Below are 81,105 nucleotides of genomic sequence, written 5' to 3' on the forward strand. Positions count from 1 at the left end.
CCCACCTGGGAAACGGTTCAAGCTCGGATCAAGTGGCTGATGGCCGACAAGTCCCAGGACTATGACGACCTGGTCGCCAGTCGCCAGCGCGTCTACCGGCAACCGGGATTCGTCTCGGCCATGCGCGACATCATGGCGTTGCAGGATCCCGAGATTCGGGCGCGCAACATCCTCGGCCCGGCCGAATACGGCTCGATCATCGCCCCGACGCTGGTGCTCTGGACCAGTGACGACCCGACCGCCGATGTCACGGAAGGCCGGCGCATCGCGTCGATGATCCCGGGCGCGCGCTTCGAGGTGATGCCCGGCTGCGGCCACTGGCCGCAGTACGAGGACGCCAAGACCTTCAACCGCCTCCATCTCGATTTCCTGCTGGGCCGCTGATGGCCGCTCCGGGGCAAGGGACACCTGACACCGAGACCGACGTACTCGTCGTCGGTGCGGGCCCGGTCGGTTTGACCCTGGCCAACATCCTTGGCCTGCAAGGCATCCGCACGATCGTGGTCGAGGAGCGCGACACCCTCATCGACTACCCCCGCGGGGTGGGACTGGACGATGAGTCGTTGCGCACGTTCCAGTCGATCGGCCTTGTCGAGCGGGTGCTGCCGCACACGGTGCCCAACCAGATTCTGCGCTTCATGGACGCCAAGCGCCGCGTGCTCGCCGAAATGGCCCCGCCCGACGCGCGTTTCGGATGGCCGAAGCGAAATGGATTCGTGCAGCCGCTCGTCGATGCGGAACTGCTTTCCGGCCTGGACCGATTCGAACATGTCCAGGTGCGGTGGGGTAGCCCGATGACGGGGTGCCGGGAAGACGCCGACGGGGTCACCGTCGAGTTCGGTGGCGGCGCCGAGAACAACGGCGACACAACGCGGCTGCGGGCACGATACGTGGTCGGCTGCGACGGCGGCCGCAGCATGACCCGCCGCGTGATGGGTGTGTCGTTCGACGGGACGACGTCCTCGACGCGGTGGCTGGTGGTCGACATCGCCAACGACCCGCTCGGGCATCCGAACAGCGAGGTCGGCGCCGACCCCGAACGCCCGTACGCCTCGATCTCCATCGCCCACGGAATCCGCCGCTTCGAGTTCATGATTCACGCCGGCGAGACCGACGAACAGGCGGAGGACCCGGCCTTCCTGCAACAGATGCTGGCCCGAATGGTGCCCCACCCCGACCGGGTCGACGTGATCCGGCGCCGGGTCTATACCCACCACTCGCGGATCGCCAACGCGTTCCGCCAGGGCCGGCTGCTGCTCGCCGGCGACGCCGCGCACCTGATGCCCGTGTGGCAGGGTCAGGGCTACAACAGCGGGATCCGCGACGCCGCGAATTTGGGCTGGAAGCTCGCGGCGGTGGTGAGTGGTCACGCCGACGACAAGCTGCTGGACACCTATGACGTGGAGCGCCGCAAGCATGCGCGCGCGATGATCGACCTGTCCACCATGGTGGGCCGTGTGATTTCGCCGACCAACCGCCGGGTCGCCGGCGCGCGGGACCTGCTCGTGCGGTCGGCGTCAATCGTGCCGTCGCTCAAGCGATATGTGTTGGAGATGCGGTTCAAGCCCATGCCGCGCTACGAGCACGGAGCCGTCGTCCACGCCGCGCCCGGCCGTGCGGATTCGCCGGTCGGGACGCTGTTCATCCAGCCGCGAGTCGACACCCGAGACCAACAGGATGTGCTGCTCGACGACGTGCTCGGCACGTGGTTCGCCGTGCTGTGCTGGAACAACAATCCCCGCAAACTTCTCGGCGAAGCCGCCTTCGCAAGCTGGAAAGCGCTGGGTGCGCGCTTCTTTGCGCTACGGCCGGTGACGCAGTTGCACTGGACCGGGCACGACGACCCCGATGTCGTGGTCGTCGGCGATCGGCGCGGTGACCTCAAATCGTGGTTCGACACCCATTCCGATTCGGTGTTGTTTTTGCGCCCCGACCGGTGCATCGCGGGCGCGTGCATCGCTCAGCGCACCCCCGACCTGAGCGCCGCGCTCTTTGACACGCTGACCCTGACGCCAAAAGGGGGTGAATTGCAAAGTGGCACTGGCTCTGTGCTGTATGTCGCACAGCCCGCTCCTGAGTCTTCCGGGGCCGTCGCAGGACCTGCTTGACGACATCGAGGGCGCAATCGCCGAGGCGCGAGGATTCGTCGAAGATTTCGATCCCGAACTCGTCGTCACCTTCTCCCCGGATCACTACAACGGGTTCTTCTACAAAGTGATGCCCCCGTTCTGTATCGGCACCAGCGCCACCGGAGTCGGCGATTACGGCACCCATGCCGGCCCGCTGGACGTGCCGGAGGAGCTCGCCGTCGATTGCGCAAAGGCCATCCTCGACGCGGGCGTCGACATCGCGGTATCGGCCAGCATGGACGTGGATCACGGTACGGTCCAGCCGCTCGAAAAGCTGTTCGGTGACGCCACTTCGCGTCCCGTCATCCCGATCTTCGTCAACGCGATCGGGGTGCCGCTGGGCCCAATGCATCGCTGCCGGGCGCTCGGTGCCGCCGTCGGCAACTATCTGGCCAGCCTGGACAAGCGAGTCCTGCTGCTGGGTTCCGGTGGGCTCTCGCACAGCCCGCCCGTGCCGACGTTGGCGGCCGCGGCCCCGCCCGTGCTGGAGCGGATCGTGCACGGCCGGCCGATGACATCCGAGCAGCGCCAGGCGCGGCAGGCGGCCGTCATCGATGCGGCCAAGAACTTCGCCGCCGGAGACAGTGACCTGCAACCACTCAACCCGACGTGGGACCACCGATTCCTGGAGATCATCGACGGTGGATGGCTGAGTGAATTGGATCAGTGGTCGAACTCGTTCGTGGCCCACGAGGGTGGCAGTTCCGCACACGAAATCCGCACGTGGGTGGCGGCATTCGGAGCGCTGGAGGCCGCGGGACCCTACGAAACTACGGGACGCTACTACAAACCCGCTCCCGAATTGATCGCCGGTTTCGCCATCAGAACGGCACTTCCGAAATGACGGACGCAGTGGACGATTTCGATCACGTTGTCGATGTACTCATCGTCGGATCGGGCGGTGGAGGCATGACGGCCGCCCTGACCGCCCAGGCCGCCGGGCTCGACGTCTTGGTGGTCGAAAAGTCTTCCCACTTCGGGGGTTCTACCGCGTTGTCCGGAGGCGGCATCTGGGTTCCCGGGGCGCCCGCGCAGCGCCGGGAGGGTTACGCGCCCGCACCCGAGGGTGTGGTCGGCTACCTCAAGCAGATCACCGAAGGCCTGGTCAGCGAGGCCCGGATACGGCAATACGTCGAAGCCGCGCCGCAAATGCTCGAATTCCTGGAGCAGCTGTCCGACTGGTTCGAATTCGTCTGGAAGCCAGGGTATGCCGACTACTACCCGGAGCTGCCCGGCGGCTCCGAACTCGGCAGCACCATCAACGTTCCCCCCATCGACCTGCGCACGTTGGGCGCCGACGAGCAGCAGCTGCTGCAGCCGCTGGCGCTGGCTCCCAGGGGAATCTGGTTGGGCCCCAAGGAACTGCGAACCTTCTACCGGATCCGCCAGTCATGGGCCGGCAAAGGCGTATTGCTCAAGCTGATCGCGCGGATGGTCAGGGCCAGGGTCTTCGGCGAGCGGATGGCCGCGATCGGACAGTCGCTAACGGCCCGGCTCAGATTGGCGCTGAGGGAACGCGGCATCCCGCTGTGGCTGAACGCGCCGATGATCGAGTTGCTCGCCGACGCCGACGCAGCGGTGACCGGCGCGGTGGTGGAAACCGACGGCAAGTCCCAGCGGATCGGAGCGCGGTGCGGCGTGATCCTGGCATCCGGCGGATTTGACCACGACCTCGCCTGGCGCAAGGAGCTTCTCCCCGAGGTGGACCAGGACTGGAGCTTCGGCAACCCGGCGGCGATGGGCGACGGCATCCGCGCGGCGCAACAGGTCGGCGCCGCGACGGACCTGCTCGACGAAGCCTGGTGGTTCCCGGCGATCCAATGGCCGGACGGCCGCATGCAATTCATGCTCAACGAACGGATGATGCCGGCGCAATTCATCGTCAACGGCGCCGGTAAGCGCTTCATCAACGAAGCGGCCCCATACATGGATTTCGGGCACGCCATGATCGAGGGCCAAAGATCCGGCGTCACCCATATCCCGTGCTGGCTGATCACCGACCATCGGTCATTCAATCGCTACGTCGTCGGGGGACACCTGCCGATACCGAAAATCCCGCTGGCGCCGGTGCCCACCGGTCGCAAGATTCCAACGGCCTGGCTGGAATCGGGTGTGGTGAAGGCGGCGACGACGTGGGATGAAATGGCGGCCAAGATCGGCGTGCCCGCGGCTCAGCTTGCCGAAACCGCCAGCCGCTTCAACGAACTCGCCCGCAAGGGCCACGACGACGATTTCAACCGCGGCGACAGCGTGTACGACAACTACTACGGCGACCACACCTTGCCCAATCCGAACTTGTATCCACTGGGCGATCCGCCGTACTACGCCTTCCGGATCGTCCTCGGGGACCTCGGGACCTCGGGCGGCCTGCGCACCGACGAACACGCCCGCGTCCTGCGGGCCGACGACACCGTGGTGCCGGGACTCTACGCGGTGGGCAACACCTCCGCGCCGGTGATGGGCCGCAGCTACGCCGGCGCCGGTGCGACCATCGGCCCAGCGATGACCTTCGGTTATGTCGCGGCGAAACACGTTGCGGCCCAAGCAGCCAATCGAGCCGTTAATACTCATAGGAGGTAACAATGAAAATCTCGCTGTTCTACGAATTCGCCCTGCCGCGGCCCTGGGCGCCCGACGACGAGCACATCATGATGCAGGACTGCCTCGATGAGGTCGAGGCCGCCGACAAAGCTGGCTTCTCCACCGTGTGGCTGACCGAGCATCACTTCCTCGAGGAGTACTGCCACTCGACGGCGCCGGAGATCTTCTTGGCCGCGGCCAGCCAGCGGACCAAGAACATTCGCCTCGGGTTCGGCATCATGCACCTGCCGCCCGTGGTCAACCACCCCGCGCGGGTCGCCGAACGCATCGCCACGCTGGACCTGCTCTCCAACGGCCGCGTCGAGTTCGGCACCGGGGAATCGTCGTCGGTCGGTGAGCTGGGCGGGTTCAACATCGACCCCGCCGACAAGCGGGCCCAGTGGGAGGAGGCCCTCGAGGTCTCGATCCGCTGCATGATCGAAGAGCCCTTCACCGGCTTCAACGGCGAGCACGTGCAGATGCCGGCGCGCAACGTCGTTCCCAAGCCGCTGCAAAGGCCGCATCCGCCCGTCTGGGTCGCTTGCACGCGGCCCGCCAGCGTGCAGATGGCCGCCCAAAAAGCCATCGGCGCTTTGAGCTTCGCCTACACGGGCCCCGGCCCGCTGACCGAGCGGGTCAACGGCTACTACAAGGAATTCGAAGAGAACGGCGTCCCCGTCACCCCGCTAATCAACCCGAACATCCTCGCCATCGGCGGCGACCTGTCGATGATGGTGGCCAAGACCGACGAGCAGGCGTTGCAGCGGCTCGGGCAGGGCGGCGGGTTCTTCTCGTTCGGCATCATGCACTACTACATGACCGGGGTGCACACGCCCGGGCGGACCGGAGTGTGGCAGCGCTATCTCGAAGAGGTCGAAAAGGATCCGACGCTGGCGTACGGGCCGGGGCGGGGTGCCATCGGGTCGCCGGCCACGGTGCGCGAATTCCTGCGCGGCTACGAAGAAAGCGGCGTCGACGAGATCATCCTGCTGCTCAACCCACGCAGCCACGAGGGCACCATGGAATCCATCGAGCTGATGGGCAAAGAGGTGCTTCCCGAATTCATCGAGCGCGACGCAAAGGCGGTGGCCGACAAGGCCACCCGGCTGGCGCCCGTCATCGAAAAGGTGGAGGCCCGCCGGCCGAAATCGACCGCACCACAGTTCGACGAGGCTTACTCGTTTGGTGGACTGCCCACCGGCCGTGGCGGTAAGTTCACCGCAAGCGAGATCCCCGAAGCGATGGCGGAGATCAACGAAGGCCGCGTGCAGGCGGCGCAGCGGGCGAAGGACCAGCAGAAGTAGAGCCAGAGTTCTACCAGGATTTCGAGGCGAGCCTTGGGAGAGATCGACGAGCTGTGGCGCTACGACGGCCGCCGGGCGGTGGTGACCGGATGCGCCTCGGGCATCGGCGAATACGTGGTACGCCAGCTCACCGACCTGGGGGCCGATGTCGTCGGATTGGACAAACGCCGACCCGACTTCGGACTCGGCGCGTTCCATGAGGTCGACCTGGCCGATGCGGCGTCCATCGATCGCGCGGTGGCATCCATCGACGGGCCGGTCGATGCGCTGTTCAACGTCGCCGGGGTCTCCTCCGGCGTCGGCGACCCCAAGCTGATCGTCACGATCAACTTCTTGGGGTTACGCCACCTCACCGAGGCGCTGGTCCCGAAGATGCCCGCGGGGTCGTCCGTCGTCAGCGTGTCCTCGCTCGCGGCGGCCGCCTACCGGGAACATCTTCACGAAGTGGCGCCGTTGCTCGACACCGCGACCATGGCGGACGGCGTCGATTGGTGCGATCGGCATCCCGACGCGCTGGGCACCGGCTACCAGCTGTCCAAGGAAGCCATCATCCTGTACACCATGCGCAGCGCCACGCCGCTGGGCGCCCGGGGGATCCGCATCAACTGCACGGGGCCCGGGGTCACCGAGACGCCGATCCTGGACCAGCTACGCAGGGCATACGGGCAGGGCTTCCTCGACGACATCCCCAAGCCGCTGGGTCGTGTTTCCGAACCCGCGGAACAGGCCGCGGTGCTGCTCTTCCTGAATAGCCGTGCGGCCAGTTATATTTCGGGTCAGGTCGTGTGGGTCGACGGCGGAAACGTGGGCGCCGCGATCGCCCGTGAACTCGAGGAGGGACGGGCGCATGGCCGACTTGACTGATTTTCGGCGGGTCGCGCGCGACGTCTCCAATTGGGGCCGCTGGGGTGACGACGACGAGCTCGGCACGCTGAACTTCATCACCGCGGAAAAGGTCGCCCAGGCGGCGAGCCTGGTCCGGCACGGCAGGGTCTTTCCGCTCGGCGTGGACTTCGGCGCGTCGGGCCCGCAGGGCGCCTTCGAATATCGGCACAACCCCGTCCATATCATGACCATCGATGGCGGCGACGCGAAGACGCTGGCCCAGTACGGCCCGGGCTGGGCGAGCAACCCAATAGCCCAGCAGCTCAGCAGTTACATGGGCGACGACAATCCGTTCCGCTTCAACGACGACTTGATCATCATGCCGTTACAGGCGGCAAGTCAGTGGGACGCGTTGTCGCACGTCTACTACGACGAGCAGCTCTACAACGGCTTCCGAGCGGATTCGGTGACCAGCTTGGGCGCCGTGCATTGCGGAATCGACAAGGTGGACGGCAAGGGCATTGCTTCGAGAGGCGTGCTGCTGGATCTGGTCCGCCACCGGAATGCGGAAGTCTTTCTCGAGCAGGGGAATCCGATCACACCCGAAGAGTTGGACGATGCCGCACGCGCACAGGGCGTGCGGATCGAACGCGGTGACATCGTGCTGATCCGGACCGGTTGGTGGACGAGGTTCGCGCAGACCGGGGACAAGACCGCTTCCTTCTCCGGACTGGACTGGAGCTGCGCCTCGTGGCTGCACGACCACGAGGTCGCCGCCGTCGCGTCCGACAACCTGCAGGTCGAGGACCTGGTCTCGGGAGTAGAGGGCGTATTCCTGCCCCTGCATCTGCTCTGCCTGCGCGACATGGGAATGATGTTTGGCGAGTACTGGGATCTCACCTCGCTGGCCGAGGACTGCGCCGCCGATGGCGTCTACGAATTCCAGCTCGTCGCCCCGCCACTGAGAGTCGTTGGTGCAGTGGGATCCCCGGTCAACCCGATTGCGATCAAATGATGGACTTTCAGCGTAAAACCATGTTGGTGGACGGCCTTTCCACCGGCTACCTGGAAGCCGGCGAGGGCGATCCAGTGGTGTTGCTGCACGGCGGTGAGTTCGGGGCCGGCGCCGAACTTGGTTGGGAACGCAATATTTCCGCGCTCGCCGCACGCTATCGGGTGCTGGCCCCCGATATGCTGGGGTACGGAAGTTCGGCCAAGGTGATCGACTTCGTCGACGGCCGCGGCATGCGGATCCGGCATGTCGCGCGGTTTTGCGAATTGCTCGGCATCGGGTCGGCGCACTTCGTCGGCAATTCGATGGGGGCCATCAACCTGCTCACCGACAGCACGTCGGACACGCCGCTGCTGCCGATCCGCAGCCTGGTGATCGTCTGCGGGGGCGGGGAGATCCAGCAGAATCAGCATTTCGAGGCGCTGCAGAACTATGACGCCACGTTGCCGGCCATGCGCCGCATCGTCGAAGCGCTGTTTTTCGACCCCGCCTATCCCGCCGACGACGACTACGTGCGGCGCCGCCACGCGTCGAGCACCGCGCCGGGGGCGTGGGAGGCTATCGCCGCGGCCAGGTTCCGTCGCCCGGGGGCCACACCGTCGGCCACCCCGTCGAGCGCGCGAGCCTACGAACGTATCGGCGTGCCAACGCTTGTCGTCGAGGGCGGGGGCGACAAGCTCCTGCCCGGCGGCTGGGCGGCGCAGATCGCCAAGCAGATCGACGGCGCCCGGTCGGTGGTGGTCGACAACGCCGGCCACTGCCCTCAGATCGAGCAGTCGTCGGTCGTCAACCAGTCGCTGATGGATTTCTTGGGCACCCTCTGATCGTCAGAAGACGTAGTCCAGCCGTGTCCCCATCCCGGCGACCTGGTGATAGGTGTTGTGGCAGTGCATCAGCCACGTGCCGGGATTGTCGGCGACGAGGACTGCGGCGAGCTTCTGCCTGGGCAGCACGATGACGGTGTCCTTGCGGGCGCCCGGGCTTCCGTCGGCCTTGATCACCTGGAACGTGTGCCCGTGCAAATGGATTGGGTGATACATCGTCGTGGTGTTGTCGAAGGTGATGGTGGGCCGTTGACCCTGTTGCACGTGGAGTGGGCTCGTCCTGCCGTAAGGCTGCCCGTTGATCGTCCAGTTGTATTGCATCATATTGCCGCCCAGCACGACCGGGAGATTGAGGGCGGGATCGGGGCGGCCGAGGTTGACCGGCGTCGTGGCAGTGAACATCGTGGCGGTGCCCACGCGCTTGGTGAGTTCGCCCGGCTGGAGCTGCGGGTCGGGTGCGCTGCCCGCGCCCGTGGACAGCAATGCCCGCGCCAGCGCGTTTTTGCCCTCCGCGACCGCGACCAGTGGGAAGACACCGTCGGCCGCGGTCACCGTGACGTCGTAGCGTTCGGCCATACCGATCAGCAGGGCGTCGACCTGAGCCGGCACCACGGGGTAGCCGTCGGTATGTGTCACCGTCATCGCATGGCCGGCCAGCGCGACCCGGAAGCTGGTGTCGGAGGCGGCGTTGATGAAGCGAATCCGTATCCGCTGACCGGGCTTCGCATTGAATGTCATGGGGGAAGCGGGAATTCGCCCGTTGATCAGGTAGTACGGATAGGCGATGTCTCCGGCGTCGCCACCGAGAAGGTCGCTGGTGCCGACATTACCCGGGGACGGCCCGGGAATACCGGCCGGTGGGCTCGTCGAGGACGTCGGGCCGGTCGTCGTCGTCTCGGTCGTGCTCGTTTCCGTCGTCGTCGTGCTCGTCTCGGATGTGGTCGGCATCGGTGACTTGTTCGGGTTGCTCAGTTCGCTGTAGAGCTGCTGAGGACTCTTTCCGACGCCGTCGGTCCAATCGTCAAGGACGACGATCCATTCCGCGTCGTAGTTGCCCTCGGTCGGGTCGTCGACAATGACCGGCAGGTAAAGCCCCAGGTCCTCGTCCAAGCCGGTGTGGGGATGCGCCCAGTACGTGCCCGAGTTGGGCACCGAGAAGCGGTACGTGAAGTCATGGCCGGCAGCGATGTTGGGCGTGGCGGGCTCGGCGCCGTCCATGCCGTTGCGCACGGCGATGCCGTGCCAATGCACCGACGTCGGATGATCGAGCCGGTTTTTCACCGTCACCACGACTTCGTCACCGATGCTGGCGCGGATCACCGGACCGGGGATGGAGTTGCCGAAGGCCAGCGTGCGGACGACCGGCCCGCCCAGGTCGATCTGGACCTGCTGGACGGTCAGGTTGGCCGCGACGGTGCGGCCGCTGTGCGGTCGGGCGGCCTCGGCCGCGTCGATGGCGGCGGCGATCCGGGCACTGCCCGACGGCTCGGGTTTGGATTGGCTGCACGCAGTCAGCGCCAGTCCACCGGCGACGCCGGCCGCCATGAAACCGCGCCTGGTGAGCCGAGTTCTGTCGAAGGGGACGCCGCTGGTGGGTTGCACGGGCAATGGGTGCTCCTCGTCGTTGCGCAACTACCCACCGTAGAGCGGACGTCGGCGAAATGTCCGCAACAACTCGACCTGGCTGCCGCGGCCGGTCAGACGGCGGCGCCGCCGCCGTCGACGTGCAGGGTCGAGCCGGTGACGAAGCTGGAGCGAGGGGAGCTCAGGAAGAGCACCGCTTCGGCGATCTCGGACGGGAAGGCGGTGCGGCCCAGCGGCAGGGCCCGCCCGAGCTCCTCGTTGACGTCACCCCATTCCGCCGCCACCCCCGGCGTGCGGGTGGGTCCCGGCGCGACGCTGTTCACCCGCACCCCGGCCGCTCCGAATTCGGCGGCCCAGGTGCGGGTGAGCGATTCCAACGCGGCCTTGGAGGCGCTGTAGCCGGACGCACCGGGAATTCCCTTGAAGGCGGCCATGGTGGTGATGTTGACGATGCTGCCGCGGCCCCGCTTGAGCATTCCCGGGACCAGGCCGGCAACCAGGAAGTACGCACCGCGCACGTTGGTGTCGAACATCGTCTCGAACGATGACATCGCCTGCTCCACCGTCAACGCCGACGGAAAGCTGCCAGCGTTGTTGACGATGATATCGACCTCACCGCACTGTTGCACAAGCGAATTCACCGAATCGATATCCGCCATGTCGGTCTGAATGAACCGCGCCTTCGGGCCGATGACCTCCACCGCGTGCGCGCCCCTGACCGGATCGCGGCCCGAGACGATGACGGTGGCGCCTTCGCTGGCGAACAGCCGAGCGGATTCCAGGCCAATGCCCGCCGTCCCGCCGGTGATCACCGCGGTGTAGTCCATCAGCTCCATCGGACCGCCTCCTCCGGCTGTTATTTGGCGTTGCTGGGCAGCTGCGAAGCCAGCCAGTCGCCGAACCGGGTGGGGTAAAGGGTCACTTCTTCGCCCTCGATGGGAACGATCATGCGCTCGTCGAGCACCGCTCCGTAATACTGCGCATCCGGGTCGGTCACCACGCGGCGGGCATCTCCGGTCGCGGCGAACCGGGTCCGGATGAAGTCGTCCATGCCCTGCTTTTCGGGTCCGGCGATGTTGATCACCCCGTTGACCGGCTCACCGACCGCGGCGCGGGCGACGGCCGTGGCCACATCCGCGGCGGCGATCGGCTGGAAGCCACCGTGCGGCGCGCGGACCGTGTCGCCGTCGGTCATCGAATCGGCAATGCCCTCAACGAATTCGAAGAACTGGGTCGCCCGCACGATCGTGTAGGGGGCGCCGGATTCCACGATCACCTTTTCCTGAGCGACCTTGGCCCGCATGTAGCCGCTTGCGGCCGCGCGGTCGGCTCCCACGATCGAGAGCGCGACGTGATGCTGCACGCCGGCGGCCCGCTCCGCCTCGAGAAGGTTGCGGGTAGAGGTGGTGAAGAAGTTCAGCACATCGTCATCGGCCCAAGACGGCGAGTTGGAGACGTCCACCACCGCCTGGACACCCGCGACGGCCTCCGCAACACCCTCACCGGTCACGGTGTTGACGCCCGTGCGCGGTGACGCCGGGACCGCTTCGTGTCCCTGCTCGGTGAGCATGGCGACAACCTGTGATCCGATCAGCCCGCTGCCACCGATTACCAAAACCTTCATGATCACGCCTCTCAAGCTTCCCGATGAACTGGCCTCCTCAGCATGGCCCGCGCACCGGGCCGTGGGAACCCTGGAAAGTCCGTAGTCTTGCCGAACTCAGGGGGCCAATTCTTTGGCCAGACCCCGCAGTTGTCGGCGCGAGGTGATGCCGAGCTTGGCGAACACCTTCCGCAGGTGCCATTCGACGGTGTGGCTGCTGATGAACAACTGCGCGGCGATCTCGGGGTTGGTCAGGCCTTCACCGGCCAGCCGGGCGATCTGGGCCTCCTGCGCCGTCAGCTCACCGCCTGATGCCTTTCCCCTTTTCGCGGACCGCTTGTTCACTTTCTCGCCCGTGGTCAGCAGCTCGCGGCGGGCCCGCTCGGCGAACGCGTCGGCTCCCATCCCGGTGAACATCTCGTGGGCGGTGCCCAACTGGGCGCGCGCGTCGATCCGGCGATTACACCGGCGCAACCACTCCCCGTAGGACAGGTGCGCGCGGGCAAGCTGGACGACGATGCGCGTCCGCGCAAGCTTGTCGATCGCTTCGCGGTGGCAGGCCTCGGCGTCGCGGTCGGAGGCCAGCAACGCTTTGGATCGAAGGAAAACGCCGTTCGCCCAATCGGTTTGGGCGCCGAGCGCCCGGACTTCCAATTGGCGCAGGGCGTCGTGGGCCGCGTCCGGGTGGCCGCTTCTCGCGGCGGCTTCGATGAGTTCGGCCAGGCACCAGCCGAACAGGCCCAGGTCTTCGTATTCGCAGGCCGTGCGCGCCGACGCGAACGCGTCGGCGTAGCGGCACAGGCCGTTGTAGAGGACGGCGCTGGAATACCCGGTCAATCCGACGATGCGGCCTTCCCCCCTTGCCATCCCGTCCGCGGCGGCCCGCTCGATCAGGGTGGTCGCGACGTCCTCGTTGCCGCGCCAGGCGGCCAACAGCACCGAGTGGTATTTGACGGGGACATCACCGGTGGCGGCCGAGATGGCCGTGGCCTCCTCGATGAGTTGGGACGCCGTTGCGAATTCGCCCGCCTGCACGTGCACTCCGGCGCGGTGGACGAGGGCGTGGGGCAACACGGCGAGTGCGCCCGCATCGCGCGCGAGCCGCACGGCATGGGTGGCCAGTTGGTGCCATACCTGGTCGTCCCACAGTTCGTGGACGGCGGATTCCTGCACGATGGGGAAGGCTTGCCAGAACCACTGCAGGACGTCGCCGCCGCGCTCGGCCTCGGTGTTGATGAGGGTCAGCGCGTCGCGCAGCGCCGCCAGGCTCGGGGCCTGCCCGGCCGTCGCCCGTAGCGCGATGCCGTCCAACAACAGATCGACCGGCCGCGCGGGCTCCGGCCCAGCCGGCGCGGCGCGGGCCGCCTCGGCGGCCAGGTGAATGCCGCCGTGCGGGCACAGCCGGCCGCCGAACATCGCTGCCCCCAACGCTTCTAGGTACGTCTCCCGGGAGTGCGCGTCGTCAAGTGTTTCGAGCCGGCGGGCGGCATCGAGCAGGCCGATGGAGGCATCGGAGACCGTGGGTGCGTCGGCAGCACCGCTGCGGCTTCGGGCGAAGACGATCTGTGCGCGCAGCCGGGCGGCCCGCGCCTGCTGCAGCGCATCCAGTGATGCGGCTTCGGCGATGGTGAGCAACTCGTCCGCCGCGTCGAAGGCGGCCACGTCGCGTTTGGCCTGAGCGGCCGCGAGCGCCCGTGTTCCGCGGCGGGCCGGGTCGGCGGTTAATTGGGTGGCGCGTTCCAAGAAGGCGGCCGCGGCCGCGACGCCGCCCCGGGCCTGGGCGCGGTCGGCGGAGCGCTCGAGCGCGGCGGCAACGGATTCGTCCGGGCCGTGCGCCGCGATGGCCAGGTGCCACGCGCGGCGGTCCGGGTCACTTCGTCTGTCGGTCGCCTTGGCCAGCGCCCGATGGATGCGCCGACGCTCGATCAGGTTCGCGGTGCGGTATGCGGCCGAGCGCACCAAGGGATGACGGAATCGCACCCGGGTCCCCACGTCGATCAAACCGGCCGCTTCCGCGCCGGCCGCCGCATCCGGCGGAAGCCCCAAATGCTCAGCGGCGCGCAGCAATAACGCGGCGTCACCCACCGGCTCCGCGGCGGCGGTGGTCAACAGCTGCTGCGTGTGGTCGGGAAGCGAGCGGATCCGCCGCACGAATGTCTGCTCGATCTGTCCCGCCAGCGGCTGCACGTCCGGGCGCTGGAAGCCACCCGCCAGCTCCGCGGCGCTCAGGCCCCGGGGCAGCTCCAGCAGAGCCAACGGATTGCCCCGCGTTTCCGCCACAATGCGATCGCGCACCTGGTCGTCGAGCCGGCCGAGGATGACCGAATCCAGCAACGCGCGCGCGTCGCCCGGATTGAGCCCGCCGACCGTCAAGTCGGGCAGTCCGCTCAGCTCATCGGCGTCGAACGCCACGGCGCCGTCGCGCATGGCGAAAACCACCGCGACGGGCTCGGCGATCAGGCGGCGGGCAACAAAGGCCAACGTCTGGGCCGAGATTCGATCGATCCACTGCGCGTCATCGACGAGAAAGATCAAGGGCCGGCCCTCGGTCGCCGCGCCGATCAGGCTGAGCACCGCCAACCCGACCAGGAAGCGCTCCGGTGCGGGCCCGGCGCTGCGCCCAAAGGCGATCTCCAGGGCGTCCCGCTGCGGGGCGGGTATGCGGTCGATGCAGTCCAGCAGTGGCACGCAGAGTTGCTGCAAGGCGGCGAACGGGAGTTCCATCTCGGACTCCACTCCCGCCACCCTCGCCACGCGGAATCCCGAGGCGCGCTCGGAAACGAAGTCCAGCAACGCCGTCTTGCCGATGCCCGCCTCACCGCGCAACACCAGGACCTGGCTCTTGCCCGCACGGGCGTCTGATGCCAGACGATCGAGTGCCGCGCATTCCGCGGCCCGACCGCGCAAAGGTAGCGCCTGTTGAATTTGCACCCGCACCGCCGCATCTGAAGGATTTGCTGTCCGACCATACCGACGGCGCGCGTTGCTGGGGCAATGAGCACCGGGTCCTGCATCGTCTTAAATCAACTGCTTGACTTAAGGCTCGCGGCCCCGATTAACTCGTCAGGTGGTTAACGAACTTGATGGCAAAGTCGCCATCGTCACCGGCGGCGCCTCCGGCATCGGCCGCGGCCTCGTGGAGCGGTTTGTGGCGGAGGGCGCGCGGGTCGTCATCGCCGACGTCGAAATCGACCGCGGCGAGGCGCTGGCGACATCGCTGGGCGCCCACGCCCTCTTCCGGCAGACGGACGTCGCCGACCCCGAGCAGGTGGGTGCGCTGGTTGCCGGTGCCGTCGACAAGTTCGGCGGCCTGCACGTGATGGTGAACAACGCCGGGATCTCGAGCCCCCTGCGAAAGTTGCTCGACGACGACCTCGCCGACTTCCACCGGGTGATGGGGGTCAACGTACTGGGCGTGATGGCGGGCACCCGAGATGCCGCCCGGCACATGGCCGAACATGGCGGTGGGTCGATCATCAACATCACCTCGATCGGCGGGATCCAGGCCGGTGGGGGCGTGATGATCTATCGCGCGTCCAAGGCGGCCGTCATCCAGTTCACCAAGGCCGCGGCAATCGAGTTGGCGTACCACGAGATTCGGGTCAATGCCATCGCGCCGGGCAGCATACCCACACCGATTCTGGGGAAGTCGGCCGCAGGCATGGAGCCGGAGCAGCTCAAGCAGTTCGAGGCGCGGATCCGCCAGGGGATGCGCGACGACCGACCGCTGAAGCGCGAGGGTACCCCCGACGACGTCGCCGAGGCGGCGCTGTATTTCGCCACCGACCGGTCGCGCTACGTCACTGGGACCGTGCTCCCTGTGGACGGTGGGACCGTGGCGGGCAAGGTGATTCGGCCCAAGCGGCAGGGCGAGAGCGCCGGCGCCGGGTCGTGACGATGCGGTCACGTTCGGTCGCGAGCGTGACGCTGTTGTCATGTTCGGTCGCGGACGTGACGGTGTGTTCGGCGCCCGCGTCCAAGGGCGACATCCAGGGCCAACAAATTTAAATCAATCGCTTGACTTAAAGCCTCGCGCGCGGTTGACTAGCGCAATGACCACCGTTGGCCGGACCGTGCGCACTGAGCGGGCCAGCTCCACCCAAGAGGCGATCTTGGTGGCCGCCGAGCGACTGTACGCCGAGCACGGCATGTTCGCGGTGTCCAACCGGCAAGTCAGCGAGGCCGCCGGCCAGGGCAACAACGCCGCGGTCGGTTACCACTTCGGTACCAAGGCCGACCTGGTGCGCGCGATCGAGCACAAGCACCGTGGGCCCGTCGAGCAACTCCGCGACCAGATGGTGGAGGAGTTGCTGGCATCGGGCGCCGCCGATGGACGGGACGCCGAGCTGCGCAACTGGGTGGCGTGTTTGGTGCGGCCGCTCACCGATCACCTCGAGGAGCTCGGAAATCCCACGTGGTACGCGCGGTTCGCGGCGCAGGCGATGACCGACCCCGCCTACTACAACATCATCGTCAAGGGCGCGCTGAGCTCCCCGTCGCTGGTTCAGGTCGTCGAGGGCATCAACCGCTGTCTGCCCGAGTTGCCGGCCGAAGTCCATTTCGAACGCAACATCATGGCTCGAAACCTGTTGATGCACACCTGCGCCGACCGTGAACGCGCGCTGGTCGCGGGTGCGTTGACGTCCCATCGTTCATGGCGCGCTGCGGCGGCCGGCCTCATCGACGCGATCGTGGGCCTGTGGCTGGCGCCCGTGACGGAGCACGAGTGAGGGGGCCAGAAGATGAAAGTGACTGTCGACCAAGACGCTTGCGCCTCTTCGGGGAACTGCGTCATGAATGCGCCCGAAGTGTTCGATCAGCGCGACGACGACGGCGTGGTCGTCTTACTCAATCCCAGTCCTACCGCTGACCAGGCCGAGGGCGCGCGGCGGGCGGCGGCGGCCTGCCCCGCACTGGCCATCCACGTTGAAGAATGAAATACGGCGAGGAATGCAGATGTCCGACATCCTGACGAGCACCACAACGGAGCAGACCTCCGACATTCCGGACTATCCGATGGCCAGGCAGCCGCGCTGCCCCTTCGCCCCGCCGCCGGATGTCATGGCACTGGCCGAGGCCAGGCCGCTGTCCCGGGTGCGGATCTGGGACGGTAGTACGCCGTGGCTCATCACCGGCTATGAGCAAGTGCGCGAGCTGTTCTCGGATTCGCGGGTCAGCGTCGACGACCGGGTTCCCGGCTTCCCGCACTGGAACGAGGGCATGCTGTCGACCGTGCACAAGCGGCCCCGGTCGGTGTTCACCTCCGACGGCGAGGAACACACCCGGTTCCGGCGGATGCTGTCCAAGCCGTTCACCTTCCGGCGTGTGGAGGGTCTGCGCCCGACGATCCAGCAGATCACCGACGACCACATCTATACGATGCTGGCCGGTCCGCAGCCCGCAGATGTCGTTGCCGCCGTTGCGCTTCCGGTTCCGTCGCTGGTCATCAGCCAGATGCTCGGGGTGCCCTACGAGGACGCCGAGATGTTCCAGCACCACGCCAATGTTGGCCTGGCGCGCTTCGCCGCCGCCGAGGACACCATGAAGGGTGCGATGAGCCTGCACAAGTACCTGGCTCAGCTCGTCGAGGCCAAGATGGAAAATCCGGCGGAGGACGCGGTTTCCGATCTGGCCGAGCGGGTCAAGGCCGGCGAACTCAGCGTCAAGGAAGCCGCACAGCTGGCCACCGGATTGCTGATCGCGGGGCACGAGACGACCGCGAACATGATCGGGCTCGGAGTGCTTGCGCTGCTGGAGAATCCGGACCAGGCCGCCGTAATCCGCGATGCCGAGGACCCGAAGATTCTCGCCAACGCGGTGGAGGAATTGCTGCGCTATCTCAGCATCATCCAGAACGGACAGCGCCGCGTCGCTCTGGAAGACATTCATATCGGTGGCGAGACCATTCGTGCGAACGACGGCATCATCATCGACCTGGCACCGGCCAACTGGGATGCGCAGGCCTTCGCCGAACCCGATCGCCTTTACCTGCATCGCTCGGGAGCCGATCGCAATGTCGCGTTCGGCTACGGCCGCCACCAGTGCGTGGGCCAGCAACTGGCGCGGGCGGAACTGCAGATCGTGTTCCAGACCCTGCTGCGCCGCATCCCGACCATGACACTGGCCGTGCCGATCGACGAAGTCCCGTTCAAACATGACCGCCTCGCCTACGGCGTCTACGAACTGCCGGTGACCTGGTAGCCCAGCCCGCTACTTTTGAACAATTGCCGATCCGAATGGAGGGTCAATGATGACAACTCGAACAAGCACGCTCTACCCGCCCGGAGGTCACGGCGCTCCGAAGGATCGACGCGGCCACGCCGCGGGCACCGACGTGGGCCTGCCGGAGGGGACCGTGGTCTTCTCGGCCGACAACCACATTTCACTGGCCGATGACATTTTCTACCAACGCTTCCCGGATGACCTGAAGGACAAGGCGCCTCGGATCTGGTACGAGGACGGCGCCTACCAGGTCGGTCGCAAGGGGCAGTCGTTCCTGCCGGGTGACTTCAGTGCGGTGCTGATGCAGTACGACGACCTGCCCGGCGCCGCGAGCACCAACATCGAGGCCCGGATTCAGGAATTGCACGACGACGGGGTCGAGAAGGAACTCGCGTTTCCCAACGCCGTGCTGGCGCTGTTCCACTATCCGGACAAGCAACTTCGCGAGCTGACCTTCCGCATCTACAACGAATACATCGCCGAACTGCAGGAGGCTTCGGGCGGTCACTTCTACGGCGCCGGCCTGATCAACTGGTGGGATCCGCAGGGCACCCGCAAGACTCTGGAAGAGCTGAAGTCTTTGGGGCTCAAGACGTTCCTGCTGCCGCTCAACCCGGGCAAGGATGACGACGGCAACATCATCGACTACGGCAGCACCGCGATGAGGCCGGTGTGGGACGAGATCGAAGCCGCCGGACTTCCGGTGACCCACCACATTGGCGAGACCCCACCGAAAACTCCGTGCCAGTTCAACAGCGTGGTGGTGGGCATGATGATCAACATCGATGGCTTCCGCGAGCAGTTCGCCAAGTACCTCTTCACCGGAATCCTCGACGATCACCCAGCCCTGCGAATCGGTTGGTTCGAGGGCGGAATCGCCTGGGTTCCTTGGGCTTTGCAGGATGCCGATCACCTGATGGGGTCGTACCAACACATGTTCAACCGGGCGCTCGAGCACGAACCGCGTTACTACTGGGACACCCACATGAGCGCGTCGTTCATGGTCGACCCCCTGGGTTTGCAGCTGATCGACCAGATCGGCGTGGACAGGGTCATGTGGTCCAGCGACTATCCGCACAACGAAAGCACGTATGGCTATTCCGAGAAGTCACTGAAAGCCGTTGTCGACGCCGTGGGTCCGGCGAACGCGGTGAAGATCGTCAGCGGCAACATCACGAAGTTCCTGGGTCTGTAGTGACGACATTCGCGCAACTGGATACCAACACCGGTAACGGACTGCTAATCCCCGAAACACCCGACCTGGCCCGCCTGCGCCGCGAGACGGGAGCGCGACTGCGGACGGCAATGGCCGAACGCGGCGTGGACGCGATGATCCTGCTCGGCAACAACGCTGTCGTCTACGCCACGGGCGCCAGTTGGCCACTCGGCGACGCCGGGCTGTCCTACGTCGAGCGTCCGGTAGCCGTGGTGCTCGCCGACGACGAGTGGCCGCACCTGTTCCTCCCGTTCCGGGAGGGGGCCTCGCAGGAGGCGGACCTGCCCGCCGACCATCTGCACGGACCCGTCTATCTCGAATTCGACGAGGGCGTAGCCAATTTCGCGCGAACGCTCGCCGAGCTGATTCCGGCCAAGGCCGTGGTCGCGGTTGATGAGTTCACGGGGGCGATGTCGCGTGCCGCGACCGTCTTGTTCCCCAACGGGGCCCCCGTCGACGCCGCGGCGATCGTCAGCGCGGCCAAGTCGGTCAAAACCCCGGATGAACTGTCGTGCATGCGCACCGCCATCCGGATCACCGACGAGGCCATGGTGGAAGTCCAGAAGCGGCTGGCCCCCGGCATCCGCCAGATCGATTTGTCGGCAAGCTTTCTCCGCCGCGCCTTCGAGTTAGGGGCCACGGCGAGCATGCTCGAACCGATCTGGCAGGTGATGCCTCCGAGCAAGGCCGAGGGCGTCTGGACCACCCACGGCGATTTGGCGTTGCCGCTGCTGAGCACCGAGCGCGAGTTGGCCGAAGGTGACGTGTTGTGGACCGACGTCAGCATCACCTACCAGGGCTACTGCTCTGACTTCGGGCGCACCTGGATCGTGGGGCGGGACCCGTCGCCGCGCCAGCAGGCGCAGTTCGACACCTGGTTCGAGATCATGACCGCCGTCCTGGGTGTCGCCAAGGCCGGCGCCACCGCGGCGGATCTGGGCCGGGCCGCGATCAAGGCCAATGGCGGCACCAAGCCGTGGCTGCCGCACTTCTACCTGGGCCATGGCATCGGCGTCAACGCGGCCGAAATGCCGATGATCGGAACGGATCTCGGCCAGGAGTTCGACGAGAATTTCGTCCTTCGCTCCGGGATGGTGCTGGTGCTGGAGCCCGTGGTGTGGGAAGACGGCACCGGCGGTTACCGCAGCGAAGAGGTGCTTGTGATTACCGAGGAAGGCTGGATCCGCTTGACCGACTACCCCTATGACCCCTATGGCAACTGAAGTTCTGCCCGACGAGCGCACACTGCGCTCGGGGCGTCGCCAGCGGGCGCTCGACCAGATGGCGGCGCACGATCTCGATGTGCTGGTGCTCGGCCGGCAAGCCAACGTCCGGTACGTCACCGGCGCGCCGCAGCTGTGGGTCGCCGGCACCCGGCCATTCGGTCCGACCTGTGTGGTGGTGCGGGAGACCGGCGCCGTGCACCTCCTCAGCACGTGGGACGAGGGCGTGCCCGACGACATCCCCCACGAGAACCTCTACGGCATCTCGTGGAATCCGATGAACACCATGTCGGCGCTGCAGCGTATCGACGGCGCGGCCGGTGCCCGGCGAGTCGGAACCGACGCGCTGTCACCGGTTTTCGCGCAACTGCTGCCGACCGCGTTCCCCAACGCGCAGCTGGTCGACGGGGAGCTTGCCATGCGGGCCGCCCGCCGCATCAAGACGGCCGAGGAGATCGCCGCACTGCGGGAATCCATCGCGGTGGCCGAGTCGGCCCTGTCGGCCGCGGTATCGGAATTGCGGCCAGGGGTGAGTGAGCAGGCGCTGGCCGGTGTCGTGCTGGAGGCGTCCGCGGCCGGTGGGGTGAGCACCCCGTCGAATCAGGATGTGGCATGGGTGACCTCGCGCACGCACCCGTGGCGGCGCGCCGACGGTGACGGCCGCATCCAGGACGGCGATCTGGTGGCGTTCTCCGCCGGCGTCCTGGCCGGCGGCTACGTCGGCGAAGTGGGACGGACGTGGCCGGCCGGCAAGAAGCAGGTGCCCGACGGCGCAGCGGCCCTGTACCGGCGCTGGGACAGCCTGTGGGGCAGGCTGATCGACGCCTGCCGCCCCGGTGCGGGAGCGGCCGACCTGATGACCGCCTACCAGGCCGCGGGGGAGCCGGACCCACCGATGCCGGTGGCCCGCGGACTGGGCATGGGGTTCGACCCACCCGTCGTCTCCAAGCATCTGCCCGCCACCGCGGCCGCCGAACGCTTGGACCCGGGGATGGTGCTCGCCGTGACGGGTTATGTGTGGCAAGAGGGAGTCGGCGCGGTATTCGGGCGAGAAGCGGTCCTGATCACCGCCGACGGCCCGGAAGTACTTACCGTGAGCCCGTTCTGGCGGCCCTAGCCATGCCCGACCCCGCGGAGCCACCGGCCGAAGAGATCATCCGGTACGACAAAGACGCCACGACGCGGATCGCCACGATCACGTTCGACCGGCCGGACTACCTAAACGCGCCGACGATCGCCGCGCGCCTGCGCTATGCAGAGTTGTTGCACCGGGCCGGCATTGACGACGACGTCAAGGTCCTGGTGGTCCGCGGCGCCGGTGACGACCTCGGTTCGGGTGCGGACCTGGTCGAGGTGATGCGGGTCCGTGACGCGGCCGACCAAGGCCCACGGCTCGCTGAATACCGGATCGGCGCCGAGGAAGTCAGGCACCCGCCGGAAGGGTCTTTTCGCAACGGCGCCACCCTCGGTCAGTGGTATGCCAATCCGAACTCCGGCATCCGCGGCCTGCAGGACTTCAAGAAGATCAGCATCCTCGAAGCCAAGGGCTACTGCTACGGCTGGCATTTTTACCAGGCCGCCGATGCGGACCTGGTGATCTCCAGCGACGACGCGCTGTTCGGGCATCCTTCGTTCCGGTATTACGGCTGGGGTCCCCGCATGTGGTGGTGGGCGCAGACCATGGGGATCCGCAAGTTCCAGGAAATGGTTTTCACCGGACGGGCTTTCACCGCCGCCGAGATGTACGACTGCAACTTCCTCAACAGCGTGGTGCCCAGGGATCAACTCGAGGCGGAAGTCGAGAAGTACGCCCTGGCCTGCGCCCGCAACCGCCCCACCGACACCGTGTTCATGCAGAAGGTCTTCTTCGAGATCATGAAGCAATTTCAGGGCGAGTATCTGGGCAGCATGCTCAGCGGCGTCTTCGAGTCGATGGGCGGCATGGTTCGCCCGGATGTCGGTGACGAACTGACGCTCGCCGGCGCCATGCACCAAGGTCTCGGCGACGCGGTCAAGGACAACGACGGCAAGTTCCCCGCCGACTGGCGCCTGAGCAAGAAAGCACGCAAGAACGCGCACAAGAAGGCGGCCACCGGCAAGGGCGCCAAAGCGAAGAGAAAGAACTAGTGACGCAGCACCGGGTCGAACCGCCACTGGCCGGCTACACGGTGATCGATCTGTCCACCGGGATCGCGGGCGCCTACTGCACCAAGTTACTCGCCGACGGTGGCGCCGACATCGTGAAAGTCGAACCACCAGAAGGCGATCCGCTGCGAACCTGGTCGGCCTCGGGCGCGTCGATCCCGGCCGGCGATGACGGCGCGTTGTTCAGCTTCCTGGCCGGCGGCAAGCACAGCGTCGTCGCCGATCTCGCCGGCGACGACGACGGCGAGCTGGTGAACCGGCTGCTGGCCGCCGCGGATGCGGTGGTCTGGTCCGCCGGTTCGACAGTGGCCGAACACCCGGACTTCACGCCGCGTGCCATCCATCGGCGGCATCCGCACCTGACCGTCACGACGATCACGGCGTTCGGGCTGGAAGGCCCTTGGCGCGACCGCGCCGCGACCGAGTTCACGCTGCAGGCATGGTCGGGAGGAATCGTCGGGCTCGGCCGCGGCGAGCAGGAGCGTCCGCCCGTCTTTGTCGGCGGCCAGGTCGGCGAGTACCTGGCCGGAGCCTATGCGAGCGCGGCCACCCTGGCGTCGCGATGGCGCCGAATCGACGGCGGGGCAGGAGAACTGCTGGACCTCTCGATGCTCGAGACCCAGATCCTGTGCCTCACGTATTACCCGGTGTCCTACTTCGAGGTGCTCGGGCGGCCGTGGCGCGACATCCGGCGACCGACGGTGCCGGGCGTGGCTCAGGCGAAAGACGGACTGGTGGACCTCGGCTGCGGAACCGCGCAGCAGTGGTTCGACCTGTGCGCGATGGTGGGCCACCCGGAATGGATCGACGAGGAATCGCCGCTGTCGATCACAGAGCTGGCCAACGTCTACGCCGACGACATCTTCGCCTGGCTGGCCGCCACCCCGGTCGACGAAATCCGGGAACTGGCCATGGCGTTCCGTATCCCGAACGCACCCGTCGGCAACGGGGCGAACGTCACCACGTTCGATCAGTTCGTGGAACGCGGTTCGTTCGTCCGCAATCCCCGCGACGGCTTCCAGCAGCCGGGTCACCCCTACCGGATGCGGCCGGCCCAGTTGCGCCAGCCGCATCCGGCGCCGCGGCTGGGCGAGCACACCGAGCGATATCGCACCGCAGCTTACCCCGGCCGGCCGGCACCGACCGGTGTGGCGAAGCCACTGCCGCTCACCGGCATTCGGGTGCTTGACATGACGACGTTCTGGGCGGGACCCTGCGCCACCCACTTTCTGGCCATGCTCGGTGCCGAGGTCATTCATGTCGAATCCACCCGCCGCCCGGATGGCACGCGGCTGATCGCCGGCGTGCCGGTCACCGAGGACCAGTGGTGGGAGAAGTCACCCATCTTCGAAGCGCTGAACACCAACAAGAAGGGCCTGACGCTGGACCTGCAGAGCCCGCGCGGCAGGGACTTGTTGCGGCGCCTGATCGCCACGTGCGACGTGATCGTGGAAAACTTCACCCCACGGGTGCTGGACCAGATCGGGCTGGACTTCGCGGCCGTTCAATCGATCCGCCCGGACGTGGTGATGGTGCGGATGCCCGGATTCGGCCTGGACGGGCCATGGCGCGACAACCCGGCCTTCGCCTACGCCATCGAAGCCGCGTCCGGCGTCAGCTGGCTCACCGGCTACCCGGACCGCACACCGTATGACCCGTATTCGATCGGTGACCCCAATGCCGGTGTGCATGCGGCCAACGCGTTGCTGCTGGCGCTGGAGCATCGCCGCCGCACCGGCGAGGGTGTGTTCGTCGAAGCGGCGATGGTCGATGCGGCGCTGAGCATCTCCGCCGAGCAGGTCATCGAGTACTCGGCGTACGGGGCGTTGCTGGAGCGCGCCGGCAACCGCGGCCCGACGGCGGCACCACAGAACCTCTACCTCAGCGCGGATACCGACGAATTCGGCCGGCTCGACAGCTGGGTCGCCATCGCAGTGGCCACCGACGATCAGTGGGGGAAGCTCTGCCGCGCAATCGGATCGCCCTCCTGGGCAACCGGTTCCGAGCTTGTGACTCAGGCAGGCCGGCGCGAGCACCACGATGTGATCGACGAACAACTCGCGGCGTGGTGCGAGAGCCGCACCCGCGACGAAATCGTCACAACCCTCTGGGACGCCGGGGTGCCGGTGGCCAAGGTCATGCAGCCGCATCGGCAAACAGAGCTCGAGCAGTTGGCGTTTCGCGGCTTCTTCGAGGAAGTCGACCACCCGGTGAACGGCCCGGCTAGGCTCAGCACCGTGCCGATGAGATGCTCAGCCGGGCCCAGCAAGTTCCACACCGAGCATGCGCCGCTGCTGGGGCAGCACAACCACCAACTGCTGACCGAACTTGGCTTGTCCGACGCCGAGATTGCCGGCCTGGCAGCCGACGGCGTTATCGGCAGCGCGCCGGCGATGCATCCGGCGGGCTGATCGACGATGGCGATCGACCCCTCGAACATCCTGCTGACCGGCCGCGTCGCAGTGGTCACCGGCGGGGGCGCGGGCATCGGCCGCGGCATCGCGGCCGGCATGGCCGCATTCGGCGCCAAGGTGGCGATCTGGGAGCGCGACCCGCAAACCTGCGCGCAGGCAGCCGAATCCCTTGGCGGCCTGGGGATCGTCACCGATGTCCGGGATAGCGGCCAGGTGGATGCCGCGCTGGAGCGCACCACCGCCGAACTGGGCACACCGACGATCCTGGTGAACAACGCCGGCGGCGTGTTCTTCTCGCCGCTGCTGGAAACCAGTGAGAACGGGTGGGATGCGCTCTACCGCGCCAACCTGCGCCACGTGCTGCTCTGCAGCCAGCGGGTCGCCCGAAAGATGGTGTCGGAGGGCCTGTCCGGCAGCATCATCTCGCTGACCTCGATCGAAGGTGTGCGAGCGGCGCCGGGCTATGCCGCCTACGCGGCCGCCAAAGCCGGTGTCATCAACTACACCAAGACCGCGGCGCTCGAATTGGCGCCCCACGGGATCCGGGTCAACGCGATAGCCCCGGACATCACACTCACCGAAGGGCTCGCGCAGCTCGGCGGCGAGGCCGCGACGAGCGCAATGCGCGACATGGTGCCGTTGGGGCGCCCCGGCCATGTCGACGAAATCGCCAGTGCCGCGGTCTTTCTGGCCTCGGACATGGCTGCCTATCTGACCGGTCAGACGATGCACATCGACGGCGGTACCCAGGCCGCCAGCGGCTGGTATCACGACCCGCAGACCGGTGACTACCGGCTGGGCCCAACGCGCTAGCTAGTGCGTCCAGCCCTCGGCGGCCTGTTCGTCGAAGGTCTGGTCGATGCGCTCGAACCGGCGGCGGATGGACGCCCGGGCGGCCGCGTGCGGCAGGATGTACAGCCGGTTGGCCAGGATCGCATCGGCCGTCAGCCGCGCGACATCGTCGGCGCTGACGCTCTCGTCCTGGGTGGGCAACGTTCCGAACGCTTCCTCGGGACTGGCCGACAGCCCGTAGTCCGCGCCGCGAATCCGTTCCGAATTGGACACCAACTTGGTTTCCACGACCATCGGGCACAACACCGATACGCCAATGCCATTGGCCTTGACCTCACGCGCCAGCGTTTCGGCGAGCCCGACGACACCATATTTGGCAACGCCGTACGTCCCGAGACCGGCATTGGGCACCAAACCAGCGAAGGACGCGGTGAAGGCGATGTGGCCGCCACTGCCCTGCTCGATCAACCTGGGCACGAACGCCTCGACCGCGTGGATCGATCCCCATAAGTCGATGTCGATCACCCAGCGCCAATCGTCGTGGTTCATCTGGCCGATCGGCCCCGCAACGACGATGCCGGCATTGCTGAAAACGACGTCGACGCTGCCGAGCAACCGGAACGCCTCGTCGGCGAGGTGAACCATCTCGTCGAGATTCCGGACGTCGCAGACCACGCCGTGCGCGTCGAAACCCTCGCCGCGCAGCCGATCCACCGCCTGCTCCAGAGCGGGCTGATCGACGTCGGAGAGCACCAGGCGGGCACCTCGGCGGCCGAATTCGGTGGCGGTGGCCAAACCGATGCCGCTGGCGCCGCCGGTGATGACTGCCCCGCGTCCCTCGAAATCGTCCATAGTTGCCGAGCGTATTACCCGCTCCAGCGAGGGTGTGAGGGACATCATGTAGCTAGGACCCTAATTATTAGGGCACTATGGAAGTATGAGTGTTTCGACCGCGCGCGACGTCGATCCGCTGGCCCTAGAACGCCAGGTGTGTTTCGCGCTGGCGACGACCAACCGCGCGGTCTTGGCGGTGTACCGGCCCCTCTTGGAACCGCTCGGCCTGACCCATCCGCAGTATCTGGTGATGCTGGCGCTGTGGGATCACCGCAAGGACCCGGCGTCGGACCAGTCCCCCCTGTCGGTCAAGCGCATTGCCGCCGCGTTGCAGATGGATTCCGCCACGCTGTCTCCCATGCTCAAGCGCTTGGAGGCGCAGGGGCTGATCAGGCGCGTCAAGAATGCGGCCGACGAACGCACCACCGACGTGATGCTCACGCAGCGCGGAATCGCTTTGCGAGAGCGAGCACTTGAGGTCCCGCCCGCGGTCGTCAAGCGTCTGGGGGTCGAGCCGGCCGAACTCGAGAACCTGCACCGGGCCCTGACCCGGATCAACGCCGCCGCGGTGGCGGCCGGCGCATTGCAACACTGATATCACCCAAAGGAGTTATTCATGACCGACGCGAAACCCAGTCTCTGGCAGCGGATCGGCTATTCCTACGGTCGGCGATTGCCCGACACGATGCGCAACTGGGTGGCGCACGATCTGGCCGGGCAGGGAGCCGTCCGCCGGCACATGATCAGGTGGGCCATACCGCCCCTGCTGGTTCTTGCACCGTTCTGGCTGCTGCCCGCCTCGCTTTACGTGCACACGGAGATGACCGCCCCGTTGTATATCTGGGCGCTGCTGATAACCCTTGCCCTGAACAAGGTCTGGCGCCGTCACCGGTTGGCGGTTCATGGACTGGACCCGAACCTCGTCGACGTGATCACCCGCCGGAAACAGGCACGGATGCACGAGGACTACATTCGGCGCTACGGGCCCCGGCCCGAATCGGCCGAATGGCAGTCCAACAGCAGCCCCTTCTAGCGGCTACTTCAGGCAGCTACCCGCATCGACCGGCAGGGTCACACCGGTGATGTAGCGGGCCTCGTCGGAGGCGAAGAACAGCACCGCGTTGCTGATGTCGATCGGCTCGACCCAGGGGATCGGCAGCGTGTGGAACAGCTGGCAGATCGGCGCCATGTCGTCGGGGCCCGGGTTCTCCAGGTCCGGCCGGAACATCTTGAAGGTGCCTTCGTTGTGCAGCATGGGAGTCTTGACGTGCGTGGGGTGCACCGAGTTGACGCGAATCATGTGCTGCCCCAACTCAACTCCGAAGGCACGCATCAGCCCGACCACCCCGTGCTTGGCCGCGACGTAGTGTCCGGTGTGGGGGTAGGCCTTGAGCCCGCCGACCGAGCTGGTCAGGATGATGGATCCGCCGCGGCCGCCGGCCAGGAGATGGGGCACACCGGCTTTCACGGTCTTCCACACCCCGGCCAGGTTGATGTCGATCATCTCGGTCCAGTCTTCTTCGCTGGTCTTGTCCAAAGTCTCGCCGCCGTTGCCGATTCCGGCGTTGGCCACGATGATGTCGAGCCGGCCGAGTTGCTCGACGCCGCTGTCCACCGCGGCCTTGAGTGCGTCGTAGTCGCGCACGTCGACCTCGGCCGTGAAGATCCTGCGGTTGTGCCCCTTGACCAGGTCGGCGGTCTCGGCCAGGTCCTCGGGCGTCGACGCCGGGATCGCGGTGTCCAGCACGCCCTCGCGGATGGGCTTGCAGATGTCGATCGCGATGATGTCGGCACCCTCCTGCGCCAACCGCACCGCATGGCTGCGGCCCTGACCGCGCGCCGCTCCGGTGACCAAGGCGACTTTGCCCTCAACACGTCCGGTCATGGCTACCTCAACTCCTGACTTGATCTGATCGGCACCCCTGCGCGGAGAACAATCGCGTCCCCGGATCGCGGGCCTTGCCGCATTTGAACTCTGTCATTCGGCCATCACGGGTGTCAATGGCGAATCCGTTTCGGCTATCTGTGGTTCTAGATATTAGAGAATCTCATTCTCACCGGCAAACGGCGTGCGCTATTTGCTCGGCTCGGGAGTGAGGAGGATTACCGCGCCTTGGGCCGCGCTCGGGCGGGTTACGCGACGAAGCCGCGTGAGCAGAAGTCCCACACCTCTTCGGCGGTGATGGGGTAGGTGGTCGCGTCGTCCGGCCCGCCACTGGACTGCGCGATGAACATCACCGTCTGCATGGTCATGGCGGCGACCCGCTTGGGGTTGATGGTGTTGCGCAACTTGCCGGCATCGTGGGCCGCGTCCATCAGCTCCGTCAGCAACGCCAGCAGCGGTGCGTGGGCGATCTTGACCTCGGCTGGATGTGTCACCAGGAGCCGAGGAGCAAAGTCGGTGAACAGCGGCCGCTTGGCCGTCGGGTCCGGGCGCGAGGCCTCGTACAACAGCTGGACGGCGACCTGCAGCCGCTCCAGCGCGTCGGTGTGGCTTTCCGTGGCGGCGCGAATCTGGTCGGCGGAGCGGCTGAGCGCATCTTCGAACAGCGCCAGCAACAACTCGTGCTTGCCGTCGAATTGCAGGTAAAAACTGCGCAGCGACTGGCGAGAGCGGTCCACGACCTCCTGCACGGTAAAGTCGGTGCTGCCCTTTTCGATGATGATGGCCTGTGCCGCGTCGAGGAAGCGCTGAACACGTTGCGCCGCCCGCAATTTCGCCGTCTTGATCGACCGCTCGACAGCGCGCTGCTTCCAGGCCGGCTCTTCGCTCGGAGTGGTCACGGCCGACTCAGGTGATTGCCGCGCTGGGAGAACATGGTTGGACTGTACCGGAGAACGCCGTGACATCGCTGCGCTCGACCCCCTCACGGATCACGTGTCGGAGATTGTAACTTTCTTACCGCGAGAATACTATTCTCTTAGACGTGTGTAGGGAAGCGTAATCGCAAGAGTGAACCGCGCCGTCGGCGGAAAGCATGATTTACCGACGGCGCGAGTGCGCTCAGGACCAATTTCGGGAAGTGCCGTGCAGCTGACGTTTGACGCCGACGTGGAGGCGTTCCGGGCCGAATTCGTTGCTTTCCTCGATGAGCATCTGCCGCCGGAGGCCGAGGCGCTCGAACGGCCGCGGTCGAGTTCGGACATCCCCGCGTGGGCCCGCCGGTGGCAACGCTTGCTGTTCGACAGCGGGTGGCTACTGCCCGGCAACACGCCGGAGTTCGGCGGGCGCAACGCGACACTGCTGCAGCAGTACGTGTACCAAGAAGAGTTGTCGCGGCGGCGGATCTACCAAAGTTTCAATCCGCAGGGCGTGGGCATCATCGCGGCGTCATTGCTGACGTTCGGCACCCCCGAACAGAAGCAGCGGTGGGCGGTGCCGATCCTGCGGGCGGAGATCACCGCATCACTGGGGATGAGCGAACCGGGGGCGGGGTCGGACCTGGCATCGTTGAAAACCCGTGCGGTGCTTGACGGTGACCACTTCGTCGTCAACGGGCAAAAGGTGTGGACATCGGGAGCCCATCACGCCGACGTGCTGTTGACATTCGTGCGCACCGATCCGGACGCGCCAAAACACAAGGGCATCAGTGCGTTACTGATTCCCACCGACACCCCCGGTGTGGTCCGCCGCCCGTTCGCCTCGGTGGGCGACATCGAAGACGTCGACTTCAACGAGGTCTTCTTCACCGACGCACGGGTGCCGGCCGAGAACCTGGTGGGGGAGCTCAACGCGGGCTGGCGCGTCGCGACCGGTTCGCTGGGCCACGAACGCGCGATGCTGTGGCTGGATTACGCGGACATGCTGCACGCGCTGACCGTCGAGTCCAGCCCCTCGGGGCCCGTTCAACGGGACCGCTACGCGACGCTGGTGATGGATTTCTACGCGATGCGGCTGCTGGGATCGGCGACGCTGGCCAAAGCTGCCCGCGGGGAAGAGGATGTGCCCGCTCAGTCGGTGCTCAAGCTGCTCGGCTCGGAGGCGATGCAACGCGCCTGCGAGGACGCCCTGGGCGCCAAGGACGGCGACGGACTGGTGTTGCACGGGGTGACCGCGCCGTTCGCCCCGCTCAATCTCGACAGCCACTACGGCGCGTGGTTCGACCGGTACACCCGCACGTTCGCCGCGACCATCGCCGGCGGCACGTCGGAAATTCAGCGCAACATCATCGCCGAACGCGTACTCGGACTACCGCGCAATTGATCCGCGCCTCAGTGGTTCTGGGCGTCGAGCCGGGCGTAGTAGCCGATCGCGACGAGACCCAACAGTATCGCGATCGCCCCTAAAACAATTCCGGCCAACGCGATTCGGGGATTGTTCGCCTCCCCGCGGGCGACTCGCCGCCGGGCGATGTCGCCCGTCACCACCGCCGCGATGCCGAATGGCACCCCCAGCATCATCCAGCACGTGATGAGCCCGACCAGGCCAAGGAGAAGCGAGGCGACGCCGACCTCGTTTCGCGGTGCGTCGGGGTGACTCATGGCATCCCATCCTTCGGGGGGCGGTGCGTGGGCAATCGGCGCCGATGTTGTCCGCGCCCAGTTTGACCCGGGCTTTGGTCAACGGGCAAGGATCTGGACCGTATCGCGGTCCTGCACCCGCGCTCACCGACCACTAAATGCCTCTGGAACCAGCTAGCAGATGTGCTAACGCATCGGGGAAGCGTGTCATGGTCGACACATGATATCCGCGTGGCTGCGGGGTCGACGAGTCCCCTACAACGGTCGGCGCCGGGACGACTCGTTACAACTGGGCAAGCCGTGGCGCGGATCCCGTTGCTACCAGCGCGCTTCCGGCTTGGCGCGTGAGTTCTCGTGCGCTACCCAGCAGTCCGTCGAGGATGAGCGATCGCTTGATGTGGTGGTGCAGCGGGTGTTCGGCGGTGAATCCGATACCGCCGAGCACCTGCTGACAGTGGCGTGCGGTGGTGAGCGCCGCCTGGCCGGCCGCAGCCTTGGCCAGCAGGGACGCTAGCCCCAGGCCGTTGGGGTCGTCGCACTCGGTGGCGGCCTGCAGCGTCGCCTCGGCGCCCTCGATGGCCACCAGTGTCTCGGCCAGCCGGTGCCGGATGGCCTGGAACGAGCTGATGTGGCGACCGAACTGAACGCGGTCCACGGCATGCTGCCGGGCCAGCGACAGCATGGCGCGGCTGGTGCCCACCAGCCACCAGCCCAGGGCCCGCCACCCCGCCTGCAGTGCGGCCGACGGCAATGGATCGCCTTGTGGCACAGGATGTATGGGAAGCAGCTCGTCGATCGCCGAATCCGACCCATCGCGACGCTCCCACAGCACCCAGGATCCGCCGGCGAATGGCAGCGGCAGCGCTCCCCCCGGCGCATCCCCCGCCGCGCACAGCACCACATCGTTGAGCACGGGGGCGTGCGCGCCGGTCTCGCCGAGTAGCTTGAAGACCAAAGGTATTGCGGTGTCTGGCATTTCGCCGAGCATGTCGCGCCAGCCGAGATCGGTCAGCGCGGTATCGAGCTTGGCTCCCGAGGCGGCGCTCATCGTCGTCCGCAACGAGTCGGCCAGCAGGCGCAGCGACTCGGCATCTGAGTCGGTGTCTGGCGGCGGGGTCACGGTTCACTCCTTCCCGAGGTCGAGCAGCCGACGGGCGATGATGTTGCGCTGAATCTCGGCGGTGCCCCCATAGATCGTCGCCGCGCGTGAGTACAGGTATTCCGAGCGCCACGGTGTGTCTTCGAGTTCGAGCCGCGCCGGCAACAGGTCGCGGACGGTGTCGTAGAGCCGCTGCTCGGCGGCGGCCAGTAGCACCTTGTCGATCGAGGTGTCCGGGCCCAGGCGGGCTCCGTCGCGCATCCGGTGCTGGGTGGCGCGCGACCGGCAACGCAACGTGTGCAGCGCCAGATAGGCTCCGCCAAGAGCGGATTCGTCGGATTCACCGATTTCGGATGACTCCGCGATCAGGTCGTCGAACCGGGAGTAAAGGTAGGCGATCCGCTGCCAAAAGCAGGAGGAACGCTCATAGGGCAGCAGGTCCATGGCCAGCCGCCAGCCGTCCCCGGGTTGGCCCAGCATTCTGCTCGCAGGAATCACCACGTCGTCGTAGTACACCTCGCAGAATTCGTCGACGCCGTGCATCGTGCGCAGTGGCCGCACCGTGATGCCCGGGGTGTCGAGGTCGACGAAGAAGGCGGTAATCCCTTCATGGGAGCTTGAGCGGCCGGGCGCGGTGCGGGTCAGCAGCACGCACCGCGTCGAGAACTGCGCGAAACTGGTCCACACCTTTTGTCCGTTGACGATCCAGTTGTCGCCCTGCTGCGTCGCGCGAGTGGTCAGCGAAGCGAGGTCACTGCCGGATCCCGGTTCGGAAAAGCCCTGGCACCATTGCTCTTCGCCGCTCAGCAGGCGCGGCACCATTTCCGCGGCGAGCTCCGCCGGTGCGTAGTCGATCATGGTGGGCGCGAGCACTTCGAGCATCGAGTACGGGCCGGGTTCGGCCAGGCGACGGCCCACCACTTCTTCGCCGACGATCGCCCGCAGCACCGCCGGGCCGCCCAATCCGCCGACTTCGACCGGCCAGCCGTACCGCATCCAATCGGCGTCGTAGAGAGCGCGACTGACCCGGGCGAACTGCTGCATATGGCCCTGCAGCGAGTCGTCCGGCCCGGGTGTCAGATCGTTGTCGTCGAGCCACGCGCGCAGGTCGGCCCGGAACTGCTCGACATTCACCGCACTGTCGATTGGTCGGCTCCTTAGGTCGTTGCCTGGGCCGCCGAGTCACCGGCGGGGCGCCCGATCGCGTGCGGGCGCCCGGAATCGTGCACACCGCTGCGGCGAATGAAGGTCATCGCGCGGGTCTTGAGGCGCCACCCGTCGGCGGTTCGCACATACGTGTCGCGGTAGTAGCCGATCCGCATGTCGTGACTGGAGTGGTCGATGAAACACAGCGGTTGCGTCCCGCTGGCCGCATCACCGTCCAGGTCGACCACCGCGGTCCCGGTGAGAAACAAGCCCTTTGGGGCCGCGGCCACCAATTCCGGGAAGCGGCTCAGGCTGTAGGTTTCGCCGAACGCGCTGTACGTTCCGTCCGGGGTGAAGACGGCGACGAGACCCTCGATGTCTTGCTGGGTGATGGTCACCGCATAGCGGCCGAGCAGCTGCTGGATCTCGACGAGGTCGTCAGTTCTCGTTGGCATAGACCTTGCCGCCTTTCATGACGAAGCTGACGTGCTGGGTAACCGTGATGTCTTCCAACGGATTTCCCGGCACGGCGATGATATCGGCGAGCTGGCCTTGCGCCAGCCGGCCGCGGTCGTCCGAGTTGATGAGCTCGGCCGCGGTGATGGTGGCCGCCCGCAGCACCGCCAGTGGCGGCAGGCCCCACTCGACCAGCGTGACGAGCTCGTCGGCGTTGCGCCCGTGGGGGATCGCCGGGGCGTCGGTGCCGACGGCGATCTTCACACCCGCCTTGTGCGCGGCCAGGATCGACGTGCGCGACTTGGGGAACATCTCGGCGGCCTTGGCCTGCAGTTCGGCCGGCGCGTGCGAGACGTCCATCGCCTCGGCCAGGCGCCGGGTGCTCACCAGGAACGTGCCGTGTTCGACCATGCTGGCGATCGCCTCGTCGTCGATCAAGAAGCCGTGCTCGATGCAATCGATGCCGGCGGCGACGGCGTGCTTGACCGCGTCCGCGCCGTGGGTGTGGGCGGCGACGCGCATGCCGCGCCGATGCGCCTCATCGGCGATCGCACACAGCTCCTCGTCCGAATAGTGCTGTGCGCCAGGGGGCCCCGTCAACGACATCACCCCGCCCGAGCAGCAGACCTTGATCAGTTCGGCGCCGTGCTTGATCTGATATCGCACCGCTTTCCGGATCTCGTCGACTCCGTTCGCGATGCCTTCCTCGATCGTCAGATCCAGCACGTGCGGCGAGAACGCGGCGAACATCGTCGGGTCGAGATGCCCCCCGGTCGGGGTGATGGCGTGCCCCGCCGGCACCACCCGCGGACCATCGATCCAGCCCGCGTCAATCGCCTTGCCCAGCGCGACATCCAGTAGATATCCGCCGGTCTTGACGAACAGGCCGAGGTTGCGCACCGTGGTGAACCCGGCGCGCAGCGTGCGCCGCGCGTTGCCCACCGCCCGCAACATTCGCGTCGGCGGATCGTCCTGCACCTGGGACAGGCCGGGTTTCTCCCCGCGGCCGCCCATCAGCAGATTGACCTCCATGTCCATCAACCCGGGCAGCAGGATCTGGTCGCCGAGATCGATGAGTTCGCCCTCGGGCTCGCCCCCCACCCCGACGATCCGGTCTCCCGCAACCTTCAAGATGCCGGGCCGAACGATCTCGCCAGCGTCGACGTCGAGCAGTCCGGCGGCCTTGAGCGTCAGCTGCGATGACCCGCTTACGCGAACAGCGTCGGACAACGTCAGATCACCGGTTCCCTGGTCAGTTTCACCCAGGCTGCCCCGCTGTCGGGAACGCGGGGCTGCTTCCACGCTTCGATCGGAAACGAGACCATGACCAATGACTGCATGAGGTGCATGAGGCTCCTCGCGTCCTCGGGCAGATCGTCCAGTGGGTATTTGTCACAGTAGGCGATGATGTCGTTCAGGAGGGGGAACGCGGCGTCATAGAAAGCCTGCATCTCGGGCATCGTCGAGGCCAGGCGCTTGGCGTAGCGCTCGGGCTCGGTGGCCAGATCCCACTCCAAATAGGGCTCCAGGGTGGCGAATTCAGACGGTAGCGCCATTGCGCTGGTACTCCTTCACGTAGTCACTGGTCGTCTTGTGCAGGTGGCGGATCAGGACCTCCTGGTCGCACAGCAGGAACTCCTTGACGGCCCGGGTGCCGATCATGGTCTGGGTCGCTTCCAGGGTGTTGGCGTCCTGCAGCGCGTACTCCTTGAACGTCACGGCGGCCAGCTCCTGGGCCAGGCGTTCCCGTGCGTTACGCGGAGGAACGAAGTACAGCGTGCATTCGAAGACGTGCTTGTCGACGGCGGTCGGCCAGTAGTGGTAGGTGAGGAACCAGCCCGGCTCCCAGATCAGCAGCATGAAGTTCGGGTAGAAGAGCCACGAGTCGATGCCCCACTGCGGCACCCGCTTCACGTTGACACCCGGCGGCAGCTCGAGATTCTCGATGATCTCCGGCTTGTCCCACGGACCGAACAACCCGCTGCGCAGCACCTGGTCCAGCGGCTTGACCATGGACATGTCCGAAGGCGGTGCTTGGCCACCCCAGGTCGACTGCAAGTTGTGCGGACCGGCCACCTCGTAGTGCAGCGCCTCGTAGCCGAACTTTTGGATCTTGGCGGCTTCTTCCTTGGTGTACTGCCCCTGATGCAGGATCGGCGCGTGGTAGAACTCGATGAACGCGTCGATGAATAGCTTCCAGTTGCTGCCGACCTCGGCCCGGTAGGAGTAGGTCTCGGTCATCTCGCCGAAGGGGTAGCCCTCGATGCTTTTGGCCAGCGGTCCGAGATAGTCGATCAGCGGCGCCGCGTTGTTGTCGAAGTTGATGAAGATGAAGCCTTCCCACACCTCGCAGCGCACAGGTACCAGGCCGTAGTCACCCTTGTCGACGTCGAAGAACTCTCCTTCCTGCTGGATGAAGGTCAGATCACCGTCCAGGCTGTAGCGCCAGGCGTGGTATTTGCAGGTGAACTGCCGGCAGGTGCCGGAGGTCTCCTCGTTGGGAAAGTCGTTCCACACCAGCTTGTTTCCGCGGTGGCGGCAGACGTTGTGATACGCCTTGACGGACCCATCCTTGGTCTTGACGATGATGACCGACGTGCCGGGACCCGCCGAGGGCAGTTCCCTGGTGAAGTAGCTGCCGGTGCGTGGCAGCCGGTTGACTCTTCCGACGTTGAGCCACATGCGCTTGAAGACCGCCTCGCGCTCGGCTTCGAAGAATTCCTGGTCGATCGAATCGGTGTAATCGACCGGCTCGGTGCCCAGTTCGGGATAATTTTCTGTCCAGCTGCCGGCGGCTGGCTTGGGGAAGTGCGGCAACTTTCTTACTCCTCTTATTCGACGTTGTTAGCGGCTGTGGCGGCGTGCTCGGGCTGTACGCCAAAAGTGTTGAAGGCCATGGCCAGCAGCGCGTAGCAGCCGACCGTGAAGACGAAATCCATGCGTTGCTGGTCGTTGAGGCGCTCGCCCAATGCCGCCCATGTGTGGTCGGACAATTCCGACTTCTCGTCGAGTTCGTCGACCCCGATGATCACGGCTTGGTCGAACTTGTCGAGACCCTCGCCGCGCTGTACCGCCGCGATCTGGTCCTCGGTGACCCCTTCTTCCTTGGCCATGCGGACGTGGTGGGACCACTCATAGGCGCACTGCCGACGATGGGCCACCCGCAGAATGGCCAGTTCGCGGATGCGAGGCGGCAACGTCGATGAGGTCAGCAGGTGGACGTTGAATCGAAGAAATGCCTTGGCCAGCGCCGGGTGGTGAGCCAGCGTGGACAGGGCGTTGTTGGTCTCCGCTTCACGCATAGCCGAGAGGGCCTGCCGGGTAGCCTCGTCCCACTGCTCGGCGGGGAGCGGCTGCAAGCGCATCAGCAGTATCCTCTCGGTGAAAGAGAATCATATTCTCATTTGCAACTAACAGACTGGCACGAAACGCGCGCCCGGTCAATGCCGGCGTGTCGCTCGAACATAAGTCCGGCCACAGCCTGGTTCACCCGGTCGTCGGGACGGCTGTTGTCCTGGATAACCGGGTCGCACCACCGCGTCGCCGCGTCGCGCCAGGTCCTACCTCGCGGCATCGCCGCCCGGCGGCGGTGAATTCGCCGGTTCGTTCGGTCGCTGGTCAGGCGGGTGCGGGCCGGCGCAGGAACCGAGGGATGTTGATTCTCGCATGGCGAGAAGATAGTTTTCATTTTAGTGATCTTGGCACGGGACAGCGATTCGCCGAGTGTGATCGATTCGGTGAATCCGACGGAAGGGACGGCCATGAACAAAGAGGACATGATCCTGATCAGCGTCGACGACCACACTGTCGAACCGCCCGACATGTTCAAGAACCATTTGGCGCAGAAGTATCAGGACGACGCACCCCGACTGGTGCACAACGACGACGGCTCGGACATGTGGAAATTCCGTGACACGGTCATCCCGAACGTGGCGCTCAACGCGGTGGCCGGACGGCCGAAGGAGGAGTACGGCATCGAGCCGACGGGGCTCGACGAGATCCGGCCGGGTTGCTACAACGTTGACGAGCGCGTCAAGGACATGAACGCGGGCGGCATCCTTGCCTCGATCTGCTTCCCGTCCTTCCCGGGTTTCGCCGGTCGCCTGTTCGCCACCGACGATCACGATTTCTCGGTCGCCCTGGTGCAGGCCTACAACGACTGGCACATCGACGAATGGTGCGGCGCCTACCCGGCGCGGTTCATCCCGATGGCGATTCCGGTGATCTGGGACGCCGAGGCGTGCGCCGCCGAGGTGCGCCGGGTGTCGAAGAAAGGCGTGCATGCGCTGACCTTCACCGAGAACCCGGCCGCGATGGGCTATCCCAGCTTCCACAACGAGTACTGGAACCCGCTGTGGAAAGCGTTGTGCGACACCAACACCGTGATGAACGTGCATATCGGGTCCTCGGGCCGGCTGGCCATCACCGCACCGGACGCGCCGATGGACGTGATGATCACGCTGCAGCCGATGAACATCGTGCAGGCCGCCGCGGACCTGCTCTGGTCCAAGCCGATCAAGGAGTACCCGGACCTGAAGATCGCGCTGTCCGAGGGCGGGACCGGTTGGATTCCCTACTTCCTGGAGCGGGTGGACCGCACCTACGAGATGCATTCGACGTGGACCCACCAGAACTTCGGCGGCAAGCTGCCCAGTGAGGTTTTCCGCGAGCACTTTCTCACCTGTTTCATCAGCGACCCGGTCGGTGTCAAGCTGCGCGACATGATCGGCATCGACAACATCTGCTGGGAAGCCGACTACCCGCACAGCGACTCGATGTGGCCGGGGGCGCCCGAAGAACTCTGGGATGTGTTGTCCATCAACAACGTTCCCGACGATGAAATCAACAAAATGACTTTCGAGAACGCCATGCGCTGGTACTCCTTCGACCCATTCACGCACATTTCGCGCGAACAGGCGACCGTCGGTGCACTGCGCAAGGCCGCCGAGGGGCACGATGTGTCCATTAAGGCCCAGGGACACGAAAAGGACAGCCGAGGCGGCTCGTCCTTCGCGGATTTCGCGGCCAACGCCAAAGCGCTGTCGGGCAACAAAGACTGACCTGGCGAGCAGACGCAGAATCGCACTGTTCCGGCGGAATTTGTGCGATTCTGCGTCTTCTCGCGCTGAGGAAGAGGAGTGCCACCCGTGGGTGGAATGAACTTTGAGCTGACCGAGGACCAGGAGCTGATCCGTCGGTCCGTCGCCGAGTTGGCGCGCAAGTTCGACGACCAGTACTGGATGGAAAAAGACCAGGCGCACGAATTCCCGAGCGAGTTCTACCGCGCCATCGCCGATGGCGGTTGGCTGGGCATGACCATCCCCACGGAATACGGCGGCCATGGCCTCGGGATCACCGAAGCGACAATCCTGCTCGAGGAGGTCGCCAAATCCGGCGGCGCCATGAACGCCGCCAGCTCGATCCACTTGTCCATCTTCGGCATGCAACCCGTAGTGGTGCATGGCTCCGACGAACTCAAAGCCCGGACGTTGCCCGCGGTCGCGACCGGTGAGGTACACATTTGCTTCGGGGTGACCGAACCCGGGGCCGGGCTTGATACTTCACGCATCACCACGTTCGCCAAGCGCGACGGCGATCGCTACATCGTCAACGGTCGCAAGGTGTGGATCTCCAAAGCGATGGAATCCGACAAGATCCTGTTGCTGACCCGGACGCAAAGCTATGACGAGGTCGCCAAGAAGACCGACGGGATGACGCTGTTCCTCACCGATCTCGATCGCAGCCGCGTCGACATCCGCCCGATCCGCAAGATGGGCCGCAACGCCGTCAGCTCCAACGAACTGTTCATCGACAACCTCGAGGTACCGGTCGAGGACCGAGTCGGCGAGGAGGGCAAGGGATTCAAGTACATCCTCGATGGACTGAACCCGGAGCGGATGCTGATCGCCGCCGAGGCCCTCGGTATCGGCCGGGTGGCGCTGGAGAAGGCGGTGAAATACGGCAACGAGCGTGAGGTCTTCGGCCGGCCCATCGGGATGAACCAGGGCCTGCAGTTCCCGCTCGCCGATTCACTGGCCCGGCTCGATGCCGCCGAGCTGATGCTGCGCAAGGCCACCTGGCTCTACGACAACGGCAAACCCTGTGGGCGCGAGGCCAATACGGCCAAATACCTATGCGCCGATGCCGGCTTCACCGCCGCGGACCGGGCGTTGCAAACCCACGGCGGCATGGGTTATGCCGAGGAGTACCACATCACGCGCTACTTCCGTGAGGCCCGGCTGATGAAGATCGCACCGGTCAGCCAGGAGATGATTTTGAATTTCCTGGGCTCTAATGTCTTGAAGCTGCCGAGGAGCTACTAGACCGAACGTCGACCGTGCAGTCACGGCGAATCTTGGCGAGTTTGTCGCCCTCAGTACCCGCTCGGGGATCATGGGAGAGTTGGGCGTAGGGATCGGAGTAAAGATATGCGTGAAACAGTCATCGTCGAGGCCGTGCGCACCCCGGTCGGGAAGCGCAACGGCGCGCTTTCCGGCATGCATGCCGCCGACCTGTCCGCGGTCGTCCTCAACGAACTCGTGGAACGCACCGGCATCGGTCCCGAGATCGTCGACGACGTGGTGTGGGGCTGCGTCTCCCAGGTGGGCGACCAGTCCAGCAACATCGGCCGCTACGCGGTGTTGGCTGCCGGTTGGCCGGAAAGCATCCCCGGGACCACCGTCAACCGCGCCTGTGGTTCCAGCCAGCAGGCGCTGGACTTCGCCGTGCAGGCGGTGATGTCGGGTCAGCAGGATGTCGTCGTGGCCGGCGGGGTCGAGGTCATGAGCCGCGTCCCGCTCGGTTCGGCGCGCGCCACCGGTATGCCCTATGGCCCGAAAGTGCTTGCCCGCTATGACGATTTCTCCTTCAACCAGGGCCTCTCGGCGGAGATGATCGCCAAGAAGTGGGGCTTCTCCCGCGCCCGGCTCGACGAATACAGCGTCGAGTCCCACGAGCGGGCCGCGGCGGCACAGGACCACGGCGCGTTCACCGACCAGATCGTGCCGGTGTTCGTCGACGGAGCCGAAAACAGCGTCGTGGCCGCCGACGAGGGCGTCCGGCGCGGAAGCAGTGTGGAGAAGCTGGCGGCGCTCAAGCCGGCGTTCGCCGAGGACGGTGTGATCCATGCCGGTAATTCGTCGCAGATCTCCGATGGTGCCGCCGCGTTGCTAGTGACCACCGCCGAGATGGCCGTCGAATTGGGCCTGACGCCGATCGTGCGCTACCTGGCGGGCGCGGTGACCGGGGCGGATCCGGTGCTCATGCTCACCGGCCCGATCCCGGCGACCGAGAAGGTACTGAGCAAGGCCCGCGTCGCGCTGTCCGACGTGGGTGTGTTCGAGGTCAACGAGGCGTTCGCGCCCGTGCCGCTGGCGTGGCTGGCGGAGACCGGCGCCGACCCCGCCCGGATGAATCCGCTGGGCGGCGCCATCGCGCTGGGGCACCCGCTGGGCGCGTCGGGTGCGGTGCTGATGACCCGCATGGCGCACCACATGCGCGACAACGGGATTCGCTACGGACTGCAGACCATGTGCGAGGGTGGCGGCACCGCCAACGCGACGCTGGTCGAGCTCGTCGGGTAGCTGCGACCCCACTCACGAAAAACCATTCGCGGTGACCCTTGTCACAGCGGTCAAACTAACCTACTGTGTGTTCACTAGGTTGGTTCAGCCCGTCAACCGCACCCATGCGTTTCAGGGAGTCCAGTTGGCCGTCGCACGGCGTTACGACACGCTTCTCGCCAAGGGTGAGGACCGCAAGCAGCGGATCCTCGACGTCGCCCAGCGCCTCCTCACACGCAACGGCTGGCGCAGCACGACGCTCGCCCAGATCGCCGGTGAGGCCGGTGTGACGCCCGCGGGACTGCTGCATCACTTCGAATCGAAGGAGCAGCTACTGCACGCCGTGCTCGACGCGCGCGACCTCGACGACGACACCCATGCGGACCGGACCGGCGACCTCTTCGACCAGATCACCCAGGTCGCCGACCGGTTTCACCGGGCCCCCGAGCTGGTGGGCACCTTCACGGTGCTGCTGGTGGAGAACATCCTTCCCGAGGCTCCGCTGCACGACCGCATGCTGGCCCGGCACCGCGCCGCGACCGATATCGTCGCCGACCTCATCCGTCGCGGTCAGGCCGACGGCCGCTACCGCGACGACATCGACCCCGCCGTCAAGGCAGTAGAAATCCTCGCCTTCGTCCACGGAATGGAAACCACATGGTTGCTCGATCCTTCGATACCGCTACCCGAGGTGTTCAAGCAGTACGCCGAGACACTGGCGCGCGACTTCGCGCCTCCGAAGACTCCCGCGACGACATGAGATACCGGCTCGACGTCGTCGCCGCCACCGTCATGGACGTGGTGAGGTTCGCCGGCGGCTGGATCTTCGACCGGTCGATGGCGGGATGGGACGTCACCGTGCTTGTCGCCGACCACCACGACGACCGGCCCCTGCAGATCGTCGGCGCCCGGGTGCTCGACCTCGAGGAGGCCCTGACGTCGGCGCACTCGCGCCCGCGCCCGCAATCCCTGGCAGCCGCGGCGGACCTGTTCGGCTGCGACCCGCGGGTACGCCAGGGCGTGCTGCAGGCGCTCGACCAGGGCGTCACCGAGGTCACGCTGTGGGGGCAGAACTGGCCGGCCGAACTCGACGAAAGCGTCGGCCTCGTGCAACACCAGCTGAGCATGGCCGCGCAGACGTTCAAGGCCCGGGCCCTGGCGGCCGCCTCCAACGCCGCGGGGGGTCCGCACATCCCCGTGAGTGACGTCGAGACCTTCCGGAGCGGACTTCTGGCGTGGCCGTCGGTCGCCGCTGATCTGGTGCCCGCCAGCTGACCTGGCGGGCAGTCGGCAGACGGCTCGATGTGCGGCGGGTTCGGCGTTCGGGCGGGACCCCGCGTTGACGGCCACCACGCCGTATGGAAATGTAATACTCATCTGCGAGAGGCACGTTCTCACCAGCCGAGATTCAAGGAGCAGGAGATGACGAACGAATCCTCCGAGTTGGACTTCTTCCGCGGCAGCGAGCTCATCGAAGACCCGTACCCCTACTACGAGGCGCTGCGTCAACGGTGCCCCGTCACCCGGGAAAGCCACCACGACGTCACCATGATCACCGGTTGGGACGAGGCGTGTGCGGTGCTCAACGACGCCGAGACGTGGTCGTCATGCGTCTCGGTGACCGGCCCGTTCCCCGGCTTTCCGGTACCGCTCGAGGGGGACGACGTCACCGAGTTGATCGAGCGGCATCGCGACGAGCTGCCCTTCAGCGATCAGCTGCCCACGCTCGACCCGCCGACCCACACCAACCACCGTTCCCTGTTGATGCGGCTCATCACCCCGAAGCGTCTCAAGGAGAACGAGGACGCCATGTGGGCGCTCGCCGACCAGGCGCTCGACGACTTCCTGGCGCCCGGCCGCGGCGAATGGATCAAGGGCTTTGCCGGCCCCTTCACCCTGCTGGTGATCGCGGATCTGCTGGGCGTGCCCCTGGAAGATCGCGACAAATTCATCAAGGGCATCCGCGAGCACTCGGGGGGCGGGGTCGGCGGCACCGGCAAGGAATCGCTCGCCCACAGTCCGCTGGAATTCCTCTACGGCCTTTTCTCCGACTACATCGTCGACCGCCGCCGTGACCCTCGCGACGACGTGCTGACGGGCTTGGCCACCGCGACCTATCCCGACGGCTCGACTCCGGAGGTCGAAGACGTGGCCCGCGTCGCCAGCAACGTGTTCTCGGCGGGGCAGGAAACCACCGTGCGGCTGCTCGGTGCCGCGCTGCAGACCCTGGGGGAGCGCCCCGACGTCCAGGCGCAGTTGCGCAAGGACCGCAGCCTGCTCCCCAACTTCATCGAAGAGTCGCTGCGCCACGAGAGCCCGGTCAAGGGAGACTTCCGGATGAACCGGGTGCCCGCCACTATCGGTGGCGTCGACCTGCCCGCGGGTACCACCGTGATGATCGTGCAGGCGGCGGCCAACCGCGATCCCCGCCGATTCGAAGACCCCGCCACCTTCGACCCGGCCCGCAAGAACGCCCGCCAGCACATCTCGTTCGGCCGCGGCATCCACAGCTGCCCGGGCGCGCCGCTGGCGAGGGCCGAAACCCGGGTGGCGATCGAGCGGCTGCTCGACCGCACGACCGACATCAGGATCAACGAGGACATGCACGGCCCGGCGAATGACCGCCGCTACCAATATGTTCCGACGTACATCCTGCGCGGACTGACCGAACTGCACCTGGAGTTCACGCTGGCATGAAGGTCTGGGTAGACGACCAGAAGTGTCGCGGTCACGGGATGTGTCTGACCCTGTGCCCCGACGTGTTCAGCCTGACCGACGACGGTTACGCCGAAGCGATAGATTCCGATGTCCCAACGGAATTGGAGGCGGACGCCCGTGAGGCCATCCAATGTTGTCCCGAGCAGGCGATCAGCGAGAAGTAACTGATACACAGGCAGGCAAGGAGATTCTTCAGTGGCAAAAGGTTATGTCATTTTGACCGAGGCGATCAAAGATCCAGACGGCATGAAGGCGTACGCCCAGGCGGCCGGATCGGCGATGAGCGGAGCCACCGTGCTCGCGGTGGATGCCGCGCCCAAAGTCATCGAAGGCGACTGGCACGGCGACCAGACCGTCGTCCTGGAATTCGAATCGGTGGATGCCGCCCGCGCGTGGTATGAGTCCGAGGGCTATCAGAAAGCGGCGAAATTGCGACAGGCGGCGGCCGAGTGCAACGCCGTCATCCTGTCCGGATTCTGATCGCTACTCTCCGACGATGGAGATCGCCTGGCGAGGACATTGACGAACTGCCTCGCGCACGTCTGACTCGTTCTCCGGGGTGACTTCTTCCTGCAATACGGTCAGCATGTCGTCGTCGCCCAGCAAGAAGATCTCCGGGTTGATGCCCATGCAGACGCCGTTGCTCTCGCAGAGTCCCCAATCGACTTCGATCTTCTTCGTCACCGTGACCCCCTCACCGGAGCACCTTGACGGGCACGTTCTTCCAGCCCGCGACGTTTTGCATGTTCACCCGTGTGCACCCCGCCCAGTCCACCTCATAGCGCGGCATGAAGTCGAGCAGCCTCTCCAGTGCGATCCTGCTTTCCAGGCGGGCCAGCGCGGCGCCGAGGCAGCTGTGGATCCCGTATCCGAGACCGAGATGCTGTGCCTCGGTCTGGTCACGCTCGATGTCGAACGTGTTGGCGTCGGTGAAGGCCTCCGGGTCGCGGTTCGCCGCGGCGCCACACAGGAACACCGGTTTGCCGGGCGGAATCACACCACCGGTGACGTGCGCCTCCTTGAGGGTGTAGCGGACGTTGTACTGGACCGGCCCCTCGTAGCGCAGTAGCTCTTCCACCGCCCCGGGGATCTTGTCGCGATCTTCCTGCAGCATCTGCCACTGGTCGGGGTGGTGGGCGAAGATCACCGCGGCGTTGCCCATCAGCTTGGTGACGGTCTCGGCGCCCGCCCCACCCAAAAGGGTGGCGAAGCCGGTGATTTCGATGTCGTCGAGCTTACGCAGCTGGCCGTCTTCGCCGGGAATCTCCGCGGCGATCAGCCGGCTGATCATGTCGTCCTGCGGCTCCTGGCGCCGCTCCTGGACCAGGCTGAAGTAATACATTGCCGTGTCGATGTTGGCCTGCACGCCGGCTTCGCTGACCTCGATCTGCCCGGGTTCGTGGTGCAGGCTGGTGTCGATCCAGTGGCGGACCTGCTGGCGGTATTCCTCCGGCACCCCGGCCATCCGGGTGATGACCTCCACCGGGAACGGCCCGGAGAAGTCCTGCACGACGTCGAAATTGTCGGCGTCGACGTTGCCCAGGTATTTGTCGATCACCTCGATGATGGTCTCGCGCTGCGATTGAATCGCCCGCGGCGTGAACGCCTTGTTGAGCAGGCTGCGCATGTGGCGATGCTCCGGGGGATCCATGAAGATGATCGACTTCTGTTCGGGGGAAATGCCCCGGCGCACCATCGCCAGGTCGCAGCCGCGTGCCGAGGAATACGTCTCGAAGTCCTTGAACGCGGCCGACACGTCGTCATGGCGGGTCAGCGCGTAGAAATCCTCTTTTTCGTCGTAATACAGCGGCGCTTCCTCGCGCATCCGTCGGTAGATGTCGAACGGGTTGTTGAAGTAGTCCTCGGAGTACGGATCGAAGACAACCTTCGGTTTTGTCACTGCATCCTCCTGCGCGGCGAGGTCGGGCTGAAACCGTTACAGCGGAGTCCCCGACTGTAACGCTAACGGTAATACCTTCGTGACGAACCGGAAAGACCAAAACGCTGCCATCTCAAACCATCTTCGCGGCGGCCGGCTCAAATTCGATGCTCGTGATGGCGTCATCCAGCGCGCCCAGACCGCTGCCCAGTTCCGCGGCGATATCGCGGACGACCGCCACGTCTTTGCCGACGAAGTCGCCGGTTACCTCGATGAACGACGCGACGGACCCGCCCGTCGCGACGAGGTTCAGCACGCGACTGGTCGCGCTGCCGTGGCCCAGTGCGCTCAGCAACGTCGACTCGGGCACGCCGAGCCGCTCGCCCAGCCGGATGGCCTCCGCGAGCAACCCGATCTGCCCCGCGAACAGGGCATTGTTGACCAGCTTCACTTTCTGGCCGGCGCCGGCGGGCCCGACATGCAGGACCGGATCCCCATAGCAACCCAGCAGCGGCCGTACCCGCTCGACCGGCGCGTCGGCGCCGCCCACGAACAGCGTGAGCCGCCCGGCCGCGATGTCGTGCGGACCCCCGCTGACCGCGGCGTCGACGACGTCCACGTGATCGGCGCGCGCGGCGACGGCCTCGATGGTGCTTGGGCTGGCGGTGGTGTGCACCACCAGCACCGAACCGGACGGCATCGTCGGTAGCAATGCGCCGTCCAGGCATACCTGGCGCACCTGCTCGTCGGTGAACACACAGAGCACCACCACGTCGGCGTGCGCGCCGGCGTCGGCCGCCTCCTTGACGACCCGCGCGCCCAGTTGCTGGAGTTCACGGCGCTTTTCGGCGGTCCGGCCCACGGCTTGGACGTCGTGGCCGGCCGCGACCAGACGACTCACCATGGGGCGACCCATCCGCCCCGCGCCGACGAATCCGACTCTCACCGTGGGTGGTCCATCAGGGCCAGCGCCGCGTCGGCCGCCTCGAGCACCGCGCCGCCGTCGGCCCCGGCCTGGACGGCAAGATCGACCACCAGCCGGACGTCCTTCTGCAGCAGCCCCCCGGCGACACCGGCAAGCCGCTCCAGCCCACCGATGCCGCCGAGGGCGTTGAGCGCAAAGCTATTTCCACTGCTGCGGGAGACGACCTCGGTGAGGCGCTCCGGGGTGACGCCGAGCGCATTCGCCAGTGCCAGGGCCGTGGCCGCCGTGGCGAGGTTGGCCGTGAACAACAGGTTGTTCAGCAGCTTGGTGGTTTGGCCGGAACCCAGCTCGCCGAGATGAACGACCGGATCGGCATAGGTTTCGAAGACCGGACGGCAGCGTTCCACCGTGTCGGTGTCGCCGCCGACCATCACCAGCAGGCGGCGCTCCGCCGCCGCACCACCACCGCCGCTCACCGGCGCATCGACGACCGAAACACCGAGGGCCCCAGCGCGCTTCGCAAGTTCTCGGCACGTCGTGGGGTGCACCGTGCTGTGCACCGCGATGATGCCGCCGGGCTTCATCGCCGACAGCAGGCCATGCTCGCCGCCGGTGAGTTCGTCGATGTCGGCGTCGCCGACGACACAGAGGCAAACCAGGTCACTGGCCGCGGCGAGTTCGGCCGGCGAGCCGGCGATCTTGGCGGCGGTGTCGGCGAACGCCTCGAGGGTCTCGGATCTGCGCGCCCAGAGCGTGGTCGGGTAGCCGGCCTCGGCGATCCGTCGCGCCATTGGCCCGCCCTGACTGCCCAAGCCGATGAATCCGACGTGCATCAACCGGCCTCCAGATCGGCTTCGTCATCTGCCGAGCGTGACACCACGGTCACGCTCGGGTCCGAAAGTGACTGTGCCGTCACGTTCGACTGATCTGGCGACCGCGAACGGGCCCCCACGCATTCGTCCGCGAACGCCAGAACCTTGGCGTGATAGTCCGCCGCCGTGTGACCGAGGCTGATGTTGTGCCCCGCATCGGCCTGTCGATGAACGGTGAATCGCGGCGTTCCCGAGAACAGCGCCGCGATCTCGTCCATCGCCGAAGTGTCGTTCTGCCAGACCTTTTCGTGCTCGGCGATGCTGAACTGCACCGGCACCCGTACGGCGGGAGCGAGCGCCGGGAAATCCTGGCGCGCCCAGTTCGACACCATCTGATCCTCGTAGGACGGGGCGGTCGGGGAGACCGTCGCCCCGTTGAGAACCTCGGGCGGGTACAGGCTTTCGGGTTGCCACAACAGCTCACGCAATCCCGCGGGACGACGTTCGCGGGTCGCCGTCTTCAGGATGTCGCGGGCCGCGGGGTGATAGTGCCGGCCGGTGCCGGCCAATTCGATGCCGAGCAGATCCGCGCCACGCTCGGCCCCGCCCTCCGCGGCCATCCGCAGGACAAGTTCGCAGCCGCCCGAATGGCCCATCAGAAACAGTCCGGCACCGCGTGGCTTCTGCCCGAGGATGCGATCCACCGCCCCGTATGCGAGATTGACTCGCTGCTCGGGTTCGGCCATCGCCTCCGGGTACGGCGCCGAACTGCCATAGCCGGGCCGATCGAGCGCGACGACGGTGAATCCTGCTGCGGCACCGGTGCGTAAGAGTGAGGATGATGGGTGACCCGGGCAATCGAAATAGACGGCGGTGGTGCCCCCGCCGTGGATGGCCACGATGACGGCCTTGGGGTCATCGGGGTTCTCGGGTTCGGCGACAATCGCCGACATCGGCACGCCATCCACGATGACGAGGCGAGGACGCGGCTGTGCTGCACTCACGCGTCAGTCCGCAGCAGGATCACGCCGCTGGGTGTGAGGCCGCCGCTGCTGACCACGCCGACGCGGGCGTCGGCGACCTGGCGGTCGCCGGCCTCGCCGCGCAGCTGGGTGACGGCCTCATGCAGCAAACCCATGCCGTGCGTGCGGCCGTGCGAAAGCTGGCCGCCGTGCGTGTTGAGCGGCAGCTGACCGTCGCGCGCGATGTTCTTGCCGCCGTCCAGGAATTCCTTGGCCTCACCGATACCGCAGAAACCCAGCGCCTCGATCCAGGACAGGCAGTTGAAGGAAAAGCCGTCATAGAGCTCGGCGACGTCGACGTCGGCGGGCCGCAGCGAGGTCCGCGTCCACACGTGCGCCGCCTGGCCCAACACCTGCGGCTCGTGGGTGAGGGTGCTTTGGTCCCAGTCGAGTCGCTCGACGATCTGGGTGCCCACCGCTTCCACCAGCACCGGCGGCTTGGCCAGGTCGCGGGCGGCGTCGACGGCGGAGACGATGACGGCGATGGCGCCGTCGCACGGCACGTCGCAGTCGTACAGCCCGAACGGCGTGGTGATGGGCCGCGCGTTGAGATAGTCGTCCATCGTCATCGGCGTCCGGTAGATGGCGGTCGGGTTGAGTTCGGCGTTGGCGCGCTGGTTCAACGCGATCCAGCCCAACGTTTCCTTGGTGGTGCCGTACCGGTGAAAGTGCCGCTGCGCGTTCATCGCCAACGTGTGTGCCGCCGACGTCGCGCCGAATGGCATCTGCCAGCCCGACATTCGGCCCATCGATGGGGTGATCTTGCCCTGCTTCATCAGCTCGCCGTTGGTGGCTTCCCACAGCGTGCGGAAGCACAGCACGTGACGCGCCAGCCCGCAGGCGACCGCGAGCATCGCGGCGATCACCGAGCCGCCCGGGCCGAACGTCTCCATGGCACCGTTGTGCCACGTCGGCCGAATGCCGAGCGCGCCCTCGAGGGCGGTGGTGCCGCCCTCGCCGAAGCCGCCGACATTGATCGCGCCGGGGTAAGTGGACAGGCCGTCGATGTCGGCGTAGGTCAAGCCGGCGTCGGCGATGGCCGCTTCGCACGCCTGCACCGTCAGCGCCAGCGGCAGCTGCATCAACCGGCGACCGATCGGCGACGCGCCGATCCCGGTCAGGGCGACCTTGTCCTCGAATTTCTCGACGGTCAGCATGGGCCGGACGTGCTCACCGAACCGGTCGGGTGCGATCTCGTCGGCGGGCAGTTCAGCGGGCTCGGCGTCGGCGATAGGCCGAAACAGCGGAAACCACACGTCCTGGACCTGCTCGAAGACGACCTCGACCTGCTGGCCGAGTTCGAGCTGACCGGGATCGCAGTCGACGATGTTGGTGGTCAGCCGGACCCGGGGGTCCTCAGCGATTGCGACCTGGGCGATCACGTACGGCGCCGCGAGCCCTGGCAGGCTGAACCGCTCATTGAGGGTGAATCCGGCAAGGGTTGCCCTGCCGGAGACAGCGCGAATCCCCACGTCGAGGGAGCGGCAATACCGGCACACCGGGGCCGGCGGATGGATCAGCGATTCGCAGCTCTTGCATTCCTGCAGCCGCAGCTTTCCGTCGGCGCCCGAGGTCCAGAAGAATTCGTTCTCCTGCGTGACCAGGGGCAATGGGCGGCCGGGTGCTGCTGACACGTCACCTCCGGTGCGTCGCACGGCCAACTCGGTAGGGCCGTTATACGAATCGGAGAATCACGTTATCACTTGCGAGCAGGCACGATCTAGACCGAGCCTGCCGTGCGAGCACCGTCAGTACGGCACCCAGGTGCCGGTGAAATAGGTACCCCATTGGTGAAAGCCGGCATTCCACATCGGTTCGTTCGGTGACCACCACGGCCGCGGCGGAGGCGGCGGCACATCCTGCGATGCGAATGGCGGCGCGTATGGCGGCGGGGGTGCGTACCACGCTGGCATGGGCGGTGGCGGTGTGCACTCGTCGGTTGTCCGATTCCACGACATGTTGCGATCGCACTCCGCCGTGCCTATTGCAGGGGTCGCGATCACCCCGACCGCCATCGCCGCGACGGCGACCGCAGTGACGGCGGTCACACGACGAACAAACCACTGCATGGTGGGCCTCCTATGGGGGCCTTTTCGACGTTGGCGGGCTTTAGCTTATTCCGTAGATACCGCCACGACCAGGAGAAGTTGATCCGCGGAAGACATGACACCGAGCGCGCCCTCCCGTGGCATTTCGTTTCGGCCGAGAGTTATGCTCCAAGCGCGTTATCAAGTACTTAACATTCGGAGGGCTGGTTGCTCGAAGCGGAGAAGATCCTGATCACCGGGGCAACGGGCAAGATCGCGTTTCCCATTGCGCGCGCCCTCGCGGCAACGGGAAACGAGGTGTGGGGCGCCGCGCGCCTGAAAGACCCCGCGGCCCGGGAAAAGCTCGTCGGTGCCAGCATCAAACCCGTCGCGCTGGACGTCGGCGCCGGCGACTTCTCCGGTCTCCCCGACGATTTCACCTACGTCTTTCACGCGGCCGTGGATCCCGGCAGCGGCGACTGGAGCCGCTGCGTCGAAACCAACGCGCACATGTCGGGGGAATTGCTCCACCACTGCCGCGCCGCCAAGGGTTTCGTGTTGTGCTCAACCGGCTCGATCTACGCGTACCAGGGGCGTCGGCCATTGGCCGAATCCGATCCGCCGGGTGTGCCGCTGCGCGCGAACTACAGCTTCTCCAAGGTTGCGGCGGAGGCGGTCTGCACCTGGATTGCCAGGCGGTTTCACATCCCGCTGACCATCATCCGGATCTGTTCGACCTATGGGCCGCAGGGAGGTGCGCCCGCTGATCGTCTCGATGCGATGCTGGCGGGCAAGCCCATTCGGCTGCATCCCGACAAGCCGAACAACTACAACCCGATCTATGAAGACGACTACGTGGAACTCGGAATCCGCGCCATGGAAGTGGCCGCGACGCCGCCGGTCGTGGTGAATTGGGCCGGCAGCGAAACGGTCAGCGTCGAGGATTACTGCACTTTCATGGGGGAGCTGGTCGGTGTCGAGCCGATCTTCGAGTACACGCCCGATGCACACACGCCGCTATGGCCGGACGTCACCCGCATGCACGAGGTGCTCGGCCGCACCAAGGTGCCGTGGCGCGAGGGCTTCCGGCGCATGATTGCGGCCCGCCACCCCGAACTAACCCTGCCCCAGCATGATTCGACGCGAGCGTGAGGACAAACGCGATGCATCTGCCCGGCACGCCCTCGGACGAGGTCGCCGAGGTCCTTGCCACCGGGAATGGCGGGATCACCACCCTATTCGTGTCTATGGCGACCCGCCACCCCGACGGCAAGGACGCCGAGTACCTACGCTGGCACACCCTTGACCACCGCCCGGAGCAACACCGTCTGGCGGCGGTGCGCGCCTCGTTGCGGCTGGTGTCCACACCGGCCTGCCGCTCTGTGCGCGCGCTGAACGACGGGCCGTTGAACGCGGTCGACCACGTGATGACGTACTTCTTCGCCGACGCCGCCGGGCTTCGCGAATTCAACGAATTGTCCACCGCGCTGGGCAATGCCGGTCGCAAACTTCCGTTGCTGCCGCCGGTGGAGCGCGGCGTGTACGACGTCCAGAACAAAGCCGCTGCGCCCGGGATCAAGGCCGGCTCGGATGTCCTGCCCTGGTTGCCCGCGCGGGGTGCGTTCCTGCTGGTCGAACGGGGATTGGCATCGGTGGACCCGCTGCTCGAGGTCGACGGTGTCACCGGCGTCTGGTCAGCGCGATCGCGCCGGGTCGACGCCCAACTGGCCAGTGCCCAACCCGATCAGTCGATCACGTACTGCTTCCTGGATGACGACCCGATCGCCACCGCGGAACGGATGCGACCGGTTCTGACCGACCGTTGGGCCGATTCCGGCGTCGAACCCTTGTTTGCCGCACCATTTTTCGCGGTGGTGCCCTACGAGTGGGACCGGTATGTCCCGTAGCCAAGGGAGTCGGGGGGTCGCGTGCGCATCGGCGTGATGGTTGGGTCCGACAAGGAGCGCTCGCGTGCTGATCGGCTGGCCGGGCTGATCGACGATGCCGTCGCGGCCGAAAGCGCCGGCTTCGCGGCGTTCTGGATGCCCCAGGTTCCCGGCTACCTCGACGCGATGACCGCCGTGACGCTGATCGGGCAGGCGACCGATCACATCGAAATCGGGACCGCGGTCGTTCCGATTCAGACGCGCCATCCGATGATCATGGCGCAACAAGCCTTGACCACGCAGATCGTGTGCGGCGGGCGGTTCACGCTCGGCATCGGGCCGTCACATCATTGGATCGTCAACTCCCAACTGGGATTGCCCTACGATCGCCCGGCTCGCTTGATGGGCGACTACCTCGACGTGCTCGCCGCGGCGTTCGCCGGACCCGGGACCGTCGATGTCGACAACGAAAGCTATTGCGTCCATTCGCCGGTGGATGTCACGGACGCCCACCAGGTGCCGGTCGTACTGGCGGCGCTGGGACCGGCGATGCTGCGACTCGCGGGAGAACGGGCCGGCGGCACCGTTTTGTGGATGGCCGACGAGCGGGCGATCGGGGACCACGTCGTTCCGCGCATCACCGCAGCGGCGACCCGGGCCGGTCGTCCCGCGCCCCGGATCGTCGCCGGCGTTCCCGTCGCACTGTGCTCGGCCAACGAGATAGGCGACGCCCGCGCCTACGCCAGCGAGGTGCTCGGGCATGCGGATTTCTCACCCAACTATGTGCGACTGCTGGAGCACGGCGACGCCGAGGACGTCGGCGACACCATGGCTGCCGGTGATGAGTCGGAAATCCTCGCGCGGCTAAGCCGTTACCGTGACGCGGGCGTGACCGACCTGGCGGCGCGAATTGTGCCACTGGGCAAGGATGCTGGCGAGCGGGCCGCATCGCGACGTCGCACCCAGGAGTTCCTGTCCTCCGTGTGCCCCGGGTTGTGATCAGCGCGCCGGCAGGCCGAGGACCCGCTGGGCGATGATATTGCGCTGAATCTCCGACGTACCGCCCGCGATCGTGCCCGCGTAGCTGCTGATGTAGCGGGCGAACCAGCTGGCGGTGAAAAGGTCAGGGGCGTAAGGGTTGTACGGGGCCGTCAGCGCCTTGGCGCGCAATCCGTCGACCCCGGCCGCGTCCAGCGCGTGCCGCAGCGCGCTCTGTTCGGCTTCCGAACCGAAGACCTTCAGCACGGACAAAGCGGCCACATCGACGTCGCCGCGGGCCGCGCGTCCGAGCGCTGCCGAACCGAGCAGCCGCAGCGCGTAGTAATCCATCACGATGGTGGCGTAGTGGTCCGCGTTCACCGCGTCCGCCGGCCGGTAGTCCTCGAGCAGTTGTTCGAGCCGGTTCGCGAAGGCCATCCACATCAGGGTGCGTTCGTGGCCGAGTGACCCGTTGGCGACCCGCCAGCCGCCGTTGAGCGGGCCGACCAGGTTGTCCGCGGGTACCCGGACATCGTTGAAGAACACCTCGTTGAAGTCCAGCTCGTCGCGGTCGTAGACCGATGCGAAGGGGCGACGCGCTACCCCGGGGGTGTCAGTCGGAATGAGCAGTGCGCTGATTCCCTTGTGCTTGGGGGCGTTTGGGTCGGTGCGAACGAATGTCAGGATGACGTCGGCGTCATGGGCGCCCGAGGTCCATACCTTCTGGCCGTTGACCACGAAGTGGTCGCCCACCAACTCGGCCTTGGTCCGCAGCCCGGCCAGGTCGGACCCGGCTCCGGGTTCACTCATTCCCAGCGACGCGGTCTTCTCGGCCCGCAGGATCGGGACGGCCCAGCGCTGCTTCTGTTCCTCGGTCCCGAAGGACAGGAGCGACGCGGCAATGATACCGACGCCTTGGGGATTGAAGCAGTGATAGATCCGGCGCCGCGAGAGCACTTCGCGGTGCACGAACTGCTGCAGGATGTTGGCGTTGCGGCCACCGAATTCCGGTGGGTTTCCCGGCAGCAGCCAGCCGTGGTCGAACTGGAGTTGCTGCCAGCGGCGCGACCATTCGGGCACGTGCGACGTCGACGAAGGCCGCTCCACGGCCTGCGCCTCCGGCGGCAGATGTTCGGTGAGAAAGGCGACGAACTGCGCGCGGAAGGCTTCAACGTCGGTGTCAAAGGTGAGTTGCATGGTCGCTAACCGTCAGGCCCGGAGAAGCTCAACGCGTGAATCCCCATTCCGCTTCGTTCTCTTCGGTTTTCAGGTTCTCGGCCGGATCCTCGGCTTCGGTGATTGGCGGCTGGGACGGCCGGGAGGTGCGCTGACCGATTTCGGTGATGGCATGCACCGGGCAGTCCAGCAGCGCGCGCATGACCGCATCGCGATCCGCCTCCGCCACCGTGCCGTCCCCGATGAGGGAGGCGTACCCCCAGTCATCCAGCGAGAAGTATCCCGGCGCGTGTTTGGCGCAGATGCCGAAGCCGTCGCAAATGGTGCGGTCCAGACGGATTTTCACGCTTGCCTCACCGCCTCCGCCTCGTAGGGACGGTCGGCGCGGAAAGCGCCGTGGGCGCAGTCCGGGCAGGCGCCGGCGAGGTGCGCAGCGACTTCGTCCGGGAACTGATCGAGCAGGCTGGCGGCCACGTTCGTGGCGGCGTCCAGGGTCGCGCAGGCCCCGCGTCCGCGCAGTACGACGGACCAGCGGCGCAACCGCTCCACGTCTTCTGTGGCTGCGCTGCCGTCACGCAGCGCACCGGCCGACGCGGCCATCGCCGCCGTCCCGTTGAAGCACGATCCGCACTGCCCGGCATTTTCGCGGTCGAAATACGCCAGCACCGACGCCGCCACCGCCACGGGGCAGTCGTCGGTGATGACCGAGATCGCGCCGCAGCCCAGGCCGCTGCCGACCCGTCGCATCGTCTCGTGGTCCAGGGTGGTCTCCAGTACAGAACGGTTGAGCAGGCCGGCGAAATAGCCGCCCATCAGCGCTCCACGCACTTGGTCGGCCGGAACCCCATGCAGGGCAAGCAATTCGGTGAACGGTAGGCCGTGGGGAAGCTCGTAGAGCACCGGCGGCCGCCCGGCCCCGGTGATGGTGGCCAGGAAGGTGCCCGACGACAGCGGCGTGCCCTGCGCGCGGAAAGCCGCCGAGCCGTGGCACTGCACGTAGGGCAGATTGGCCAAGGTCTCGACGTTGCTCACCAAGGTGGGCCGGTCATCGACGCCCGCCTCGAATGGCCGGGGCGGCTTGTCCGTTGGCTTGGCCGGGCCGCCGTTGATTGCGCGGACCGCCGCGGTCTCCTCGCCGGCCACATAGCCGGCCGCCACCGTCAGCATGGCGATCGTGACGCCGAGCGTATCGGGATCCAGTTCGCCCAGCGCGGTTTCGACGCTGTGCGCCGATTCCGGGTCCGACACATAGATATAGGCGCGGTCGGCGGCAACGATCGTCGCCGCCAATCGCAGTCCGTCCAAGACCAGGTGGGGACGGTTGCGCAACAGCCAGCGGTCCTTGACCGACGCCGGTTCTCCCTCTTCGCCGTTCGCGACGACGACGGGGGCACCGATGTCCGCCATCAGGCGCCCGTTCTCGCGCACCGTGCGTAGCTTCACCGCGAGTGGAAAGGCCGCTCCGCCGCGGCCGACGAGCCCGCTGGATTCGACTTCGCTCAGCAAGGAATCGGCGTCGGTGAGCGGTTGGTAGCCGCCGAGCTGTCGATACGCCGCGAGGTCCTCGCGAGCTTGACCGGACCGCTCGGACAGCAGCCGTGGTGTGCACCCGGCGGGGACGGCGATGGTAGTGGTGGACTGAGTGGTGTTCAAAGCTGGCCTGCCATCGTCTTAGTTAGGCTTGCACACATGCGAACTGCGGTGGTGCGTATCAACGTCGACCCGGAAAGCGGGCTCACGCCCGCGCAACTACGTGACGGCATGGCAGCTCTCCACGAGCTCGCGGCCGCGGTGGGCGCCGACGTGGTTAAAAACGACCTCGCCACCATGCCGGTGCGCCGCCGCGAGGTCGAATTGCTCATCGCGGCCGAAGACGGCGGCGCGGCTCAAAAGACCGCAATCGGATTGTGCGCCAATGCGTTCGGCACCACCCCCAACCCGGGAGTGATCACCTTTGTCAGCCGGGGGACCAACGACGACGCTCACGGGGTGTTGTCCGCGTTCGGGCTGACCGGTGACATCGAGCGGATCCCGGGCGACGACGGTTTCGACATCGTGTACGTGACCCTGCGTGAGAAGGACCTCGAACGGATTCCGGAAAGCCGAGTGCACACGGCGCTGGAGGCGTCGCTCAATTGCGAGGTCCACATTCGCACCGTGTAGCCCCATTACGACCCCAGAAATTCCAAAATCGCCGGCGCCGCCTGCACCCACGTGTCGAACATGTTGAAATGCTGCACCCTGCCCGCCGCCCGATCCTCGGAGGCGCGTTCCCAGGCATCCTCGGGCCACGGCGGATCAATGAGCTTCGAACCCTTGATCAAGCAACTGACTTCCAGCGACGTCCGCTTGGGGTGGTCCATGTCGTTCTCGCCACCACGAATGATCAACGTGGGGACCTTGATCCGGTCGAACATCTCATCCTCGACGCCCGGAATCGTCTGTCCCGGCTTGGAAACGAATGCGTTGAGCCAGCGCAGCATGACCTTGAGAAACTCGCCGGAGTCGAAGTCGAGGAACCGCTGCTTGTTGTCCGGGTTCTCCTCGATGCGCTCGCGCCATTCCTGAACCTTGACCACACCGTCCATCCCCGTGCCGCGCACCGCGAGAATGCTGGGGACGATGTAGAAGGACCCGAGCACGAACGTGCCGTAGATGCCGCCGACGATGTTCCACACCACGAGCTTGGTGACCATCTCGGGGTAGAGCATCGTGGTGAGCATGGAATCCCTTGCCCCGCCTGATCCTCCGGCGAGAATGCAGCGCTCGAAGCCCAGACCCGTCACCAGCTTGTTCAGCGTCTCGGCGCGCATGTGGGACTCGCTTTGCCCGTAGAACTGCACGTCTGAGGCGCCGCAATTGGGCCGGTCCCACAGCAGCACCCGATAGCCACCCGCGGCCAGGGCATCGGCCAGCGGACGCAGGCCGGGGATCTCCATGCTGAACCGGCCGCCCGGCGTCAGGGCAATGAGATCGCCCGAGTCACCGAGGATTTCGTAGACGACATTTCCCCCGTTGATCTCGATAGAAGGCACCCGATTCTCCTGTAGTTAGGCCTGCACCAAAACGTCGTTGCCGACGACGCGCACCGGATAGGTGCGAATGCTCCATTCCGGCTTGACCGCGGTGGTGCCGGTCGCCAGCTCGAAACCCCATTGATGCCAAGGGCAGTAGATGAATTCCAGGTCGCGCACCATCACCGAGTCACCGGGCGCGGTCTCGTCCACGATCGTGCGCCCCCGGGGTCGCCCCGAACACAGCGGCCCGCCCTGGTGGGGACAGTAATTCGCGATGGCGTAGAAGGTGCCGTTGACGTTGTAGACACCGACACCATGGCGCCCGATCGGTACCAGTTTGTGTGTGCCCGGCGGGATTTCGTCGAGTGTGGCAACGACATGCTCGCGACCCTGGGCGAGTCGGGGCTCGGGGCGCCTTGTGGTTGCCCCTTCCTCTTGAGCGGTCAATTCAGAGCACCCGGGTCTGACCCTCGAGAACCGGAACGGTCTCGGGCAGGTGATACGTCGCGATGCCGTTCTTGTACATGACCGCGTCGCGGGCGGCCTTGGGGAGGTGCTTGACCAACCAGCGGGGGTCATCGAACGTCCAGTGCGGGTAGTCCGAGGAGAAGAGCAGGATCTTTTCGCACTCCATCCATTCCAGCGCCCGGGTCAACTCGGTCTTGTCTTCGGGGTAGTCCAGCGGTTGGGTGGTGAACTTGATGTGGTCCTTGACGTATTCCGAAGGCTTGCGCTTGATGTCCAGCCACGACTTGCGCGATTCGTAGATCGAATCCATGCGCCACATCAGCGGCAGGATCCAGCTGAACGCGTGCTCGACGAACACGATCCGCAGCGTCGGGAATCGATCGAACACGCCGTCGAATATCAGGCTCATCACCTGGTTTGCGGCCAGCAACGAGTAGGTGACCATGAAATCGTGGTTGTAGCTGGGGAATCCCACCGGCGGGATGGGCAGCTCGTCGAACTGGCTACGCGACAGGTGGCAGCTCACGGTGATGTCGTGCTTGGTGGCGGCCGCCCAGATCGGGTCATACTTCGGGTGGCCCCAGGACGGCCGCGGCTCGGCCTTGATCAGAATCTGCGCCATGTACGGATGGCCGGCCCAGCGTTCGATCTCACGCACGGACGCTTCCGGCTCCTCGATGGCGATGCAGATCGAACCGCGCCACCGCTCGTGCCAGTTGTTGTGGCTGTCCAGCCAGTGATTGGCCTGCCAATCGTTGAGCGCGGCCGACATCGCGTGCTGCGCTTCGGGAATGCGTGCCGGGTAGGCCGCCGGTTCCAGGATCGCGATGTCGGAGCCGGCCTCCATGATCAGCTGGCGGAACGCCAGATCCGGGTCGCTGCAGGGGAACTCGCCGTTGGCGGGGAAGGAGTCCACCCGCATCGCGTAGGAGTGCGCGTAGTCCGGGGCGTCGTAGTAGATCTGCTCGCCCACGGAGCGGGTGAGAAAGTACTTGCTGCGCCACGGCTCGGGGATGTACGGAAGCAGCTCTCCGCGCTTGGGGGCCGGGTGAACATCCGAGTCGACGCAGCGGACGGCAATGCGCTCGGTAGCGGGAAGCCGCTCCTGCGAATGGGTCAACGTCATCTGGCTCTCCTCAGTCTTTCGCGATACTTCTACTGTGCGCCCACCCCGGCGGGAATGTCTATGCCGTAGAGCTGCGCCGCGTTACGCCAGCACAGCTTCTCGCGCTGCTCGACGGAGAGCGCGCTGGGCAGCTTTGTGATGTCGCCACACTGCCAGTGTGGATAGCTGGAGCCGAACATCACCATGTCGTCCTTGCCGGTCAAGCCGAACCATTCACCGGCGAACTCGACGTCGCCGGGGCCGTCGAGACTGCCCTGGACGAAATACACATGGCCGGGCAGGTAGTCGCTGGGGATTCGAGGGGACCACGGCGTCTGCTCCAGGTGCGGCCGGCCAAACGTGTCCATCCGCCAGATGAACGGCGTCACGAAGTCGGCGGCGCCATCGCCCCAGACGAATTTGAGGCCGTCGAACCGCTCGAACACTCCCTCGGCGATCATGTTCATCAGGTGGTACAGGTAGTTCAGCGCCATGAAGCTGACGTACTGCTCGTACGTACGAGTGTTTCCGTTCGGCGTCGGCGGAAACGCGATGCCCGACCCGACCTCGATGTGCGCGGCGACGGGTAGGCCGGCGTCGACCGCCGCCTCCCATATCGGCCAGAACTGCGGTTTGCCGTATAGCTCACGGGATTGCAGCGGGACGCCGATCTGAACCACGCGCGGATGGGAACGCCATCTCTCGATCTCGCGCAGTGCGCCGGGGATGTCGTCGGGGTTCACCCGGATGGTGCCGCGGAACCGCTCGCCGAACTGACTCGATTCCAGCCAGTTCGACACCATCATTTCGTTGTGCGCCGCGTGCAGCGCGCTGCCCAGGTGCCGGTCCGGCATGATGCCGCGCGCCATCGGATGCAGGACGGCCACGTCGACCCCGCGCTTGGTAAACAGTTCGGTGGCAACGAATTCCGGATCCGAACCGGGGTACTGACGATCCGGCCCCTCGGTGTTGGGCGCGTACTCGCCGCCGGGGGCGCCGTACCAGTCCATCTCGTAATCGGGGAAGCCGCGGCTCTTGAACGGCTCGCGCAGGGTGTTCCGCAACGCCTTGTTGGACGGGAAGAAGATGTGCACGCTTGCGTCGATCAGCGGTGTGCTTGTCCCGTCAGCGTGTGTGATCACGAGAGCCACCCTTCGGCTCCGGCGGCAGAAAGCGAGCCGTGCGAGGTCATGTGAATAGCCAATCTAACATTTTGCTGAGCGGTCGATCAATAGGTTTTCGGTAAGCATTCCGTTTAGTCGTTATCGCTGGTGATGGGCTTTTCGCGGGCTTCTGAGCAAGTGTGGTTCTTCATTCCGGATAATACCATTCTCCGGGTAGATGAGGGAGGGGATCCGTGTGGCCCTAGGCCCCAGCCCGCCACGAAGCACGAGGTCACGACGTGGTGCCCGCTTCGATGGCTCAGGAGGGAGATGGGCCCACCGTGACGCCGGCGGCCCTCTCGAAAGGTTTGATCACCGTCGTGAAATCGGAGTCGGGTCCTTCATCGCGAGCGACGGCCTCCCACAGCCGGGCCGTCGTCTCGGCAACTTCGGCGGGCACGCCAAGCGCCTTCGCCTCATCGAGGTACAGGCGCACATCCTTGACCATCAGGCCGGTGGCAAAGCCGTAATCGAAGGTGCGCGGCAGGATCGCGCGGGGAAACTTGTCGCGGCTTGCGCTCGTCGCGCCCGACCCCGCGTTGAGGACCTCGATCATCACGCCGGGGTCGAGCCCGGCTTTGACTCCCATGACGACCACTTCGGCCGTCGCGGCCAAGACGTTGGCCGCCAAGATGTTGTTGGCCAGCTTCATCGTCTGCGCCGAGCCGGGTTTGTCCCCGACGTACACCGGCCGGCCGAGGGCTTCGAGCGCCGTTCGTAGGACGTCGAATTCGTTGCGTGGACCGGACACCATGAGCGCCAGAGACCCCTTCTCGGCGCCGCCGACACCGCCGCTGACCGGGCTGTCGATCCGCACGATGTTCCGTTCGGCAAGGAGGCCATGGATCTGCACCGCTACTTGACTGCCGACGGTGGACAAATCGACAAAGCGCTTGATCCGTGCGCCTTCGATCACGCCGGCCGCGCCGGCGGCCACCTCCAGCGATACTGCCGGCGTGGGAAGGCTGGCCAGCACCGTGTCGGCGCGATCGGCGACCTCTTTGGGCGACGACGCCGGGCGGGCTCCCAAGGCCACGATGCGTGCGAGCGCCGAGTTGCGCGTATCGAACGCGACGACGTCGTGCTTTTCTTCAATGAGGCGGCATGCCATGGGAAAGCCCATGTTTCCCAACCCGATGAATCCGACCTCCACGATGCGCCCCTAGTCCTGTTCCAGCTCGGCGAACGCCTCGCGCGCGATGCGAAAGCTGTCGACCGCGGCCGGCACGCCTCCGTAAATCGCCACCTGCAGAAAGATCTCGCGGATCTCCTCACGGGTGACACCGTTGGTCAGCGCCGCTTTGACGTGCATCCGTAATTCGTTGGGCCGATTGAGCACCGCGATCATCGCCAGGTTGAGCATGCTGCGGGTCTTGCGCGGCAGCTCCTCGCGGCCCCACACGGCGCCCCAGCAGTACTCGGTGACGAGATCTTGCAGGGGGCCGGTGAAGTCATCCGCGCCGGCCAAGGCGCGGTCGACGTACTCCGCGCCCAGCACGTCGGAACGGATTTGCCGCCCCCGCTCATAGGTTTCGCGATCCAACGCCTTCCTCCTCAACTCCGGGTGCAGCGGCCCCGGTGGTTGCCGTGGGGCGCCGCTGGCTGTTCCGATTGTCTGAGCGCAGTCTTGCACCACGCCATATCCGCGGGGGTCTACAGTCGAGGTTCACATGGACCTGCCCTCTGGAGTCCTCGTTCCCGGTGGAGCTTCGCGATCACCCAATTCGCTTGCGATGAACGGGAATACGAGCTGGGCGACCCTCGGTATTGAGGAGAAGCGATGACCGGAGCAAGCGCTGATGTCTGGGAAGTGATGGCGACCGCCCGAACGATCCGGCGCTTCACCGACAAACCGGTGGACGACGCGACCCTGGCGCGGTGCCTCGAGGCGGCGCGGTGGGCTCCCTCGGGTGCCAACGCCCAGGGCTGGCGTTTCGTGGTGCTGCGCTCACCCGAGCAGCGCGCCGTGGTGGCCAAGGCCGCCGCCCACGCGCTGGAGGTGATCGAGCCGGTCTACGGAATGAGCCGGCCCGCAAACGGCGACGACAGCCGTCGCGCCCGCACCTACCGTGCGACGTACGAATTGCACGACCGCGCCGGTGAATTCACGTCGGTGCTGTTCGCGCAGGCCCGTTACCCAACGGCGTCGGAACTGCTGCTCGGCGGGTCGATCTTTCCCGCCATGCAGAACTTTCTGCTGGCCGCCCGCGCGCAGGGGCTCGGCGCCTGCATGACCAGCTGGGCCTCCTATGGCGGTGAGCAACTGCTGCGCGAGGCCGTCGGTATCCCCGAGGGCTGGATGGTCGCCGGCCACATCGTGGTCGGATGGCCCAAGGGCCAGCACGGGCCGCTGCGCCGCCGTGCGCTGGCCGAATTCGTGAACCTCGACCGCTGGGATGGCCCCGCCGACGGGTTGTTGACCAGCAGCTAGTTCGTGAGAGCAATTCGGCTCGTCACAGCCGGTTCGGTGATCGCATGCCCGGTTTCAGAGATTATTACTTCCGCAACCGAGAATGATATTCTCGCCGTGACAGTCACGACGAGAGGCGACGCGGATGCTGTTGGAATTCGATGCTGATCAGCGGCTGTGGCAGGACACGGTGCGCGATGCCGTCACCAAACAGTGCCCGCCCTCGCTGGTGCGCAGCGTGGCCGAGGAGGGCGTCGACCCGAGCCCACTGTGGAAGTCGTACGTGGATCAGGGGTGGACCGAGCTGAACGACCCGCAGAGCACGGTCGAGCTCGCCATCGTTCTCGAAGAGCTGGGCCGCGCGACCGACCCCACACCGTTCCTGGCGACGATGAGCCAGTTCGCGCCGCTGGTGGCTGATCGCTTCGACCCGCACGAGTCGGGCACAGCCGTGTACGGCGGGGTGGTGGCGCACCGCGACGCCGAAGGCTGGGTGTTGGACGGCACGGCGCGCCACGTGCTCGACGGCGATCGCGTCGACCGCCTCGCTGTGGTGACCGACGCGGGTGTGTTCATCGCCGCGTCCAACCAGGTGTCGGCCCGCCGATCGACGGTCTTCGACCCCGTGCTGCACGTGGCCGACCTGTCGTTCAGCGAGGTCCGGGTGCCCGACAGCGCCCGAGTCACCGTCGACCACGAGCGCGCGCACCATATTGCGTTGACCGGCATGGCGATCACCATGGTCGGCGCCTGCCAACGCATCCTCGACCTGGTGCTCGAGCACGTGAGTAGCCGCCAGCAGTTCGGCGTGCCGATCGGCTCGTTCCAGGCCGTCCAGCACAAGGCCGCCGACATGCACGTCGCGGTCCAACGGGCGCGGGCCTTGGCCTACTTCGCCGCATTGACGATCGCGGCAGACGATCCCCGCCGACGGCTGGCGGCCGCGATGGCCAAGGCATCGGCGGGGGAGTGCCAGTCGCTGGTCTTCCGGCACGGCTTACAACTGCACGGCGCAATGGGATTCACGTGGGAGAACGACCTGCAGTTCGCGCTCAAGCGGGCCAAGGCGGGCGAACTCATGTTGGGCGGCGCGGCGGAGCATCGGGCGCGGATCGCTGAGGAATACCGTGCAGCTGACTTTTGATCCCGACGTCGAGGCGTTCCGGGCCGAGTTTTCGGCATTCCTCGACGAAAACCTTCCTCCCGCAAGCGAAACCCTGGACCGTCCGCGTTCGGTTTCGCACATGCCGGAGTGGGCGCGTCGTTGGCAGCGGCTCCTGTTCGACAACGGTTGGCTGCTGCCCAGCCAGCCGCCGGAATACGGTGGCCGCAACGCGACGGTGCTGCAGCAGTTCGTCTACCTGGAGGAGCTGAGCCGCCGCCGCATCTATCACAGCTTCAACCCGCAGGGCGTGAATATCGTTGCGGCATCTCTGTTGTCGTTCGGCAGCGATGAGCAGAAGCAACGTTGGGCCGTGCCCGTCCTGCGCGCCGAGATCACCGCGTCGCTGGGGATGAGCGAGCCCAGCGCCGGCTCTGATCTGGCGTCGCTGCGCACCCGCGCGGTGCGCACATCTGATTCAGAAGGCGACTTCTTCGTCGTCAACGGGCAAAAGGTGTGGACCTCCGGGGCCCACGACGCCGACTTCTTGTTGACCTTCGTGCGGACGAACCCAGATGCGCCCAAGCACAAGGGAATCAGCGTGCTGGTGATTCCCACCGACACCCCCGGCGTGGTTCGCCGGCCCTTCCCGTCGATCTGTTCGATCGACGACACGGACTTCAACGAGGTGTTCTTCACCGACGTGCGCGTGCCGGCGGAAAACCTGGTCGGTGAACTCGACCAGGGATGGATGGTGGCCAACGGTTCGCTCGGCCACGAGCGCACCATGATGTGGCTGGGCTTCGCGGACCGTCTCGAGAACATGATCGACGACTTCCATCCCGGTACCGACGTCGAGCGTGACCAGTACGCCACGACGATCATGGACCGGCAGGCGCTGCGCCTGCTGGGCTCGGCAGCCCTGGCCCGCACCGCGCGCGGCGAAGACGACGTGGCCGCGATCTCGGTGCTCAAGCTCCTCGGCTCCGAGGCGGAGTTGCGCGGGATGGAACTGGCGCTGACCTCCGCGGGAGCCGACGGGCTCATTCAACCGGGTCAGACCGGACCGTATGCACACATGAACCTCGACCACTACTTTGCCAGCTGGTTCGAGCGCTTTGCCCGCAGCTTCTCCGGGACCATCGCCGGCGGCACCTCAGAAATCCAGCGCAACATCATCGCCCAGCGGGTGCTCGGCCTCCCACGCGGCTAGAACGCAGTCCTACCGCCTGCCCAGAGATCTTGCTGGGCAACGGGATCGGGCCACGCCCGGGGAGCAGCGTGGGGTGCGCGACGGTCAGGCTCACCGCGCACGTTCGGCCCATCGACCAGCCGACGATGCCCCAGCGCGACGGGTCAGGACTCACCCCGAAGTTTGAGATCAGGTAGGGCACAACGTCTTCGATGAGGTGGTCGGCGGCATTGCCGCGGCGCCCGTTGGCCGCCAGTGTGAGACCACGGCTTTGAGAGTGAAGCCACGGCGGCCGCAATCGGCGTGTCGTCACCCTGAGCTCACAGTCAAAGCCGAGGGTTCACACTCGACGGGAAGCCGCCGGCCCAGCGACATCTGACGAATGTCTAGACAGGGTCGAATTTGGTGATCAGCCACTTGCCGTTGACCCGGGTCAGGCTCACCAGCACGCTGCTGGAGGCCATCGCGGGGTCGGGGTTGTCCTTGCTCGTGGTGCTCTGATCGACCAGGACCAGCACGACTGCCGAATTGGGATGCAACTCCTGAACTGCGGCCCCCAACACTCTCGCAGTGGTTTTCAGTGACTTCTGTTTGGCTGCCGGGGCCACGATCTGTTCGGTGAACTGGTTGTAGTACGACAAGAAGTCGCCGGACAGGTGCGACTTGGCGGTGGCGAAGTCTTTGTCGAGAGAATCGGGCGAGTAGGACAGCAGCGCGACCGTGCCGTCGGACGCTGCATTGGCGGCCGCGGTCGCGACGCTGGCGTCGGTCTGCTTATCGGGACGGTACTGCTTGAAGTACAGCCATGTCGCCCCGCCACCGGAAAGCAGCAGCAGCACAATCAGAACCACGGGAACGACTTTCACCTTGCGCCGCGCACGTGGGGCACTACCTTCACTGCGGTCGGTTTGTTCGGCAGAGTCGTCGGCGGTGTCGATGCTGGGCTCGTCCTCGCTCATGGAATGAACTCCACGTTGGACATCTTGTATTGGCCGCCGTCGTCTTTGACGGTCACCTTGAGCCGCCAATTGCGCGGTTCGTCCTTGGCACCCGCGGCGTTGGTGATGTGCGATGTCGCTGCGACGAGAACCAACGCGAAATCCCCGTTCATGGATTGCACGGCCGCCGCATTCACGGTTCCCTGGGTGACCACTTTGGACTGCTCGACGACGGTCGTGAAATCTTTTGCGCGCGCCTGGAAGTCGTCGTGGAACTGACCGGTCGAGCTGTCGATCACCCGCTGGACGTCCTCCTTGGCCTTGTTGAAGTCCATGGAAGTCAGGTTGACGACACCTTGTCGGGCTCCCGCGAGAAAGTTCGCCGCGCGCTGGTTGCGCTCGACGGTTTCATGATGTTGCCACACCATGTATCCGCTGGCCCCGATGAAGGCGCAGATGAGGATGATGACGGCCGCCTTCCACATCACGGAAAGGGATGGCAACCGCACGCGTCGCCGGGAGCGGGCCGGCTCGGATTCCGATTCCGCGTCTTCCGGGGTTTCTTCGGAGGCTTCGTCGGTAGTCTCCGCTTCGGCGGTGTCGGTCGCATCCTCGTCGGTGAGGCGCCCGTCGGTGGTCTCCGCTTCGGCGGTGTCGGTCGCGTCCTCGTCTGCGTCCGAGGCTTCCTCGGCATCCTTCGCCTCGGCCTCAGCCTCAGCCTCAGCCTGGGCCAGCGCCTCGCGCCGGAGTCGGGCGGCACGGGCACGGGCGCGCGCCGCTGCGGCCAGCGCTTCGGCTTCGGCTGCTTCGGCCTCGGCTTCCTCGAGCAATGCCCTCGCGTCGGCTTTCGAGGTGGCCGAATCCTGCGGCGGTTTCTTCGCCTCAGCCATCGTGCTTACCGACTCCTGTAGGTCTCACGCCGCTAGAATCGCACGAGCGAGAACGGCCAACTGTTGGTGCCCCCCGGTCCGCCACCGCAGCCGGTGTCGAACGTCGAGTCGACCTGACCGGCCAGCGTCACCGCATCCCACGAGTAAACGTCATGCGAGGGAAAGAACTGGACCACGCAGCGCACACCGTCGGGCACATCGACTGCCATGGTGTAGCGGCCGTTGGACAGGCGAGCCTCCCCCCTGTAGACCGTCGCCTGCCCATTGGGCTGCGGAGTCGCGTATATCTGCAGGCATCCCGGCTGATTAGGGAAGCACGGGTTAATCGACCAAACCCAGAAATGGCCGGGATCCCGGTCCGAGTTCACACTGTAGTTCGCATACAGCATGTCCGCGTGGGCGGTCGGCGTGAAAGTCAGCGCGGCCATGACAAGCGCAAGGCTGACTGCGAAAGGCTTCACCGTTGCGTCTCCCATCTCTGCACGCGCGCTTGGGCCCAAATATAGGGGGCGGTCACGCTGCACAGGCCTACTCGGAAAAATTGCGGCAGTCAACGACTGGTCCGGCCTGTGCTACCTAGTCGATAACCGCGGCTTCCTTGCGTTCGGTGATCGGCCGGGCGAGCTCTTGCTCGTCGCAGATGCGTTGGAGCTTTTCGAGCGTCTCGTCCAGCCCGGCTCCGACCTTGCGTCCGGGCGTGAAGCTGGCCGGCAGCTTGCGCATGCCCTGGATGACGCCGATGGTCTCGTAGTGGACGGTCCCCTCGGGATCGCACTTGTAGTCGGGCATCCGGTCGAGAACCGCGGTGAGCATGGATTTGAACACGGTGCGTGCCACATTCGACCCGATGCACCGGTGGATCCCCAGCCCAAAGCTGAAGTGCCGGTTACCTTTACGGTCGAGGATGATCTTGTCCGGGTCGTGGAACACCGCTGGGTCGCGGTTGGCCATCGCCCACGAAATCCACAGCCGCTCGCCCTCCTTAAACTGGGTGCCGTCGAGTTCGGTGTCGTCGGCGAAGGTCCGGCCGTCGCCGGCCGCCGGGGTGAAGTAGCGCAGGAACTCTTCGGTCGCGGGGTCGAGCAGGGTTTTGCGTTCATCGCTGAGCAGTTGCCGTTGGTCGGGGTGCTCCGAAAGCCATTCCAGCGAGTGGGCTGTGAGGGCGGTCGTGGTGTCGAAGCCGCCGCCGATGACCAACCCCAGGTTGCCGAGGATTTCTAGCTCCGGTGCGGGCTCACCGTCGATGCGCATCTCGAGCAGGCCGTTCACGATTCCGGGCCGCGGGTTAGCGCGGATCTCGATCATGTTGTTGACCATGTCGAGTCCCATCTCCCGGTGCATCGCGGTGACCCGCTCGATGTCGGGGGAGTGCTCGGGCGTGTACACCGCGGCGTGCACCGGCTCGCTGTACATGCTCCACTTCTTCAGTGGGATGCCGAGCATGGCCAGCGTGAAGACAGCGGGCACGATGTTGGCCAGGTCGTCGACGAAGTCGATGCTGCCGCCCTCGATCTTCTCGTCGAGGCAGGCGCGCGTCACGTCGTCGATGAATGGCTCCCAGCGCTTGATCGCGGCCGGGGACAAATAGGGGTTGAGCACGGTTCGGTAGGTGCGGTGCTCGGGGTCGTCCATTTCCAGGATGCCGCCGCGGACGGCGCTGACGCGGTTGGCCGTGGGGATCGAAATCCCTTTGTAGCCACGGCGTTCGCCGTGCAGGTCGTGGTCGTTGGAGACGACGGGACAGCGCGCCAGCTCGAAGACCTCGTGGCTGCCGGCCGCGACCCAGTGGCCGCCGTAGGTTTCCGTCCAGGCCATGGGGCACTTGGCGTGCATCTCTTCGGTGATCGTCTTGAACTTCGATCGGTACTCCGAGGAATGCCGATCGAAGTGGTATCGGTTCTTCTTGCGGTCGCTGTCATTGACGACGTCGTCGACACTCAACGCTTTGTCTCCCTCAGTGTTTTGCTGCTAAGGACCGGTGCCGGCTCAGTCTTCGGTGATCATGATGGCCTGCTCCGGGCAGGACTGCGCGGCTTCGCGAACCTGGTCCTCCCGGTCGGCGGGCACCACTTCATCGATCGCCGACGAGCTGCCGTCGATGTCGCTGAGCTGAAACGAATCCGGAGCGATCATCGCGCACAGGGTATGGCCCTGGCACCGTTCTGAATCCACCCAAACCTTCACGGCTGTCTCCTCTCACGTGGTGCTGGTTACCGGGCGCGCTGGCGAATCGCCACCGCTCAGGTGTTGCGGCCGCCGTTGACTCCCAGGATCTGACCGGTGATGTAGCCGGCTTCCTCGGACACCAGAAACGCGCATGCCGCGGCGATGTCCTCGGGCGTGCCGATGCGGCGCACCGGCGTCCGGGCGATGGTCTCGTCGATGTCGCCGAGGAACCCGTTCTTCTCGGCGGCGCGCAGCATCGGGGTGTCGATAAAGCCGGGCGGCACGGCGTTGACGGTGATGCCCTTGGGCCCGTACTCGAGTGCAAGTGACTTCGTGAGGCCGTTGACCGCCGACTTGGCCGCCACGTAATGACTCATGTAGGGCGCACCGGAATGCGTGCTCGACGAAGAGATATTGACGATGCGTCCCCACCCGGCCTCGACCATGTCGGGCAGCACCGCCTGGACGGTGTGGAAGACGCCGTTGAGGTTGACGTCGATCACCCGCCGCCAGTCCTCGAAGGTGATGTTGTGGAACTTCTTGAAGCCGTCCAGGCCGGCGGCGTTGACCAGAACGGTCACCGGGCCGAGTTGGGCGCGGATGGCCGACAGCGCGGCGTCCACTTGCGAGCGGTCTGTCACGTCGGCGGTGAAGGTGAAATCCGCGTCCGACGGTCGCAAGTCAATGGTGGCGACGTTCAGGCCGTCGGCGCTTAGGCGCTGCACGACGGCAAGGCCGATGCCGGATCCGCCACCGGTGACCACCGCAGTCTTCATCTTGAGGCCTCTACTCCGACGGGGGCCATTTCAGCCACAAAGAATCTCCCTTACGATTATGAGAACCTTACTCTCCGCGCGGAGTGGCGTGCAACACGCGCGCGAAACCGTGTTCGGCCTGCGTCGAGAGGGCCTGCGCGGCGCGACATGGCCGTTTGCGCCCCTGGTCAGCACCTCGATCTCATTCCTGAGACTTTCTTGAATTATCGAAACTCGAATGTAAGATTCGCCGGGGAAGAGAATGAAATTATCGTGATCGCCACCACACTAGGGGGTACCGGCATGCCTGCCCAGGACACGGCAGAACCCGCCACTGGGTCCACAGCGACCATCGCGGATGCCGCGCCCGAGCCACATGTCGACCGCCGCCTGCTGATCGACGGCCGGCTGGTCACCGCCGGCAAGACATTCCCCTCGGTCAACCCCGCGACGGGTGCGGTCATCGGGCATGCTCCGGACGCCGGCGCCGAAGAGGCCGCAGCGGCGATCGCGGCCGCGCGGCGTGCGTTCGACACCACCAGCTGGCCCACCGATGTCGAGTTGCGCATCCGCTGCCTCGACCAGTTGCACCGGGCACTCGTCGACCACGCCGACGAGTTGCGTCAGCTCACCATCGCCGAAGTCGGCGCCACCCGCGCGCTGACCCAGGGGGCTCAGCTCGACGAGCCGATCGGCATCGTGCGCTTCTACGCCGACCTGCTGCGCACCTATCAGTTCTCCGAAGACCTCGGCGAAAGAGAATCGCGGGGGATGCTGCACCACCGCTGGGTGGAAAAGGAAGCCGCCGGGGTGGTGGGCGCCATCATCGCCTACAACTATCCCAACCAGCTTGCGCTGGCCAAGCTGGCGCCCGCGCTGGCCGCGGGCTGCACGGTGGTACTCAAGGGCGCCCCGGACACGCCGCTGGTCACCCTGGCGCTCGGCGAGCTGATCGCCAACCACACCGACATTCCCGCCGGCGTGGTCAACGTGCTCAGCTCGTCGGATCCCGCGTCGGGAGTCGCCCTGACCACCAGCCCGGACGTCGACGCCATCACCTTCACCGGATCGACGGAGGTCGGGCGCAAGATCATGGCCGCCTCCAGCGACACCATCAAGCGCGTCTTCCTGGAGTTGGGCGGCAAATCGGCGGCGATCATGCTCGACGACGCCGACTTCGCCACCGCGGCGCTGTTCGCGGCCTTCAGCATGGTCACCCACGCGGGTCAGGGGTGTGCGCTCACGTCCCGGCTCCTGGTGCCCAGATCGCACCACGACGAAATCGTCGACCTGATCGCGCAGAACTTCGCCAAGGTGAGTCACGGCGACCCGGCCGACCCCAAGACATACATGGGGCCGCTGATCAACGAACGGCAGCGGGACAAGGTCGACGGCATGGTCCAGCGCGCCGTGGCCGCCGGGGCCACCCTGGTCACCGGTGGCAAGCGGCTCGATCCGGGCTATTTCTATGCGCCGACGCTGCTCACCAATGTCGATCCCGACAGCGAGATCGCGCAGGACGAGATCTTCGGGCCGGTGCTCGTGGTGATCGCGTTCGACGACGACGACGATGCGGTGCGCATCGCCAACAATTCGATCTACGGACTGGCAGGTGCGGTGTTCAGTCGCGACCAGGAGCGGGCGCTGGCAGTGGCGCGCCGGATCCGCGCCGGATCGTTTTCGATCAACGGCGGCAACTACTTCGGCGCCGACAGCCCGTTCGGGGGCTTCAAGCAGTCGGGTGTGGGCCGCGAGATGGGGGTGGCCGGGTTGGAAGAGTTCCTGGAGCGCAAGACGTTTGCCGTGCCTGCGGTGTCCGCGAACGGGGCCGGCGCGTGAGGCCGCTCGAGGGCATCCGGGTCCTGGAGGTCGCCATGTATGGGTTCGTCCCGTCGGCGGGTGCGGTGCTCGCCGAATGGGGCGCCGACGTGGTCAAGGTCGAGCACGCGGTGACCGGCGACCCGCAGCGCGGGCTCCGGCAGACCGGGATGTTGCGTGTCGAAGGCGACCCCAACCCGAACATCGAGCATGCCAACCGCGGCAAGCGCAGCATCGGGTTGGACATGTCGGTTCCCGAGGGCAAGGAAGTGCTCTACGAGCTGGCTCGCCGCGCCGATGTGTTCCTGACCAGCTTCCTTCCCGCTCATCGGAAGAAGTTCGGCATCGACGTCGAGGACATCCGTACGGTCAATCCGAACATCGTCTATGCCCGCGGCAGCGCGCTCGGCCCGCGCGGCACCGAGTCGGAAAAGGGCGGCTACGACATGACCGCGTTCTGGTGCCGGGCCGGTACCGCGGCGACCATCACTCCCGCCGGGATGCCGGGAATGATCGCTCCGCCCGGCCCCGCCTATGGCGACACCATCTCTGGGACCAACCTCGCCGGCGGCATCGCGGCGGCGCTGCTCAAACGTGAGCGCACCGGCGAACCGTCGGTCGTCGATGTGTCGCTGCTGGGCAGCGGCCTGTGGTCGATGGGGCACACCGTCGCGCTGACAAAGCATCTGGGCCAACGGCTCGAAGCGCCCCCGCCGGGCGTGCACGGCGCTCCCAACAATCCATTGGTGGGGCTGTACACCACGTCCGACGGCCGCTACATCTCCTTCGTGATGATGCAGCCCACCAAGTTCTGGGCCGACGTATGCCGGCACGTCGACCTGCCGGAGTTGGCCGACGACCCGCGCTTCGACACGGTGGAGAACATCGCCGCCAACACGGCGGATGCGGTGGAGCTTCTGACCAAGGCCATCGCCACCCGCACCCTTGCCGAGTGGAGCGAACGCTTCGCCACGCTGTCCGGGCCGTGGGCGCCGGTGCAGGACACCCTGCAAGCCGTCGACGACGCGCAGATCCGCTCGAACGAGTACATGGTGCAAGCGGGTGAGCTCGAGTTGGTCGCCAACCCGGTACAGTTCGACGTCGCAGCGCCACAGTCCGGGCCAGCCCCCGGATTCGCGGAGCAGACCGACGAGATCCTGCTGGAGCTCGGCCTCGACTGGGACCGCATCATCGAACTCAAGACGGCCGGCGCCGTCACTTGAGTACTACCGGGACTGGAGCTTGCGCTGACATGTTCGAGCCGATCGTCGCTTCCGTTGGGCCGCACGTGCGTTGCGGCACTGAGCCAACCGCGAGATGTCCGATAACGCTTATTTACTTTTCGCTCCGCCCGGACGCAGCATGAGTCATAATCGCCGGACGCTTCAAGACGTGGAGCACCTCGTTTTGCAGCGCCAACTCACGCAACAGAACGGAGGACTGGCGTGAGCGAGGCCGCCGCTGTCACATCGAAGGTCGATGCCGGAAATTGGCTGCCCTCTGAGCATTTCGCCGTCGTCAGCGCGCCTTTACACCTGTCAATTCTGTCGAATTTACCGCAGCCGTTGCGCCAGAACAAGACTGCCGGTCTCGTAGCGTGGGAAGGGGCTGACGTCCATGGCAACTAAGGCCGCAGACCACTGGTCAGCGGGATTGCCGCGGCTGAAACTGAAATGGGACATCTCGGGGCCTATGCAGGCCGTCGGAGCTTTGTTCGCAATGTCGGCCGACGCCGTCAAGTTCCTGTTCCGTCGGCCGTTCCAGTGGCGCGAGTTCTTGGAGCAGTCCTGGTTTGTCGCGCGGGTGTCGCTGGCTCCAACCTTGTTGGTAGCGATCCCGTTTACCGTCCTCGTCAGCTTCACGCTCAACATCCTTTTGCGCGAACTGGGCGCGGCGGATCTATCCGGTGCGGGTGCCGCGTTCGGTGCAGTCACCCAGCTCGGTCCGCTGGTCACGGTTTTGATCGTGGCGGGCGCGGGTGCAACGGCAATGTGTGCCGACCTGGGAGCCCGAACGATTCGCGAAGAAATCGACGCGATGGAGGTGCTGGGTATCAACCCGGTGCAACGATTGGTCACACCGCGCATGCTGGCCTCCGGATTGGTGGCCTTCTTGCTCAACAGCCTCGTTGTCATCATCGGCGTCCTTGGCGGCTACGTATTTTCGGTATTTGTGCAAGACGTCAATCCCGGTGCGTTCGCCGCGGGTATCACCTTGCTGACCGGCGTGCCCGAGGTGATCATTTCGTGCGTCAAGGCTGCCCTTTTCGGCCTCATCGCCGGTTTGGTCGCCTGCTATCGAGGCCTGTCGATCACCGGTGGCGGCGCCAAGGCCGTGGGCAACGCGGTGAACGAAACCGTGGTTTATGCCTTCATGTCCCTGTTCGTCGTCAACGTGGTCGTCACCGCGGTCGGCATCAAGATGACGGCGAAGTAGGGACTGCCGATGGCGCTGAGGGCCGCATATCCGCGATTGACCCGCCAACTCGAGAGGCCGGTCGCCTTGTTCGGGCGCATCGGCGACCATGCCCTGTTTTACGGTAAAGCGCTCGCCGGGATACCTTTCGCAGCTACCCGTTACACGCGCGAGGTCGTTCGCCTGATTGCCGAGATCAGCATGGGCGCGGGCACTTTGGCGATGATCGGCGGAACAGTCGTGATCGTCGGATTCCTGACGCTGGCGGCGGGCGGCACCTTGGCCATTCAGGGTTATACCTCGCTGGGCAATATCGGCATCGAGGCGCTGACGGGCTTTTTGGCCGCGTTCATCAATGTACGTATCGCGGCGCCGGTGGTCGCCGGGATCGGTCTGGCGGCCACCTTCGGCGCCGGGGTGACTGCCCAGCTGGGTGCCATGCGGATCAACGAGGAAGTCGATGCGTTGGAGAGCATGGCGATTCGGCCGGTCGCCTATTTGGTGAGCACCAGGATCCTGGCGGGAATGATGGCTATCACGCCGTTGTACAGCATCGCCGTGATCCTGTCGTTCGTGGCCAGCCAGTTCACCACGACGTTCCTGCTCGGCCAGTCACAGGGCCTGTACCAGCACTATTTCAACACGTTCCTGAACCCGATCGACTTGTTGTGGTCGTTCCTGCAGGCCATCCTGATGGCGCTCACCATCCTGCTGATCCATACCTACTATGGCTATTTCGCTTCGGGTGGGCCGGCGGGTGTCGGCAATGCGACCGGCAACGCGGTGCGTACCTCGCTCATCGTCGTGGTGTCCGTGACGCTGTTGGTCTCGCTCTCTATTTACGGTACGAACGGCAACTTCAACCTGTCGGGTTAGCAGAGGAGGTGAAACAGCAATGACGCAGAATGTTCCAGCGGGTCGCGGCGCGGTCGCCGGCCGACCGCCGCGCACCGGCCATGCGCGGCCACCGGCCGAACGGAATTACCTGCCGCCCTTGCTCGGACTGGCCACCGTCCTCATCATCGGCTTGATTTTCGCCGTGGCGGTGGGTCTGTTCCAGGGCTCCTTCACCGAGACGGTGCCGGTGACCGTGATCTCCAAGAGAGCCGGTCTGGTCATGAACCCGGACGCCAAGGTCAAGATGCGCGGTGTGCAGGTGGGCAAGGTCGCCTCGATCGAACCCCTGCCCAATGGGGAAGCAGCCATTCACTTGGCGATGGACCCGTCGCAGTTGCACTTCATCCCCCGCAACGTGCTTGTCGACATCGCGTCATCGACGGTGTTCGGTGCGAAGTCGGTCCTGCTGGTAGAACCTGACCAGCCCTCGGCGCAACGGCTACACAGCGGCCAGACGCTGCAGGGCCAGCACGTCATGGTCGAAATCAACACGGTATTCCAACAACTGGTGTCGGTCCTGAGCCATATCGATCCACCGAAGCTCAACGAGTCGCTGGGTGCGCTGGCACAGGCGTTCAGTGGGCGGGGTCCACAGCTTGGCCAATCGCTGAGTGACCTGGACTCCTTTCTCGCCAGGCTGGAGCCGAGCCTGCCCGCATTCTCCCATGACCTCGCGGTGTTGCCGGTGGTGGCCAACGCCTATGCCGACGCAGCACCGGACCTGCTGAAGACCGCGGCCAACGCGACCCGGATCAGCAAGACGCTTGTCGACGAACAGCACAACCTGGATGCGTTGCTCATCAGCGCGATCGGCTTGGCCGACATCGGCAACGACGTCTTGTCGACGAACCGTCAACCGCTGACGGATGTGGTGCATCTGCTGGCACCGACCACCGATCTGACCAATGAGTACGCCCCGGCGCTCAACTGTGGTTTGGCCGGGCTCGCACAGATAACGCACGGGGCGCCGTTGTCGGAACCGAGCATCAACATCTCGGCGAGCCTCACGTGGGGCGCCGAACGCTACCGGTATCCGACGAACCTGCCCAAGGTCGCGGCAACGGGCGGACCGCAGTGCGTGGGTCTGCCGAAGCTGCCGTTCAATACGAGCCCGCCGCAATTGATCGCCGATACCGGCGCCAACCCGGTGAACTACGGAAACCCCCAGCTGTTGCTCAACTTCGACGGGCTAAAGCAGCTGTTGTACGGGCCGATCGCCGGCCCGCCACGCAACCCCGCTCAGATCGGACAACCCGGATGAGAACACGCGCCACGCTGATCAAGTTCGGGATCTTTGCGGTCGTGATGGCGATGCTGACCGCCTTCCTGTTCTTCATCTTCGGCCAGTACCGGACGGGTGCGACGACCAAGTATTCGGCGGTGTTCACCGACGTATCGCGGCTGAAGCCGGGACAGTCGGTGCGGGTTGCCGGGATCCGGGTGGGCACGGTCAACAGCGTTTCGCTGCAGCCGGACAAAAAGGTGGTGGTGAAGTTCGACGCCGACCGCAACGTCGTTCTCACCGAGGGCACCCGGGCGGCGGTGCGCTACCTCAACCTGGTGGGCGATCGCTACCTCGAACTCGTCGATGGTCCGGGCTCGCCCAAGCGCCTGTCGGGCGGCGGCCAGATTCCCGTCAGCCGCACCGCCCCGGCGCTCGACCTCGATCTGCTGCTCGGCGGACTTAAACCCGTTACCCAGGGCCTGAATGCGCACGATGTCAACGCGCTGACCTCAGGACTGCTGCAGGTCTTCCAGGGGCAGGGCGGGACTATCGAGTCGCTGTTCACCAAGACGACGTCGTTTTCGAACGCCTTGGCCGACAACGATCAAACCGTCCAGCAATTGATCGACAACCTGAACGTCGTCGTCGGCACGGTCGCCAAGGACGGCAAACAGTTCTCCGGCGCAGTCGATCGCCTCGAGCAGCTTGTCAGCGGACTGTCGAACGACCGCGACACGATCGGGTCCGCCATTGACGCCCTGGACAAGGGAACCGCCTCGCTGGCGGACCTACTTGCCGAGGCCCGCCCGCCGCTGTCCGGCACCATCGCTCAGTTGAATCGGCTGGCACCCATTCTCGATGGCGACAGGGACCGCCTCGACACCGCAATCGCCAAGGCGCCGAAGAACTACCGCAAGCTGGTCCGACTCGGCGTGAACGGCGCCACCATCCCGTACTACCTCTGCCAGTTCGGGCTCCGCGGCACGGATCTCAATGGCAAGACCGTGCGCGCCAATATCTTCAGGTCAGATGCAGGAAGGTGCACGGAACCCTAATGCTCAAGTATCGCGGAGCTGCGCTGATCAAGCCCGGACTCATCGGCGTCGTCCTGGCGGTGATGGTCATCCTGGTCGGACTGTCGCCCGACCGATTCATCGCATGGGCCACGATGGTCCGCTACCAGGCGCTGTTTACCGAAGCCGGCGGTCTTGCAGTGGGCAACCCCGTCATCGTGTCGGGGATGAAGGTCGGCACCGTGTCGGATGTGAAGCTGCGCCACGGCGATGCGCTGGTGACCTTCACGACGAAGGGCAACGTCCTGCTCGGGTCGGAGACCACCGCGCATATCCGCACCGGCACACTGCTGGGCGAGCGGATGTTGACGGTGGAGTCCGCGGGCAGCGGCACGATGCACCCGATGACCCTCATTCCCGTCTCGCGCACGTCCTCGCCGTATTCGTTGACCGAAGCAGTCAGCGATCTGACATCGGACACTGCCGGCACCAACACCACTGCGCTCAATCAGTCGCTGGACACGCTGGCGGCGACGCTCGATCAGATCGCGCCCCAAATGGGGCCGGCCTTCGACGCGCTGACCCGGTTATCGCGCACCCTCAACAGTCGCAACAAGAACCTGGGCGAACTCTTCAAGAGTGCCGGCGACGTCACCGGGATACTTTCCGAACGCAGCATGCAGGTCAACAAGCTGATCCTCAACTCCGATTCCCTGCTGCAAGTGCTGGTGGCACGCCGGCAAGAGGTCGTGGACCTGCTGGCCAACACCTCGGTGGTGGCCAAGCAGCTGACGGCGTTGGTGCACGACAACGAAGCCACATTGGCACCGACGCTGGAGCGGCTGAATCGGGTGACTGGAGTGCTGGAAAAGAATCGCGACAACATCGCCAAAGCGCTGCCAGGTCTCGCCAAATTCCAGATCACGGTTGGTGAGGCCATCTCCGGTATGTACGCCTACCAGGCGTTCGCCCCGAACTTCCTTGTCCCGCAACTCTTCCAGGAGCTGTTCGACTACCTGTGGGGATTCCGCACCTTCGATACGTCTAAGGGCCCCGGCTTCCCCTCGCCGGTGCCTCGGGCGCTGACCCCCTGGCCGTACAACTTGATTCCAATGTGCCCTGGCTGCACGTTGGGCGGACGGATCGGAGGATCACAGTGACTTCCCGGATTTCCCGGATGCCGCGCAAGCGGCTGGCGGCGGTCACGGGGGTCGTCTTGGTCGGGCTCCTGCTTGCCGGAGCCGCCGTGGTCGTCCGTAACACATTCTTCGGGCAGAAGACGATTACCGCCTATTTCACCACCGCCACCGCGATCTATCCCCATGACGAGGTGCGGGTTTCGGGTGTCAAAGTCGGCAACATCAAATCCATTCAGCCGCAGGGCACACAGGCCAAGATGACCCTCACGGTCGACCACGACGTGCCGATTCCGGCGGACGCGAAGGCGGTAATCGTCGCCTCGAACCTGGTGTCTGCGCGCTACGTTCAACTCTCGCCGGCTTACCGAGACAGCGGGCCGGTCATGCGGGACGGCGCAGTCATACCGGTCGAACGGACCGCCGTGCCGGTCGAGTGGGACGAGGTCAAAACCCAGTTGATGCGGCTAGCAACGGATTTGGGACCCAAGAGTGGCGTTTCGGGCACGTCGGTGGGCCGGTTCATCGACAGCGCCGCCAACGCCCTCGACGGCAACGGCGACAAGCTGCGCCAGACTCTCGGTCAACTGTCGGGCGTCGGCCGGATCCTCGCCAACGGCAGCGGCAACATCGTCGACATCATCAAAAACCTGCAGACCTTCGTCGGCGCGCTGCGCGACAGCAACGTCCAGCTCGTGCAGTTCAACGATCGCCTGGCCACTCTCACCAGCGTCGTCAATGACAGCAAATCCGACCTGGACGCGGCGCTGACCGATCTGTCGACGGCGGTCGGGGAGGTGCAGCGCTTCATCGCCGGCACACGCAACCAGACCAGCGAACAGATTGCCCGGTTGGCCGACGTCACGCAGAACCTGGTCGATCACCACATGGCCCTGGAAAACATCCTGCACGGCGCGCCGAATGCGTTCGGCAACTTCTTCAACGACTACAACGCCGACACCGGAACCATCGTAGGAGGATTCGGGCTCATGAACATGGCGAATCCCACCTGGGGCGGCCAGGTTCTGCTGTCCACTCCGGGCTGCACGCAAATCGGCGCCATCGGGAACATCACCTCGGTCGAAACGGGCAAGCTGTGCTCCCTGTTCATCGGTCCCGGATTGCGGCAGACGAGCTACAACAACTCGCCAATTCCCCTCAACCCGTTCATCGCCAAGTCGATTGACCCGGCCAGGGTTCTCTACACCGAACCGCGCCTGGCGCCCGGCGGCGAGGGCCCGAAACCCGCGGCACCCGAGATCCCGCCGGCGGTGTCGGCCTACACCGGCCTGCCGGGGGACCCGGTGGGACCGCCGGGTGCCGTGCCGCCGGAGCGGATACCGGGCGCGGCGATGCCGCTGCCGCCGCCACCGTCGACACCGGTGCCACCACCGCCGGCGCCGAGCGCGTCGGAAATGCTGCTGCCGGCAGACGGGCCACAACAATGATCGCCCGGGTAGCGGCACGGCGAGTGTTCACCGTCGGCTGTTGCGTGGTGTTGACGGCGACGGGATGCGCATTCCACGGCCTGAATTCACTACCGCTGCCCGGCGCGGTTGGACGCGGACCGGGGGCCAACATCTACCACGTCGAGCTTCCGAATGTCGGGACGATGGAGTCGAATTCGCCGGTGATGATCGATGACGTCGTCGTCGGCAGTGTCGGTGCGATGAGGGTACAAGGCTGGCACGCCGACGTCGAGATCTCGGTCAAGCGCGACGTGGTGGTTCCGGCCAACGTGGTAGCCACCGTCGGCCAGACCAGCCTGCTGGGCTCGATGCATGTGGAGCTCAATACTCCGCTGGGCCAGCAGGGGGGCGGACGGCTGCAGCCGGGCGCCACCATCCCGCTGAGCCGGTCATCGGCCTACCCGTCGACCGAGCAGACGCTGTCGTCGCTGGGCGCGGTCGTCAACGGCGGTGGCCTGGGACAGATCGGGGATGTCATCCACAATTTCTCGGCCGCCCTGTCTGGGCACGAGGGTGCGGTGCGTGATCTGATCACCCGCCTGGACACGTTCGTAGGAACTCTGGATGACCAGCGGGACAACATCGTTGCCTCCATTCAGGCGCTGAATCGGCTATCGGCCACCTTCGCCGACCAGCGCGACGTCGTCACCGACGCGCTGCGCAAAATACCGCCGGCGCTCGAGGTGTTGGTCAAGGAGCGGCCTCGTCTGACGGCCGCCCTGGATCACCTTCGCGTGTTCAGCAACACCGCCAACCGGCTGGTCAACGACACCCAGGCCGACCTGGTGAGGAACCTCAAAAACTTGGAGCCGACCATCAAAGCGCTCGCCGACGTCGGACCGGATTTTGGCGCGGCCATCGCGGCGTCGTTCGTGTTCCCGTTCACCCAGAACTTCGTCGACCGAGCCGTCCGAGGCGACTTCTTCAACCTGCATTTCGATTTCGACCTGACGATTCCACGGCTCAAGAAGGGATTGTTCCTGGGAACCCACTGGGGGCAGCTTCATCATCAACAACTTCTCCAACCCGGTGCATTTCCTGTGCGACGCGATCGGGGCGGTCGCGAACGTCA

General features: G+C 65.8%; 84 protein-coding genes and 1 pseudogene (1 of these 85 only partly in view). 46 read left to right on the forward strand and 39 right to left on the reverse strand.

Features of this window, described 5'->3' with window-relative positions; translation table 11 throughout:
- The 8 genes in view from A5775_RS15025 to A5775_RS15060 are tightly spaced (at most 33 nt apart) and all read left to right on the forward strand, a layout consistent with a single transcriptional unit that may run on beyond the window.
- Positions 1–384, forward strand: the final stretch of a protein-coding gene (locus tag A5775_RS15025; protein WP_067253529.1) for an alpha/beta fold hydrolase. Its footprint begins 480 nt before the window's first position; the window shows 384 of its 864 coding nt (coding positions 481–864); its start codon lies beyond the left edge, outside the window; the stop codon is at positions 382–384.
- Complete coding sequence (locus A5775_RS15030; RefSeq protein ID WP_067253532.1) at positions 384–2,108, forward strand: bifunctional 3-(3-hydroxy-phenyl)propionate/3-hydroxycinnamic acid hydroxylase; 1,725 nt, start codon at positions 384–386, stop codon at positions 2,106–2,108. Before A5775_RS15025 ends, A5775_RS15030 begins: the two co-directional genes overlap by 1 nt.
- Positions 2,056–2,973 carry a 3-carboxyethylcatechol 2,3-dioxygenase gene (locus tag A5775_RS15035; protein ID WP_067253535.1) on the forward strand — a complete coding sequence of 306 codons (918 nt, stop codon included), beginning with the start codon at positions 2,056–2,058 and terminating at the stop codon, positions 2,971–2,973. Before A5775_RS15030 ends, A5775_RS15035 begins: the two co-directional genes overlap by 53 nt.
- A gap of 8 nt (positions 2,974–2,981) precedes the next feature.
- A complete protein-coding gene (locus A5775_RS15040; protein ID WP_156660714.1) occupies positions 2,982–4,709 on the forward strand; it encodes an FAD-binding protein in 1,728 nt (575 codons plus the stop codon).
- Between the two features lie 2 nt (positions 4,710–4,711).
- Entirely contained in the window at positions 4,712–6,013 is a 1,302-nt protein-coding gene (locus A5775_RS15045) for an LLM class flavin-dependent oxidoreductase (protein WP_067253540.1), read from the forward strand.
- Between the two features lie 33 nt (positions 6,014–6,046).
- Positions 6,047–6,877 (forward strand): coniferyl-alcohol dehydrogenase, encoded by an 831-nt coding sequence (locus A5775_RS15050; protein ID WP_067253543.1) that lies wholly within the window; start codon positions 6,047–6,049, stop codon positions 6,875–6,877.
- Positions 6,861–7,853, forward strand: a complete 993-nt coding sequence (locus A5775_RS15055) for a cyclase family protein (protein ID WP_067253546.1) — start codon at positions 6,861–6,863, stop codon at positions 7,851–7,853. The genes A5775_RS15050 and A5775_RS15055 overlap by 17 nt, the downstream gene beginning before the upstream one ends.
- Complete coding sequence (locus A5775_RS15060) at positions 7,853–8,674, forward strand: alpha/beta fold hydrolase (RefSeq protein ID WP_067253549.1); 822 nt, start codon at positions 7,853–7,855, stop codon at positions 8,672–8,674. Before A5775_RS15055 ends, A5775_RS15060 begins: the two co-directional genes overlap by 1 nt.
- Before the next feature lie 3 nt (positions 8,675–8,677).
- On the opposite strand, the gene A5775_RS15065 is transcribed toward A5775_RS15060, so the two are convergent.
- The 4 genes from A5775_RS15065 to A5775_RS15080 all read right to left on the reverse strand — a co-directional run bounded on the left by A5775_RS15065 (position 8,678) and on the right by A5775_RS15080 (position 14,792).
- Positions 8,678–10,282: a multicopper oxidase family protein gene (locus A5775_RS15065; RefSeq protein WP_156660715.1), complete on the reverse strand. Its 1,605-nt coding sequence runs from the start codon at positions 10,280–10,282 to the stop codon at positions 8,678–8,680.
- An 89-nt stretch (positions 10,283–10,371) separates the two neighbouring features.
- Positions 10,372–11,094, reverse strand: coding sequence for an SDR family NAD(P)-dependent oxidoreductase (locus A5775_RS15070; RefSeq protein ID WP_067253556.1), 723 nt, complete (start codon positions 11,092–11,094; stop codon positions 10,372–10,374).
- 20 nt (positions 11,095–11,114) lie between these two features.
- Positions 11,115–11,882: an SDR family oxidoreductase gene (locus A5775_RS15075; protein ID WP_067253829.1), complete on the reverse strand. Its 768-nt coding sequence runs from the start codon at positions 11,880–11,882 to the stop codon at positions 11,115–11,117.
- A gap of 96 nt (positions 11,883–11,978) precedes the next feature.
- The gene (locus A5775_RS15080; protein ID WP_369827873.1) at positions 11,979–14,792 is read right to left on the reverse strand and encodes an AAA family ATPase; all 2,814 of its coding nucleotides are present in this window, start codon (positions 14,790–14,792) and stop codon (positions 11,979–11,981) included.
- A gap of 136 nt (positions 14,793–14,928) precedes the next feature.
- Between A5775_RS15080 and A5775_RS15085 the strand changes: the two genes are divergently transcribed.
- From A5775_RS15085 to A5775_RS15130, 10 genes are all read left to right on the forward strand, one after another.
- Entirely contained in the window at positions 14,929–15,756 is an 828-nt protein-coding gene (locus tag A5775_RS15085) for an SDR family NAD(P)-dependent oxidoreductase (RefSeq protein WP_067253559.1), read from the forward strand.
- Positions 15,757–15,913: 157 nt separating this feature from the next.
- Positions 15,914–16,591 carry a TetR family transcriptional regulator gene (locus A5775_RS15090; protein ID WP_067253566.1) on the forward strand — a complete coding sequence of 226 codons (678 nt, stop codon included), beginning with the start codon at positions 15,914–15,916 and terminating at the stop codon, positions 16,589–16,591.
- Between the two features lie 12 nt (positions 16,592–16,603).
- Positions 16,604–16,798, forward strand: a complete 195-nt coding sequence (locus A5775_RS15095) for a ferredoxin (RefSeq protein WP_067253570.1) — start codon at positions 16,604–16,606, stop codon at positions 16,796–16,798.
- Between the two features lie 19 nt (positions 16,799–16,817).
- On the forward strand, positions 16,818–18,062 hold the full coding sequence (locus tag A5775_RS15100) for a cytochrome P450 (RefSeq protein ID WP_067253836.1): 1,245 nt from the start codon (positions 16,818–16,820) through the stop codon (positions 18,060–18,062).
- Positions 18,063–18,216: 154 nt separating this feature from the next.
- Positions 18,217–19,278: an amidohydrolase family protein gene (locus tag A5775_RS15105; protein ID WP_197512598.1), complete on the forward strand. Its 1,062-nt coding sequence runs from the start codon at positions 18,217–18,219 to the stop codon at positions 19,276–19,278.
- A complete protein-coding gene (locus A5775_RS15110) occupies positions 19,278–20,522 on the forward strand; it encodes a Xaa-Pro peptidase family protein (protein ID WP_067253575.1) in 1,245 nt (414 codons plus the stop codon). The genes A5775_RS15105 and A5775_RS15110 overlap by 1 nt, the downstream gene beginning before the upstream one ends.
- Entirely contained in the window at positions 20,512–21,639 is a 1,128-nt protein-coding gene (locus tag A5775_RS15115) for a Xaa-Pro peptidase family protein (RefSeq protein ID WP_067253578.1), read from the forward strand. The genes A5775_RS15110 and A5775_RS15115 overlap by 11 nt, the downstream gene beginning before the upstream one ends.
- A gap of 2 nt (positions 21,640–21,641) precedes the next feature.
- On the forward strand, positions 21,642–22,649 hold the full coding sequence (locus A5775_RS15120) for an enoyl-CoA hydratase/isomerase family protein (RefSeq protein ID WP_067253582.1): 1,008 nt from the start codon (positions 21,642–21,644) through the stop codon (positions 22,647–22,649).
- On the forward strand, positions 22,649–25,078 hold the full coding sequence (locus A5775_RS15125; RefSeq protein ID WP_067253586.1) for a CaiB/BaiF CoA-transferase family protein: 2,430 nt from the start codon (positions 22,649–22,651) through the stop codon (positions 25,076–25,078). Before A5775_RS15120 ends, A5775_RS15125 begins: the two co-directional genes overlap by 1 nt.
- A 6-nt stretch (positions 25,079–25,084) precedes the next feature.
- The gene (locus A5775_RS15130; RefSeq protein ID WP_067253589.1) at positions 25,085–25,894 is read left to right on the forward strand and encodes an SDR family NAD(P)-dependent oxidoreductase; all 810 of its coding nucleotides are present in this window, start codon (positions 25,085–25,087) and stop codon (positions 25,892–25,894) included.
- Here the strand turns inward: A5775_RS15130 and A5775_RS15135 are convergent, their stop codons facing one another.
- Complete coding sequence (locus tag A5775_RS15135) at positions 25,895–26,725, reverse strand: SDR family NAD(P)-dependent oxidoreductase (RefSeq protein ID WP_067253591.1); 831 nt, start codon at positions 26,723–26,725, stop codon at positions 25,895–25,897.
- Positions 26,726–26,810: 85 nt separating this feature from the next.
- Here A5775_RS15135 and A5775_RS15140 point away from each other — a divergent pair, with 85 nt between their 5' ends.
- Positions 26,811–27,302 carry a MarR family winged helix-turn-helix transcriptional regulator gene (locus A5775_RS15140; protein WP_067253593.1) on the forward strand — a complete coding sequence of 164 codons (492 nt, stop codon included), beginning with the start codon at positions 26,811–26,813 and terminating at the stop codon, positions 27,300–27,302.
- A gap of 21 nt (positions 27,303–27,323) precedes the next feature.
- Positions 27,324–27,740, forward strand: a complete 417-nt coding sequence (locus tag A5775_RS15145) for a DUF5313 domain-containing protein (protein ID WP_067253596.1) — start codon at positions 27,324–27,326, stop codon at positions 27,738–27,740.
- A 3-nt stretch (positions 27,741–27,743) separates the two neighbouring features.
- Here A5775_RS15145 and A5775_RS15150 read toward each other — a convergent pair whose 3' ends face one another.
- The gene (locus A5775_RS15150; RefSeq protein WP_067253599.1) at positions 27,744–28,592 is read right to left on the reverse strand and encodes a mycofactocin-coupled SDR family oxidoreductase; all 849 of its coding nucleotides are present in this window, start codon (positions 28,590–28,592) and stop codon (positions 27,744–27,746) included.
- A gap of 248 nt (positions 28,593–28,840) precedes the next feature.
- Positions 28,841–29,491: a TetR/AcrR family transcriptional regulator gene (locus A5775_RS15155; protein WP_067253602.1), complete on the reverse strand. Its 651-nt coding sequence runs from the start codon at positions 29,489–29,491 to the stop codon at positions 28,841–28,843.
- 244 nt (positions 29,492–29,735) lie between these two features.
- Between A5775_RS15155 and A5775_RS15160 the strand changes: the two genes are divergently transcribed.
- Positions 29,736–30,911: an acyl-CoA dehydrogenase family protein gene (locus A5775_RS15160; protein WP_067253606.1), complete on the forward strand. Its 1,176-nt coding sequence runs from the start codon at positions 29,736–29,738 to the stop codon at positions 30,909–30,911.
- An 8-nt stretch (positions 30,912–30,919) separates the two neighbouring features.
- On the opposite strand, the gene A5775_RS15165 is transcribed toward A5775_RS15160, so the two are convergent.
- From A5775_RS15165 to A5775_RS25450, 9 genes are all read right to left on the reverse strand, one after another.
- On the reverse strand, positions 30,920–31,189 hold the full coding sequence (locus tag A5775_RS15165; protein ID WP_067253609.1) for a DUF4190 domain-containing protein: 270 nt from the start codon (positions 31,187–31,189) through the stop codon (positions 30,920–30,922).
- Between the two features lie 262 nt (positions 31,190–31,451).
- Positions 31,452–32,216: an acyl-CoA dehydrogenase family protein gene (locus tag A5775_RS15170; RefSeq protein WP_067253845.1), complete on the reverse strand. Its 765-nt coding sequence runs from the start codon at positions 32,214–32,216 to the stop codon at positions 31,452–31,454.
- Between the two features lie 75 nt (positions 32,217–32,291).
- The gene (locus A5775_RS15175; protein ID WP_067253613.1) at positions 32,292–33,401 is read right to left on the reverse strand and encodes an acyl-CoA dehydrogenase family protein; all 1,110 of its coding nucleotides are present in this window, start codon (positions 33,399–33,401) and stop codon (positions 32,292–32,294) included.
- Positions 33,402–33,424: 23 nt separating this feature from the next.
- Positions 33,425–33,868, reverse strand: a complete 444-nt coding sequence (locus A5775_RS15180; protein WP_067253616.1) for a nuclear transport factor 2 family protein — start codon at positions 33,866–33,868, stop codon at positions 33,425–33,427.
- Positions 33,852–35,099, reverse strand: a complete 1,248-nt coding sequence (locus A5775_RS15185) for an amidohydrolase family protein (RefSeq protein ID WP_067253619.1) — start codon at positions 35,097–35,099, stop codon at positions 33,852–33,854. The genes A5775_RS15180 and A5775_RS15185 overlap by 17 nt, the downstream gene beginning before the upstream one ends.
- Before the next feature lie 2 nt (positions 35,100–35,101).
- The gene (locus A5775_RS15190; protein WP_067253623.1) at positions 35,102–35,425 is read right to left on the reverse strand and encodes a hypothetical protein; all 324 of its coding nucleotides are present in this window, start codon (positions 35,423–35,425) and stop codon (positions 35,102–35,104) included.
- Complete coding sequence (locus A5775_RS15195; protein ID WP_067253626.1) at positions 35,409–36,686, reverse strand: aromatic ring-hydroxylating dioxygenase subunit alpha; 1,278 nt, start codon at positions 36,684–36,686, stop codon at positions 35,409–35,411. Before A5775_RS15195 ends, A5775_RS15190 begins: the two co-directional genes overlap by 17 nt.
- 14 nt (positions 36,687–36,700) lie before the next feature.
- Positions 36,701–37,234, reverse strand: a complete 534-nt coding sequence (locus A5775_RS15200) for a carboxymuconolactone decarboxylase family protein (RefSeq protein WP_067253630.1) — start codon at positions 37,232–37,234, stop codon at positions 36,701–36,703.
- A gap of 35 nt (positions 37,235–37,269) precedes the next feature.
- A complete protein-coding gene (locus A5775_RS25450) occupies positions 37,270–37,632 on the reverse strand; it encodes a hypothetical protein (RefSeq protein WP_156660708.1) in 363 nt (120 codons plus the stop codon).
- On the opposite strand from A5775_RS25450, the gene A5775_RS15205 reads away from it, so the two are divergent.
- The 8 genes from A5775_RS15205 to A5775_RS15240 all read left to right on the forward strand — a co-directional run bounded on the left by A5775_RS15205 (position 37,631) and on the right by A5775_RS15240 (position 44,629).
- Positions 37,631–38,929 carry an amidohydrolase family protein gene (locus A5775_RS15205; protein ID WP_067253850.1) on the forward strand — a complete coding sequence of 433 codons (1,299 nt, stop codon included), beginning with the start codon at positions 37,631–37,633 and terminating at the stop codon, positions 38,927–38,929. The genes A5775_RS25450 and A5775_RS15205 overlap by 2 nt on opposite strands.
- Positions 38,930–39,025: 96 nt before the next feature.
- Complete coding sequence (locus A5775_RS15210; protein ID WP_067253633.1) at positions 39,026–40,192, forward strand: acyl-CoA dehydrogenase family protein; 1,167 nt, start codon at positions 39,026–39,028, stop codon at positions 40,190–40,192.
- 105 nt (positions 40,193–40,297) lie between these two features.
- On the forward strand, positions 40,298–41,452 hold the full coding sequence (locus A5775_RS15215) for a thiolase family protein (RefSeq protein ID WP_067253637.1): 1,155 nt from the start codon (positions 40,298–40,300) through the stop codon (positions 41,450–41,452).
- Between the two features lie 124 nt (positions 41,453–41,576).
- Entirely contained in the window at positions 41,577–42,191 is a 615-nt protein-coding gene (locus A5775_RS15220; protein ID WP_067253640.1) for a TetR/AcrR family transcriptional regulator, read from the forward strand.
- Positions 42,188–42,706, forward strand: a complete 519-nt coding sequence (locus tag A5775_RS15225; protein ID WP_067253644.1) for a hypothetical protein — start codon at positions 42,188–42,190, stop codon at positions 42,704–42,706. The genes A5775_RS15220 and A5775_RS15225 overlap by 4 nt, the downstream gene beginning before the upstream one ends.
- A gap of 147 nt (positions 42,707–42,853) precedes the next feature.
- The gene (locus tag A5775_RS15230) at positions 42,854–44,128 is read left to right on the forward strand and encodes a cytochrome P450 (protein WP_067253647.1); all 1,275 of its coding nucleotides are present in this window, start codon (positions 42,854–42,856) and stop codon (positions 44,126–44,128) included.
- The gene (locus tag A5775_RS15235) at positions 44,125–44,313 is read left to right on the forward strand and encodes a ferredoxin (protein WP_067253650.1); all 189 of its coding nucleotides are present in this window, start codon (positions 44,125–44,127) and stop codon (positions 44,311–44,313) included. Before A5775_RS15230 ends, A5775_RS15235 begins: the two co-directional genes overlap by 4 nt.
- 31 nt (positions 44,314–44,344) lie before the next feature.
- The gene (locus tag A5775_RS15240) at positions 44,345–44,629 is read left to right on the forward strand and encodes a DUF1330 domain-containing protein (protein ID WP_067253652.1); all 285 of its coding nucleotides are present in this window, start codon (positions 44,345–44,347) and stop codon (positions 44,627–44,629) included.
- A 3-nt stretch (positions 44,630–44,632) separates the two neighbouring features.
- Here the strand turns inward: A5775_RS15240 and A5775_RS15245 are convergent, their stop codons facing one another.
- The 7 genes from A5775_RS15245 to A5775_RS26255 all read right to left on the reverse strand — a co-directional run bounded on the left by A5775_RS15245 (position 44,633) and on the right by A5775_RS26255 (position 50,856).
- A complete protein-coding gene (locus A5775_RS15245; protein ID WP_067253656.1) occupies positions 44,633–44,833 on the reverse strand; it encodes a ferredoxin in 201 nt (66 codons plus the stop codon).
- A gap of 10 nt (positions 44,834–44,843) precedes the next feature.
- Positions 44,844–46,049, reverse strand: coding sequence for a cytochrome P450 (locus A5775_RS15250; RefSeq protein WP_067253659.1), 1,206 nt, complete (start codon positions 46,047–46,049; stop codon positions 44,844–44,846).
- Between the two features lie 112 nt (positions 46,050–46,161).
- Positions 46,162–46,974 carry an NAD(P)-dependent oxidoreductase gene (locus A5775_RS15255; RefSeq protein WP_082953029.1) on the reverse strand — a complete coding sequence of 271 codons (813 nt, stop codon included), beginning with the start codon at positions 46,972–46,974 and terminating at the stop codon, positions 46,162–46,164.
- The gene (locus A5775_RS15260) at positions 46,971–47,786 is read right to left on the reverse strand and encodes an NAD(P)-dependent oxidoreductase (RefSeq protein ID WP_067253665.1); all 816 of its coding nucleotides are present in this window, start codon (positions 47,784–47,786) and stop codon (positions 46,971–46,973) included. The genes A5775_RS15255 and A5775_RS15260 overlap by 4 nt, the downstream gene beginning before the upstream one ends.
- Complete coding sequence (locus tag A5775_RS15265) at positions 47,786–48,769, reverse strand: alpha/beta hydrolase (RefSeq protein WP_304441520.1); 984 nt, start codon at positions 48,767–48,769, stop codon at positions 47,786–47,788. Before A5775_RS15265 ends, A5775_RS15260 begins: the two co-directional genes overlap by 1 nt.
- The gene (locus tag A5775_RS15270; RefSeq protein ID WP_067253855.1) at positions 48,766–50,421 is read right to left on the reverse strand and encodes an OB-fold domain-containing protein; all 1,656 of its coding nucleotides are present in this window, start codon (positions 50,419–50,421) and stop codon (positions 48,766–48,768) included. Before A5775_RS15270 ends, A5775_RS15265 begins: the two co-directional genes overlap by 4 nt.
- A gap of 114 nt (positions 50,422–50,535) precedes the next feature.
- Positions 50,536–50,856, reverse strand: coding sequence for a hypothetical protein (locus tag A5775_RS26255; RefSeq protein ID WP_067253669.1), 321 nt, complete (start codon positions 50,854–50,856; stop codon positions 50,536–50,538).
- A gap of 186 nt (positions 50,857–51,042) precedes the next feature.
- Here A5775_RS26255 and A5775_RS15280 point away from each other — a divergent pair, with 186 nt between their 5' ends.
- From A5775_RS15280 to A5775_RS15290, 3 genes are read left to right on the forward strand one after another with little or no spacing between them, the layout of a single operon-like run.
- Positions 51,043–51,966, forward strand: a complete 924-nt coding sequence (locus A5775_RS15280) for an NAD(P)-dependent oxidoreductase (protein WP_067253672.1) — start codon at positions 51,043–51,045, stop codon at positions 51,964–51,966.
- A gap of 11 nt (positions 51,967–51,977) precedes the next feature.
- Entirely contained in the window at positions 51,978–52,721 is a 744-nt protein-coding gene (locus A5775_RS15285) for a hypothetical protein (protein WP_067253677.1), read from the forward strand.
- Positions 52,722–52,742: 21 nt separating this feature from the next.
- Positions 52,743–53,699, forward strand: coding sequence for an LLM class F420-dependent oxidoreductase (locus A5775_RS15290; protein WP_067253681.1), 957 nt, complete (start codon positions 52,743–52,745; stop codon positions 53,697–53,699).
- On the opposite strand, the gene A5775_RS15295 is transcribed toward A5775_RS15290, so the two are convergent.
- Genes A5775_RS15295 through A5775_RS15305 form a run of 3 tightly spaced genes read right to left on the reverse strand, consistent with a single transcriptional unit; the run spans position 53,700 to position 56,507 of the window.
- Entirely contained in the window at positions 53,700–54,875 is a 1,176-nt protein-coding gene (locus A5775_RS15295) for an acyl-CoA dehydrogenase family protein (RefSeq protein WP_067253684.1), read from the reverse strand. It abuts the gene before it with no gap.
- Positions 54,876–54,903: 28 nt separating this feature from the next.
- Complete coding sequence (locus A5775_RS15300; protein WP_067253687.1) at positions 54,904–55,200, reverse strand: ferredoxin; 297 nt, start codon at positions 55,198–55,200, stop codon at positions 54,904–54,906.
- Positions 55,197–56,507 (reverse strand): NADH-ubiquinone oxidoreductase-F iron-sulfur binding region domain-containing protein, encoded by a 1,311-nt coding sequence (locus A5775_RS15305; protein ID WP_067253691.1) that lies wholly within the window; start codon positions 56,505–56,507, stop codon positions 55,197–55,199. The genes A5775_RS15300 and A5775_RS15305 overlap by 4 nt, the downstream gene beginning before the upstream one ends.
- A 36-nt stretch (positions 56,508–56,543) precedes the next feature.
- On the opposite strand from A5775_RS15305, the gene A5775_RS15310 reads away from it, so the two are divergent.
- Entirely contained in the window at positions 56,544–57,017 is a 474-nt protein-coding gene (locus A5775_RS15310; protein WP_067253696.1) for a hypothetical protein, read from the forward strand.
- Positions 57,018–57,022: 5 nt separating this feature from the next.
- Here A5775_RS15310 and A5775_RS15315 read toward each other — a convergent pair whose 3' ends face one another.
- From A5775_RS15315 to A5775_RS15340, 6 genes are all read right to left on the reverse strand, one after another.
- Positions 57,023–57,889: an alpha/beta fold hydrolase gene (locus A5775_RS15315; protein WP_067253701.1), complete on the reverse strand. Its 867-nt coding sequence runs from the start codon at positions 57,887–57,889 to the stop codon at positions 57,023–57,025.
- Between the two features lie 15 nt (positions 57,890–57,904).
- Entirely contained in the window at positions 57,905–58,318 is a 414-nt protein-coding gene (locus A5775_RS15320) for a Rieske (2Fe-2S) protein (protein ID WP_067253705.1), read from the reverse strand.
- Between the two features lies 1 nt (position 58,319).
- A complete protein-coding gene (locus A5775_RS15325; RefSeq protein ID WP_067253708.1) occupies positions 58,320–59,465 on the reverse strand; it encodes an amidohydrolase family protein in 1,146 nt (381 codons plus the stop codon).
- 29 nt (positions 59,466–59,494) lie between these two features.
- Complete coding sequence (locus tag A5775_RS15330; RefSeq protein ID WP_067253712.1) at positions 59,495–60,586, reverse strand: amidohydrolase family protein; 1,092 nt, start codon at positions 60,584–60,586, stop codon at positions 59,495–59,497.
- Between the two features lie 280 nt (positions 60,587–60,866).
- Positions 60,867–61,760, reverse strand: a complete 894-nt coding sequence (locus A5775_RS15335) for an NAD(P)-dependent oxidoreductase (protein ID WP_067253716.1) — start codon at positions 61,758–61,760, stop codon at positions 60,867–60,869.
- Between the two features lie 9 nt (positions 61,761–61,769).
- Entirely contained in the window at positions 61,770–62,150 is a 381-nt protein-coding gene (locus A5775_RS15340) for a carboxymuconolactone decarboxylase family protein (RefSeq protein ID WP_067253720.1), read from the reverse strand.
- Between the two features lie 237 nt (positions 62,151–62,387).
- Here A5775_RS15340 and A5775_RS15345 point away from each other — a divergent pair, with 237 nt between their 5' ends.
- From A5775_RS15345 to A5775_RS15355, 3 genes are all read left to right on the forward strand, one after another.
- A complete protein-coding gene (locus A5775_RS15345; protein ID WP_067253723.1) occupies positions 62,388–63,038 on the forward strand; it encodes a nitroreductase family protein in 651 nt (216 codons plus the stop codon).
- 124 nt (positions 63,039–63,162) lie between these two features.
- Positions 63,163–64,161 carry an acyl-CoA dehydrogenase family protein gene (locus A5775_RS15350; protein ID WP_067253727.1) on the forward strand — a complete coding sequence of 333 codons (999 nt, stop codon included), beginning with the start codon at positions 63,163–63,165 and terminating at the stop codon, positions 64,159–64,161.
- Positions 64,145–65,332: an acyl-CoA dehydrogenase family protein gene (locus tag A5775_RS15355; RefSeq protein ID WP_067253730.1), complete on the forward strand. Its 1,188-nt coding sequence runs from the start codon at positions 64,145–64,147 to the stop codon at positions 65,330–65,332. Before A5775_RS15350 ends, A5775_RS15355 begins: the two co-directional genes overlap by 17 nt.
- A 64-nt stretch (positions 65,333–65,396) precedes the next feature.
- On the opposite strand, the pseudogene A5775_RS25455 reads toward A5775_RS15355, so the two are convergent.
- The 7 genes and pseudogenes from A5775_RS25455 to A5775_RS15385 form a co-directional block, all read right to left on the reverse strand.
- Positions 65,397–65,570: pseudogene (locus A5775_RS25455) on the reverse strand (esterase family protein); the annotation flags it as partial.
- A 127-nt stretch (positions 65,571–65,697) separates the two neighbouring features.
- Positions 65,698–66,270 (reverse strand): hypothetical protein, encoded by a 573-nt coding sequence (locus A5775_RS15360; RefSeq protein ID WP_067253734.1) that lies wholly within the window; start codon positions 66,268–66,270, stop codon positions 65,698–65,700.
- Positions 66,267–67,139: a hypothetical protein gene (locus A5775_RS15365; RefSeq protein ID WP_067253737.1), complete on the reverse strand. Its 873-nt coding sequence runs from the start codon at positions 67,137–67,139 to the stop codon at positions 66,267–66,269. The genes A5775_RS15360 and A5775_RS15365 overlap by 4 nt, the downstream gene beginning before the upstream one ends.
- A 32-nt stretch (positions 67,140–67,171) precedes the next feature.
- Positions 67,172–67,615: a hypothetical protein gene (locus tag A5775_RS15370; protein ID WP_197512590.1), complete on the reverse strand. Its 444-nt coding sequence runs from the start codon at positions 67,613–67,615 to the stop codon at positions 67,172–67,174.
- Between the two features lie 100 nt (positions 67,616–67,715).
- Positions 67,716–69,080 carry a cytochrome P450 gene (locus A5775_RS15375; protein WP_067253744.1) on the reverse strand — a complete coding sequence of 455 codons (1,365 nt, stop codon included), beginning with the start codon at positions 69,078–69,080 and terminating at the stop codon, positions 67,716–67,718.
- 45 nt (positions 69,081–69,125) lie between these two features.
- Positions 69,126–69,323 (reverse strand): ferredoxin, encoded by a 198-nt coding sequence (locus tag A5775_RS15380; protein WP_067165309.1) that lies wholly within the window; start codon positions 69,321–69,323, stop codon positions 69,126–69,128.
- Between the two features lie 56 nt (positions 69,324–69,379).
- Positions 69,380–70,081 (reverse strand): SDR family NAD(P)-dependent oxidoreductase, encoded by a 702-nt coding sequence (locus A5775_RS15385; protein WP_067253748.1) that lies wholly within the window; start codon positions 70,079–70,081, stop codon positions 69,380–69,382.
- 252 nt (positions 70,082–70,333) lie between these two features.
- Between A5775_RS15385 and A5775_RS15390 the strand changes: the two genes are divergently transcribed.
- From A5775_RS15390 to A5775_RS15430, 10 genes are all read left to right on the forward strand, one after another.
- Positions 70,334–71,899: an aldehyde dehydrogenase family protein gene (locus A5775_RS15390; protein WP_156660709.1), complete on the forward strand. Its 1,566-nt coding sequence runs from the start codon at positions 70,334–70,336 to the stop codon at positions 71,897–71,899.
- Entirely contained in the window at positions 71,896–73,101 is a 1,206-nt protein-coding gene (locus tag A5775_RS15395; RefSeq protein WP_067253756.1) for a CaiB/BaiF CoA-transferase family protein, read from the forward strand. Before A5775_RS15390 ends, A5775_RS15395 begins: the two co-directional genes overlap by 4 nt.
- A 222-nt stretch (positions 73,102–73,323) precedes the next feature.
- Positions 73,324–73,506 (forward strand): hypothetical protein, encoded by a 183-nt coding sequence (locus tag A5775_RS25460; protein WP_156660710.1) that lies wholly within the window; start codon positions 73,324–73,326, stop codon positions 73,504–73,506.
- Entirely contained in the window at positions 73,496–74,314 is an 819-nt protein-coding gene (locus A5775_RS15400) for an ABC transporter permease (protein WP_067253759.1), read from the forward strand. The genes A5775_RS25460 and A5775_RS15400 overlap by 11 nt, the downstream gene beginning before the upstream one ends.
- Before the next feature lie 9 nt (positions 74,315–74,323).
- Positions 74,324–75,169 carry an ABC transporter permease gene (locus A5775_RS15405; protein WP_067253763.1) on the forward strand — a complete coding sequence of 282 codons (846 nt, stop codon included), beginning with the start codon at positions 74,324–74,326 and terminating at the stop codon, positions 75,167–75,169.
- 19 nt (positions 75,170–75,188) lie between these two features.
- Positions 75,189–76,451, forward strand: coding sequence for an MCE family protein (locus A5775_RS15410; RefSeq protein ID WP_067253766.1), 1,263 nt, complete (start codon positions 75,189–75,191; stop codon positions 76,449–76,451).
- Positions 76,448–77,470, forward strand: coding sequence for an MCE family protein (locus tag A5775_RS15415; RefSeq protein WP_067253769.1), 1,023 nt, complete (start codon positions 76,448–76,450; stop codon positions 77,468–77,470). The genes A5775_RS15410 and A5775_RS15415 overlap by 4 nt, the downstream gene beginning before the upstream one ends.
- On the forward strand, positions 77,470–78,588 hold the full coding sequence (locus A5775_RS15420; RefSeq protein WP_067253772.1) for an MCE family protein: 1,119 nt from the start codon (positions 77,470–77,472) through the stop codon (positions 78,586–78,588). Before A5775_RS15415 ends, A5775_RS15420 begins: the two co-directional genes overlap by 1 nt.
- 17 nt (positions 78,589–78,605) lie before the next feature.
- Positions 78,606–80,012, forward strand: coding sequence for an MCE family protein (locus tag A5775_RS15425; RefSeq protein WP_197512602.1), 1,407 nt, complete (start codon positions 78,606–78,608; stop codon positions 80,010–80,012).
- Positions 80,009–81,105, forward strand: a 1,097-nt coding sequence (locus tag A5775_RS15430) for an MCE family protein (protein WP_231995189.1), incomplete at its 3' end; no start/stop codon positions are given. The genes A5775_RS15425 and A5775_RS15430, both read left to right, overlap by 4 nt.

It is taken from the genome of Mycobacterium sp. 852002-10029_SCH5224772, from assembly GCF_001667315.1.
Classification (GTDB): domain Bacteria; phylum Actinomycetota; class Actinomycetes; order Mycobacteriales; family Mycobacteriaceae; genus Mycobacterium.

Bases quoted from the DNA above. Each gene is read 5' to 3' on its own strand.
- A5775_RS15325 (WP_067253708.1), bottom strand. From the start codon at position 59,465: ATGACGTTGACCCATTCGCAGGAGCGGCTTCCCGCTACCGAGCGCATT.
- A5775_RS15070 (WP_067253556.1), bottom strand. From the start codon at position 11,094: ATGGAGCTGATGGACTACACCGCGGTGATCACCGGCGGGACGGCGGGC.
- A5775_RS15120 (WP_067253582.1), top strand. From the start codon at position 21,642: ATGCCCGACCCCGCGGAGCCACCGGCCGAAGAGATCATCCGGTACGAC.
- A5775_RS15350 (WP_067253727.1), top strand. From the start codon at position 63,163: ATGCTGTTGGAATTCGATGCTGATCAGCGGCTGTGGCAGGACACGGTG.
- A5775_RS15230 (WP_067253647.1), top strand. From the start codon at position 42,854: ATGACGAACGAATCCTCCGAGTTGGACTTCTTCCGCGGCAGCGAGCTC.
- A5775_RS15210 (WP_067253633.1), top strand. From the start codon at position 39,026: ATGAACTTTGAGCTGACCGAGGACCAGGAGCTGATCCGTCGGTCCGTC.
- A5775_RS15075 (WP_067253829.1), bottom strand. From the start codon at position 11,882: ATGAAGGTTTTGGTAATCGGTGGCAGCGGGCTGATCGGATCACAGGTT.
- A5775_RS15115 (WP_067253578.1), top strand. From the start codon at position 20,512: ATGGCAACTGAAGTTCTGCCCGACGAGCGCACACTGCGCTCGGGGCGT.
- A5775_RS15420 (WP_067253772.1), top strand. From the start codon at position 77,470: ATGCTCAAGTATCGCGGAGCTGCGCTGATCAAGCCCGGACTCATCGGC.
- A5775_RS15400 (WP_067253759.1), top strand. From the start codon at position 73,496: ATGGCAACTAAGGCCGCAGACCACTGGTCAGCGGGATTGCCGCGGCTG.
- A5775_RS15225 (WP_067253644.1), top strand. From the start codon at position 42,188: ATGAGATACCGGCTCGACGTCGTCGCCGCCACCGTCATGGACGTGGTG.
- A5775_RS25450 (WP_156660708.1), bottom strand. From the start codon at position 37,632: ATGGCCGTCCCTTCCGTCGGATTCACCGAATCGATCACACTCGGCGAA.
- A5775_RS15035 (WP_067253535.1), top strand. From the start codon at position 2,056: ATGTCGCACAGCCCGCTCCTGAGTCTTCCGGGGCCGTCGCAGGACCTG.
- A5775_RS15215 (WP_067253637.1), top strand. From the start codon at position 40,298: ATGCGTGAAACAGTCATCGTCGAGGCCGTGCGCACCCCGGTCGGGAAG.
- A5775_RS15365 (WP_067253737.1), bottom strand. From the start codon at position 67,139: ATGGCTGAGGCGAAGAAACCGCCGCAGGATTCGGCCACCTCGAAAGCC.
- A5775_RS15055 (WP_067253546.1), top strand. From the start codon at position 6,861: ATGGCCGACTTGACTGATTTTCGGCGGGTCGCGCGCGACGTCTCCAAT.
- A5775_RS15415 (WP_067253769.1), top strand. From the start codon at position 76,448: ATGAGAACACGCGCCACGCTGATCAAGTTCGGGATCTTTGCGGTCGTG.
- A5775_RS15310 (WP_067253696.1), top strand. From the start codon at position 56,544: ATGCGAACTGCGGTGGTGCGTATCAACGTCGACCCGGAAAGCGGGCTC.
- A5775_RS15170 (WP_067253845.1), bottom strand. From the start codon at position 32,216: ATGAGCGCCGCCTCGGGAGCCAAGCTCGATACCGCGCTGACCGATCTC.
- A5775_RS15200 (WP_067253630.1), bottom strand. From the start codon at position 37,234: ATGCGCTTGCAGCCGCTCCCCGCCGAGCAGTGGGACGAGGCTACCCGG.
- A5775_RS15045 (WP_067253540.1), top strand. From the start codon at position 4,712: ATGAAAATCTCGCTGTTCTACGAATTCGCCCTGCCGCGGCCCTGGGCG.
- A5775_RS15135 (WP_067253591.1), bottom strand. From the start codon at position 26,725: ATGGACGATTTCGAGGGACGCGGGGCAGTCATCACCGGCGGCGCCAGC.
- A5775_RS15235 (WP_067253650.1), top strand. From the start codon at position 44,125: ATGAAGGTCTGGGTAGACGACCAGAAGTGTCGCGGTCACGGGATGTGT.
- A5775_RS15150 (WP_067253599.1), bottom strand. From the start codon at position 28,592: ATGACCGGACGTGTTGAGGGCAAAGTCGCCTTGGTCACCGGAGCGGCG.
- A5775_RS15145 (WP_067253596.1), top strand. From the start codon at position 27,324: ATGACCGACGCGAAACCCAGTCTCTGGCAGCGGATCGGCTATTCCTAC.
- A5775_RS15360 (WP_067253734.1), bottom strand. From the start codon at position 66,270: ATGAGCGAGGACGAGCCCAGCATCGACACCGCCGACGACTCTGCCGAA.
- A5775_RS15165 (WP_067253609.1), bottom strand. From the start codon at position 31,189: ATGAGTCACCCCGACGCACCGCGAAACGAGGTCGGCGTCGCCTCGCTT.
- A5775_RS15345 (WP_067253723.1), top strand. From the start codon at position 62,388: ATGACCGGAGCAAGCGCTGATGTCTGGGAAGTGATGGCGACCGCCCGA.
- A5775_RS15095 (WP_067253570.1), top strand. From the start codon at position 16,604: ATGAAAGTGACTGTCGACCAAGACGCTTGCGCCTCTTCGGGGAACTGC.
- A5775_RS15205 (WP_067253850.1), top strand. From the start codon at position 37,631: ATGAACAAAGAGGACATGATCCTGATCAGCGTCGACGACCACACTGTC.
- A5775_RS15385 (WP_067253748.1), bottom strand. From the start codon at position 70,081: ATGAAGACTGCGGTGGTCACCGGTGGCGGATCCGGCATCGGCCTTGCC.
- A5775_RS15410 (WP_067253766.1), top strand. From the start codon at position 75,189: ATGACGCAGAATGTTCCAGCGGGTCGCGGCGCGGTCGCCGGCCGACCG.
- A5775_RS15405 (WP_067253763.1), top strand. From the start codon at position 74,324: ATGGCGCTGAGGGCCGCATATCCGCGATTGACCCGCCAACTCGAGAGG.
- A5775_RS15285 (WP_067253677.1), top strand. From the start codon at position 51,978: ATGCATCTGCCCGGCACGCCCTCGGACGAGGTCGCCGAGGTCCTTGCC.
- A5775_RS15060 (WP_067253549.1), top strand. From the start codon at position 7,853: ATGGACTTTCAGCGTAAAACCATGTTGGTGGACGGCCTTTCCACCGGC.
- A5775_RS15370 (WP_197512590.1), bottom strand. From the start codon at position 67,615: ATGGGAGACGCAACGGTGAAGCCTTTCGCAGTCAGCCTTGCGCTTGTC.
- A5775_RS26255 (WP_067253669.1), bottom strand. From the start codon at position 50,856: ATGCAGTGGTTTGTTCGTCGTGTGACCGCCGTCACTGCGGTCGCCGTC.
- A5775_RS15295 (WP_067253684.1), bottom strand. From the start codon at position 54,875: ATGCAACTCACCTTTGACACCGACGTTGAAGCCTTCCGCGCGCAGTTC.
- A5775_RS15100 (WP_067253836.1), top strand. From the start codon at position 16,818: ATGTCCGACATCCTGACGAGCACCACAACGGAGCAGACCTCCGACATT.
- A5775_RS15130 (WP_067253589.1), top strand. From the start codon at position 25,085: ATGGCGATCGACCCCTCGAACATCCTGCTGACCGGCCGCGTCGCAGTG.
- A5775_RS15090 (WP_067253566.1), top strand. From the start codon at position 15,914: ATGACCACCGTTGGCCGGACCGTGCGCACTGAGCGGGCCAGCTCCACC.
- A5775_RS15190 (WP_067253623.1), bottom strand. From the start codon at position 35,425: ATGGCGCTACCGTCTGAATTCGCCACCCTGGAGCCCTATTTGGAGTGG.
- A5775_RS15180 (WP_067253616.1), bottom strand. From the start codon at position 33,868: ATGCCAACGAGAACTGACGACCTCGTCGAGATCCAGCAGCTGCTCGGC.
- A5775_RS15030 (WP_067253532.1), top strand. From the start codon at position 384: ATGGCCGCTCCGGGGCAAGGGACACCTGACACCGAGACCGACGTACTC.
- A5775_RS15425 (WP_197512602.1), top strand. From the start codon at position 78,606: ATGCCGCGCAAGCGGCTGGCGGCGGTCACGGGGGTCGTCTTGGTCGGG.
- A5775_RS15140 (WP_067253593.1), top strand. From the start codon at position 26,811: ATGAGTGTTTCGACCGCGCGCGACGTCGATCCGCTGGCCCTAGAACGC.
- A5775_RS15260 (WP_067253665.1), bottom strand. From the start codon at position 47,786: ATGCACGTCGGATTCATCGGCTTGGGCAGTCAGGGCGGGCCAATGGCG.